Below are 113,205 nucleotides of genomic sequence, written 5' to 3'. Positions count from 1 at the left end.
CTTCCGGATAGCGCGGTTCGCGGCGAACCAGGGACTGGGCGTCGCAGCACGGTCGCTCCTCGGCTTCTGCCTGCTCAGCGACCGGCCGGACGTCCTCTGGCTCGCTGTAGCGCTCCGCGTGAAACCGGTTTGCCGCCAGCCGGTCATACAGGCGCGCGAAAGCCGCTTCAGTCTCCGCTTCGTCATCGTGATAAAGGTTCAGCCGGGCCGATGTCAGCGCAGCCTGCAGGGTTGCGGCATTGGAATGTCCGGGGGAAACATCGGACAGGACATCACGCGCCATGTGCAGGGAATAGGTCGCGAGCTCAAATTCCTGATCCAGCGTCTGGGAGACGCCGGCATAGAGCAAGGCAAGACCATAGCGTGTATCCGGCGCGTCCAGATGGCGCTCGAACAAGCCAATCGCCTGCAGGGCGGCGGCGCCGGAATCACTGATCCGGCCGCGCCCCATGGCCACCATAGATCGCGTCAGGAATGCATCGGCGGCAAAATCCGAGGCCTCGCTGTAATCCCCATCCAGCTCTTCCAGTGCCTGCACCGCATTGCGCGAGCAGGCATAGGCGTCATCATTGTCTGAATTTTGCAAGGCGATCGTGGCAGCATTGTGCCAGCGCCAGGCCCGGTCGACCGGATCGGCATTGCCTCGGTCGGACAGGCGCGCGGCGTCCCGCCAGGCATCCTGCGCCGTGTCGAACCGCTGGTTTGCCGTGGCCGCAAAGCCATAGTTTTCCGCCAGCGTGGCAAGTGTCAGCGTATCGATACGGGCAGCCTCGCCGGCTTCGTACGCACGCCGGGCTGCATCCAGAAGAGCTGCGGCATCACCCGCCTCAATGGCCGCCTGGTATTCCTGATAAGGTGCTGTGACGGAGGCCGGCAGTCCCTGCGCCGATGCTCCGTCCGTCATGGTCACGAGCCACGCGGCAACACAAAGCCTGACAATCCCGTTCAACATTCTGCCCCCCGATTGATGCCTCACGATCATGCGGTCTCGCCGCACGACGTCAAGTTGCTTTAACTCCGCTCTCCATTTTGACATTGACGCGTCATACCCGCCGGATAACCTCCTGCCGGGGACCGCGATTTTTCGATCGATCCAGGGGGAATATCCATGACAGACGAGCCCACGCCCGCCAGCGGCAGCAATGTGCCCGACGAGAACGGGCCCGCTGAACCGGCCACACCTGCCAGCGAACCGGCCGGCAACGGCGGCGAACGCCTGGTCTTTGCCCAGAGCGGCACGATCGGCGGCATCCTGCCGATTACCCTCCTGAACGCGCTCCTGAACATCGTCACCCTGACCCTGTGGCGCTTCTGGGGCCGCACACGGGTGCGGCGTTATCTCTGGTCGACCACCACGATCAACGGCGCGCCGATGGAATATACCGGCTCGGGCTGGGAGCTGTTCCGCTCCTTCATCGTGGTGATGCTGCTGGTCTTCCTGCCCATCTACGGCGTGTTCTTCGCGGCCCAGCTTCTGCTGCCGCCGGAAACCGTGATGCTGGTCTTCGGCCTCGCCTACATCCCCATCCTGATCTTCTTTTCCTGGCTGCTCGGCCTCGCTGTCTGGATCGCACGCCGCTACCGGCTGAGCCGCACCACCTGGCGCGGCATCCGCTTCGGCCAGGCCGGCTCGGCGAATACCTATGCCTGGGCCTCGGTGGGTTATGGCCTGCTGACCGGGATCACGCTGGGCTGGTACGCCCCGGCGGCCGAGATGCGTCTGACCCGCCGCCTGTGGCGCGAGACCTTCTACGGCGACCGCCGGTTCCGGATCCTGCAGGAAGACGAGGGTCTGGCCGGACCGCTCTACCCCGCCTTCGCGCTTGCCTGGATTGCCGGCGTCGTTGGCTATGTGGGTTTCATCTGGGCCTATATGTATCTGCTGTTCGGCGGCTTCGAGAATATCGGCGACACGCCGCCCATTCCCGATGCCATGATGATCGCCAAGATCTACGGCCTGGCACTGGTCTATGTCCTCTTTGTCGGCCTGGCGAGCCTGCCCTATGCCGCTGCGGTGATGCGGCGCAAGGCGCAAATCCTGGGTCTGGAAGGCCTGACCTTCCGCCTCGATGCCAGATCGCTCAGCCTGGGCTGGATCTATGTCACCAACTTCCTGATCATCGCTCTCACCCTGGGTTTCGGCCTGCCCGTCGCCCAGCTGCGCCTGTGGCGCTATATCTTCAAACGCCTGGAAGCCGAGGGCGAGATCGACATCGAGGCCGTGCGCCAGAATGCCGATCGCGGACCCAGGGCCGGCGAAGGACTGGCGGACGCATTCGATATCGGCAATGTCATCTAGTACCCACACAACCGCCCGCCCGGCCCTGGCCGGCACCTATGCCGACGGCGAGAGCGCCCGTCTTCACGCTGTAACGGTGACGCTCGATGCAGACACCCTCGCCCTCGACGGCGAGGGCATCGCCGTGCGCTGGCCGGTCCCGGAACTCCGTCGCCTGCCCGACCGGCCGGACGGCGCCGCCGTCATCAGCGAAAAGGGGTCCGATGCCCGGCTGTGGATCGCTCCGGGCGACCGGGATGTGCTGCGCACCTGGTTCCCGCGGCTCTTCGCGCCCGGCCGGACGCGGCGCGGCACGCTGATCCTGGGCGCGGCGCTCACCGGCATTGCCGTCGCCAGCCTGGCCTTCCTGTTTGTCGGCCTGCCGCTCCTGTCGCGCCCCCTCGCCCACGCCGTGCCGCTGGATGTGGAACGCCGCATGGGCGAGCAGACCAACCAGATGGTCACCTGGTTCACCGATGAGTGCGAAACCGGCGAGGAAGCCCGCGCCGCGCTCGACAGCCTGGGCTCCCGGCTCCATGCCGTCTCCGGCTCGCCCTTCGAATTTCGCCTGCGCATCGTCGATGCCGGCTTCCCCAACGCCTTTGCCCTGCCCGGCGGCCGCATCCTGGTGACCGACGAGCTGATCGACGAAATGGAAAGCCCCGACGAACTGGCCGGCGTGCTGGCTCACGAGGCGGCCCATGTCGCCCAACGCCATGTCATGGCGGCGCAATTGCGCGAGATGGGGTTCGGCGTGCTGCTGGAACTCCTGATCGGCGGCGGTTCGGGCGCCGGCCAGGAAATCGCCCGCACCGGCGCAACGCTGGAAAGCCTGCGCCATACCCGCGGCGCGGAAAGTGAAGCCGACGATTATGCGCTGCAATACCTCGTCGCCGCCGACATGAACCCGCACGGCCTCGCCGACTTCTTCGAGCGCATGCAGGCGGTGCTGGAAGGCCAGACCGAGACCGAGGCCGAGGGCGACGGCGCAGAGGCCGAAAGTGAGGACACGGGCGCCAGCACCGACATGCCGGCCGAGGACGCGTCAGAACCTTCTGCCGAAACAGACGACGGCCGTAGTGATCGCTGGCTGAGCAGCGTGCTGCGCACCCATCCCGACACCCGCGCCCGCGCCGAACGGGCCCGCGCCGCCGCCGGGCAGATCGGCTGGTCCGGCGAGCCGGCGCTCAACGAGACCGAATGGGCCGCCCTCCAGGCCGTCTGCTCCGACGGCCCCATCCCCGGCAACACCCCCTTGGAACGCGTCCGCAACCGGATCGGCGACGTGTTCAAGCCGGGCGAGAATGGCGAGTCCGCGGGGGAATGATGCAGCGGTTGCCGGGATGCCGGCAGCACCGGAAGTTCAAATGAAATCGTAGCCCCTCGCTTCTGACGAGTTAGGCGCGAGACGAGGGCGGCGTCAACCGCCCAGCTACCCCGCCCCATTGACTTCGTGCGGTGCGCGCTCGATATGCCGCGCATGACCGATCAAGCGATGAAACCCGTACACGTCGTCGGCGGCGGCATGGCCGGCTCCGAAGCCACCTGGCAGCTCGTCCGCCAGGGCGTCCCCGTCATCCTGCACGAGATGCGCGGCGTGAAGGAAACCGACGCCCACAAGACCGACGGGCTGGCCGAACTGGTCTGCTCCAACTCCTTCCGCTCGGACGATCACCGCACCAATGCGGTCGGTCTGCTGCACGAGGAGATGCGGCGTCTCGGCTCGATCATCATGGAAGAGGGCGACAATAACCGCCTGCCCGCCGGCGGCGCACTGGCGGTCGATCGCGACGCCTTCTCCCAGGCCGTCACGAAACGCCTGAGCGAGCATCCGCTGGTCACCATCGAACGCGGCGAGATCGAAGGCCTGCCGCCGGAAGACTGGGACAGTGTGATCATCGCCACCGGCCCCCTCACCTCGGACAGCCTGTCCAAGGCGATCCTGGAGGAGACCGGCGAAGGCGAGCTCGCCTTTTTCGACGCCATCGCGCCGGTGATCCACCGCGAAAGCATCAGCCTGGAGAAGGCCTGGTTCCAGTCGCGCTATGACAAGGGCGAGACGGAGGCGGAGAAGAAAGCCTATCTCAACTGCCCGATGGACAAGGAGCAGTACGAGGCCTTCATCGACGCGCTGCTGGCCGCGCCGAAGACCGAGTTCAAGGAATGGGAAGCCGACACGCCCTATTTCGACGGCTGCCTGCCGATCGAGGTGATGGCCGAACGCGGCCGCGAGACGCTACGCCACGGGCCGATGAAACCGGTCGGGCTGACCAATCCGCACAATCCCACCGTGAAACCCTGGGCCATCGTCCAGCTGCGCCAGGACAACGCACTGGGCACGCTGTTCAACATGGTCGGCTTCCAGACCAAGATGAAATACGGCGCCCAGACCGACATCTTCCGCATGATCCCCGGCCTGGAAGAGGCCCAGTTCGCGCGCCTCGGCGGTATCCACCGCAACACCTTCCTCAACTCGCCCAAACTGCTCGACAGCCAGCTGCGTCTCAAGTCGCAGCCGCGCCTGCGCTTCGCCGGCCAGCTGATCGGCGTGGAAGGGTATGTGGAGAGTGCCGCTATGGGGCTGCTGGCGGGGCGTTATGCTGCCGCTATGAGGCATGGACGTCAGCTCGATGCACCGCCTGCGACCACCGCGCTGGGCGCCCTCATCGCGCATGTGACCGGCGGTCATCTGGATGGCGGCAAGGGTTCGTTCCAGCCGATGAATGTCAATTTCGGCCTCTTCCCGCCCATCACCCAGCCGACCCACGATGCCGACGGAAACCGCATCAAGGGCAAGGCCAAGACCCCGGCCCGCAAGATGGCCCTCAGCGCCCGCGCCCTGGACGACCTGGCCGGCTGGATCCGCGACAGCGAAGCGGGCTGAGCCCGCCTCGGCGTCTTGTGCACAAAGCTACACATAAAGGTTGTATTGCCTGCCCCCCTGTCGTGAACTCCCGGCCGGGACAGAGGGGATTGCCGATGCGTTGCATGCGTCTTTTTTTGTGGATTGCCGTTTTGTTGGCCGCCAGCAGCAGCGGTGCTCTGGCACAACCGCTTGAAGCCTTTGTCCAGGAACCGCACATGCGCCTGGCCGAGCTTTCACCCGACGGACGCCATCTGGCCTTCACGACCGAGACGGACGGACGCCTGACCCTGGTTGTTCACGACCTGGTCGACCAGCAAGGCCAGTCGGTCGATGTGTCGGAGGTGCGGCCCATCGATCTTCGCTGGGCTGACGACCGCATGCTGCTGCTCATGGCGAGCGACGTCACTGCCTATCTCGGCCTGCGCGGGACGCTCGACTTCAGCGCCATCGTGGCCATCGACACCGAGGACGGCCTGTCGAGCCGGCAATTGCTGCGCAATGTCCGCCGGGCCGCGATCAATTTCAGCGGTGGCCGTGTTGTTGGCCTGGATGCCGATGAGGGCCGGGTCTTCGTGCCGCTGCTGGACCAGAATTTCGACATCAACCTCATGTCGGTGGACCCCCGGTCCGGCAGTTCCCGCATCGCCTTCCGCGGCAGCCGCTGGACGCGCGACTGGCAGGTGGGAGCGAATGGCGAAGTGCTGGCCCGTATCGACTACGCGAGCGAGGTCCAGCGCGAAACCATCCGCGTTCCCGACGGGTCTGGCTGGCGTATCATTTCCGAGCAGACCGGCGTCGAACGTCCGAGTGTCGGTCTGGCCGGAGAAATGCCGGACGGCCGCTTTGCCGTCACCACAACCTTCACCAACGGATCCGGGCGCCGCGGACTTTACGCCTTCTCTCTGGAAACCGGCGAGATAACCGGCGCGATCTTCGAGCACCCTGAATTCGACATCACCGGCGTGATCTCCGATCCCTACACGCAGCAGGTGCTCGGCGTGAGCTGGGATGAGGCCTTGCCGCGCGTCGAATGGTTCGATCCCCGGTTCGCGGAAATCCAGGCCATTCTGGACCAGGCCGCGGCCGGCCAGAACCCGGCGATCGTCAGCTGGTCGCGCGATCTCTCGCGTATCCTGTTTGTCACCCAGTCGGAAGCCCAGGCCCCGGTCTACTATCTCTTCGATACGGTAACGCCGGCCATCCACCCGCTCGCCGAGACCCACGCGGGCCTGCCGGCCGGCAGCCTGCGGCCGCGCCAGCACATCACCTATCCGGCGCGTGACGGAACCCGGATCGAGGCGTATCTGACCGTCCCCGAAGGCGAAGGTCCCTTCCCCACTGTCCTTCTGCCGCACGGCGGGCCGGCAACGCGCGACACGGGCGGATTTGATCCGCTCGCCCATTTCCTGGCATCACGCGGCTACGCCGTCATCCAGCCGAACTTCCGCGGCTCCGGCGGCTATGGCGATGCCTGGGAATTCGCGGGCCATGGCGAGTGGGGCACGGGCGTGATGCAGCACGACCTTTCCGACGCGGTGGCAGCCCTGACCACAGCCGGGATTGCCGACCCGGCGCGGGTCTGCATCGTGGGGGGCTCCTATGGCGGTTATGCCGCGCTGGCGGGTGCCGTCTTCACGCCAGACCTGTATCGCTGTGCCGTCGCCATTGCGGGCGTCAGCGATGTCGAGGAACTCATCGAACTCGTCGAGAACCGCTATGGCCGCCGCCACTGGCTCGGCGCCGCCTGGGCCGATCGCTTTACCGGCGAAGGCGACCAATCCCTCGCAGACGCCATGCGGGCCATCTCGCCCGCCAATTTCGCCGAAAATGCCCGGGCCCCCATCCTGCTGATCCATGGCCGGGACGACAGTGTCGTGCCCTTCTCGCAAAGCCAGATCATGCAGCGGGCCCTGCGCCGGGAGCACAAGGATGTGGAACTTGTGGCCGTCGACAACGGTGACCACTGGCTGACGAGCACACAGATGCGCCGGGAGGTCTATGGCGCCCTGGAGACCTTCCTCGCCGAGCATATCGGCGAGCAGCCGTAATCCCTCCGCCGGACCTGCCCTACCAGGGCAGGTCCTGGCCGGAGACGTGGAAAAAGCGGCCGGACATCGCCGGATTGCCATAGGCGCGGGCGATCAGGTCCAGCTGGCCTTCCACGCTTTCCTGCACCGTCAGCTGGCCGTTCGGACCGCCCATGTCGGTACGCACCCAGCCCGGGTGCAGGATCAGGACGACAATGCCCCGATCGGCGAGGTCCAGGCTCAGCGACTTACCGATGGCGTTCAGTGCCGCCTTGGACCCGCGATAGCCATAGCCACCACCGGAGCCGTTGTCGGCGATAGAGCCCATGCGCGAGGATTGCAGCGCGACGACCTTCATCTCCGAAGCGGCTACCTTGTCGGCAAACGCCTCGACGAGGGCCAGCGGTGCGATCGCATTGACCCGGAATTCCAGCGCCATGGCGTCACCGGCCGCGGCACCGAAGTTGCGCGTTTCCGGCGACATCATCCCGGCATTGGCGAAGAGGAGGTCAATCGGACCGTCGATCTCGGCGGCCAGCCGTTTCGGCGATTCGAAATCGGTCGCGTCATAAGCCACCACATCGAGCTTGCCCTCGCCCTGCGGCAGCGCCTTCAGCTCGCTGGCAGCATCCGGATCGCGCACTGCTGCCGTGACATGCCAGCCCCGCTCCAGCAATTGCCGGGCGTGCTCGAGGCCGAGACCGCGATTGGCACCGGTGATGAGGGCGTGAAACATGTCGTCTTCTCCGTTGTTCTCGATTCAGCGCGACCGTGATGGGCCATCCCGTGCGCCGCTTCAACTCTAGTGCTGCAGCCGGAAATGTCACCGTCCCGTCAGGGACAGCCAGGTCAGGCGCAATTGCCGCGGCAGAAGCGGCCGCTCCGGCGCGATCAGGTAGGGATTATCCGGCAAGGTATCCAGATATCCCCGCGCAAGGACCGCATAACCGGTGGCCGGCAGCGCCGCTGCGGGCAAGGCTCCGGCGGCCTTGAGATCGGCCAGCGCCTGTTCTGCAGCGCGGCGCACCGGGATCACGGCACGCCTCACCTTCTCCTCGCCCAGGCCCTGCGCCAGCATGGCCGGCGTCGCGCCCGCGTCCGACAAATCGTCACCGCCCACAGGTGCGCGTCCGATCTTCGCGCGTACCGGGAAGGCCCGCAGCAGCCCGGTGAGCCCCCAGGCCCGTCCCGCAGCCTGCAGGGTTTCGGGCGCCAGCTCCGCCTCGCACAGGCGCAGAGCGAGGCCCATCAGCCGGCCGGCGGTCGCGTCGACATAGTCCAGAAGCGCATCCAGCGACTCATAGGGTCGCGCAGAGATATCGTCGAGACGTGCATCGATCAGCCCCTGCATGTCCTTGAGGGAAATCATGCCGGTCAGCTCGGCCAGCCCCTCGGTGACGGCGTGGCGGCGCACCCGGGGCGGATCGGCATACAGGTCGGCGACGGCGTCGTGCCACCAGGTCAGCTTCATCTCGCCGATCATGCCTTCCGAGGTCGCTTCGGCAACCCGCCCGATCTCCTGATTGAAGGCGTAAAGGGCGAAAAGACGGGCGCGCGCCTCTGCCGGTGCGAACAGCGCCGCAAGACGCCGGTCCGGGTCCGAAGCCTGCAGCATTTTGTCGAAATCAGTGTCCTGCATGCGACTTACCGGTAGACAGAGCCGCCGGCCACACCATATGTCCGGTCATAGAAAGACGGCCGAAAAGGCCACATAGTGTCCCACCACTGGTCCAACGAGAGGTTCTCATGGCTTTCACCCTGCCCGATCTGCCCTACGCAAAAGATGCGCTGGCTCCCCATATCTCGTCTGAGACGCTGGATTTCCACCATGGCAAACACCACAACGCCTATGTGAACAACCTGAACGGCCTCGTCGAGGGGACCGACATGGCCTCGAAGTCGCTCGAGGACATCATCCAGGACACGGCCGGCAAGGCCGACAAGGCGGGGATTTTCAACAATGCCGCCCAGATCTGGAATCATACCTTCTACTGGCAGTCCATGCGACCCAATGGCGGCGGCGCACCGACGGGCAAGCTGGCCGAGATGATCGATCGCGATTTCGGCTCCTTCGACGCCTTCAAGGATGCCTTCGCCAAGGCCGGCGCGACGCAGTTTGGCTCCGGCTGGGCCTGGCTGGTGCTGGCTGACGGCAAGCTGGATGTGCGCAAGACGCTGAACGCGGAAACCCCGCTCACCGAGGCCGGCGTGACGCCGCTGCTGACGATGGATGTGTGGGAGCACGCCTATTATCTGGACTACCAGAACCGCCGTCCGGACTACATCTCCACCTTCCTCGATCACCTTGTGAACTGGGAATTCGCGGCCGAGAACCTCGCCGCCGCCTGATCCGCCATTTCCAGGCGAATTCGGGGTCGCCAACCCGGCGGCCCCGCCCTAACCTTCCCCCCGGTCGATAATCATCATCCCGAGGGGGAGTTTTAATGGCGTTCCGCATCGCTACCGCCGCGCTGGCCCTTGCCGCCTGCGGCTTTACCGCCCATGCCCAATCAATCGAAGCGGTCCCCGATCCGCGGGCGCTCGGCTTCGATCCTGCCGCCTTCGAAGCGCTGGATGCACGGCTCGATGCCCTCGCTGCAGAACAGGCCCGCCCGGGCTATGCCGCGATCATCGCGCGCGGCGACCGCGTCGCCCATATCAGCGAGGCCGGCTTCATCAATATCGAGACCGGTGCGCCCTTCACCGTCGACAGCCCGGTCCGCATCGCTTCGATGAGCAAGCCGGTGACGGCTGTAGCGACGATGATGCTGGTCGAGGATGGCCTGGTGGGGCTGGATGATCCGGTCAGCGATTACATCCCCGCCTTCGCCGATGTCGAGGTCGCCGTCAGCCTGATGGCAGACGAGACAGGCGAGATCCAGACACGTCCGCCGGAGACCGTGATGACGGTCCGTCACCTTCTCACGCACACATCGGGCCTGGGCTATATCTTCGAGAACCAGACCGATCTGGGCCGTCTCTATATCGAGAATTCGCTCTATTCCGGCGAGGGCAATCTGGAAGCCCGCATGGAACAGCTGGCCGCCCTGCCGCTCTACAACGATCCCGGCGATACCTGGCAGTATTCCTACGCCAATGACGTGCTGGGCCGCGTAGTCGAAGTCGCCTCGGGCATGCCGCTCGAAGACTTCATGGAGACCGAGATTTTCGAACCGCTGGGCATGCATGCGACCGGCTTCTTCTTCGACGACGTCAATTTTGACGAAGCCGACATGTCTCCGCTCTATGTCCATGCCGAAGACGGCAGCCTGGTCGAGTATGCCGAGGCCTTTATGCCTGACTGGGCATCCGGTGGCGGCGGCCTGGTCTCGACGGCCAGCGACTATATCCGCTTTGCGATGATGCTCGCCAATGACGGTGCCCTGGGCGATGTGCGGATCCTGGAGCCGGAAACGCTGGCTCTCATGGCGAGCCCGCAAGTCACGGCCGAACAGCTGGGCGAGAGCTGGCAGGGCCGCAGCTACGGCTTTGGTGTCGATGTGGTCCTGCCGCCGGCCGAAGGCGCGGATCCGGCGGGCGTCCCCGGCGATTTCAGCTGGGGCGGGATGTTCGATACCGACTTCTTCATCAGCCCGGCCACCGATGTCAGCGCCGTGATCATGACGCAGATCCAGCCCGGACCGAACCGGGCCGAACCGCGCACCAGCGCCGTCTTCCGCCCGATGGTCTATGCGAGCTTCGCCTTCGACTGACAAAGTGCAGAACCGGGCGACGGAGATAGCCGACGGCGGCGTTGAACAGGCGAGACGGACGCCCCTCCCTGTTCCCCTGTCCGTCTCGCTCACATGTCCCCCCTGACATGTCACAGGGCCCGCCGGTGGCGGGCCCTGTTTGTGTCCGGGTGCTGTGAAAGACGACCGCTCTACTGGTCGGAGTTCTCGCCGCTGTCGCGTTGTACCTGCGTGAAGAGCAGGAGCGGCGATGCCACGAAGATCGAGGAATAGGTACCGATCACGATGCCCCAGATCATCGCGAAGGCGAAGCCTTCCAGCGACGCCCCGCCGATCAGGTAGAGCGAGATCAGCGCGACCAGCGTGGTCGCCGAGGTCAGGATGGTGCGCGACAGCGTGTCGTTGATCGACAGGTTGAGCACTTCCGGAAGCGGCATCTTCTTGTACTTGCGAAGATTTTCCCGGATCCGGTCATACACGACCACGGTGTCGTTCATCGAATAGCCGACAATGGTCAGGATCGCCGCCACGGTCGCAAGGTCGAAGGTCATCTGGGTGACCGAGAACATGCCGACCGTCGCGATCACGTCGTGGATCAGGGCGACGATGGCCCCGACAGAATACTGCCATTCGAAGCGGAACCAGATGTAGATCAGCATCAGGAAGAGCGCGACGCCGATCGCGGTGAAACCGGTCACCACCAGCTCGCCGGACACGGCACCGCCGATAACGGTCGTGCCGCGCAGCTGGGCGTCGGGGAAGTTCTCCGCAATGGCGGCTTCCAGTGTCTCGCGAGCGGCCTGGTTGGCGCGTTCCGCTTCCGCCCCCTCGCCCGGCTGCAGCGGCAGGGCAATCAGGATCGTGTGGCGAGCCTCCAGCGAATTGCCGGCCTCCTGGATACGCGGTTCACCGAGCTCCAGCGCAGACACAACAGTCCGCACGTCCTCGATCGAGGTTTCCGGCGCCGTTTCCACCTCGGTCTGGATACCGCCGCGGAAGTCGATGCCGAAATTGATGCCGACATTGGCGAACTCGAACAGCGAGAACAGCAGCACCAGCGCCGACAGGCCGAGCGCGAAGAAGCGGATGCGGATGAAGGGGACATTGCCGGTGACCGGCAGGTATTTGACGAGAGCAAGCGACATCTCAGCCTCCCTTACAGCGGCAGCGACTTGGGCTTGAATGCCCGAAGCCAGAGAACCGCCAGCAGGCGGGAGAACACGAAGGCGGTGAAGACCGAGGTCACGATGCCGACGCCGAGCGTCACGGCGAAGCCGCGCACCGGACCGGCACCGAGCATGAACAGCACGGCCGCCGCAATGAAGGTGGTGATGTTGGCGTCGAGGATCGCGGCCAGGGCCCGCTCATAGCCGGCCTGGATGGCATTGGCCGGTGTCCGCCCGTGCCGGCTCTCCTCGCGTATGCGCTCGAAGATCAGCACGTTGGCGTCGACCGCCATACCGATGGTCAGGATGATACCCGCGATACCCGGCAAGGTGAGCGTCATGCCCAGCCCGGACAGACCGCCCAGGATCAGCACCACATTGACCAGCAGGGCGAGCGTCGAGAAGACGCCGAAAATGCCGTAGGCCGCCAGCATGAAGACGATCACCGCCGCAAAGCCGATGATGATCGCCAGCGTGCCGCTCTCGATCTGGTCACGGCCCAGGCTGGCGCTGACGGTACGCTGCTCCACAGGCGTCAGCGTGGCCGGCAGGGCACCGGCATTGAGCAGGATGACCAGCTGCGACGCCGTCTCGTAGGTATAGCCGCCGCCGATGACACCGGAGCCGCCGAGGATCGGTTCGTTGATCCGCGGTGCCGTGATGATCTCGTCATCGAGCACGATCGCGAACTGGCGGCCGCGATTATTGCGGGTCACATCACCGAAGATCAGCGCGCCCTGCGTATCCAGCCGGAAACCGACCACCGGACCGACATAGCTGGGATGCTGCGTCACATTCGACTGCGTGAGGTTCTCACCGGTCAGCAATTGCCGCGTCTCGACCGCGAGATACTGCACCGGCTGGGTGTTGGCGACCGGATAGATCGTCCGTCCCGGCGGCGTACGCGCCTGGCCGTTCGGTCCCGGATTGATGGTGTTGTCGACGAGGTGGAAGCTCAGCGCGGCCTGCGTGCCGACCAGGTCGATGATTTCCTGCGGATCGTCGGCACCGGGCACCTGCACCATGACGCGGTCAGCGCCGGAGCGGGCGATCGTCGGATCGGTCGTGCCCAGACCGTCGAGACGGCGGCGGATCACCGTGATCGACTGGCTCAACGTGCGCTGGCGGATCGCGGTGAACTGCTCGTCCGTCACGGAGATGCGGATCGCACTGGGATCCTCGCCGTCGCGCTGCATGTCATACATCTGCGCCAGGCCGGGCTGACCCAGCTCGGTGGTCACCGGGCCGTTCAGCTCGCGCAGACGCTCGAACGCCTCGTCACGCTGTTCCTCGCGGATCATCAGCACGACGACTTCCTCGCCCACCACCGCGACAGAGCGCGGCAGGAGCGGCGGGTCGTTGCGCAGCGTCTGGCGGACATCGGCTGCCAGGCTTTCCAGCTGGGCCGTGCGCACCTCGTTCATGTCGACTTCGAAGACGATGTAGGAACCGCCCTGAAGGTCGAGACCGAGATTGATGGTGCTGCTGGGGATGTAGCGCCAGATCCCGCGCGGTTCGCGACTGCCGTCCGCCTCGTTGATCTGGTAGCGCACCGTTTCGGGCACCAGGTTCGGCAGGGTGTAAAGCGCCCCGGCCAGAACCACGAGAAAGATGGTGAGGAGTTTCCAGCGCCCGAAGTGCAGCATGACGCGCGGCCTTTTCAGCTAGACGGTCTGAAGATCAGTCGGACTTGGCGTCGTTGGCCGGCTTGGGCTCGGGACGTCCGCGCACCGTGGCGATCGTCTGGCGAACCACACGCACCTTCACGCCTTCGGACAGCTCGATCGTGACTTCCTCGTCGGCGACCTTGGCGATCTTGCCGATCAGGCCGCCCTGGGTAATGACCTCGTCACCACGCTTGAGGCCTTCCACCATTTCCCGGTGCTCCTTGGCGCGCTTTTGCTGCGGGCGGATGAGAAGGAAATAGAACACCAGGCCCATGAGGATGAGCATGGGGATCGGAGAGGCGAGAAAGGCTTCCATGATAACGCAAAGACCCCGGATGGCTGGGCGACGGGGACCGGCTGGGCCGCCCGCGCCAGGAAAAGATTAGCGCGGGACTATATCGGTGCAGGGCTGTGTTGCAACAAGGCCTGACTGTAACCGGCGTGTCCGGCGGTCATCGCAGGTAGTTCATCGGGTCCACGGGATTGACGCCGTTGCGGATCTCGAAATGCACCTGCGGCCTGTCGACCGAGCCGGTCGAACCGGCTTCGGCGATCACCTGCCCCTGGCTGACCTGGTCGCCTTCGCTGACCAGAAGCCGGGAATTATGGGCGTAGGCTGTGACAAAACCGCCCGTATGACGCACCAGGACGAGCTGACCATAGCCGGCCAGCTCACTGCCGGCATAGACGACCTGGCCTGCGGCCGCCGCACGGACGCTTTCACCGGCACGCGCCGCGATATTGATACCGTCATTGCGGCCGCCATCGGGCTTGTTGCCGAAGCTGGAAAGGACCGATCCGCGCACCGGCCAGTCGAAACGGGGCGTGCCGGACGAGGCCGGCGGACGGCGCTGCTCGGGCGGCGGCGAAGACGCGGTCGAGCGCGAACCGGCGGACGGGTCGCGGCTGGCCAGATTGACCACCGTCGCCCCCTGCGGCAGCCGGATCTGCTGGCCGACCTCCAGATTGTACGGCGCCGAAATACTGTTGTGGGCAGCCAGCTGCTGGAACGGAATGCCGTAACGCAGGCCGATGCGGTAAAGGTTTTCGCCACGTTGCACGACATGCATCAGCGGCCGCGGCATCGACAGGACCTGCCCGACATTCAGCGTGTAGGGCCGGTAGAGACTGTTGGCCGCCGCCAGCTCTTCCATCGGAACGCTGCACATCACGGCAATCTCGGACAGCGTGTCACCACGCTGCACCGTGTAAGCGCTGCCGCAATCGCGCGGTGTCACCCGTGCCGGCGGCGTGGGGCGCGAGCCCGCATTGGGATAGCGATTCTCGACACGTGCCGGCTCGCGCGGCGTCGTTGCGCAGGCGGCAAGCCCCGCGCACAGGGCCGCAATCAGGCAAGTCATTGTCGAAAGACGCATCGCGAGAATCCAGCTCCTGAAGCGAACCGCCGCCATCAATCCATGACAACGCTTAACCGCCAGTTATCCAAGGCTTCGGTTCAACCCCTGACGGCAACTATTATGGACGCCCCGTCGCGAGCGTCCAGACCTGCCCGACAATGCGGCGTAAAATGGGGCGAAAAAACGGGCACGACTGTGATCCGGCCGCCACCGCTCAAAGCGCCCTCGCCTCGCCCTTCACCAGCGGCACGAAACGCACATCCATCAGGTCCGTTTCGACGATGTTGTCGCCTTCGCGCACATAGCGCACCAGCACCTGTTTGATGTCGCGGTCGACCGGCGCCACGGCGATACCGCCATCCTTGAGCTGTTCGAGAATCGCGTCCGGGCGCTGCGGCGCGGATGCCGTCAGGATGATCCGGTCGAAAGGAGCCTGCTCCGGCCATCCCTGGGTACCGTCACCGATCCGGGTCACGATATTGGTCAGCCGCAACGCCTCGAAACGGGCCTCGGCCTCGCGTGACAGCGTGCGGTAGCGCTCGACCGTGTAGACCCGCCGCGCCAGCCGGGCGAGCACGGCAGCCTGGTAGCCCGACCCTGTGCCGATCTCCAGCACCTTGCAGCGGTCATCCAGCTTCAGCGCCTGGGTCATCAGGGCGACGATCAGCGGCTGGGAGATGGTCTGGCCGCAATCGATCGGCAGTGCCCGGTCGTCATAGGCCTGGTCGCCGAAACGGTCGGGCACGAAGAGGTGGCGGGGCGTGCGCTCGAGCGCGCCCATCACCTTCGCGTCGGTCACACCACCGCCGCGCAGGCTCATGACCAGCTGGATCATGCGCGGATCGGGCAGGTTCATCGGATCGTCCCTTCGATGCCGTGCGGTTGCGCGCGAGCGGCTCAGCTCTTTGGCGGCACCCCGCCGAGCATCCGCTTCAGATTGCCCAGAGTTTCGCCGTGCGTGAGGTCCATGTGAAGGGGGGTGACGGAAATCTTGCCGTCATAGACTGCCTTCAGGTCCACCCCTTCCGGGGGATTGGACAGGATGCCCTTGAAGGCAAGCCAGTAGTAATCCATGCCGCGCGGATCGGTGCGGTGTTCGGCATGCAGGATGTGCTGGTCGCGGCGGCCCTGGCGCGTCACCTCGACCTCGGTCACATCCTCCGGCTTGCGGTCCGGGAAATTGATATTGATCAGCACGTCCTCGGGCCATTTCAGGTCGAACAGGCGGCGCAGGATCGGCGCACCGTAGAGTTCGGCCGTCTCCCATTCGATCGGATCGCCCTTCTTGAAGCCATAGGCCTGCGACAGCGCGACCGAGGGTATCCCCAGCTGCATGCCCTGCATCGCACCGGCGACCGTGCCGGAGAAGGTCACGTCCTCGGCGATGTTCTGGCCGCGATTGACGCCGGACAGGACAAGGTCCGGCTTCTTGCCCGGGATGATGTCCTGAACGCCCATCAGCACGCAATCCGTCGGTGTGCCGGACACAGAAAAGCGCCGCTCGTCGTACTGACGGACACGCAGCGGCGAATGCAGGGTCAGCGAACGCCCGGCGCCGGACTGTTCCTCGGCCGGCGCCACAATCCACACATCGTCCGACAGGTCCCGCGCGATCTTCTCCAGCACCTTCAGCCCGTGGGCCCGGATGCCGTCATCATTGGTGAGCAGAATACGCGGATTGTCGGGGATCATGGGCTGGGCGTCCTTCGGCTTTCTTTCGGTCGCTTCTAGGGGGTTCCCGGCAAGGCGGCAATCAATGCATCAGTTCCGCGATCACATTCCCGCCAGACGGAACGTTTCACGAACGCATATTTCGTGATATCTCAAGTAGAGATATTCAGGAGTCGATCATGAGCCAGCCCCGCGAACATTTTTCCGCCGATTTGGACGCCAGTCTTCTGGCTGAACTGAAAACGCTGGCGGAAGCAGAGGGCCGAGAGTTGCGCGTGCTCATCGACGAAGCGATCGCCGGGCTACTTAAAGCCAAGAAGGCGTCCAATGTTCGTGATCATGTGATGGCCACCTACAAAGCAACCCATGATGAATATGCCGACGTGTACAAGAAGCTGGCCGAATGAGCTTCGACTACCTGACCCTCGATGAGGTTCTTGCGATCCATGCCGATCAGATCGAAACTTACGGCGGATCACACGGTGTTCGGGATTGGGGTCAGCTAGAGTCGGCCCTCGCTCGTCCCAGGACCGTTACTATCCCGACCTCATCGCCGAGGCAGCGGCACTCTGGGAAAGTCTGGCACAAAATCACCCATTCGTTGACGGCAACAAGCGCACCAGTTTCGCCTGCACGACTACTTTCCTGCGTATCAATGGAGCCAGCTTCGCTCCCGGCAAGCAGGACGTCATCGACTTCATCCTCGGCCTCTATACGACACCGGGGAGTTCCGCTTCGAGAAGCTCGAGCCCTGGCTGCGGGCGAATAGTGCCGGACGCTAGGCGCCCAGCACTTCCACACCGCCCATGTACGGACGCAACACGTCCGGCACGGTGATCGATCCGTCGGCGTTCTGATAGTTCTCCATCACGGCCAGCAGGGCACGGCCCGTCGCCACGCCGGAGCCGTTCAGCGTGTGCAGGAAGAGCGGACGCTTTTCGCCCTCCTTGCGGAAGCGGGCATTCATGCGCCGCGCCTGGAAGTCACCGCAGTTCGAACAGGACGAGATCTCGCGATAGCTCTTCTGGCTCGGCACCCAGACTTCCAGGTCATAGGTGCGCTTGGCCGAGAAACCCATATCGCCCGAACACAGCAGCATCACCCGGTAGGGCAGCCCCAGCAGCTGCAACACTTTCTCGGCACAGCCGGTCATGCGTTCCAGCTCGGCCGCGCTTTCGTCGGGCGACGTGATGGCCACCATTTCCACCTTGTGGAACTGGTGCATGCGGATCATGCCGCGCGTGTCGCGGCCGGCCGAACCGGCCTCGGCCCTGAAGCACGGCGTGTGCGCCGTCATGCGCATCGGCAGCGCACTTTCCGGATGGATCGCCTCGCGCGCCAGATTGGTCAGCGGCACTTCCGCCGTCGGGATCAGCCAGCGATGGTCGGTCGTGCGGAAGAGGTCGTCGGCGAATTTGGGCAATTGCCCGGTGCCGAACATCGCCTCATCACGCACCATGTAGGGCGGCGAGACTTCCAGATAGCCATGCTCGGACGTGTGCAGGTCGAGCATGAATTGCGCGAGTGCGCGCTCGAGACGCGCCAGCGGCCCCTTGAGCGCCACGAACCGCGCGCCCGACAGGGCGGCCGCGCCCTCGAAATCCATCTGGCCCAGCCCCTCGCCCAGATCGACGTGATCCTTCGGCTCGAAATCGAATGCGCGCGGATCGCCCCAGCGGCGCTGTTCGACATTGCCGGCCTCGTCCTCGCCGGCGGGCACGCCCTCTTCGGGCAGATTGGGCAGAGCAGCGAGATGCTGGCTCAGCGTCTCGTCGAAATGCCGCGCCTGCTGACCGGCCTCTTCCAGCACGGTCTTCAGGCGGTCGACTTCGGTGCGCAGACGGTTGAACGCGTCCTCATCGCCCGAGGCCTTTGCCTTGCCGATCTGCTTGGACAGCGCATTGCGCTCGGTCTCCGCCTCCTGCTGCCTGGTCAGGGCCTCGCGGCGCTGTGTGTCCAGGGCGATCAGCTGGGAGGATTGCGGTTCCAGGCCGCGCAGGGCGAGGCCCTGGTCGAAAGCTTCGGGATTGTCGCGAACGAGCTTGATATCGTGCATGGCTGGAACCGTTGTCTGGAACAGGTGAAAACGCGGCTATAGCCGCGCCCGGGCGCGGCGTAAACCGGATCAGGAGGCAGAGGCGTCTTCGTCTTCGTCGCGCTCTTTCGGCTCCATCAGGTGCATGGCCCCGATCGACACGAAATAGAGCAGCAGGAGCGCACCGCCGAGCATGATCTGGCTGATCGGATCCGGCGGCGTCGCAAAGGCGGCGAACAGGGCGATACCGACCACCGCAAAGCGCCAGCCCTTCAACAGGGTCTGCGCACGCAGGATGCCCGCCTTGGCCAGCAGCATCAGGAAGACCGGCATCTGGAAGGAGATCCCGAACACCAGCATCAGCGTGGTGATCAGATTCATGTAGTCGGACACGTTCAGCAGCAGCTCGATCCGTGTCCCCGCGAGTTCCGGCACCTGTTCCTGCCCCAGCGAGAACCGCATCACCATGGGCAGGACGAAATAATAGACAAAGGCCACGCCGAGGCCGAACAGGATCGGGGAAAGCGCCAGGAAAGGCGCGAAGGCGCCGCGCTCATTCTTGTAGAGGCCCGGTGCCACGAAGCCGTAGACCTGCCAGGCGATGACCGGGAAGATGACGATGATCGCGCCGACCAGGGACAGTTTCAGGCGCACGAAGAAGAATTCCAGCGGCGCGAAGAAGTTCGCCGTCAGGTTCAGCTCTTCCACCGGCACACCCCGCACGGCCGCGGCGGCGTCGCGGTAGGGGATGAGCAGCAGCTGGTAGAGCTGGCTGGAGAAGATGAAACAGGTAATGAAACCGACGGTCAGGCAGGCGATGATGATGATCAGCCGCGAGCGCAGTTCGATCAGGTGGTCGATCAGCGGCGCCCGGCTCGCCTCGACTTCATCGTCCTCGACATGACCCATGGCGGCTAACCGTCACCCCGTTCCGGCAGGCTGGCCGGCTTTTCCGGCTGAGCCGCGGCGATCTTTTGCTGGCGCACCTCGTCATCGCCGAAGCGTGCTTCATAGGCGACCTTGTCGACCTCGCCGCGGATTTCCTCGACCGGGTTGGACTTTTTCAGGGCCTCGATTTCCTTGCGCAGCTCCGCGAGCTCGGTCTCGCGGCCGATTTCCTCGAAGGAGTTCTGGAAATCCTTTGCCATGGCACGCATCTGGGCCATCATCTGCCCCACCTTGCGCATCATGACGGGCAGCTGTTGCGGCCCGACGACAACAAGCGCCAGCACCAGAACCACCAACAGTTCCGGCATGCCGATGCCGGGGCTCATCGCCTAGCTCCCGGTCTTTTCGTCGTCGCGGGTTTCGCTGCCGAGCGCGGACGCCTCGTTCGAGGCCGACTGGCTGTCGTCCTCGTCCTTGAGGCCCTTGCGGAAACTTGTGATACCCTTGGCGAAATCACCCATCACGGAAGCGATCTTGCCGCGCCCGCCGAACAGCAGCACGGCGAGCAGGACGACCAGCAGGATTTGCCACATACCCGGAGCCATATGCCCCTCCGACTTGAAGAACTCGTTCTGATCTACTGCGTTTGCCGCGCTGCGTCCAATCCCGGCCTCAGGCCGCGCCGTCCGGATCCTCGTCACTTTCCATGAAGTCGACATGGAAGGCGTGAATTTCCTCGTCGTCCAGCGGATCCTCGATCAGTTCGGGTTGTTCGACGCGTGAGGGATCGGGCACGGTGAAATCGGGCGGAAGGCGGGCATCGAGCAGGCCGGCGGCCTTCAGGTCGGCCATGCCGGGCAGGTCGCCGATCGTCGACAGCGAGAAGTATTCAAGAAACTGCGAGGTGGTGCCATAGGTGATCGGGCGGCCCGGCGTGCGTCTGCGGCCGCGCGGCCGGATCCAGCGCAGTTCGAACAGGAGATCCAGCGTGCCCTTGGACACGGCAACACCGCGGATTTCCTCGATCTCGGCCCGCGTCACCGGCTGGTGGTAGGCGATGATGGACAGTGTCTCCAGCGCCGCCTGGGACAGCTTGCGCGGCTCCTGGCGGACTTCGGTGAGCACATCGGCAAGGTCGGGTGCCGTTTCGAAACGCCAGCGCCCGCCGACTTCCGTCAGGCGCACACCGCGTTCCTCATACTCGGCAGCCAGCGTTGCCAGCAATACCTGGATATTCGCCTCCAGCGGCAGACGCCCGATCAGGGTCTCCTCGTCCAGCGGCTCGTTGGCGGCAAACAGAAGGGCTTCGAGAATGCGCAGGTTCTGGCGCTCGGTATTCACGGCCAGATGCACGCCCAGCGCCTTGGAGGCCTCGTCATCGGCCAGCACTGACGGCCCCTGCCGGTCCGCGCGCTCGCGCAGCGCCGCGATCGCATCGGAAATCGCGTCGCCGGTCTTGCCGTCTTCGTCGTCAGTCATGCTCTGCGTTGTCCCCGGCCGCCCGAACGTAGAGCGGGGCATAGGCCTCGCGCTGACGCAATCGTGCATGGCCTTCCTTGGTGATTTCAAGGGCGGCCAGCATCGAACTGGCCCGCACGGAGCGCAGAGGCGGTGGATTGGCGCCCAATTCCCCCATGTCCGGCAACAAGGTATCCAGATCGCGCCAGTCGCGGATTTCCGGCATCAGCTTGTCCAGCCGCTGGCGGGCCGCATCGAGCTGGTAGACTCGCGGCGATGGCGGCCGGTAAGACGAGCGCGCCTGCCGGATCCGGCGGCGCGAATAGGCCGACAGGAGGTCGTGCAGGTCGGCTTCGTAGATCACCGAGCGGGTTGAGCGCACACCATCGGGCTGGCCGCCGGGATGCACATCCGTGTGCAAAAGCGGCTGGGCGAACAGGGCCTCACCGGCGGCGCGCATGGCTTCCAGGCGCCGCAGGCGGAAAGCCAGCGCCGCGGCCATCACCTCGGCCGGTGCCTCGTCCTCATCCTTCTTCGGCTTGGGCAGCAGCATTTTCGACTTCAGGAAGGCCAGCCAAGCCGCCATCACCAGATAGTCGGCTGCCAGGTCGAGCCGGCGGCGGCGCGCCGCTTCCATGAATTGCAGATACTGCTCGGCCAGTTCCAGGATCGAGATGCGGGCCAGATCGACCTTGCGCTTGCGGGCCAGAGCCAGAAGGAGGTGGAGCGGGCCTTCGAAACCGTCCAGATCGACGATCAGGGCGTCGGCTTCCGCCTCTTCGGCGGCTTCAAACCGGACGTCCTCCTCGAATTCCTCGATCAAGTTTCGCTCCGACACGTAAGCCGCCCCGCTAGCCTGTGACAGGTTCAAGCAAGGCATTCAGCCGCGATTCGGCGTCCTGCGGGTCGAATTCTTCGATCGTCCCGCGCGCCGCAGCGGCAGCATCGGCCCGTTCCAGGCGCTTGCCGTCCAGCCGCGCGGCCCCTTCGGCGACAGCCTTCATCTCCGCCATGTCGCCATTGCAGTGGAGCAGCATATCACATCCGGCCTTCAAGGACCGCTCGCCACGCTCGCGGAACGTCCCCTCCAGCGCCTTCATCGACAGATCGTCGGTCATCAGGAGACCGTCGAAACCGATCTCGCCGCGGATCACCTTTTCAACGACTTCGCGCGACTGGGTCGCCGGGGCGCTGTCATCGATATCGGCGTAGACGATGTGGGCCGTCATCGCCATCGGCGCATCGTTCAGGGCCTTGAAGGGCGCAAAATCGGTCTCGGACAGCAGGCCGTGCTCTTCCGGCACGACCGGCAATTCCAGATGGCTGTCGGCCTTCGCCCGGCCGTGACCGGGAATGTGCTTGATGATGGGGGCAACACCGCCCGCCATCAGCCCTTCCATCGCGGCGCGGCCGAGATGGGCAATGGGTTCCGGCGTCGTCCCGAAGGCGCGATCGCCGATGATCGCGTCAGCGCCTTCGATCCGCAGATCGGCGACCGGGGCACAGTCGACATCGATCCCGACGGCGCGCAGCTCGTGCGCGAGCAGGCGATGATTGAGCCGCGTCGCCTCGATCGCCGCTTCCTCGTCCTTCAGATAGAGATCGGCAAAACGCTGTGCTGCCGGTGCAGCCCGCCAGGTCGGTGGCTTGAGGCGTGCCACGCGCCCGCCTTCCTGGTCGATCAGGATCGGTACATCCCGGCCCACACAGTCGCGCAGCTCCAGCGTCAGCCGGGAGAGCTGACGCACGCCTTCGACATTGCGGGCAAACAGGATGAAGCCCCAGGGATCGGCATCGCGGAAGAAGGCTTTTTCCTCCGGATCGAGCGTCAGGCCGGCCAGGCCATAGATCGCCGAGGACACGCCGCTCATCGGCGCGCCACCAGGCAGTCCTGACCGCGGCCCTGCAGGGTCGAGCAGAAGGCGACCGCGTCATCGCGTGTCTCGAACGCCGCGATGCGCAGGCGGTGATAGGTGCCGCGATTGGGAATCTCGACCTGCACCACATCCGGCGCCAGGCCGGAGGCAATGTCGGAGAAGCGCGTGCGGAAGGCCACCCAGGCCGCTTCAGCGTCGGCTTCACTGCGGAAAGCGGCAATCTGAACCACCCAGTCGCCATTGCGGTTCACCGCCGGGGCCGTCTGGGCCGGCGCGGGATCGGGCCGGGTTTCCGCCGGGGCGGGGTCGGGTTCCGGATCCCGCGCAGCAGGCTCCGGCTCGCTCTGCGCCGGTGTTGTTTCCTGCGGCTCGGGATCGGGCTGTGTCTCGGCGGGACGATCGGGCGCCTGGCGCGGCGTGACGTCCGCGCCGGTCTCGTCGGCATCGACCGTCTCGACCCGCAGGGCCGGACGGCTGTCCTCGATCGGTTCTTCCGGCGCCGGGCGCAGGGAGACCGGACCGTCACCCTCGTCGCTGTCACCGGTCAGGCGGTCATAGACTTCCAGTTCGGTATCCGGCGTCTCCTCGCCGCCCGGATCGGCCGGACGTTCGCGATAGGGTTCCTCGTTCGGCACCAGGCGCGGCGCTCCATCGCGGCCGCTCTCGCGCAGGCCCTGATTATAGGCGCTCCAGACGACACCGAGGAACAGGATGAAGACCGCCAGCGCCGCCGTGAGCAGCAGCGGGCCGCGGCGCGCGTCTTCCTCGCGCGCATCGAAAGTGGAGAACTCGTCCGCTGGCGGGGCATAGGCGCCGATGCGGCTGTCATCATCCTTGTCGGTCATCGTGCTCTGGCGTCTCACAGCTCTTGCGGCAAGCGAATCGCTTCCCGCGCGAAAAACGATAGCACCGGATGGCGCCGCAATTCATGCGCCGGTGCAGCCCGGTGCGGCCGCATCCGGCAGCCTGGCTCAGAAATATCCCTGAACCGTGAACAGGCGGCGGTGTTCCTCGACGGCGAACCGGTCGGTCATGCCGGCGATGTAGTCGCAGACATGACGCGCCGACTCGGCCGTGCCGGCGCCCTGCATCCCCGCCTGGACATCGGTCGGCAAGACACCGGGATCGTTGAGATAAAGGTCGAACAGATCACGCATCACCCGGCCCGCCTGGCTCATCATCCGGTTCACCTTGTAGTGCCGGTACATGTGGGCAAAGAGATGGCGGCGCAGCGCGGCCAGGTGCAGCACCATCTCCTCGGAGAAGGCCACGACCGGCTGATCCAGCCGGCGCAGATCTTCCGCCGTCTCCGGCCGGGCCGCATCGAGCCGCCGGCGCGTCTCTTCCAGTACATCGCCGACCATCACCCCGATCAGGTCGCGCACCGCCTCGTGAATGACGATGGTGCGCGGCTGGCCCGGCCAGCGCTTTTCCACACGGCGGAAGATCTCGCCGACCAGCGGCAGTTCCAGCAAGGGCTCCAGCTGCAGCAGGCCCGAGCGCAGACCGTCATCGATATCGTGATTATTGTAGGCGATGTCGTCGGACAGTGCCGCGATCTGGGCTTCCAGGCCGGCATGCGTGTCGAGCTCCAGCTCGCGCCAGCCGTCATAGTCGGTGAAGGCCCAGGCCAGATCCCCTTCGCCCGAGGCCTCGGTGAGCAACGGCCCGTTATGCTTGACCACGCCTTCCAGCGTCTCCCAGGTCAGGTTAAGCCCCTCGAACTGCGGATAACGCACTTCCAGCTTGGTCACGACGCGCAGGGTCTGGGCGTTGTGGTCGAAGCCGCCATAATCCTTCATGCGCTGGGCCAGAACGCGCTCGCCCTCATGACCGAAGGGCGGATGGCCCAGATCGTGCGCCAGGGCCAGCGCTTCGGCCAGATCCTCGTCGGCCCCCAGCGTGCGCGCGAGGGTGCGGGCGATCTGGGCGACTTCCAGGGAGTGGGTCAGACGGGTGCGGTACTGATCGCCCTCATGGGCCACGAAAACCTGGGTCTTCTCCTTCAGGCGGCGGAATGCAGCCGAGTGGATGATCCGGTCGCGATCGCGCTGGAAGGCATTGCGCATGGCGCTGTCGGGCTGGTCAAACCGGCGGCCGCGGGATCGCGACGGGTGGCAGGCAAAGGGGGCTCGGCTTCGGTCGGTCGCCGCAATCGTCATATCGGGGCCTTTCATCGGCGCACTTGGCGGTCCATATACGGTATGACAGTGCGAAACTGAATGCCCCAACGGGTTTTACCATGACAGCCAATGTGACCCTCTCGGCCTCCGCGGCCAGACAGATCAACACCATCCTCGCCGGCCAGACGGCCGGAACGCTGCTGCGCGTGGGCGTGGAAGGCGGCGGCTGCTCCGGCTTCTCCTACACATTCGCCCTCGATGCCGATGTGCGCGAAGACGATCAGCTGATCGAGCGTGACGGCGCGAAAGTCGTGATCGACGAAGCCTCCCTGCCCTTCCTGGACGGTTCGGAGATCGACTATGTCGACGAGCTGATCGGCGCCGCCTTCAAGATCCACAATCCCAACGCCACCGCCGCCTGCGGCTGCGGGACGAGTTTCTCGATCTGATTGCGGCTTTTCTTCCCCACATCGTGGGGAAGTGGGCCGATGCGCAGCATCGGGTCGAAGGGGCGGCGCAAAGCGCCGGGGGCGTTCGAACCTCGCTCCTCCATTCCGCCGCGTACCGCGGCGGCCCCTCCCCCGCTTCGCGGGTCCCCCTCCCCATTCCATGGGGAGGAAAGACGCTACGCGCCCGGCTTCGGCGCCCTGTCCGGCAGCGGGAAGAGGCCCGGCAGGCGTTCCGCCAGCGCCCTGTCGCCCTCCACCTCGATCACGCCATCGGCTTCCAGCGCCGCCAGCGGCACACCGCCATAGATCAGGCCGGCCAGCGCCTCGCCGGGACCGGTGAGAACAAGATCGGGCGTTGCGCTCTGCCCCGGTCCGATCGTCAGCACGCCGTCCGCGATGCGGCAGGCCAGCCGCGTCACGCCGATCCGGAAGTCGATCGTGGCGGCCATATCTCCGGCCCGGTCGGCGCTGAACATCGTGCGCAGGGACAGCATGAAGGACGCGGCGCTGAATGACTGGGTCGCGTCGTGCCAGGGCGAACGCGCCGCCCAGCGGCCGAGCGCCTCGAAGATCGGTCCGCTCTGCGCGCCCCATTCTGTCAGCTCATAGACTTTCGACGCGGCCGGCGGTGGAAGCTCGGCCCGGCGCACAACTCCGGCGGCCTCGAGCCCTTCCAGGCGCTGCGTCAGCACATTCGCGCTGATACCCGGCAATGCGGCCCGGATGTCCGTGAAACGCCGGGGTCCGGTGTGCAGCTCGCGCACGACCAGCAGCGCCCAGCGCTCGCCCAGAATCTCCATGGCATGCGCAGCTGCACAGGCATCGTCATACCGTCTTGGAGGCCCTCGAAATTCCGAGTTAGTTATTTTTTGTGACTTCATAGTTGCTTTTTATAATTCAGTTCGGCAGGATCGCCAAGACCAACACAGGAGGAACCCCTATGCCGCAGATGATTTTCGTCAACCTGCCTGTTACCGATCTTGAGAAGTCGATCGCCTTTTACCAGGCCGTCGGCGCCGTGAAGGACGAGCGTTTCTGCGACGGCAGTGCTGCAATGATGACCTTTTCGGACACCATCAGTGTCATGCTGCTCACACACGAGCGCTTCAGCCAGTTCACCGACCGCAGGATCGTCGATGCCCACACCTCGGCCCAGGTGCTCAACTGCCTGTCGCGCGAAAGCCGCAACCATGTCGATGAAACCGCCGAGAAGGCGGGCACGGCGGGCGGCCGGGTCGACCCCTGCCCGCCGCAGGAATACGGCTTCATGTACGGGCGCAGCTTTGCCGATCCTGACGGCCACATCTGGGAACTGGCCTGGATGGACGTCGAGGCTGCCATGAAGGCCGGCCAGGAAATGGCCGACGCCTGACAATCTTTTCAATCAACCCTGGAGAAATACATTCATGACTTATATCAGCGGCATGGTCGCTCCTGTCCCGACCGCCAACCGGCAGGCTTTTCTGGATCACGCCCGCCAGGCAGCCGAACACTTCAAGAAGCACGGTGCCCTGAGCATCATGGAGTGCTGGGGCGATGACGTGCCGGGCGGCGAGACCACGTCCTTTCCCATGGCCGTGAAACTGAAGGACGACGAGACCGTCGTCTTGTCCTGGATCGTCTGGCCCTCGAAAGAGGCCGCAGACACCGCCTTCCAGGCCATGATGGAAGACCCGGCCTTCAGCCCGGAGACCAATCCGATGCCGTTCGATGGCCGCCGCATGATCTTCGGCGGTTTCGAGCCTGTGTTCGAGGTCTGATCGCGATCCGGCGCGCGACCGGCTTCCGGTTCGCGCGCCGGACCTCTAGTCTCGGGACAAACAGATATCAGGTTGGTCCCGATGACGCTTTCCGTTTCCGATGCGCTCAGACAGCGCATCTCCACACGCGCTTTTCTCGACACCCCGGTCAGCGAGGATCAGGTCCGCGGCTTGCTCGAACTGGCCAGCCGGGCCCCGTCCGGCGGCAATCTCCAGCCCTGGCAGGTTCACGTCGTCGCCGGCGAGGCGCGCCAGCGTGTCATCGACGCGGTGAAGGCCAGCCAGGCCGAACACTTCAAGGGCGAGCCGGAGCTGGAATACCGCGTCTATCCCAAACCGCTGGAAGAGCCCTGGTATTCGCGCCGCTTTGCCTGCGGCGAAGCGATGTATGCCTCGATCGGCATCGATCGCGAGGACAAGACGGGCCGGCTGATACAATTCGCCCGCAACTTCGAGTTCTTCGGTGCGCCGGTCGGCCTCTTCGTCTCGCTGCACACATCCATGCAGCCCGGCCAGTGGTCCGATTGCGGCATGTTCATCCAGTCCTTCGTGCTGGCTGCCGAGGAGGCCGGTCTCGCCACCTGCTGCCAGGAATTCTGGGCCGCCTTTCCCAAAGCCGTGAAAGGCGCGGTCGGCATCGGCGGCGACTACACCCTGTTCTGCGGCATCGCCCTGGGCCATGCCGACCCGGACGCGCCGATCAACACCACGCGCACCGCCCGTGCCGGCGTTGACGAATTCGCGCGGTTCGAGGGGTTCTAGTCCTCGCCGGCGAGCATCGCCTCGAACGCGGCCCGGGCATCGGCTCCGGCTTCCCGTTCCACCAGTTCCAGAAGCGCCGGTGTCGTGGCAACGCCCTCAACCGCATAGCCCTGCATGATGCGGGCAAACTCGTCGCGCCCGACACGCGCTTCCAGCCGCGCCATGATCAGCGGCGCCTTGCGATACATGATGATGTGCGGCGGGCGATCCCGGCTTGCCGGTGTCCAGACCGCGCCATTGCCGCCGGGGCTGGCCTCTACTGCAGAGCGATAGCTCTCGAGCCGCGCTTCATAGGCCTCTTCGCCGAAAGCTTCGCGAATGGCCATGTTGGCCATGGTGTCGGCGATCCCTTCATTGAGCCAGTTCTCGACGGTCATGGCATTGCCGCGGCTCCAGTAGTGCGCAAGCTCATGACAGATGAACTGGAACAGCGAGACCGGGTCCTCCCCGTCGATATCGGTCAACGCAATCAGCGTCCCGCGTGAATAACCGGCCTCGGCCCGGTCGTTCACGGTCACGGCGGCTTGCGGCAGTGGGCCGGCCGGCCCGGCCAGCGAATTCAGATAGTCCGTACAGAAGTCCAGCGCTCCGCTTACCGCTTCAACACCGGCGCCGGGCCCGGCCCGCATGTCATGGATGACATAGCCGTCTGCTTCGATGCGTCGGGAACGCGATGTCAGTGTGAAGGCGACGTCCAGGGCCGGACGCGTCTGCTGGAGATGGAAACCGCCACGAGCCGGAACCAGCGTCTCGATCCCGACACCCGACCAGTCCGAAGCATCTTCTCCGGCGAGGGTGATATCGATGTCGGCAGTGACCAGCGAGGTGAAACGCGTATCGAAGGGCATCCAGAAACTGTCGACAGTCAGTTCCACCTTGCCGGCTTCCACCGTGTTGATCCGTGTCTCCATGGGTTCGGGCAGCAGGACGCCCTGATACTCGACCGAAATCTGCCGGCCGCCCGGATTGGCTCCGGGGTGCAGCGTTACGGTGTAGGTCGGCACGGCGCCTGAGAACGTCTCCAGCGCGCCCGCCGTCACGCTCGCGACACTGTCGCCGGTGATGCGCACATCCTCGAATGACGGGCTGAGCAGGAAGGTCACCGCCTCGATATCGTCCTCCTGCACGCGGATGGTCCAATCGAGTGCGACATGGCCCGTTGCCGGCGTGATGACCATGTCTCCGTCATAGTGGAGCCGGGCATCCTGAGCCCGGGCCGCAACAGCCGGTGTAAGTGAGAGCGCCAGAAACCCGGCGGCCAGAGCGCGATGCATGAATATCTCCCGTTCTTTGCCTGAAAGACCGGATGCAGTCCCGGCCCGGATCGGATGCACGCTTCAGGCCTGGCAGTCGAAGCGGCCCCGGGCGGCGCGGCCGTGTTCATGATCCACGGGCGATGTCATGATCCGCAGTCCTCCCCGCTTTCCTCACCGGCGAAACCGCTTAAGCTGGCCGCACACCGTCAAGAAGGGCCGATACTGCCATGACCCTGACCGTTGCTTCCTGGAACGTCAATTCGATCAAGGCGCGCCTGCCGAACGTGCTGGACTGGCTGAAGGAGGCCGCGCCCGACGTGGTCTGCCTGCAGGAGATCAAGACGGTCGACGAGGGCTTCCCGCGCGAGGAGATCGAGGCGCTCGGCTATAATGTCGAGACCCATGGCCAGAAGACCTATAACGGCGTCGCGATCCTGTCGAAATTCCCGATCGAGGAAGCGCTGCCGCGCCTGCCCGGCGATGATGAGGACGACCAGGCCCGCTATCTGGAAGCGGTGATTTCCGCCGAGAGCGGCCCGGTGCGCGTCGCCTCCATCTACCTGCCCAACGGCAATCCGGCGCCCGGTCCGAAATACGACTACAAGCTGGCCTGGATGGAGCGTCTGCGCCGCCATGCGCAAAAGCTGCTCGCCTTTGAGGAACCGTTGATCCTGGCGGGTGACTATAACTGCATCCCGCGCGACAGCGATTGCTGGGATCCGGCCGTGTGGGCCGACGATGCCCTCGCCCTGCCGGAGACGCGCGCCGCCTTCCGTGCCCTGAAATGGCTCGGCTTCACCGAGGCCTTCGAACAGGTCGACGGGCGCGGCCACCAGTACACATTCTACGATTACCAGGCGGGCCGCTGGCAGAAGGGTCACGGCATCCGGATCGACCATCTCCTGTGCTCGCCGCAGGCCGCCGACCGGCTGGAAGGCGTGGAAATCCACACCAAGACGCGCGGCAGGGAAAAGGCCTCCGACCACATCCCGATCGTCGGCAGCTTCGCGCTTTAGGCCCGATCCTCAGTCCACACTGACCCCGGCCGGGCCGGCTTCCATTACGCCGATCATGGTGGCATCCGCATGGCCGTGCTGGCGGAAGACCTCCAGCACGGCATCGGCGCTGTCCGGCGTACAGGAGACGAGCAGGCCACCGCTGGTCTGCGGGTCGCACAGCAGGGCGCGTTCGGCATCGCCGAGACGGGGCGCAAGCGTCGCACTGTCTGCCACAGCAGCCCAGTTGCGGCCGGACGCTCCGGTCTTGATCCCCTCGCCCGCCAGCTGGCGGGCCGCGTCAAACACCGGCACGCGGTCCCAGTCGATCCGGGCCTTCAGGCCGCTGCCCTGCGCCATCTCCGCCAGATGCCCCAGCAGGCCGAACCCGGTGACATCCGTGGCGGCATGAACTCCGGCCATGCCGGACAGCGCTGCGCCTGGCGTATTGAGACGCGTGGTCGAGGCGATCATCTGGGCATAGGCGTCTTCGGACAGCTCACCGCGCTTGAGGGCTGCCGAATAAATGCCGATCCCCAGGGGCTTTCCGAGGATGAGGACATCGCCGGCCTTCGCCCGGGCGTTCGCCAACAGGCGGTCAGGATGCACAAGGCCCAGCGCCACGAGACCGTAGATCGGCTCCGCCGCATCGATGGAATGCCCGCCGGCGACCGGCGCGCCCGCCGCCTCGGCAACCGCGCGACCGCCCTCCAGGATCAGGCGCACCGTCTCGCGCGGCAGTGCATTCACCGGCATGCCGACAATGGCGAGGCAGAAGATCGGCGTCGCGCCCATGGCATAAACGTCCGACAGCGCATTGGTCGCCGCGATACGGCCGAAATCGAACGGGTCGTCGACGATCGGGGTGAAGAAGTCGGTCGTTGCCACAAGGGCCGTCTCGTCATTGATCCGCCAGACCGCAGCATCGTCGCGCGTGGCGGCATCGACCAGCAGATCCTTCGGCATGGGAAAGCCCGAAGGCGCGCCCAGGATATCGGTCAGGACGGCCGGATCGAGCTTGCAGCCGCAGCCGCCACCATGCGCCAGCGATGTCAGCCGCACTGCCTGTGTGTTATCCATCATCCCGTACCGCTCCGTTTTCGCTAGTCTGCTCCCCGAACAGGGGATCGACGCCGCATGCCGCGCCTTGCCTACACAGATGACCTATCGGCGGAGGAATTGGAACGCTTCGATGTCATCATCGATGTGCGCTCCCCGTCCGAATTTGCCGAAGACCACCTGCCCGGCGCCGTCAACCTGCCGGTCCTGGACGATGAAGAACGCGCCCGCGTCGGCACGCACTATACCCGGGTCTCCGCCTTCGAGGCGCGGCGCATGGGGGCCGCGCTGGTCTCGCGCAATATTGCGCATCACCTGGAGACGGCGCTGGCGGACAGACCCAAGGACTTCAAACCGCTGATCTATTGCTGGCGCGGCGGCATGCGGTCGCAATCGATGGGACTGGTACTGGCATCGGTGGGCTGGAAGGTGACCCTGATCGAGGGCGGCTATCGCACCTGGCGCCGACAGGTCGTCGCGGCGCTGGAGACCGGTACTGCCCCGCACGTCGTGCTGATCGACGGCCAGACGGGGACCGGCAAGACCGCGCTACTGCACGCGCTCGCGGCCGAGGGCGAACAGGTGATCGATCTGGAAGGCCTGGCCCATCACCGCGGCTCGATCTTCGGCGATTTCGCCGGCATGCCCCAGCCCGGCCAGAAGGCTTTCGAAACCGCCCTGCACGACCGGCTGCGCCGTATGGACCCGTCCCGTCCGGTCTTCGTGGAGGCCGAATCGCGCCAGGTCGGACACCGCCGCGTTCCGCCGCGCCTGTGGGACGCCATGCAGGCCGCGCCGCGCATCACGATCACCGTTCCGGTGGACGAGCGCGCCCGCTATCTCGTCGAGGCCTATCCGGACCTGCTGGCGGATGCGGGCAAGCTGGACGCCGCCTTCGAGGGGCTCAAACCCTTCCACGCCAAAGCCCGCATCGCCGAATGGCGGGCACTCGCCCAGGCCGGCGACTGGCACGCCCTCGCCCGGGCGCTGATCACAGAGCATTACGACCCCGCCTACAATCGTGCCCGCAAGCGCCAGGAAGCCGGCAGCGGCCTGGTCCGGATGGAGATCGACCGACTCGACGAGGCAGATCTCACGGCCGCTGCAACGCGCATCATAGCGATCGCGAAAGCGCTCTGATCTGTTTCTTCCTCCCCACATCGTGGGGAGGAAGCTTCAGTCCTGACCTTCCGCCACGTCTTCCACCAGGCTCGGCTCGCCGGCGATCGCAGGTCTGACCAGGAGGTCGATCAGGCCGAGCACCTGGGTCAGCTCGCCCACCAGGGCCTGCACGCGCGACTGGTCGGCGAGCGGTTTGCTCATCGAGCCGATCTCGAACAGATTGCCCGTCTCGGCCGCAATCAGCAGCTCGCCCTCGCCGCTGTGCGCGTCGAACATGGCGCGCACGCGCTTGCCGCGCAGGTCTTCTTCCAGCTTCAAGAGGCGTTCCATGAAGGACGGGGTCAGCATGTAGCGCGCCAGCACCTGGTCGTCGCCATAGACCTCGAAAATGCGCTCGAACTTGGGGTCAACCAGACCGATCCGCTTGAGATCATGCCCGCCCATCGACCGGCCCAGTGCGGCCAGCCCGTTGAACCAGCCATTGTCACGGGTGATCACGGTCACGCCCTCGACCTTGCGCGGGAAGGTGATGCGGATGATCACACCGCGGAAGACGGTGACATAGTAGGTGCGCTTGTTGGACCGGCGCCGCTGTTCCAGATGCGCCTCATAGAGCTCGAAATCGCAGCCCTGCCGTTCGCCGGAGAAACAGTCCTCGAAATGGCGGCGATTGTAGGAGGGCAGCAGGTCGTAGTCGCGCAGGGTCTGGAACCGCGCCGGCTCGGCCGGCTTTTCCATGTAGGACAGGTCCAGCGCCTCGGCGACAGCACTGTTGAGCCTGGTCTTCACCTGCTTGGCCAGCCGGCTCACCCGCTGATTGCCGACGATGCCACCAATCACCGTGCTGACGAACAGGCCAAAGAAGAAGAACACTCCGTCACCGGCCCACAGGTACAGCAATCCACCGACCGTGAAGCCGGCGGCAAAGCCGCCGGCGAGGCAGTAGAGCCGGTGCCGCAAGGCCTGTTTGCGCTCGACCTCCAGCTCGTCGAGCCAGGGTTTGAGCGTGTTCGTCCAGAGCTCGTCCCAGCGCTCGTCCATCAGGCCTCCTGCAGGCGCTCCAGCGCCTCGGCCAGCTTGGTCTTCTGCGTGGAATAATCCGCCAGTTTCTCACGCTGTTCGGCGACAACATCGGCCGGCGCATTGGCGACGAATTTCTCGTTGCCCAGCTTCTTCTCCAGCCGGCCGATCTCGCCGTCCAGCCTGGCGAGCTCCCTGGAGAGGCGTTCGCGCTCGGCGGCGAAATCGATGACACCTTCCAGCGGCAGGGCCAGCGTGGCCTCGCCCAGCACGGTCTGCGCCGAGGCCGGCGGCACGCTGTCGGACACGCCGATATCGGCCAGGCGCGCCATGCGCTTGATCAGCGCTTCATGGCGTTCCAGCCGGTCCTGCGTCTCGGCGCTGGCGCCGACGGCGATCAGAGGTACCTGGGCGCCGGCCGGCACATTCATCTCGGCCCGCAGGCGGCGGATATCGGTGATGAGATCGATCAGCCAGCCCATTTCGGCGGTGGCGGCCGCATCGTCGAGCCCTTCAAGAACCGGCCAGTCGGCGACGATCAGCTGGGTGTCGCGCGTGCCCGTTTCCTGCCACAGCGCCTCGGTGACGAAGGGCATGAAGGGGTGGAGCATTTTCAGCGCCTGGTCGAGTACATAGGCGGTCGTCGCCCGCGTCTCGGCCTTGGCCGCCTCGTCATCGCCGTTGAACAGCGGCTTGGCGAATTCCAGGTGCCAGTCGCAGAACACGTTCCAGACAAATTTGTAGGCCGCTGCCGCCGCCTCGTTGAAGCGGTAGCCGTCGAGCCCGGTATTGATCGCCTCGACCGCCTTGGCGGCTTCCGACAGGATCCACTTGTTGACGGTCTGCTCGACCGATTTCGGATCGAAATCCGCCACCGGGCGGCACTCGTTCATTTCGCAGAAGCGCGCGGCATTCCACAGCTTGGTGCCGAAATTCCGGTAGCCCTCGACGCGTTCCTTGGACATGCGGATATCGCGGCCCTGCCCGGCCTGGGCGGCGAGCGAAAAACGCACGGCATCGGCGCCGTATTCGTCGATCAGTTCCAGCGGGTCGATCACATTGCCCTTGGACTTGGACATCTTCTGGCCCTTCTCGTCGCGGACGAGGGCGTGGATGTAGACGTCCTTGAAGGGGACTTGCGGCCGGCCCTCCGCATCCTTCATGAAGTGCAGGCCCTGCATCATCATGCGGGCGACCCAGAAGAAGATGATGTCGAAGGCCGTCACCAGGACCGAGGTCGGATAGAAGCGTTCCAGTTCTTTCGTGTCTTCCGGCCAGCCCAGCGTGGAGAAGGGCCACAGGGCGGAGGAGAACCAGGTGTCGAGCACATCCGCGTCCTGGTAGACGAGAATACTGGGATCGTAGTTCGCGCTCTCATGGCGCGCCACGGCCTCCTCGCGGGATTCCACGATTTCGAGACCGTACCCGGCATGCAGAGCCGCGTCGTAGTACGCGCGAAGCTGCCGCTCCAGGTCTGCGCGATCTTCGGCGACGAAGACCGCCTCGGCGCGGCTCGCCGGATTCTCGTCGAATTCTGCGGGATCGGCCAGGCCTTCAAGGCTGGGCCCGTACCAGGCCGGAATGCGATGGCCCCACCACAGCTGGCGCGAGACGCACCAGGGCTGGATGTTGCGCATCCATTCGAAATAGGTCTTTTCCCAATTCTTCGGATGGAAGGTGGTGCGCCCGTCCTCGACGGCGGCGATCGCGTCCTTGGCCAGCACATCCGCCTTCACGAACCATTGATCGGTCAGCATCGGCTCGATCACGACATGCGAACGGTCGCCGAAGGGCTGCTGGATCTTCTTGTTCTCGACCAGCGGGATGTCATTGCCCTCGTCATCCTTGACGGTGACGGCCAGGCCTTCCGCGGTGATCGCCTCGACCACGCGCTTGCGGGCCTCGAACCGGTCGAGACCGCGATACTCCTCCGGCACGAGATTGATGGCATCGACCTCGGCTTCGCCGGGCATCTCCCCGCCCTTGGCGATGGCCATCGCCTGAGACGCGCACGTGGCATAGGGCGCGCCGTCGGACCGCATCGCGGCCTGCATGTCCATCAGACGATAGAGCGGGATATTGTTCCGCTTGGCGACTTCGTAATCGTTGAAATCGTGTGCGCCGGTGATCTTCACCGCACCCGAGCCGAAGTCCGGATCGGGATATTCGTCGGTGATGATCGGGATCAGGCGGCGATGTTCCTTCGGCCCGACCGGGATCTCGCACAGCGCACCGACGATGGATGCGTAGCGCTCATCGTCCGGATGCACGGCCACCGCGCCGTCGCCCAGCATGGTTTCCGGGCGTGTCGTGGCGATCGAGATATAGTCGCGCTCCTCCTCGAACACGACATTCCCGTCCTCGTCCTTCTCGACATAGGTATAGGTCTTGCCATCGGCGAGCGGATACTTGAAGTGCCACATGTGGCCGTCGACCTCGACATTCTCCACTTCGAGGTCGGAGATGGCGGTCTCGAACTTGGGATCCCAGTTCACCAGCCGCTTGCCGCGATAGATCAGGCCCTGCTCGTAGAGCTCGACAAACACCTTGAGCACAGCCGCGGACAGGCCGTCATCCAGGGTGAAGCGCTCGCGCGACCAGTCGCAGGACGCGCCCAGGCGCCGGATCTGCTGCTGGATCTGGCCGCCGCTTTCTTCCTTCCACTCCCACACGCGCTTGAGGAAGGCCTCGCGCCCCATCTCGCGGCGGGACACATTACCCTCGTCCGCCAGCTGGCGCTCGACCACCATCTGCGTGGCAATGCCCGCATGGTCGGTCCCCGGCTGCCACAGCACCGAACAGCCCAGCATCCGCTTGTAGCGCACCAGCACGTCCTGCAGCGTATCGTTCAGCGCGTGGCCGATATGCAGACGCCCGGTGACATTGGGTGGCGGGATCACGATCGAGAAAGGCTGCGCGTTCGGGTCGTCCTTCGGCTGGAAAGCGCCGGACGTTTCCCAGGCTTCGTAGATCGAGGCCTCGGCTTGGGCAGGGTTGAAGGTCTTTTCCATCGTGGATCCGCTGGTGTTGAGCACGCCTGTCGCGTTTAGAGCGTTTTACGGGCAAGCGCACGGCATTGTCAGCCCGGCAGCTGCGGATGGGTGGCCAGGCGTCGCCTCTTCGTTGCACCAGCCATCCTCCACCGCCGTCATCCCACGGGGGCCGCGAAGCGGACATCCGGGGGACCTCGCCAAACCGGCCGGCGGGCAAGCTGAGGTCCCCCGGACAAGCCGGGGGATGACGGCGCCGGATATGGGAAAAACGCCCACTCAAACAAAAAAGGCGCGCCCCGCAGGACGCGCCTTTTCAATTCCGTATGCGACAAGAGCCTAGCGGCGGCGGCGCGCGACGCGGTCGATTTCGGCCTGGACCTTCTCGTCGACGATGGACGGCAGGTTGGCGTCGAGCCATTCCTTCAGCATCGGACGCAGGAGGGCGCGGACCACACCTTCCAGCGTGCGGCCTTCCTCGTCGGAGATGCGGATGTTTTCCGCCAGCGTGTGGAAGGAGCCCATCGCAGCCGTGGCGGCCGGTTCCGACATGATGCCGTCGGAGACTTCGTCTTCCAGCGCGTCGAAATCGATTTCCGGTTCCGGCTCGGGCTCGGGTTCCGGTTCGGCAAAGGCTTCCGGCTCATCTTCCTCTTCCCGGTCGATGATCATCAGATCGTCGTCCATGGACAGGGGATCCGTTCCGCCTTCCGGCTCGTCGACCTTGTCGGTCAGCTCCAGCACATCGCCCGTATCGCCGGCCTCGTCGAACATGGCGTCGACATCGTCCTGGCTGTTCGGCTCGTCGGCCGCCGGTTCCGGCGCCGCTTCGGCCTCGGCCGGTGCGTCGTCGTCATCCTCATTGATGATCCGGCGGATCGAGGAGAGGATTTCCTCCATCGACGGTTCGTTTTCGGCTTGCTCTGCCATTACGCCAGGTCCCTAAGAAATTCGTTCAATTCTCTTCTAACGCGAATAAACCGGCCAGGACACTGCCTGTCCAGTCCATCGCTGCCGGAAAGAGCCTAGTCCCAGGGCGTTAAGTCAAGGTTAGGAAAGCGTGACTGGCGCATATCCTGTTCTGCGGGATCGTAGACATCGACCGCCAGGCCGAGCTGTTCCGCGGAAACCAGACCCATCGCCTGCAGCAATTGATAGCCGGCGACGTAGGAATCCCGCTCCGCCGTCACGAGCGTGAGACGGGAGTTCAGCAATTCCTGTTCGGCATCAAGCACATCGAGCGTGGTCCGGATGCCGACATAGGCCTCCTGCTCCACCCCGTCCAGGGCGATCTCGTTGGCGCGGACGGCCTGTTGCGAGCTCTCGATCACGGCGAGCGAGGTGACGTAATTGCTCCAGGCATTGGTCACCCCCTCGGTGACCTGGCGACGCGCCTGGCGCACCTGGTGGCGGGCCTGTTCTTCCTGGGCAACGGCTGCGCGCACACGCGAACGATTCAACCCGCCGGTGAAAATCGGGATGGAAACCCGGCCGGTCACCGAGGTCGAATCACGCTCGTCGCCGGAAAAGCTCGAATCGCGGGCCGCCGAAGCGCTGGCACTCAGCGTCACTTCCGGACGCAGGTTCGAGCGGGCGATGCGGATCGCATGGCGGGCCGATTCCTCGCTGAACCGGGCCGCCAGCAATTGCGGGCTCGACTGGTAGGCGAACTCGGCGGCATCGGCGAGACTGTCAGGCATGCCCGGCAGTGCCGGCGGCTCTTCCAGCGTGGCCGGCGGCTGGCCCGTGACGCGCTCATAGGCCGCCCGGCTGACAGCGAGCTGCGACTGGGCGGCGGACAGTTCGGCCTGGGCGCCGGACAGGCGCGCCTCGGCCTGGGCCACGTCGGTACGGGTGATCTCGCCGACCTCGAACCGGTCACGCGCGGCCTGCAGGTGCTGGGCGAGCACTTCGGCATTATTGCGGCGGATCTCGACGACGCGCGCATCGCGGCGCACATCCATGAAGGCGGTGACGGCATCCACCAGCACGGTCTGCTCGACCGAGCGCAGCGATTCACGGCCGGCCATGATCTGGGCCGTGGCCTGATCGATCGCGCCGCTCACCTGGCCGCCGCCATAAATCAGCTGGCTGGCGGTAAGGGAGTAATTCTTCGGGGTCGCGTCGCTGGTGCTGTTCGACGACACCCGGTCGTCGCCGATCACGAAGGTGCTCTGGGACTCGACATGCTGGCGCGAGATGGAGGCGTCGGCGGAGACGGTCGGCAGCCGCCCGGCCATCGCCTGGACCCGCCCCTCGTCGATCGCGCGCAGATTGGCCCGTTCGGCCTGCAGCGTCGGATTGGAATTATATGCCATGATCAGGGTGTCTTCGAGCGACTGGCCCCAGGCCGGTGCGGCCATCGCAATCAGGGAGACACTCCCTGCCAGTACAGCCCCGAAAATCCCCTTCGGTCCCTGTGTCGAACGCGTCATCTACGCACCCCTTGTCGCGCGGACCGGCCCAGCCCGTCCCTCGTGGAAAACCTTATACCGCCGGCAGGCCGGATGGCCAGCGACGCAATGTCGCCTGCATATAGGAAGCCCGTCCAGCAAAGTGAACGATGTTTGCCAAACTTTTAGCCCCTCGTCATGCACAAGTCATCAGCTGATGACTTCACAGACAGGGAAATCCGGCCATGCAGAAATGCAGCGACGGAATCCGGTCAGTGCGGAATCAGAAGGTGAAACCGGGCTCGGCCTCGAAACCGGGCAGCACGGTGGCGTTGGCATCGAACACGATACGCTCGCCGATACCCGCTTCGGACTTGGTGAAGATCGTCGCCTTGCCCACCGGGCCCTTGCGCACGATCACGGCCAGGCGGCCACCATTGGCCAGCTGGTCGAACCAGGCATCCGGCACGATATCGACCGAACCATTGACGAAGATCACGTCGTAAGGCCCCTGCCCCGGCACGCCTTTCTTGGGATCGCCTTCGATCACCACGGCATTGTCGGCACCGATGTCCGACAGGAGGCCGGCAGAACGGGACAGGCCGTCCTCGTCATTCTCCACACCCACGACCGTCTCGGCCATGCGCGCCAGGATCGCGGTGGAATAGCCGCGGCCACCGGCGATATCGAGCACCAGCTCGGTCGGCTGGATCCGGGCGGCGTGGATCAGTTTGGCCAGGTCGCGCGGCCGCATCATCGTGCGGTTCTCGCTGGTCGCCACCTGGGCGTCGGCATAGGCAGATGCCCGGCGTGCGCGCGGCACGAAGAGATGACGCGGCGTGTCCAGGAAGGCCGCGATCAGGCGACGGTCGGTAACGTCGGCCGGGCGGATCTGGCTGTCCACCATGTGCTTGCGCGCCTGTTCGAATTCGCTCACGGGCATCTCCCTGGATGAACTGCCGTCTCATCGGCCTGCGGCCAGTCATGTGTGCGCTGATATATCCTGCCCTGCGAGGGATCGGCAACCGCCCTGCTGCGCGAGAGGCCATTCGCCGCATCCGCACGGCAAACCGGCGCAACGCAGATCGCTGTGAACTGGTCCATTGCCCCGCCCGCGCACTCCGGTTATAGCTCCCGGCTCGCAAGTGCGGCACCGTGGCGGAGTGGCTACGCAGAGGACTGCAAATCCTTGTACCCCGGTTCGATTCCGGGCGGTGCCTCCAGCCTTCGCTCGCTAGCGCGAGCTTCGGCTAGGCAAGCCCCCACATTACCCGAGCGAAGGCTGTCACGCCGAAGCCCTGGCGTAGGCGGACTGTTCGCGAGCCGCTCCCCCTCAATACGCCACCCGCTCCCCCTTGTGATCGAAGAAGCCGCCGCTGTCGGCCGGTGTCAGCGCGCCGATCACGGCGAGTATCTCCTTCGCCGCCACATCCGGTGACCGCACGGCGAGGCCGGACCGGGCGAAGGGCCGGGACAGCGGCGTTTCCACCGTGCCCGGATGGAGTGCCACGCAGATCGCCTCGCGACGCTTGCGGCCCAGCTCGATGGCGGCACCGCGCACCAGCTGGTTGAGCGCGGCCTTGGAGGCGCGATAGGCATGCCAGCCGCCCAGCCGGTTATCGCCGATCGAGCCGACCCGGGCGGACAGGGTGGCGAACACGCTGCGGCCCTCGCGCGGCAGCAGCGGCAGGAAGTGCTTCATCAGGAGCGCCGGCCCCGTCGCATTGACCGCAAAGGCCTTGGCCATATGGTCCGGATCGATCTCCGCCAGACCCCGCTCGGGCCGGAATGTCTCGTCGTGCAGGAAGCCGGTGGCATCGATGACCAGGCGCAACGCAACACCTTCGGCCGCCAGCCAGGCCGCCGCTCGCGCAATCGAAGCCTCGTCGCACACATCCACCGCCGGATCCGGCTGTCGCGACAGCCGCACCACGCGCTCGTGGGCGCCCCGTGCCTCCAGCACATCGGCCAGCGCGCGGCCGACCCCGCCCGTCGCACCGATTATCAACGCCGTCTGCGTCATGGCTGCACCTTTCGCACCCTTTAACTGGTCCTTCTCCCCGTCTCCTACGTATCCCCGGTGAAAGCGGATCGGATTGACGATGAAAGACCTTGTCCTTGTTCTGGGCGACCAGCTGAGCCCCGGCCTGCCCGGTCTGCGCCAGCTGCAGCCCGGCGATGCCGACATCCTGATGGCCGAGGTCACGGCGGAGACGGAATACGTCTGGCATCACCGCAAGAAGATCGCCTTCATCTTCTCCGCCATGCGCCATTTCGCCGGCGAGCTGCGCGCGGCCGGGCGGCACGTCATCTACCGCGCCTTCGACGAGACCCCGCCCTGCCCCGAGCTGGCGAGCGCCGTCGCCGATGCGCTGGCGGCAGGCAACTACAAGCGCCTCATCCTGACCGAACCCGGTGAATGGCGGCTGCGCGCGGAAATGGAAAGCTGGGAAGAGCGCTTCGGCCTGCCGGTCATCATCCTGGAAGACGACCGCTTCATCTGCTCGCACGATGATTTCAACCGCTGGGCCGACGGGCGCAAACAGCTGCGCATGGAATATTTCTATCGCGAGATGCGCCAGCGCACCGGTCTTCTGATGGAGGGCGGCAAGCCGGCCGGCGGCCGCTGGAATTTCGACAGCGAGAACCGCAAGCCCGCCAGCGGCAACCTGTTCATGCCGCAGCCTTTCGGCGCCGAGCCCGACGCGATCACGCGCGACGTGCTGGACCTGGTCGAGGCGCGCTTCCCGGACGGTTTCGGCGATCTGCGGCCCTTCCGCTTCGCGGTGACCCGGGCCGATGCCGAAAAGGCGCTCGACCATTTCATCGCCACGGCCCTCAAGGATTTCGGCGACTATCAGGACGCCATGCTGAAAGGCGAGGCCTTCCTCTATCACTCCGTCCTGTCGGCCTACATCAATGCCGGCCTGCTCGATCCGTTGGACGTGTGCCGCCGCGCCGAAGCCGCCTGGCAAGCCGGCGAGGCCCCGCTCAACGCCGTCGAGGGCTTCATCCGCCAGATCATCGGCTGGCGTGAATATGTGCGCGGCATCTACTGGCGCGAAGGGCCGGACTATGTCCGCCGCAATGCGCTTGAGGCCACCCGCCCCCTGCCGGACTTCTACTGGAGCGGCGAGACGGACATGGCCTGCCTGGCCGCAGCCATCGGCCAGACGCGGCGCGAGGCCTATGCGCACCACATCCAGCGCCTGATGGTCACCGGCACATTCGCCCTGATCGCCGGCATCGACCCGCACGCCCTGCATGAATGGTATCTGGCCGTCTATATCGACGCTTTCGAATGGGTGGAGGCGCCCAACACGATCGGCATGTCGCAATTCGCCGATGGCGGCCTTCTCGGCTCGAAACCCTATGCCGCCAGCGGCGCCTATATCGACCGCATGTCGGATTATTGCGCCGGCTGCCGCTATGACGTGAAGGACAAGACGGGACCCAAATCCTGCCCGTTCAATGCCCTCTACTGGGACTTCCTCGACCGCAATGCCGACCGCCTGCGCGGCAATCCGCGCCTCGGCCCGGTCTATAAAAACTGGGACCGGATGGACGAGGCAAAACGCCAGGCCTATCGCGACCGGGCAGAGGCGGTGCTGAAGGGGCTTTAATGGCGATTACCGTGGCTTCCCCCTCTCCCCGGGGAGAGGGAGTTCCGGCAGAGCTGGCCAAAGCCATCGCCTCAAGCACCCTGAACACCCTCGGCTTCTCCCGGCCACCCGCTTTCGGGGGCGCGGGCTTCAGTCAGGGCCCGGTTCGTGAGGCGCGGTGGCCGCCATCTCGCACTTATCCCCGCCTCACTCACCCTATCCAACCCGCCGTCATCCCCCGGCGTGTCCGGGGGACCTGCGCTCGCCGGGGGGTGATTTCGCTGCAAAGCGAGGAACTTGTCTCCGCCAACGGGATGGCTGATATCCCCCGGACACGCCGGGGGATGACGGGGGAGAGAGAAAAGCGCGGGAGATTTATCCCCGCCCGCTCAACTGCGCGTATGCTCGTCAGCGGTTTCCGGGATGGGAGGCATGAGCTCAGTCCCTTGTGCCCGGGAGCGTGCGGAGCTCGTCCGCGCCTGGTGGGTGACAGCATCAGGCTCCGGCGTGGCCATCTGCGGGGACACCGGCACAAAGCTCGACCGGAGCGTGCCTGCAGGTTTCGAGACGGGGCCCGCAAGGGACCCGGGTAAATCTCCGCGTGCGGGATGCCCCGGGCATCACCACCAAACCTTCAAATCCGGACACGATGTCCGCCGTGCATCCCGCACCCCTCTCATCGCTCCAGGGTTCTGCCCGTGGAGGGTTTTGTGCTGACACGCCTTTCCTCCCCATTCCATGGGGAGGTGGATCGCCGCAAGGCGGCGAGACGGAGGGGCGCCGCGCCAGCCCCTTCGACCCGCGGCTAACGCCGCGGCCCACTTCCCCACGAGGTGGGGAAGAAGAGCACCGAGCCGCTTTCCCCGGATTTATTCCGGGGTCTGGCGGCGTTTCAGATGCAGGCTCAGCCGGACCCCGGCACAAGGCCGGGGGAAGTGGAGCGGGAATACGGGGAGAAAACCGCGGCTCAATCGTGCAGGCCCTTGGCCCGCCGGGAAGATCAGGCGCGTTCCGCTTCCACCGTACCGTCCGGACGTACACCCGCCTTTTCCAGTTCGCCATCGAGGCGGCCCGTCAGGAAGAGGCCGAACATGCGATAGTCGCTGATCAGCGACCAGAGCGGATAGGTGAAAGTCGCCGGCTTGTTGCGCTCGACGAAGGCGTGGCTCACCCAGGCGAAGAAATAGCCTGCGACCGGAACGGCCAGCAGGCCCCACCAGGTCTGCGTCGCCAGCGCCGCGATCAGCACCAGGATCGCCAGGGTGGACCCGACATAATGCCAGTTGCGCGTCGCCGGACGGGCATGCTCGCGCAGGTAATAGGGCCAGAAAGAGCTGAAAGTCGTGTGTTCGCGCATCGTCACCTCCCCGTATCGAACTGCCGTGTCGAACTCCCGTATCGGCAGGCCGAATCACTAGCACGGCCGGCCCCGGAACCGGAAACCGCAAAAAACATGGCTAACAAAAAATCTTCAAAAAGCCGCTCATTTCCATGAATCCATTAGGGAACCGGCAAGGACGGTGAACCATTTTCCCAATTTTCCCGACCCCGTTAACTCCGCCTTAAGGGTTCTCAACCAAATCTGTACGCGTCTTCCCGTGAAGACACCCCACCATCCACCCAATGCCTTTTCGGGAGCCTTCGCGGCTCCCGATTTTTTTTGCAGGAAACCGGCAGGTCTTGAGCAGCAGGGTGCTTGCGCCCTGAACAGAAGCTCTGATAAAAGCCGGTCCTCGCTTGAGAGAACGGTATTCCCCGGTAGCTCAGTTGGTAGAGCAGGTGACTGTTAATCACCGGGTCGGCGGTTCGAGCCCGTCCCGGGGAGCCATTCTTCTCCTGATAGCGAATTTCCCTACGAGTGCAGGCCGATCCCTGACCGTTTTTCCCGCGCCCGAGCGTTCCGATTCCGCACAGCCAGACCCGTCTGCATCGCCGTTTCTTCCGGCATGAAACTCGCATGACGAGTCCCTGCCGGACGCGAGACTTCCTGCACCGGCACACGAGGGATGAGCGATGCGCGAGACATTCCAGCTGGTCGAGGCCGACGCACTGAGCGAGAGGGATTGGCAGTCCCTTGCCCGCCTGCGCGCTGCCTGCCCCGGCTGTCACAGCCCCTTCCTCGATCCTGCTTTTGCCCGCGCCGTTGCGCAGGTTCGCCCCGACACTTTCATCGGCCTTGCCTTCGAGGACGAGACGCTGGTCGCCGCCTGGCCGCTGCATGTGGCCCGCGATGGCTGGACGCGGCCCGCCGGTGCGCCCTTTGCCGACTGGAACGGACCTCTTGTCGCGCCGGGCAGCACGCTGACCCCGGCCCGCATGATCGATGCGCTGGGCCTGGCCGGTCACACGGCCTCGAACATGACCTGCCGCCCCGGCGGTCCGGCCCTGCATGAGGAAACAACCCGCTCGCTGGTCACCGACCTCAGCGCCGGAGGTCAGGCCACGCTCGACGCGCTCACCCGCCGTCACCCGCGCCATTTCAAGAAACTGCGCCGCCTCGGCCGCAAGCTCGCCGCCGATCATGGCCCGGTCACCCTGACCCGCGCCGGGCCGGACAGCGAGGCGCTGGGCCGGCTGCTCGACCTCAAGCGCGCCCAGCTGGTGCGCTCGGGCCTGCACGACGTGCTCTCCCCGGCCTGGGTACGGGCCCTGCTGGAAAGCCTGCACCAGCCGCGCGCCGGCAGCGATTTCGGCGCGGAGCTTTTTGTGCTGGAAGCGGGCGGCGCGTTCGTCGCGGCCGAGTTCAACCTGCGCTCCGGCCCGGTCATGCATGGCTGGCTGGCCGGGTATGAGCCCCGCTTTGCCGCCTATTCGCCCGGCCATCTTCTGGTGATGCATCTTCTGCCCGAGATCGCCGCGCGCGGCGTCGAGGAATATGACGCCGGCACGGCCGAGCACGGCTACAAGGACTATTTCGCCAATGGCGAGCGCACCGGTGTGTCGGCGACCCTGTTCGCGGAAAGCCGCCGCACCGCCTTCCGGCCCGTCCGCGATACCTTGCACCGGCTGGAACATGCCGGTCCGGGCGTGCTGGCCCGCCTGATCGGCCGCACCCGCCGCCGGCTCGACCAGATCTGTGCCGCGGAAACCAGCTTGCGCGGCCGCACCCGCGGCACGCTCAGCGCCCTGCGGCGCTTCTTCCCGGCGGGGTAGGCGCGTCGTTACCGCATCAAGCCCGGCGGCGTGCGGTAGGCGAAGAAGTAGTCGGCATCGCCGGGGCGCGGCGTCCAGGCCTGGCGCATGGCGTCGTCGCGGAACTGGACATGGCAGGGGTCGTAGTCGAGCCGGCGGGTCAGGCACCAGCCCCCGGCCCTGATGACGGCCCCGGGAACCGCCCGGGGGAAATGCAGCCGCACCTTGGCCACACCGGCCCGCCGCGCGCACGCCAGGATATGCCGCAGAACCGCGATCTGGGCGGCAATGCCGTCCTCATCGTCCACGCCCAGCCAGTCGACGATCTCGACATGCTCCAGCCCGTCGGCCGAAGGCTTGGTCAGCAGCGTCCCGGCCAGCAGCGCCGGCACACCGTCGATGCGCGCGAGGAGATAGTCGAACCCGCCGGCCCGGTCGGGGTCGCGGCGGCGATAGTCCAGCCGTTCACGGTCGAAAACCCGCACCGCCTCACCCGACGCGGCCAGCCGCTCTGTCAGGCGGGCGAGATCGACATCGTCAGCCCGGTCCAGCGGCTCCACCGTCACACGCGGCGCCGGCCGGTCGGCGGTATCCAGGCCCAGCGCGAACACCCGGCTGAAGCGCTCGCGATCCGGCGGCAGCCGGTGCAGCGCCTTCTGCAGCCGGGTCAGCGCGATACGCAGCGGCGCTGTCGGCCATTCCAGCCACACCCGCCCCGCCTCGCCCAGCCAGGGCGCAGCGCCGATCCGCGGCAGGATGCGCGCAGACAAGCCATTATTGTTGAGGGTGGAATAGACGTCGACGCCGGTCTGGCGCAGGCCGTGACGCGCCAGGGTGATCCCGGCCTGGCGCCCTGCGGAGAGGTCGGTCACCAGCGTGTGGCCGATGGCAGCGCGCAGCGTGCGCTCGCCGATCCGGTAGCGCGAGGCGAAATTGCCGATCAGGCCCACCACGGCACCGCCGCGCTCGCACACCCAGCCGGACGGGATGCCATCCTGGTCGGGATTTTCGAACAGCACCCAGTGCCAGCCCGCCTCCGAGCGCTCGGGAAAGCCGCAATCGCGCACGATGCGGGTGATCGCCGGAATATCGTCCGGTGTGACCGGACGGATCTCGCCGCGTGCCATGGCCCTCCCCTCCGGTCCGCGCACTCATGCTCCGGACACTGCCGTCCGGTTGCTGATGACCAGAATGCCCCCCGAAAGTGAGCAAGCGCTTAAGCGGGTGCTATTCGGCCAGACGCTTGTCCAGCGCCCGGGCCGCCTCGAAGAAGCGGCGGCGCAGATCGGCGGCATGCGGATTATGCCGCTCGATGGCCCGGAACAGCGCGTCACTGTCCTGCGAGACGAGCCGGGCCGCCTCCGCCAGAAGCTCGAAGGAGCGCGTCGTATAGGGTGCGGGCGGCAGGTCGAGATCGGTGATCACCTTGGAGACCAGATGGGTCAGCGCCTGCACGCTGGCCATAGTGCGGTCGTGCGTGTCGGCGTCGGACAGATGCACGTCCAGCGCCAGGCGCTCGCGCAGGAAGCTGGCCGCACACTCCGGGTCCACGCCCGGTTCCGGGCACAGCACGATCGACTGGCCGGCCACACCCTGCGCCGCACTCTGCGGCCCGAAGAGCGGGTGGGTGCCCAGGATGCGTGTGCCCGCCGGCAGGGTCTCGCGCAGGATGCGCATCGGCTCCAGCTTCACCGAGGCCACATCGATCACCAGCGCGCCCGGCTGGATATGCGGTGCGATGGCGGCGGCCACCTCGCCCAGCGCCTGCACCGGCACGGCCAGGATGACGACCGGCTGTGCTGCCGCTTCGGCCAGCGTGACGGCCTGCACGCCGTCCGGCATGGGGGCATGCGGATCATGTCCGGTCAGATCGGCATGGGGCGCCAGATGCCGCGCGGCCAGCTGTCCGAACGCGCCCAGACCGATGAGGCCGATGGCGGGACGCCCGTCAGGCATGGTTTCCGGGGTACTCGCCATGGCGACTCCGTGGGACCGTTCAAAGCGTGATCCGGTGAAGGGGAAACCGGCTCACCTGATCACGCCACCGCTCGGGATTCTGTTCCAGGGGCCGATTATGCACGCCGGCGCAGGCGTGTGAACGCGGCAGCGCTGCGCGATCCCGGACGGGAGAAATGCTTGGCCCCGGCCACGCACAGCACGATCCCGGCCGCTGTGGCGATCATCGCACCGCTGATCTGCTCGTGCAGCAGCAGGGCCGCCAGCATGAGACCGAAGAAGGGCATCAGCAATTGCAGCTGGCTGACCGCCGCGATACCGCCCTGGGCCAGGCCGCGATACCAGAAGATGAAGCCGATCAGCATTGAGAAGACCGACACATAGCCCACGCTCAGCCAGACCGGCAGGGCGATGCCGTCAAAACTCGCCGGCGCGGTGAACAGCGAGATGGCCAGCATCGCCGGCAGGGCCAGCACCAGCGCCCAGGAAATCACCTGCCAGCCGCCCAGATGCCGCGACAGCCGCGCGCCCTCGGCATAGGCCATGCCGCACAGGATCAGTCCCGCCATCATCATGCCGTCGGCGATCAGGTCGGAACTGCCGCCGCGGCCGAGGGCAAAGCCGGCGACCAGCGCCGCACCGAGGCCCGAGAAAATCCAGAAGACCGGATGCGGACGCTCACCGGCCCGCAGGAAACCGAAGATCGCCGTGATCAGCGGCAGGAGGCCGAGAAAGACCAGCGAGCGGGCGGCATCGACCCGTTCCAGCGCCAGGGCCGAGAGCAGCGGAAAGCCGATCACCACGCCCGCCGCCGTCGCCGCCAGCGGCAGCAGATCGCCCCGCGCCGGCCGGCGCTCGCGCAGCACCACGAGCAGCAGGAGGCCCAGCACGCCGGCGATGCTGCCGCGCATCGCGGTCAGGAAGAGCGGGTCGAAGCCCGATACCGCGATCCGGGTCGCCGGCATGGATCCGCTGAAGATCAGCATTCCGGCAAATCCGCTTGCCCAGCCCCGATACGCTTCACGCATGACGATCTCCTGTCTGTAACCGCGCCATGAGAGCGGCGGCAGACTGGAAAGGCGAGAGACACTCCGATACAATTTGGCAAAACCGTACTGGTACAAAGAGCAATACAGATGGCCGATGGCAGCCCCCTCTCCCACGCCGCAGACACCTCCCTCGTCGGCAAGGTCATGGCGACGATCGAAAGCCGGATCGCTTCGCGCAGCCTGACGCCCGGCGCCCGCCTGCCCTCGATCCGCGCGCTGGCGGAAACGCTCGGCGTGTCCAAGTCCACCGTCGTGACGGCCTATGACCGGCTCGCCGCGGAAGGCACGATCCAGTCGCGCCCGGGCTCCGGCTTCTATGTCGCGGCCCCGCTCGCCCCGCTCGCCGTTGCCGATCTCGGTCCCAGGCTGGACCGCGCGGTCGACCCGTTCTGGATTTCCCGCCAGGCGCTGGAAGCCGGTCCGGAAATGCGCATGCCCGGATGTGGCTGGCTGCCCGACAGCTGGATGCCGCACGCGGATATCCGCCGGGCGCTGCGTTCGCTGGCGCGGGCCGATACCGGCACGCTGGTCGAATACGGCTCGCCGCGCGGCCTGCCCGCCCTGCGCCAGATCGTGGCCCGGCGCCTGGCCGAGCGCGGGATCGAGACCTCGCCGGACCATGTCGTGCTGACCGATTCCGGCACCCAGGCGATCGATCTCGTCTGCCGCTTCCTGGTCGAGCCGGGCGATACCGTGCTGCTGGACGATCCGAGTTATTTCAACTTCCAGACCCTGTTGCGCTCGCACCGGGTGAAGATTGTCGGCGTGCCCTACACACCGGCAGGACCGGACGTGAAAGCGTTCGCAGAGATCCTCGATCGCGAGAAGCCGCGCCTCTACATCACCAATTCCGGCCTGCACAATCCGACCGGCGTGACCCTGTCACCGACAGTCGTGCACCAGGTGCTCAAACTGGCCGAACGCGCCGGGCTGACCATTCTGGAAGACGATGTCTATGCCGATCTGGAAGTGAACCCCGGTCCGCGCCTGGCGACCTATGACGGGCTGGAAAACGTCATCCATCTGGGCAGTTTCTCCAAGACGCTCACCGCCGCCGGCCGCTGCGGCTTCATCGCGGCGCGGCCGGACTGGGTCGAGGCGCTGGTCGACCTGCGCATCTCCACCACATTCGGCGGCGGGCGGATGACGTCGGAAATCGTGCTTCACCTGTTGCGCAGCGCCGCCTATCGCAGGCATGTCGAGGGGGTGCGCACGCGCCTGGCTGAAGCCATGGCGCGCACTGCCGACCGGCTCGCCCGGATCGGCATCGATCCCTGGGTGCGCCCGGCCGCCGGCATGTTCCTGTGGTGCCGCCTGCCCGGCGACACCGACGCTGCCGATCTGGCCCGTTTCGCCCTGAAACACCAGGTCGTCCTGGCCCCCGGCAACACGTTCAGCCCGTCACAAACGGCCCGCAACTTCCTGCGCTTCAATGTCGCCCAGTGCGACGATCCGCACATCTATGACGTGCTGCAAAGGGGGCTGGAGCGCGGCTAAAGCATTTTCAGCAAAAGTGGGAACCGGTTTTGCGGTTCGAAAATGCAACCACTCAAGAAACAGAGCCATTTCATCGACCGCGATTGCGATGAAATGGCTCTAACTCGCGGCCGTGTCTCCGGCATTGACCGGAAACGGCACGACACTGCTCTCGCCGGCCTCGCTCTGGCGGCGCCACATGGCGGCGTAGAGACCGTCGCGGGCGAGCAGTTCGTCATGGGTGCCGCTTTCGGCGACCCGTCCGTCATCGAGCACGAAAATCCGGTCGGCGCCGGCGATCGTCGACAGGCGGTGCGCAACGGCAATCGTGGTCCGCCCGCGCGCGGCTTCGGCCAGCGCCGCCTGGACCTCTTTCTCGGTCTGGCTGTCCAGCGCCGATGTTGCCTCGTCGAGCACCAGGATGGCCGGGTTCTTCAGGATCGCCCGCGCCACGCCGACCCGCTGCTTCTCGCCGCCGGAGAGTTTCAGCCCGCGTTCGCCGACCCGGGTTTCCAGACCGTCCGGCAGACCGCGCACGAAATTCGCCAGATGGGCGCGCTCCAGCACCTGCCAGATCTCGTCCTCCGAAGCGTCCGGCCGGCCGTAAACGATGTTGGAGCGAAGCGTGTCGTTGAACAGGACGACATCCTGCGGCACCAGGCCCAGCGCCTCGCGCAGGCTCTCCTGGGTGACGTGGGCGATGTCCTGGCCGTCGATCTCCACCCGGCCGCTGTCGGGATCGTAGAAGCGGAACAGGAGGCGCAGCACGGTCGACTTGCCGGCGCCGGACGGCCCGCAGATCCCGACAAAGCCGCCGGCCGGCACGTCCAGCTCGACGCCATTGACCGAGCGCGACCGGCCGTCATGGGTGAAGGTCACGTCGCGCAGCCGCACCGCACCGCCCGTGAGACGCAAGGGTTGCGCATCCGGTGCATCGGCGACTTCCGGACGGAGCGACAGCGTGTCGAACACCCGCTCCATGTCGATCGCGCCCTGCTTGATCTCGCGATAGGCCCAGCCGAGGATGTTGAGCGGCTGGTACATGTTCATCAGCATCATGGTGACGGCGGCGATATCGCCCGGCTGCAGGACACCGTTCCAGGCCTTCCAGCCGGCCATCAGCGCCATGGCCAGAAGACCGCCATTCATCACGAAGGCCTGGGCCCCGTTGAGCAGGGCGAGCGAGGATTGCGACCGCGCCGCGGCGTGGGCATAGCGCGTCATGGCATCGTCGAAGGCTTCGGACTCGCGCCGCTCGGCGGCAAAGGCCTTCACCGTCTCGAAATTGATCAGGCTGTCGACGGCACGGGCCGAGGCCTCATTGTCGGCCTCGTTCATCTGGCGGCGGATGCGCACCCGCCACTCGGTTACCGACCAGGTCAGCACCATGTAGATCACGACCGTCACCACGGCGATGGCGGCAAACTCCCAGCCATAGTTCACACTGAGTACAATCGCTGCCAGTCCCAGTTCCAGCAGGGTCGGCGCGATGTTGAAGATCAAGAAGCGCATCAGGAAGTCGACGGCCCGCGCACCGCGCTCGATGATGCGGTTGAGCGCGCCGGTGCGCTTGGTCTGGTGATAGCCGATCGACAGGGTCTGCACATGGGCAAAGGCGTTCACGGCCGTCAGGCGCTGGGCGTCCTGGCTGACCGGCGCGAACAGGGCGTCGCGCAATTGCGGTGCTCCGACCGACATGAAACGCGCCACGGCATAGGCGAAAAAGGCCATACCGAACGTGCCGGCAAGGCCTGACAGCAGGCCGGTCGCCGCATCCGTGCTCTCGCCCGCACCGGCGCCCCCTTCGCCCAGGCGGGCGGAAATCAGGTTGATCCCGTCACCGAAGAAGACCGGCGCCACCACCGCGAACAGTTTCGCCACCACGGTCAGCGCCAGCGCCACGCCCATGCGGAAACGCCATTTCGCCATGTCCGGCGAGGCCAGCAGGGCGAACAGACGCACCATGGTCTTGCCCAGCGAGCCCTGGGGCGCGGATTTCGCTTCGTCTTCGGTATCGCCGGGAAGAGGTCTCATCGCGCCATGACATAGGGCGCGCGGCCGCGCGGCGCCAGTGCGGGAGACTGCATGTCGATACTTCGAAAGCGCCCGCTTTCCCCGGACCCGATCCGGGGCCTGCCAGTCAACGACAAACCGCGTCGGCTATCTGTGCAGTGCCAAGTGGCTCCGGGCGGCAACAGTTCTTCTTGAGCACGAGGCCCCGGAACGGGTCCGGGGAAAGCAGGATATCCTTGTCGCCCAAGCGCGTATCCCTACCCGTCGCCCTCGCCGTCCGTACCCGCGCCGTCGGCGTCGCGCGGGGCCTGGAAGACCTGGCCGGGATAGATCAGGTCGGGATCGCGGATCTGGCTGCGATTGGCTTCGTAGATCACCGTGTACTGGATGCCCTCGCCATAAAGACGGCGGGCCAGGCGCCACAACGAATTGCCCGGCTGCACCACGACGGAGTCAGGGCCCAGATCGAGCGCTTCCGGCGCGACGCGTTCGAAGGGCAGCACGATCACGGCGGAGACATTGCCGTCCGGCTCGACCTGGTCGATCTGGAGGTCGTAGACACCCGGTGCCAGCAGCGAGCCGGCCTGCATGTCCCAGCGTCCGTCACGGCCCACCTCGGTCTCGCCGACCAGTGCGCCATTGGCAAAGATGCGGACCGTGGTGCCGGTCTCGGCCCGGCCGGAGAAGATCACGGCGCCGGTGGAATCATAATCGACGGTTTCCAGCACCAGCGTGCCCATTTCCGCATCCAGGCAGGACGGGCATTGCCAGACACGGCTGGCCTCGCCGGGGCGTCCCACAACGACCAGCGGCGTCGGACCGCGCTGTTCGGGAATGGACACGACGACGACCTGTTCGGACATCATTTCCCGCCCGTCCGGCGCCACCATGCGCAAGGACAGTTCGACCGCGCCCGAAGGCAGCGGCTCGTCGGGAATGATCACCCATTCGCCGCGCTCATTGATGGTCTGGGTATCGGTGCGCTCGCCGGCCTCGCCGGTGAAGACCAGGGGGTCGCCATCGGCCAGCAGCTGGATCGTTGCGCCCGGTTCGCCGCGGCCGGCCGTGACGGCAGAGCCGACCGGTGCCACGCGCACAATGTCGAAGACGGGTGGCGCGATCATGGCGGCCGGTGCGGTGCCGCGCTCGCTGCCGGTCCCGCCGGTCTGGGCGGTCTCGGCCGGCTGTTGCGGCGCGCTCTGGTCGGCGGAAGGCCGGTACATGATGAAGGCCATCGCGGCAGCGATCGCCAGGGCGGCGAGTACGGCGGCTATGATGAACGACCGCGTTGCGGTCATGGTGGACCTCCTGTCATCGACCGGCTGCTTTCCGGCCGGCTGTCACGGCATGCCGGCGCGGGCATTCCGTCAGACTGCACTAGCGGATGCAAGACCCGCGCCGCCGAAGCTGCGCGGGTCCCCCATTCCCGAACCTGCAGTATGAGCGATGTTCGATGGCAAAAGTAAGGTCTGCTTGTGCATTTTGCCATTCATATCCGGCGCGATAGCGCTAATCCGGCTCGCCATGCGGGTCGAACACGTCCTCGATCTTCAGTTCGAAGGCATGCGCCAGGGCAAAGGCGAGGGTGAGCGAGGGGTCGTGCTTGCCGGTCTCGACCGCATTGATCGCCTGGCGCGACACACCGACCCGCTCGCCCAGCTCGGCCTGGCTCCAGCGGCGTTCCGCCCGCAGCACGCGCAACCGGTTCCTCACCGGTTTTCCCGCCAGTAGACATAGCACTGGGCGAGGCCGAACGTGCCGGCCAGGGCCGGCAATACCCAGATCAGGCTGATCTCGGGCACCTCGACGGCACCGGCCAGGAAGCCATAGCCGAAGCTGGCAAAGCCGACGATGCCGGCAGCCCACAGGATGGCCTCAGTCGCAACGCGCCGCTGGTACTCGTCCATTTCGCGGATGCGCACGATAAAGGCCCTGAGGGCATAGAAGGCCGGGACCAGCGGGGTCAGCGAGGCAAGCCCCGCCGACCACCCCGACAGCTCGCCATTGTTGATCGCCGCGATCGAGCCGAACAGGACCAGCATGTAGGCGAGCATCGCAATGCCGAAATGGATGACATAGCGCCTGTTCGCGGAGGTTTTCTTGTCAGCCGCCATTATTCACCCTCCCCGTTTGCGATCACAGCCGCCAGGCGTTCGGCGAACGCGTCCGGCTGGTCGAGCATGATGAAGTGACGCGATCCCTCGATCACGCCGACCTCAACCGATTCCAGTCCAGCGTACTGGCTGGAATAGACACCGGCCAGCGCCTCCGCACCCACCGGCGCACCCGGCGCCCAGGCGACCAGGACCGTCACATCGGCGGTTACATCGGCGAGCACGGGCGAGAAGTCGCTGCCGGCCACTTCCCCGAACGCCGTGGCGACGGTGGCCGGGTCGGAGGCTTCCATCCAGGCCATCACCTGCGCCTGCCCCTCGGCCGAGATGGACTGGATGGGCAGGCCCATGCGGGCCTGGGCGAGATAGGTGTCGCGGTCCATCGCCGCCATCTGGGCTGCGGTGGCCTGACCGAAGGCCGCGGCCTGCTCGGCCGTGATGGCCGGATTGAACAGGCGGGCGAAAAAGGGCGCGCTGTCGACGACGACCACATCGGAAACGGCGTCCGGCCGCACGGCGGCGAGCTGCAGCGCGATCTGGCCGCCCATCGAGTGGCCGACGATCACGGCGCCGGAGAGCTGCTCGCGATCGATCAGCGCGGCCAGGTCCGCGACTGCCGTCTCGATTACACCCGCGGAGCGGTCGGCCGGTGCTGCGCCACCAAACCCGGCCAGCGTGACAACATGCATATCGGCCGCGCTTTCGAACTGCGCGACCGTGCCGTCCCAGACCTCGCCAGGCGTCGCCAGGCCCGGCACCAGGATCACCGTGCGCGCGCCGGCCGTGCCGGCCCGCTCGACCTGCAACGTCTCCTGGCCGCCGGCCTCGGCCGCCGTCACGGCGGCCAGCGCAGTCACCGTGGCCATCAGGGCACCGAACGCCGGCGGCACGGATTTGAACTTGAACATGGAAAGCTCCATCAGGTTGGTATGACTTATTGTCATGCAAACCTGACACTGTGGCGCATGAATGTCAAGACAACCTGACTTAATGACAGAAGCTCGCGACTTTCACGCAGACACAAGGCTTCCCCCGCGCCAGCGGGGGAAGTGGCCGAGCCCGGCCCTTGGGGCCGGGTGAGGTCGATGGGGGTGAGTCGGTTGCGCGCTATCGCGCTGTGCGGTGCTCTCGCACCGCCCCCTCAGTCCGCTGGCGCGGACAGCTCCCCCGCAGGCGGGGCGAGCCCTTGTTGCGACTTAGGCCGTTTCGCCCTGCAGGCGCCTGAGCACCGTGTCGCGGCCCAGCAGCGGCAGGAGGACAGCCATTTCCGGACCGCGCGGTTCGCCCGTCAGCATCAGGCGCAGCGGCATGAAGAGGTCCTTGCCCTTGCGGCCGGTCGCGGCCTTGAGCGCATTCGTCCACTCGCCCCAGCTCGCCTCGGTGAGCGTTCCCGCCGGCAGGTGCTCGGCGGCGGCGGCGGCATAACCGGCATCCTCGATCACCGGCGTCACCGGTCCCTCGACCAGCCTCATCCAGCTCTTGGCATCGTCCAGGCGTTCCAGATTGGGGCGCACCGCATTCCAGAAGGCCTCGCCGCCATCGGCGCCCAGCATGGCCAGGCGCGGCTGCGCCTCGGCATAGGGCATGGTGTGCAGCAGTTTGGCATTCACGCGCTTGAGCTCTTCCGGATCGAAGCGCGCCGGCGAACGCGACAGCTTGCCCAGGTCAAACCCTTCGAGCAGGCCGTCGACATCGGCAAAGGCGTCGACCGGGTCGGAGGTGCCGATCCTGGAGAGGAGCGACATGATCGCCATCGGCTCGATGCCTTCCTCGTCGCGCAGCTCGGCAATCCCCAGCGAACCGGTCCGCTTGGACAGCTTGCCGCCATCGGCACCGACCAGCAGGGCCTGGTGACCGAATTTGGGGGCAGCACCGCCCAGCGCTTCGAAGATCTCGATCTGGGCGCCGGAATTCGTGGTGTGGTCCTCGCCGCGGATGATGTGGGTGATCTCCGCCTCGATATCGTCGACCACGCTCGGCAGGGTGTAGAGATAGGACCCGTCCTCGCGGATCAGGATCGGGTCGGACAGCGACGAGGTCTCGATCGACACATGTCCGCGCACCATGTCGTCCCACTCCACCGGATTGCCCGACAGCTTGAAGCGCCAGTGCGGCTTGCGGCCTTCGGCTTCCAGCTTCGCGCGGTCGGCCTCGGTCAGTTCCAGCGCGGCGCGGTCATAGACCGGCGGACGGCCGTTCGCCATTTGCAGGCGGCGCTTGCGCTCCAGCTCGTCTCCGGTCTCGTAGCAAGGATAGAGCAGGCCCTTCGCCTTCAGCTTTTCCGCCGCCGCGTCATAGCGCTCGAAGCGCTCGGACTGCTTGAACGTGTCGTCCCAGGTGATGCCCAGCCAGGTCAGGTCGGTACGGATGCCGTCCTCATAGGCCTGCGTCGAGCGTTCCGTATCCGTATCGTCGATGCGCAGCAGGAAAGTCCCGCCCGCCTTGCGCGCGAACAGAAAGTTGAAGATCGCGGTGCGGACATTGCCGACATGGAGCTTGCCGGTCGGGCTGGGCGCAAAACGGACTTTGGTCATCGGTGCAGGCCTTGGCTCGAAGATGAGCCGCAGGGCTTAGCGCCGCGCGCGCGCCGGGGCAAGCGGGGGTTCAGTGTTTCCCCGCCACCAGCCGGTACACGCTCCCGCCGACCAGGCCGACGCAGAAGACCAGGACCATGAGCGGGACGAATTCGGCGCCGTGCTGCAGGGGGAAGCCGAAAACCTGGACACACAGAATACCCGTGACACCGCCCATCAGCGCGCTGGTACGGATCGTCTTCCAGCCCTGGCTGTGCATCAGCCAGGCGAAGGCGAGTGTCGGCAGGGCCGTCAGCACGACCATGAACACGCCGATATAGAGAGTGCCGGGGATGATTGCCGCGGCGAACCCGGCGACTTGCTGCGCGCTTGGCACGCCCTCGGCCAGCGCCATCACACCGAAGCTTCCGACCATGGCCGCAGCGCTGGCAAGGCAGGCTGCGAGCCAGGCGCCGACCGGGCGTATCCAGGTATCGGCAAAGCGGCGTTCGGCATCGGCACGGATAATATCGCGCATGGCGACCTCCTTTGAGCACTCCCGTTTCGTTGATTTCTGTTTTGACAGAAATTTCGGAACAAAGGGATGGGACGGGGTGTCGCAGGGTTGAAATGGTGTCAAAGCGCTTCCCCCGGACACGTTCCGGGCCTAGCACCTCTTCGCTGCCGGCCTCCATCATGTCATCACGACGCGCAAACGCCGGCGGGCCCCGGAACAGGTCCGGGGGAAACAGCTCACAACCTGGGGGAGGAAAGCTAATCCCCCGACTTGAACCGGTTGGTGATGGGGTAGCGGCGGTCGCGGCCGAAATTCTTGGAGCCGATCTTCACGCCCGGCGGGGCCTGGCGGCGCTTGTATTCGGCGCGGTAGAGCAGGTTCTCGATGCGGCGCACCGTCGCCTCGTCCTGGCCTTCGGCGACGAGATCGCGCACCGAACGCTCCTCCTCCACGAGGGCGAAGAGAATGGCGTCCAGCACGTCATAGGGCGGCAGGCTGTCCTGGTCGGTCTGGTCTTCACGCAGCTCGGCCGAGGGCGGCTTGGTGATGATGCGCTCGGGGATGACCTGGCCGACGGGCCCCAGGCCGGTCGCGCGCGGATGGGCATTGCGCCACCAGGCCAGCTCGAAGACCTCCGTCTTGTAGACGTCCTTGAGGGCGTTATAGCCGCCATTCATGTCGCCATAGAGCGTGGCATAGCCGACGGCCATTTCCGACTTGTTGCCGGTGGACAGCACCATCGGCCCGAACTTGTTCGACAGCGCCATCAGCACGACGCCGCGGGCACGCGACTGGATGTTTTCTTCGGTCGTGTCGGGATCCTTGCCGGCAAACACTTCGGCGAGCGTCGACCCGAACGCCTGGATGGCCGGCTCGACATCGATGATGTCGTAGCGGATACCCAGCATCTGCGCGCATTCGCGGGCATCCTCCAGGCTTTCCTGCGAGGTGTATTTCGACGGCATCATCACCGCCCACACCCGTTCCGGCCCCAGCGCATCGACAGCGATCGCCGCCGAGATCGCGCTGTCGATCCCGCCGGACATGCCCAGCACGACGCCGGGGAAGCCCGCCTTGTCGACATAGTCCCGCAGGGCCAGCACCATCGCCTTCCAGTCGGCCTCGAGCCCGGAGACGACCGGCGCCCGCGCCTTGCTGTTGCAGGACCAGCCGGTCTGCGTGCGCTGCCAGACGGCCAGATCCATCGCCTCTTCGAAGGCAGGCAGGCGCTGGACGGTCTCGCCGGCACTGTCGCGGGCAAAGCCGGCGCCGTCGAAGACAAGCTCGTCCTGGCCGCCGACCTGGTTGACGAAGATCATCGCCTTGCGGCCCTGCCAGCGGTCGAACCAGGCGGAAAAGGCGGTCTTGCGCTCGCGCTCGATCGTGCGGCGCCAGGGCGAACCATTGATGACGATCATCATCTCGGCGCCCTGGTCGATCAGCGCCTGCGGCACCGTCTCGCGCCAGATGTCCTCGCAGATCGGCAAGCCGAGGCGGATGCCGCGCCATTTGACGATCTCCGGAACGGGGCCGGGCTGGAAGACGCGCATCTCGTCGAACACGGCGTAATTGGGCAGTTCATGCTTGAAGCGCAGGGCGACGAGATGGCCCTCATCGATCAGCGCGACGGCATTGTGCAGCTTGCGGCCCTGGCGCCAGGGCAGGCCGACCAGCACGGCCGGGCCGGACTTTGTGTCCTCGACCAGCGTATCCAGTGCGCGCTTGCAGGCCTCGACGGCCGCCGGCTTGAGCACCAGATCCTCGGGCGGATAGCCCAGGAGGAACATTTCGGGGAAGACGACAAGGTCGGCGCCACGGATGCGGCCGTCGGCAATCGCGGCGCGCGCCTTGGCCAGATTGCCCGACACATCCCCGACCACGGGGTTGAGCTGGGCCGTCAGAATGGAAATCCGGTCCGTCATGATGGCGACTTAGACCGCGCCGTGCCCCGCCGCAAGAGGCTCACGATCCGTAAACACGCGCCCCGTCGATCGCCCGGGCTGCATCCAGCGCGCGCAGGCCGGCAATGCCCGGCACCGCGACCGGCGCGCCGTCCAGCACGGAGGCGATGAAGGCGTTGACATTGGCGCCCAGGGAATCGCGCGCAGCCGGCGCTTCGGCGAAACCGGCATTGAGTGCGTAGGGCGTGGAATTCTCGAACGTCTTGGCGACGAAATCGATCTCCAGCGCGCCGGTCTCGTATTCCACCCGCATCTTGCGGTCGCGCTCGTGATGGACGCGGCTGGCTTCCAGCTCGGCGACACAGCCATTGTCGAAGACCAGTTTCGCCCTGGCGATATCCGGCGTGCCGAAACGGCCCTTGTCGACCTCGCCCTCGACGGATGTCACCGCCCCGCCCGCCAGGGCGATAGCCAGATCGAGATCGTGCACCATCAGGTCCAGCGTCACCGACACGTCGAGGCAGCGCTCGGACGGCGGGCCCATGCGGCTGGCGACAATGCGCCTGGGACGATCCGGCACGGCGAACAGGCCCATCGCGTTGAACACGAAGCGTTCCTGATGCCCCACCTGCAGTACGCGGCCATGCGTGGCGGCCAGCTGGATCAGCTCGCGCGCTTCCTCGACGCTGGAGGCAACCGGCTTTTCGACCAGGACGTGACGGCCGTTTGCCAGCGCTGCCGCTGCGGCCTCGAAATGGTGGACCGCCGGCGAGGCAACCGTGATGGCGTCGCAATCGGCGATCAGGCGGGCGAGATTGTCATAGGCTTTCGCACCATGCTTGTGCGCCAGCGCCCGCGCCTTCTCGATATCGGGCTCGTAGATGCCGACGAGATCGGCCCGCTCATGCGCCGCATATTTCGAGGCGTGGAAACCGCCGAACACGCCTGCACCGACAACACCGGCCCGCAGGCGCCTGTTTTCCGAAACCATGATACGTCCTTGTCCGTCTGCCGGGCTGAATACCCCGCCCGCCCCTGCGATCAAGCCGCTCCTGCATCAAGACGTGTTTCCGCGCATTGCAGCGCGCCGGTGCCATACCGGGGCGTCGAACCGGCTTGCACGCGCATCGAAGCGCACTACCATGCTGTGCAAGGGGGAGGATGCAGACTTGGATACCGAGGAAAAGCCCGCAGCGAAGGCGAAGCCGAACGACATTCTCGACTCCGTCTCGATTGCCGCCTTCGATCTCGATGGCCGCATCTTCCGCACCCTCTGGCATTCGCTGACCCGCACGCCGGACGTGGCGCTGGCCGGTGCGAAAGGCGATTTCAGCCGGTATCTCTCGCCGATCCGCGTCTTCGTCGCCCTGTTCTCCTTCCAGTTTGTCGTCGCATCCCTGTTCGGCACGCCGCTGGCGGGATCCCTGGACCAGCTTACGGTGAGTCTCGAGCCGGAAGCGGTCGAGGCCTGGCTTGCGACCGGACGCAGCGCCACCGGCGAGATCCCGACCGCGGCAGAGGTCAACCAGACCATCGAGAGCTGGGGCGCCATGCTGCTCTGGCCGATCACGATCGTCACCGCCCTGCCCTATCTGCTGCTGCTGAAGCTGTACCGTCCCGGCGTGCCGCTCTGGGGACATGTGCAATTCTTCCTCACCGCCACCAATGCGTCCTTCGTGGTGATGATCGCGACCATTCCGCTGCTCCTCCTGGGCCTTGGCTGGTTCTCGCTGGGAATCGGCTTTGCCATGATCGTCTATTATTTCTGCACCGGCCGGATTATCGTGCGGTTCTACAGCCATAGTGCGGGTGGCGCGGCGCTGCGCCTGCTGGGCCTGTTCCTGATCATGCCGGTCACCCTCCTGATGACGGGAATCGGCCAGATTCTCGGCACCTCCCTCACGCTCGACATGAATTACGATCTCAGCCTGGTGCAGCTCTACGCACCCGATCTCGAATAACCCTCCCCCAACCCTGAAAAAGGAGAGACCGCCATGAAGTCTCGCGAAATCCACCTCCTGGAATATCTCAAGGGCGATCCCAAGCCGGAGAACTACAAGCTCGCCGAGGCCGATGTCCCGGCTCCGGGTGAAGGCGAAGTGACCGTGAAGAACCACTATATCTCGGTCGACCCCTACATGCGCGGCCGGATGAGCGGCATCCGCACCTATGTCGGCCCGTTCGAGCTCGGCAAGGTGATGGAAGGCGGTGCTGTCGGCGAAGTGGTCGAGAGCAATTACGAGGGCCTCAAGCCCGGCGATTTCGTCAATTCCATGTTCGGCTGGCGCGAGGCCTATACCGCGCCGGGCAAGGCCCTGCAGAAGATCGACACTTCCGTCCTGCCGCCGCAGTCCTATCTGGGCATTGCCGGCCTGACGGGCCTGACCGCCTATGTCGGTATCAAGCGCATCATCGACCTGCAGGAAGGCGAGACGATGTGGATGTCCGCCGGTGCGGGCGCGGTCGGCTCGGCCGGGATCCAGTTTGCCAAGGCGATGGGCGCCACGGTCATCGCGACCGCCGGCGGCCCGGAAAAATGCGACTTCGTCAAGTCGATCGGCGCCGATGCCGTGGTCGACTACAAGGCGGCCGACAATCTCACCGCCGCCATCCAGGACGCAGCCCCCAAGGGCATTGACGGTTATTTCGAGAATGTCGGCGGCACGCACTTCACTGCCGCCCTCAACACGCTGAAACCGAAGGGTCGGATCGCCGCCTGCGGCATGATCCAGCGCTACAACGACGCCCAGCCGGCCACGATCACCGACAATCTCACCTTCATCGTCGGCAAGTCGCTGAAGATCCAAGGCTTCATTGTCACCGATCACGCCGACATGATGGACGGCTTCGTGCGCGACCTGTCGGCCTGGATGGCTGCCGGCAAGATCAAGCCGGCCGAGACCGTCATCGAGGGGATCGAGAACGCCCCGGACGCCTTCATGGGGCTCTTCTCCGGCCGCAACACCGGCAAGATGCTGGTCAAGATCTGACGGCTGCGCATCCCGCGGCGAACGACAAGGGCCGGTCCTTCGGGGCCGGCCCTTTTCAATTGTCCCGGCCTAGCGCCGCATCAGGCGGCCGAGCGTCCAGCCGGCCGCGCAGGCCGCGATCACCGGCGACCAGGTCTCTCCTGCACCCGCGAGAAACGCGATCGCATAAGCCGCCAATCCTGCTGCAAGTGCGAACGGCAGCAGGCGAATCGGGCGATTCGCGGAGGCGGCGTTAGGAGTTGGTTCACCCTGGTACATGCTGCAAAATGTACGCAAAACGGGGGCCGAAGGCGAGAAAAGGGACTTGTCCCAAGGAAATTGCAGTGAATCCGGCCCGATTCACCTGTTATGGCTTGCAAAGCCGCCCGGTTCTCGGCCTTGATGAGGCGTCCACGAACACGCGGCACACCGGCCGGACACGATGACCGTGTCTGCCGGAGCCGCGACTAAACGGGGGGAACCCTATGAACAAGTCTGATCTCGCCAAAGCCGTCAGCGACAAGACCGGCCTGTCCCGCGCACAAGCGGGCGATGCGGTCGACGCCGCGATCGAAGCCGTCATCGCTTCGGTCAAGGGCAATGACAGCGTTCAGCTCGCCGGCTTCGGCACCTTCTACGCCAAGCACCGCGAAGCCCGCGAAGTCCGCAATCCGCGCACTGGCGAAAAAATGATGTCCAAGGCCCGCACCCAGGCGGCTTTCCGTCCGGCTGCTGCCCTGAAGGACATCTAAGTCAGTCCAACGGGTTCTGATTACACGAACGCCGCCCGGAGCCATCCGGGCGGCGTTTTTCTTTGGGCGGAGGAGCCCGTCAAGAGCGAGGAGCTGGCCTACCCGGTTTCCCTGAACACCGTCATCCCACGGTCGGTGCGCAGCAGCGATCCGGGGGACCTCAGCCATCCTGCCGACAGGTGAGCGCGGGTCCCCCGGATGCCCTGCGGGCACCGTGGGATGACGGAGGGGTGAGAGGCGGGAAGACAAAAAAGGCGGGGCCCGGAGGCCCCGCCTGTGATCGTTTCGCTGTCAGCGCGCCTGTCAGGCCGCAGCAGCGGAATTATTGCGGCGCACGCGCTTGAGCGATTCCGCGATGCGGAAGGCCATGTCGAGCGCCTGGTCGGCGTTGAGGCGCGGATCGCACTGGGTGTGATAGCGCGCCGCAAGATCGGCCTCGGTGACCGGTTTTGCACCGCCGGTGCATTCGGTCACGTCGCGGCCGGTCATCTCGAAATGCACGCCGCCCGGATAGGCACCCTCGGAGTAGAGCACGTCCATGAAGCTTTCCAGCTCGGTCAGGATGCGGTCGAAATTCCGCGTCTTGTAGCCACTGGACGCTTTCACCGTATTGCCGTGCATCGGATCGGACGACCAGACGACCTTGCGGCCGGCCTCGGTCACCGCCCGCGCCAGCGCCGGCAGATTGTTGCCGACATTGTCGGCGCCCATGCGCACGATCAGCACCAGGCGGCCGGCCTCATTGTCCGGATTGATGGTGTCGATCAGCGGCAGGAGCTCGTCCGCCGTCATGGTCGGACCGCATTTCACGCCGACCGGGTTGGCGATTCCGCGGGCATATTCCAGATGCGCCCCGTCGAGCTGGCGGGTGCGCTCGCCGACCCAGATCATGTGGGCGGAGGTGGCATACCACTGGCCGGTATTCGGATCGCGCCGCGTCAGCGCCTCCTCGAAAGGCAGGTGCAGGGCTTCGTGGCTGGTGAAGAAGTCCACCGCCTCGAGAGACGGGGCAGAGTCCCGGCCGATGCCGCAGGCCTTCATGAAGTCCAGCGCCTCGGAAATCCGCACGGCCGTCTCGGCATAGCGTTCCGCTGCCGGGCTGTCCTTGACGAAATCCTGGGTCCACTGGTGGACATTGTGCAGGTCGGCATAGCCGCCGGACGCGAAGGCGCGCAGCAGGTTCAGCGTCGAGGCCGACTGGTCGTAGGCGCGGATCAGGCGTTTGGGGTCCGGCTCGCGGGCCTCGGGCGTGAAATCCACACCATTGACGCTGTCGCCGCGATAGCTGGGCAGGGTGACGCCGTCGATCGTCTCGGTATCGGAGGAGCGCGGCTTGGCAAACTGCCCCGCCATGCGGCCGACCTTCACCACCGGCTTGGAGGCGGCAAAGGTGAGCACCACCGCCATCTGCAGGAGAACGCGGAACGTATCGCGCACGCCTTCGGTGGAGAATTCGGTGAAGCTTTCCGCACAATCGCCGCCCTGCAGGAGGAAGGCATTACCGGCCGACACATCGGCCAGCTGGCGCCGCAGCTTGCGGGCCTCGCCGGCAAAGACGAGCGCGGGACGGGCAGACAGCTCGTCGATCGCGCCGGCCAGGGCGGCTTCATCCTTGTAGGTCGGCATTTGCTTGACGGGGAAGTCCCGCCAGGATTTCGGAGACCAGGTCATATCACTCAGCTGCTTTCAACTCGGGCGGTGTCCACTTCTCCTTCATGGTCACCAGTTCTTCGGCACTCGTCGGATGCACCGCGCAGGCGGCGTCGAATTGCGCCTTGGTCAGCTTCGCCTTCACGGCGATACCGGCCAGCTGGATCATTTCTGGCGCATCCGGTCCGACAATATGCACGCCCAACACCCGGTCTGTCTCCCCGTCGACAACAAGTTTCATCATCATGCGGGAGGCGTCGTTGGAGAATGACGCTTTCATCGGACGGAAGGACGTCTTGTAAATATCGACCTTGTCGAAGCTTTTCCGGGCCAGCGCCTCGGACAGGCCGACCGATCCGACCGGCGGCTGGGTGAACACAGCCGAGGCGATATCCTCGTGATCATAGGCCAGCGGCTGGCCGCCGAACACGGTCTGGGCGAAGGCGGCGCCCTCGCGGATCGCCACCGGCGTCAGATTGACCCGGTTGGTCACATCGCCCACGGCATAGATATTCCCGGCCGAGGTCTTCGAATAGGCATCCACCTTGATGGCGCCCGCCTCGTCGAGCTCGACCCCGGCCTTGTCCAGGCCCAGATCGGCGACATAGGGGTTGCGGCCGATGGCATACATCACGATGTCGGTATCGACGTGATGGCCATTGTCGAGATGCACCCGCTTGCGGCCATCCTCGAGCGGCTCGATCTTTTCGAAGACGGTGTGCGTGATCACCCGCACGCCCGACCGCACCAGCTCCTCGTGCACGGTGGAGCGGATATCGTCGTCAAACCCGCGCAGCACGGTCTCGCCGCGATAGACCTGGCAGACCTCCGATCCCAGCCCGGCGAAGATCTGGGCGAACTCGCAGGCGATATAGCCGCCGCCGGCGATCACGACATGCCGGGGCAGTTCTTCCAGATGGAAGGCCTCGTTGGAGGTAATGCCCAGCTCGGCGCCCTCGATATCCGGCACGAAGGGCGTACCGCCGACCGCGATCAGGATCTTGTCGGCGGTGACCGTACGGTCCGACTTCACCAGGCGGATCGTATGCGCATCTTCCAGAACGGCCCGGTCCTCGATCGTGTCGACGCCGGAATTGTTGAGATTGCGCTCATAGATGCCCGACAGGCGGTCGATCTCGTTGTCCTTGGCAGCGATCAGCTTTTCCCAGCTGAATTCGGTCTCGCCGACCGTCCAGCCATAGCCCTCGGCCAGCTTGAAGGTCTTGGAGAACTCGCTGGCATAGACCAGGAGTTTCTTGGGCACACAGCCGCGGATCACGCAGGTGCCGCCGAACCGGTATTCCTCGGCGATCGCCACCTTGCCGGCGCCATGCTGCTTGGCCATCCGCGCCGCACGCACCCCGCCGGACCCGGCACCGATGACAAAAAGATCGTAGTCGTAACTGCTCATGGGTCAGCGCCCTTGTCTTGCTGTCCATCCGGGGCGCTGTGCCCCGATCTGTTGTGTCTGCGACCGTCTGTTTGACGACCGGCAATGTCTGTCATCCCGGACGCATGCCCGGCCTTGAGCCGGGCGTAGATCCGGGACCCATAATCCCGGTGTGAAACCAGCTTCCGCCAAAGCCGAGCCTGCTTTCGGCCAGCATCGATGCGTATGGGTCCCGGCTCTGCGCCCCGCTTTCGCGGGGCATTCGGCCGGGATGACAACGCATCAATGGATGACCTACAGCTCCATCACCCGTGCTTCGCTGTCCTCGCCGACGATCACCACCCGGGCGAGGCCCAGGAAGAGACCGTGTTCGACGACACCCGGGATCTCCTTGAGATACCGGTCGGCCAGGGCCGCGTCGGGGATGGCGCCGCAGGCGCAGTCGAGAATGTAGTGACCGCCATCCGTGATCAAAGGGGCCAGACCGTCACCCTTGCGGCGCAATTGCACATCCGGCGCGTTCACACCGGCCTTCTTCAGCGCGTCATAGATCTGCTTGGCGGTCAGCGAGAAGCCGAACGGATCGACCTCGACCGGCAGCGGGAATTTGCCCAGCGTGTCGACCAGCTTGCTCTCGTCGACCATGACCACCATCAGGTCGGAGGCGTGGGCGATGATCTTCTCGCGCAAGAGGCAGGCGCCGCCGCCCTTGATCAGCTGGAAGCGTCCGTCGACCTCGTCAGCCCCGTCAATGGTGACGGCGAGATGGTCGACATGGTCGACCTCGATCAGCGGCACGCCGTTCTCGCGCGCCACCTCGGCGGTGCGCTGCGAAGTCGGCACGCCGCGCACATCGAGCCCATCCTTGATGCGCTCGCCCAGCAGGCGCAGGAAAATCTCCGCCGTCGAGCCGGAGCCCAGCCCCAGCGTCATGCCGCTCTCGACATAACCCAGCGCCGCCGCAGCGGCATGGGCCTTCTGGCGTTCTGCGCCCATCAGCCAACCCCGCCGAGCAGCACGTATTTCAGCTCGGTGAACTCTTCCACGCCCCACTTGCCGCCTTCGCGGCCGATGCCGCTTTCCTTCACCCCGCCGAACGGGGTGGAGGCGGCACCGACCATCGGCGCATTGACGCCGATCATGCCGTACTCGATGCCTTCGGTGAGCCGGTGCACGCGGTTGACGTCCTGGGTGTAGATATAGGCCGCCAGCCCGTAGGGCGTGTCATTGGCCAGCTTGATGATGTCGGCTTCGCTCTCGACGCGGTAGACCGAGGCAACCGGGCCGAAGATCTCGTTGCAGGCAACATCCATTTTCGGGTCGCCGCCATCGATCAGGGTTGGCGCATAGAAAGCCCCGCCCAGCTCGCCGTCCAGGCGCTTGCCGCCGGTGACGATGCGGGCACCGGCCTCGCGGGCCTGCTGCACCAGCTTGTCGACGCGGGTCACCGCTTCCATGTGCACCAGCGGGCCCAGATCGCTGTCATCGGCGAAACCGTCACCCGCCTTCAGCTTGGACACGCGCGCTTCCAGCGCCGCGACGAGTTTGTCGGCAATCGCCGGCTGGGCGATGATCCGGTTGGCCGAGACGCAGGTCTGGCCGGAAACGCGGAATTTCGAGGCGATCACGCCATCGGCCGCCTTCTCGATATCGGCATCGTCCATGACGATAAAGGGTGCATTGCCGCCCAGCTCCAGGGCGACGCGCTTCACACCGTCGGCAGCCTGGCGCATCAGCAGCTTGCCCACCTGGGTCGAGCCGGTGAAGCCGATCATGCGCACTTCGGGCGAACCGGTGAGCACCGGCCCGATCTTCTGGGCGTCGCCGCACACCACGTTGAACACGCCGTCGGGGATGCCCGCGCGCTTGGCCAGCTCGGCCAGGGCGAGTGCGGAGAGCGGCGTTTCCGGGGCCGGCTTGATCACCATGGTGCAGCCGGCCGCCAGGGCGGGCGCACACTTGCGGGTGATCATGGCATTGGGGAAATTCCACGGCGTGATACAGCCGACCACGCCGACCGGCTGGCGGATCGTCCAGCCGCGCGAGCCCGGGAAGGGCGTGGCAAGCGTTTCACCATGGATGCGCTTGGCCTCTTCGGCCGACCATTCGATGAAGCCGGCGCCATAGACCACCTCGCCCATCGCCTCGCGATAGGTCTTGCCCATTTCCAGCGTGATCAGCTTGGCCAGGTCGGACTGGTTGGCAAGGATGAGATCGTACCACTTCATCAGCAGCTTGGCGCGCTCGAAGGGCGAGACCTTTTTCCAGGTCTCGAAGGCTTCCGCGGCCCTGGCGACCGCCTGGCGGGCACCGGCCTCGCCGACATCGCCGACTTCGGCAATGACCTGGTTGTTGGCCGGATTGGTGACCTCGAAACTGGACGCACCAGCCACCCACTCGCCGCCGATAAAGCTCTCGCTGCGGAAGAGGCTCTTGTCCGTCAGGCGGTCCGAGACGGTTTCGGGGCGGTCGATTACGGTCATCACAGGCTCTCCTTCTTGGCCTTGCGGGCTTCCTTGGCGGCGCGGAAGCGGGCCGCCCACCCGGATTTGGTGGTCATCGGCGTGCGCGCAAGGGCCAGCGCATCCGCCTCCACATTCTCGGTCACGATGGTCCCGGTGCCGGTAAAGGCGCCGGCGCCGACGGTGACGGGCGCCACCAGGCAGGTATTGGAGCCGATAAAGGCCCCCTCGCCCACCACGGTGCGGTGCTTGTCGTATCCGTCGTAATTACAGGTAATCGTGCCCGCTCCGATATTGGCGTTCGCGCCGATGCTCGCATCTCCGATATAGGTGAGATGCGAGACCTTGGCGCCCTCGCCCAGCTGCGACTTTTTCACTTCCACGAAATTGCCGACCTTGGCACCGGCCCCCAGCTCGGCGCCGGGACGCAGGCGGGCATAGGGGCCGACACTGGCGCCCTGCGCCACGCTGGCCCCTTCCAGATGCGAGAAGGCATGGATGACGGCGTCCTCGCCGATCGTCACACCGGGGCCGAAAACGACATTCGGCTCGACGATCACATCGCGGGCGATCTGCGTGTCGTGGGAGAAGAACACCGTCTCCGGCGCGATCAGCGTCACCCCGTCCGCCATGGCCTGTTTGCGCATGCGGGCCTGGAAGGCGGCCTCGGCCCCGGCCAGGTCGCCGCGCGAATTCACGCCCAGCACTTCGCCCGGATCGGCCTTCACCACGACGGCTTTCAGACCGCGTCCGCGGGCCAGGCCCACGACATCGGTGAGATAGTATTCGCCATTGGCATTGTCGTTGCCGACCTCGGCCAGCAATTCCAGCAGCAGCGGCGCCGGGGCAGCCAGCACGCCGGAATTGACCAGGCGCACGGCGCGTTCGGCCTCGCTGGCATCCTTGTACTCGACGATGCGGTCGAGATTGCCCGCGCCATCCGTGATCAGGCGTCCATAGGCGGCCGGATCCTCCGGCTCGAAGCCGAGCACGGCGACCGAGGCGCCGTCTTCCAGAGCGGCGAAGACCTTCGCCACGGTTTGAGGCGTGATCAGCGGCGTGTCGGCATAGAGCACGATCGCCGCACCCTCGACATCCGCCAGCGCCTCGCGCGCGGCCAGCACGGCGTGGCCGGTGCCCTTGGGCGGATCCTGCAGCGCGGTCTGCGTGCCCAGCGCCTCGGCGGCGGTCTTCACGGCCGGGGAATGCGCGCCGTAAACAGTGACGATCCGGTCCGCCCCGCTCTTGCGCGCCAGGTCGACCGACCAGTCCAGCATCGGCCGTCCGCCGACGCTGTGGAGCACCTTGACCGTCTTGGACTTCATCCGCGTGCCCTGACCGGCAGCGAGAATGATGGCGGCACGGGAATGAGACATGGATCGTCCTGTCGCGAGAATCTGCACCTGTGTCTGTCAGGCGCTATAGCCTATCGGGCCGGGGCACGTAACCATGCTTGCGAGCCCGTGAGGGGCAGAAGGATGCAGATCATGCTGGAGACAGGCCAGGCCGCCCTGTTCGACAATGCCGCGATTGCCTTCGACCTCGACGGCACGCTGGTCGACACCGCACCCGATCTGGTGCGCGCCCTCAACGCCGTGATCGTGCCGCGCGGCCTGCCGGCCGTGCCGCTGGCGGACGTGCGGGCCATGGTCGGCCGCGGCGCGCGCGTGCTGCTGGAACGCGCCCATGCCCGCGGCGGGGCCGAGATGCAGGACGGCGACGCGCTGGTGGCGGAATTCATCGAGATCTACAAGACCGATGTCGCCGCCGAGAGCCGGGCCTTTCCCGGCGTCGAGGAGACGCTGGCCTGGCTGAAGGACGCCGGCGCGCGCCTGTCGGTGTGCACCAACAAGCCCTCTGTCCTGTCCGATCTTCTGATCGCGGAACTGGGGCTGGCGGACTATTTCGAGCGGATTATCGGGCCGGAGCGCACCACGGCGAAGAAGCCGGATGCGGCGCATCTGCGTGATTCTCTGGGTGCGGACTTTGCGCGGGCGGCCCTGATCGGCGACAGCGCGCCGGATGTCGGCTCGGCGCGGGCGGCGGGCCTGCCCGTCATCGTGATGAGCTATGGCTACAGCGAAAACCCGGCCGGCTCGCTGGGAGCCGACCGGGTTCTTCATGCATTTGGCGATGTACCGCGGGCGCTGGCCGAGATCTGGCAGCGCGCCAGCTGATTACGCCGTGCGACGCTCGCGACCGGTATCGTTGGCCGGACGGGTCGGCATGCCGTTGACGAGGTTGGACCGGACGTCGGTACGCGCGGAGCGCATGGCCGGCATGAAACCGGCTTCGACGAGGTCGACACTTACATCATAGCCGCGCTCGGCCCAGTAGGCTTCAATTCGCGCTTTGAGACGGCGAGCGCCTTCGGGCGTGCACAGATCGTTGCTCATTAACAAAACCTCCTAGTCGACCGAAGCTTCCCTCGGCCGGGAATTGTGTCCAATCGAGTGATTGACAGGACGGGCCGCAGTGGCCCCGAACCCAGCTTGGGGCAGGCTGATATATGGGCCCGGCGCTTATGACGAGACCATGACGGTGTGGCAAGTTGTCGCACCCGCGGCGTATCCGATCTGCACTTCAACTTCCACATGTAGTTGACCGGCGCCAAGAGCCTGCTTATACGGCGCCCTCCGACTATGGATCGGGCGATTAGCTCAGCGGGAGAGCACCTCGTTCACACCGAGGGGGTCACTGGTTCAATCCCAGTATCGCCCACCACCCTTCGCCCTGCGGGCTTCGGGTGGCAAGCCACCCGCAGCGCGCACCCCGGGCGAAGCGGCCTGTCCTCCGAAGCTTCAGCGAAGGAGGACTGCCCGCGACACGCTCGACACCCCAACCCCTCCCCCCTGCGTCACCCCACCGCACCGGTTTCCTGCGGCAATAACTTGCGAAACATTCGCAAGAGTGGCAGGGATGCGGAGACTGCAAGGAAAACGGGTGACTCATGAATTATGCCAAGCTCCTGGCCGCCGGCGCGCTCAGCGTCCTCGCCGCTGCCTGCTCCCAGCCTGACACCACTGCCGGTGCCGGCAGCGAACAGGCCGATGCGCCGCGCGTGGTGAATGTCTACAGCGCGCGCCACTATCGCAGCGACGCGGCGATCTATGCGGCCTTCACCGAGCAGACCGGCATCGAGGTCAACCTGATCGAGGCCAGCGGCGACCAGCTGATCGAGCGCGTGCGCGCCGACGGTCCGCGCAGCCCGGCCGACGTCATCATCACGGTCGACGCCGCCCGCCTGCACCGCGCCGAGGAAGCCGGCCTGTTCGCGCAGAGCGATTTTGCCGGATTCACGCCGGAGATCGCCGATAATCTGATCGACCCGGACGGCTACTGGATCGCCATCGCCAAGCGTGCCCGCGTGCTGGCCTATTCAAACCAGCGCGTCCAGCCGGATGAGGTCTCCACCTATGAGGATCTCGCCGATCCGCGCTGGGAAGGCCGGATCTGTGTGCGCGAGAGCGGCAATGCCTATAACCAGTCCCTGCTCGCCTCCATGGTCGCGCGCCTGGGCGAGGCCGAGGCCGAGGCCTGGGCCGCCGGCATCGTCGCCAACATGGCCCGCCCGCCCCAGGGCGGCGACATCACGCAGATCATCGGCGTGGCCGCCGGCGATTGCGACATCGCGATCACGAATCATTACTACTACCTGCTGATGCAGAATTCCGGCGAGGCCGCCAATCGCGCCGCGGCCGAGGCCGTCACCCTGTTCTTCCCGAACCAGGAAACCTCCGGCGCCCATGTGAACATCTCCGGGGCCGGCATCGCCGTGAACGCGCCGCATCCGGAGGAGGCCCGCGCGCTGATCGCCTTCTTCCTGTCGGACGAGGCCCAGCGCATGTTCGCCGAGATGACCAATGAAATCCCGGTCGTCGAGGGTGTGGAATGGGAGAATGAGCGTCTGGACGCCGTGATGCCCTTCGTCGCCGACAGCCGCAATGTCTCCGAACTGGGCGACCACAACGCCACCGCCCAGCGCATCTTCGACCGCGTCGGCTGGCAGTGACGCCAGCCAGCCAGGGCGGCCGGCTGCCGGATCGCGCGACCGCGCTCGCGATCCTGGCAGCCCTGGTCTGTGCAGCGCCGGTGTTTGCCGTCGCCTGGATCGCCGTGACCGGTGAGACGGGCGACTATCTCGCCCACCTCGCGCGCACGCGCCTGCCTGTCTATCTGGTCAATTCCGCCCTCGTTGCGGCGATCGCGGCGGGCGGTGCCGGGCTGATCGGCACGGTGCTGGGCTGGCTGGTGGCAAGGACCGAGTTTCCCGGACGCGCCCTGTTCAGCTGGGTGCTGATCCTGCCGCTGGCGGTGCCGGCCTATGTCGCGGCCTATGCCTGGCTCGATCTCAGCCAGGCCGGCGGACCGCTGCACGCAGCCACGGCCGGGCTCTTCCCCACCGTGCGCGGCGCCTGGGGGGCGGGGCTGATGTTCGCCCTCGTGCTCTATCCTTATGTCTACCTGCTGGCGCGCGACACGTTTACCGGCCAGTCCGCCGACGCCTACAACGCCGCCCGCACGCTGGGCGCGGGACCGTTCAGCGCCTTTGCCCGCACCTCGCTGCCGATGGCGCGGCCGGCCCTGGCCGCCGGGCTTGCCCTGGTGATGATGGAAAGCCTGGCGGACTATGGCACCGTCTCCTATCTCGGCGCGCCGACGCTCTCGATCGGGCTGGTGCGCGCCTGGAGCGGGGCAGGATCGCTGGTCGATGCGGCCCGCCTCTCCCTCATCCTGGTCGCCGTCGCGCTGATCGTGTTCGGCCTGGAACGCGCCCAGCGCAGCCGTGCGCGCTCGCACGCCGCCTCGGGACGCCACCGTCCGGCGCCGCGCTTCCATCTCTCGCGGACCCAGGGCCTCGCCGCGGCCCTCGCCTGCCTCGTCCCGCTCGCTTTGGGCCTGATCGTCCCGCTGGCGCGTCTGGGCTGGCTGGCGCTGAACGAACAGCCCGCCCCCAACCTCCTGCCCGCCAGCTGGCACAGCCTCACCCTCGCCGCGATCAGCGCCGTGCTGGCGGCCGGCCTGGGCCTGTCGACCGCCTATGCCCTGCGCGGCCGGACCTTCATCGCCACCGTCTCGGCGCGCGCGGCGGGTCTGGGCTATGCCGTGCCCGGCGCCGTGGCGGCGGTGGGCGTGATCGCCATCCTGTCGGGCACCCAGGCGCTGATCGACCCGGCCTGGGAAAGCCTGACCGGCGAGGTCTTCCCCGTCCTGCTGACCGGCGGCGCCGCAGCCCTGATCTTCGCCTATCTCTCGCGCTTTGCGGCTGCCGCGATCGGACCGTCCGAAGCCGCCCTCGCCCGCGTCACGCCGGCGCTGGACGGGGCCGCACGCACGCTGGGCGCCACGCGGGGCGAGACCGTGCGCCGCGTCCACTGGCCGCTGATCGCCGCGGGCGTTACCTCGGCGGGCCTGCTGGTCTTTGTCGAAGTGCTCAAGGAATTGCCGGCGACGATGATCCTGCGCCCCTTCAATTACGACACGCTCGCCATCATCGCCCACAATTACGCCAGCGACGAACGCCTGGGCGAGGCGGCGCTGCCCTCGCTCCTCATTCCGCTGGTCGCCCTGCTTCCCATGATCTTCGTCGCCCGCTACCTCTCCCGGGCACGCTCATCTTCGGGACAGGTCTAGGCGGGACGGCATGACGGATACGCACACGCGCAGGGGATTGAGCATACGCGGCGCCCAGCGCCGCTATGTGAAGGAGACGGCCGCCCTGGCCGGCGCCGATCTCGATCTCGAGCCGGGCAAGATCACCGCCCTGCTGGGCCCCTCGGGCAGCGGCAAGTCCACCCTGCTGCGCGCCATTGCCGGACTGGAACGTCTCGATGGCGGCGAGATCCGCCTGGGCGACACGGTCTGGGCCGGGCCCGGCCGCCACCTCGCCCCGGAACGCCGCCGCGTCGGCATGGTGTTCCAGGACTATGCCCTCTTCCCGCATCTCGACGCCCTGGCCAATGTCGCCTTCGGCCTCAAAGGGCCCGACGCCAAAACCATCGCCATGGCCCAGCTGGAGGCCGCCGAGCTGGGACACAAGGCGAAAGCCTTCCCGCACGAGCTCTCCGGCGGCGAGCAGCAGCGCGTCGCCCTGGCCCGCGCCCTCGCCCCCGCGCCCGCCATCGTCCTCTTGGACGAGCCCTTCTCCGGCCTCGACCGCCGCCTGCGCCAGGAATTGCGCGAGCGCACCGTCGACACGCTGCGCCGCGCCGGCGCCACCGCCCTCATGGTCACCCATGATGCCGACGAGGCCATGGCCGTCGCCGACGCCCTCGCCCTGATGGACCAGGGCCGCGTCATCCAGACCGGCACGCCGGAACATGTCTGGACCCATCCGCACAGCGTCACCGCCGCCCGCCTTCTGGGCGATATCGAGGTGATCGAGGCCTTCATAAAAGCCGGCGCCGCCGATACCCCGCTGGGCCCGGTCGCCACGCCGGACTTCAAAAACGGCTGCACCGTCTACGTCCTGGTGAGACCCCAGGCCATCCGCCTCACGATGGCAGCCGACGGCCCCTTCACCGTGACCCGCCGCCGCTCCGCCGGCACACACCTCGCCTTCACGATCGAGAACGCGGAAGGGCGCAGCTTCACGACGCACACGCCTGTGCCGTCCACGCTGGCTGTGGGGGACAGGGTGGACGTAGCGCTGGACGAGGCGTTTGTGACTGTGGTGGGGGCGTAGGGGGGGGAGTCGGCAGCAGGAGGGGACATTGCTATGCTCGTGGCTCTAATGTTTAGCGATGCCGTTCAATCTGGAGACATGGACGCCATGCGGCCAAGCGATACCGGGCAATGTCCAGCGGCGTCACCAAGGCAAACCAAATTTCAAAAAGAAGCTGCAAGTTCGCCAAAAACGACCTACCACAAACAAAGAGTTCAGCGTGATCCCTAGCTGGATCCATCTTCGAAGCACCGTCTGGTGCAGTTCCAACTCCCGCGCCGCCTGAGCGATACTAACCCTCGATCCACCATCAGATCCACCGCTTCCCGCTTGAACGCGCGGCAGAACTGTCGTCGTGTAATTCTTCTTCTCCGGTTCCAAAAACATCCTAATTCGGTGCGCTCAGAACCTGCAGCAGCTCAGGAGCAGGAATTGTCGTCGGCGCGAATTCGATGCAAACTCGGTTTCACTGCACTTAAGCGCGGCACAAAGATTGGGCATGGTGGAAAACAAGTGGTGAGAAAGGGCTGAAATTGAGCCACGACTTCAAAAAGGGTGTTAGGACCCAACGCATTTCCACCGTTGCAATTGATATATCGGAAGTGAAGCGTGAAATTTCACTGGTAGATCCGGAGGATTATAAGAACTACTATACCGAGTACAGCAATGGAGGATGGCGCACCTGCATGCTAGCAAATCAATCTGGCGATGCTGACAGCCACAGGATTGAAGCCTCGAAAGGCGGCGCAAGACTAACGCGAGTTGGTAACCGGCTCACCTACTTAACTGGACTGATTTCCAACTGGTTTGACCGCAGCGCCCTAGTCTACGCAAGGCTGATAAAAACTCAACCTGGATCGATAGTGTTTCCCCATAGAGATTACTTAGACTTTGAAGGAGAGCTGGTACGGATCCATATTCCTCTAAAAACTAATTCGAGATTCCTCCATTCGGAGTCCGATTTAGTGTTCCATATGAAGCAGGGTGAGGTGTGGTACCTAGATGCGACTAACTTGCACGCAGCTGCCAATCTTGGTCGGAGTATCCGTTATGCTCTTGTGTTGGACTTTCACTGCTCAAACCACATTACCGATTGCCTAAGAGATGACAATTTAATCTCCCTTCGTTACCCGGATTCGGTACACCGTCGAGAATATAACCGCCAAGAGATTGTCTCCAAACTACGTGATACCTACGCCCAAAGCGGATTGGATGGAATCTTATATGCGGCTTCGGCGTTGAACTTCTCCAACAGGTCGCATGCAATTCAAACCTACGATTGGGTCGAAGAGGTTTTGCTGCATCGCGGTGATGAGAAGGATTTAAGAAGCTTCAATGTTTTGAAACAGAAATTTCTATTTACCGGCTGAATTCATACGACATAAGTCATTTGGTTTACTAGATAAGATCGGTTCTTATACATTGCCATCAGCGCTTCGGACTTCTTTTCATCCTCAACATCGCAGACGCCATCTAGTCCGAACAAGGGCGTTCTAGAAAATATGCAGGGCGAGATTCGTTCCTTGTGCGTCCAGGATATAGCCGAGTGATATCCATATAAGTGACTGTTATCTAACTGGCTTTTCATCAGAATGAATACGCTCGTATTTTCGTCCAAATCGACGCATTGACAGAACAGAGCAACTTTTGCCTTTAAGCCCAAGGCTTCGACATCATACTCGCCGATGTCACCACTCGGTCGCAAAAGTTGCCAAATCCCCCTGACCGACGTTTTTGAAACTCGGTCCCGTAGAGTCAGCTTGCTTGCCTTCCAGACTGGTTTGGGACCTCCATCTGATGGCACCTCGCTCATGTAGTAGACATGAAACGTACCTTCCAGTGCGGCTTCGATTGTTCCGCGACTGGGGCACTTGTCAAAGTGGTAATCGAATGTGCTGCGAACAAGATTATTGAGCACTAGTTGTCCGTCGCTCGTCATCCTTGCCGAAAAAAATCCGGCAATGCCTGAGCCGAGGAACCCCCCCGCTAGTAGCAGTAAGAACCCTTCAATTTGAGGGTATTTCAAAGATACAATGACCAGCAGGATCGCAAGCAGCACGAATATCGTGGAGATCAGATAATAAACCGTACTAGGTTTGGCGACTACGCTGGGGGCGTTTGTTAGCATGATGAGTTTATACTCCCGATAAGATAGCCCTAGTTGAGCATCACCGCCTCAAGTCAAGGACCATAAATGGGGCAAACTCTCGACTAAAGACGTGAGGTCGGAGGGGCTCAGGTTGCCGCGCATAGCCGCCTCGTTCGCAGTATGGGATGATATTGTGGAAAACAATAAGTGCGGGAGCAAGAATGATTCTGACTAGTCCTTAGACGGGGGCGAGTATGCAGATGTGGTCTCGGGAAATCGGGTAGATTATGGAAGCGCGAGCGCGCGGCTGGCGCAGTGGCGGGCTGAACCACTCAGTCACGCCCAAGCTGATCGTTCGCGTGATCATTGGCACAATAACTGAGGCCCCTTCCGGGATAAAGTGTTCCAAGCTTCGGCATTTGGACCAGTTTTAATTTCTCAACGCCCGATCAACGCCGCCGCGAGCAACGAAATTGGGGACACGCGCCAATTAAACACCGCACAGCGCTCGCCGACCAGGAAGCGTTTGGACGCAGGGCCGTTAAATCGGCTGAAAATGGTGTGTGTCCCCTTTTGGGTTTCCCAAAACAATGCACCGTTTCTCACTTGAAGCCGCGCGTAACACAACCTACAATTTCTCGCATGGCAAGATGCACAGCTCCAGTACAGGGCCATCGGTCAGCAAGCGCGGCCGCAGCCTGCCCAGCATGTCGCGGCCGAACGAGCCGCTACAGTTCGTATTCTCCCTATTCTTCGTCCTACTCTTCGCCTTATTCGTTTTCGGGCGGAGGCAGTAGCTCTAGAAGTACCGGCGGCGGCAGCGGCGGCAGCACCGGTAGAAGTTCGGGTAGCAGTAAGCCGAGGTGGTCCCCCTCCGGCTCATCCGCGATCTACACCGAACAGCAAGTGCGAGCACTAGAACCAGTCCGCACACAGATCGAAAAACGTGAGATCCAGCAAGAACCGCGCGATGTCTTTCTCTGTCATGCATGGGACGACCGGGCCGGCGCGGCGAAGGAGCTTCACGACTCGCTGGAAGCCCAGAAAGTAACCGTCTGGTTTAGTGAAAAGGACGTTTTGCTTGGGTCAAACCTGCTCCGCGAGATCGACAGGGGCCTTGCTAGGTCTCGGGTAGGGATTGTTTTAGTCACACCGTCGTTTCTGAAGCGGATTAGCGGAGAAGGCATAGCAGACAAAGAACTTTCCGCGCTGCTCGCCCGCGACCTCCTAGTCCCCATCGTGCACAACACGACCTACGAGGCTCTACGCGAGGTGAGCCCGTTGCTTGGTTCGCGAACCGGACTAAGCACCGCGGAAGATCAGATGTCTGTGATCGCTACGAAACTTGCGGAGTTGGTTGCGCTCTAATCGCCATTTGAGAGCCGCAGCCGTGGTGAAGCGCTGACGTTCGGCATAACAGGAACACCGCGGTAGATTGGCTTGGCTATTCCAAGCCAATACACGCCCCCCAAAAAAATCTGCCGCACCCAGGCGGGCGCGGCAGATCAAACTCACAAATCTCAAAACCCCGGACACCCTCAGGCGCCCGGCGCTTGAAAACTACGCCACCTTGCCCAGCTTGGCGGCGCGCTTTTCTTCGATGCGCTGGCGGGCGATTTCGTCGGCGATGATGTTGGAGGGGCGGCCTTCATTGTTCGACTGGTCGAGGATCTCGCCCAGGGTCGCTTCCAGACCGTCCAGCTTGCCCTTCACCCATTCCGGATTGAAGTCGCCGGCGATCTCGCCCATCACATTGATGATGCCGCCGGCATTGATGACATAGTCCGGTGCGTAGACGATGCCGCGCTTGAGGACTTCCGCCCCCATCTCGCGCGTGGCGAGCTGGTTGTTGGCGGCGCCGGCGATCACTTTCGCCTTGATGCGGTCGATCGTGTCCGGATTGATGATCGAGCCGAGGGCGCACGGGGCGAAGACGTCGACATCCTGGTCGTAGATCTCGTCGAGACCGACAATGGTGGCGCCGTATTCCGCCTTCAGCTTTTCCAGCCCGTCCTGGTTGATATCGGTGACGAAGAGCTCGGCACCGGCCTTGGCCAGATGGCCGGCCAGATAGGTGCCGACATGGCCGGCCGCGCCCTGGATGGCGATCTTGACGCCGGAGAGGTCGCGCTTGCCCAGGCCGCGCTCGGCGGCGACCATGATGCCGCGATAGACGCCCTCGGCGGTCACCGGCGAGGGATCGCCCGAGGCCGCCTTGCCTTCCGGCAGGCCGACCACATGCTCGGTCGAGCGGCGCACGGCCATCATGTCGTCCGGGCTGACGCCGACATCCTCGGCGGTGATGTACTGGCCGTTCAGGCTTTCCACCGCGCGGCCGAAGGCCTCGAACAGCGCCTTGCGGTCGAAGGCGCCTTCCGGCTTCATGATCACGGATTTGCCGCCGCCGATGGGCAGGTCGGCCATGATATTCTTGTAGCTCATGCCCTGGGACAGGCGGAGCACGTCGGTCAGGGCCGCGTCCGAATTGGGATAGGACCACATGCGGCAGCCGCCGCAGGCCGGGCCGGAGGCCGTGGAGTGCACACCGATGACCGCCTTGAGGCCGGTCGTCTCGTCGGTGGCGAACAGGACTTTTTCGTGATTGTCGAACGATACGTGCTCGAGAACACTCATTACGGGCATACCCTTTTCAACGGTGGCAGCCCGTCCGCGGGCTGCGAAGTCGGGCCGTGAAATACCCGTTCGCGAGCCGCCTTACAAGCGCGCGAAAACACCCCGAATGCCGCTCAGCGTAATAATTCTTTCATGCGGCAGCGCAACATGGGGAGAATTTTTTCTTCGAACCACGGATTTTTCTTCAGCCAGACATTATTTCGCCAGGAGGGATGGGGGAGCGGCAGAAATTCCGGCCCGTACTCTTCGCCGCGGCGGACGGTTTCGGTCAGTGTTTGCTGCATACGCGAACCCAGATGGAAGCGCTGGGCATACTGTCCCACCAGCAGGGTCAGGCGCACATCCGGCAGGGCCGCGCGCACCCGCGCCTGCCACAAGGGCGCGCATTCCTTGCGCGGCGGCAGGTCGCCGCCCTTCGCATCGAGACCGGGAAAGCAGAAGCCCATCGGCACGATGGCGATGCGGGACGTGTCGTAGAAGGTGTCCTCGTCCACCCCCAGCCAGTCGCGCAGCCGGTCGCCGGACGGATCGGTGAAGGGCTTGCCCGAGGCATGCACCCGCGTGCCCGGCGCCTGGCCGACAATCATGATGCGGGCGGTGGAGGCCGCCCGGATCACCGGGCGCGGTTCATGCGGCATGGCCGCCGCGCACACGCGGCAGGCGCGGATCTCGTCGAGCAGCGGATCGAGATCAGGCGCGGCCAATCCGCCAGACTCCCTTGAAATTCTCCGGATCCTCGACCGGCTTGCCCTTGCGCAATATCGTCACCTCGCCGCGCCGGGCCAGCCGGATCGCCGCCTGGCGCACATGGCCGAACTGGCGGTTGAAGCGCTCCGGATCGATCGCCTTGGCGACATCGGCCGGCGAGACCGAGCGCCCCTCGGGCGCCGCCGCCACGAGTTTCACGATGATCGCCTCGATCGGATCGCTGCCTTCGGTCTCGCTCATCTTGCTGTCCTTCGCTCGGTGCGCAGGTTTATCGCGCTGCCGGAGTTATCTTGCAGGCGGGATGGAATAGGTCGCACTGGCCTGTGCGATCAAGTCGTCGCTGCCGTCCGCCGTGATGTCGCAATCGGTGACGACCAGCCGCTTGCCCAGTTTCAGGATGCGGCAGCGGGCGACCAGCTCGCCGGGGCCGGCCCTGGTCAGGAAGTTGATATTGAGATTGGTGGTCACCGCCAGCGCCTGCGGTCCGATATGGCCGAGGATCACCACATAGGCGGCAAAGTCGGCCAGGGAGAACAGCGTCGGTCCGGAAACGGTGCCGCCGGGGCGCAGATGTGTGGCATCCGTGCGCGCCCGCACGATGGCGCGGCCGGGTTCGATCGTGTCGATGGTGAAGATCCGGCCCGCGCGGTTCATCTCCGGAAAAACCTCCTCCAGAAAGCCGGTCACCGCGTCGGCCGTCATGGCGACCTCGTATGTCACTGGGCGTTACTCCCGTGTTGCGCTTATGGGGCACTTATGTACCCGCTGCGAGACAAGTATGAAGCGGTATTGTCTCATGGGCGTCCAGGCTGCGAAACGCCGGACGCCGAACGCGCCGGATGGATATAGGGAGCGCCGGGACAAAATGAAACGGGACCACCGCCCCTACTGGATGCACCGCGCCTGGGAAGCGTTCGAAAACGCCTGGACGGGCCATTTCCTCGCCCCCCACTTTGCCGCGCTGGGCATCGAGCCGAAAGTCGTATGTCCCTGGCATGTCGAGGTTTTCGGCCCCAACATCACCGCCGGAGACCGCCTGCACATCGTCGCCAACAAGGCCGATCCCGTGCGGCTCACCGTCTGGTCGCCGCAGACCCAGGCCGGGCGTATCGATATCGGCAACAATGTCTTCATGGCCGGCGGCACCCGCATTCTCGCCGCCGGCGAGATCGAGATCGGCGATGACTGCCTGATCGCCAACAAGGCCACGATCTCGGATTGCGACTGGCACTCCATCCACGACCGCGTCGACCCGGCACCCGCCTGGAAACCCGTGAAACTTCAACGCAATGTCTGGATCGGCGACGGCGCCTTTATCGGCAAGGGCGTGACCATAGGCGCCCACTCCGTCGTCGGCGCCCGCTCGGTCGTCACCCGCGATGTCGACCCCTGGACCATCGTCGCCGGCAATCCGGCCAAAGTGGTCAAGCGCATCGATCCGGACGCACCGATGAAGACCCGCAGCGATCTCTACGCCGACGCCGAAGGCCTGCACCGCTTTTTCGACACCGCCTATCGCCAGGCCCTGAAAGGCAATTCCACCCCCGGCTGGCTGCGCAGCCGTCTCTGGCCGAAACGCGGCGACTAACCGAACAACCCCGACGGCAGCACGCCCACGGCGGCCCCCGTCATCAGTGTTGCCAGCGTGCCCGAGATCAGCGCCCGCGGGGCCAGCTGCAGGATGTCCTCGCGGCGCGACGGCGCAATCGCCACCAGGCCGCCGGTCAGGATGCCGACCGAGGAGAAATTGGCGAAACCGCACAGCGCATAGGTCATGATCAGGCGCGTGCGCTCGGACAGGTCGCCGCCGATCCGGGACAGCTGGTCATAGGCATAGACCTCGTTCAGCGCCGTCTTCAGCCCCATCAGCGAACCGGCCTGGGTGGCCTCGCTCCAGGGAATGCCGGCCAGCCACACGACCGGCGCGAAGACCCAGCCCAGGATCCGGTCGGCCGAGAGCGGTGCACCGAACACATCCGGGAAAAGCCCGAGCAGGACATTCACCAGCGCGACCAGGGCGGTGAATACCAGCAGCATGAAGATGATGTTGAAATACAGTCGGATACCGTCCGACACACCGGTCGTCAGCGCGTCCATTGAGGAGTGATAGATCGGCGTCGGGATCTTCTCTTTCTGCAGCGCTTCCTCGGAGACCGGCTCGGCCGGCATCATCAGGCGCGACAGGAGCACCGCCGCCGGCACCGAGATCAGCGAGGCGGTGAAGATATGCCCGGCCGCACCGTCGATCACACCGGTCAGCTGGCTGACATAGAGCGCCATCACCGAACCGGCGACGGTGGAAAAGCCGACCGTCATGATGAGGAAAAGGTCGGACCGGGTCATGTCCGGCAGGCGCGGCCGGATCAGCACCGGACTTTCCGTCATGCCCAGAAAGATGTTCGCCGCAGCGCCCAGACTGGCCGAACCGGACAGGTTCAAAAGGCGCCGGAAGGCTGCCGCGAAACCGCGCACCAGGAATTCCAGGATCCGCCAGCGCCACAGCAGGGCCGACAGCGCCGACAGCACGATCACCATGGGCAGGGCCTGGAAGGCAAAGAGGAAACCGGAACCACCGGCCGGGTCGGCTTCCCAGGGCGCCTCGCTGCCGGCCAGATAGCCGAACACGAATTGCGCACCCTCATTCGTCACCTCCTGCAGCACGGCGACGACACCGGTCAGCGATTGCAGGAAAGCCCGGAAGGGCGCGACGGAATAGAGCAGCCAGGCGATCAGCAATTGCAGGGCGATGGCACCGGCCAGCAGGACAATGGAGATCTTCTTGCGCGGGCCCAGCAGCCACGCCACACCCGCAAGAGCAAAAAGTCCCACAAAGCTGCGGGCCTGCAGCACCAGATCGTCCATGAATGTCCCCAGGCAGATAAAGGCGGGACAATATTCCGGCAGGCCCCGCCGCCGCAAGCACTTGCCACAATGAAGACCACACGGAATGCTGCGATGCATGGACCGCACCCCGATCAGGACACCCTGTGTGAAAGTCTGTTTCGTCGACCCCAAGGCCGGCGTCTGCCTGGGCTGTTTCCGCACCATGGAGGAGCTGGGACGCTGGACCCGCTATTCAAACGAGGAGCGCGACGCGATCATGCAGGCCCTGCCGGAGCGGGAAGCGGCCTATCGCCGGGCGCGGGAGGCGTGATGCGTCCGGCAGCCTCATTCGTGGAAGGGGGCCGCTGAGCATGCGGCATCTGGTGACCCGTTTCGCCCGCCCGGCCCTGCTGGCCGGCCTCGGCCTGCTCGCCCTGAGACTGGTCCTGTGGCCGTTCTGGGACGGTCTCGATCCGTCCCTGCGCCTGCTCGTGGCAACGGCGATCATGCTCGTACTGCTGATTGCCCTGTTCGGTGCCGGCTTCGCGCCCGCGGGCACCCGTCACCGCAACCTCGTCACCTGGCTGAGTGTTGCGGCCATGATCGGTGTCATCCCCGTCTTCGACCATGATTTCGAAGACCTGGAATACCAGCGCACCTGGCTTGCACCGCCGGCCGCCGTGAGCTCCCAGACCTTGCAGGATACAGCCGCCGGCGTGCCGCAGAGCGACGGACCCATCGTGCTCAACCGCCAGCGGGACGGGCATTACTATATCGAGGCCGAAATCAATGGCGCCCGGGTGCCCTTTCTGGTCGATACCGGCGCCAGCGGCATCGCCCTCACGCTCAGCGATGCCGGACGTATCGGCATCCGCACCCACAGGCTGGATTTCTCGATACCGGTATCGATGGCGTCCGGTGAAGCCATGGCCGCGCCGGTGACGATCCGCTCGCTCGACCTGCGGGGACACCACTTCGAGGAGATACCGGCCGTTGTCATGCCCGGCGGCGAGATTTCGCTGCTCGGCATGTCGGTTCTGGAACAATTCAGCTCGCTGGAAATCCGCGAGAACCAGCTGATCCTGCAGCCCTAGGCAGAACCATTTCCTGCGGAACCGGTTTCCACTTCACCGGATCACGCTCGACTTGAGCTGCCGCGCGATCGAACCGGTGAACCGGTTCCCACTTCACCTGATCACGCTTCAGCCGCCGGTCACCGCTTCACGGACCAGCATGAAGCCGACCACGACCAGTCCGATGGCGAAGAGACGCTTCAGCGTCCGCTCCGGCAGGTCGTGCGCCAGCTTGGCCCCCACCGGCGCAACGAAAAAGGCGCTGCTGGCCAGAAGCGCGAAACCGGGCCCGTTCACATAGCCCAGCGACCAGGGCACGACTTCATGCCCCCAGCCATTGACGATGAAGCCGATCGCACCGGGCGCCCCGATCGCGACACCGAAACCGGCAGCCGTGGCCACGGCCTGGCGGATCGGCTTGCCGCACAAGGTCATCAGGGTGACACCCATGACGCCGCCACCAATACCCATCAGCGCCGAGAACACCCCGATCGTGCCGCCGAGGCCGATGCGGGCGATCCCGCCGGGCATGTCCTCGCGCAGGGTCCAGTCGGGCCGGCCGAAGAAGAATTGCAGGGAAAGCAGCATCGCCATGCCGCCGAAAATGCCGGTCAGCATGCGGCCGGAAAGATAGTGCGCGATCACCGTACCGATCAGCGTGCCGGCAATGATCCAGGGCGCCCATTCGCGCAGCACCTTGAAATCCACCGCCCCGCGCTTGGCATGCGCCGAGACACTGCGCAGCGAGGTCGCGACAATCACCGCCAGCGAGGTCCCGACCGCGACATGCATCACCCGCGGATCCTCATAGCCCAGCGAGTTGAAGGCGAAGTAGAGCGCCGGCACCATGACGATGCCGCCGCCGATCCCGAACATGCCCGCGATCAGTCCCGCAAACGCGCCCGTGGCGGCCATCGCCAGGACCAGAACCCAGATATCCTGCATCGCTATGCCGCCTCGTCATGCGGCACGACTGCCGCCAGTGCCTCGTCGATCACTTCCAGCCCCGCGCCGCGCTTCGGCGCCTTTTCCGACAGGATACGCCGCCACAGACGCGCACCGGGCTGGCCGGTGAAAAGACCCAGCATGTGACGCGTCATGTCGTGCAGACGCGTGCCCTTGCCCAGCTGGCTTTCCAGATAGGGCCGGTAGGCATCGACCGCCTCGACCCGGCTGGCAACCGGATCGGCCTTGCCGAACAGCCGGCTGTCGGCCTCGGCGAGTATCCAGGGCGTGTGATAGGCGGCACGGCCCAGCATCATCCCGTCCAGCGGCACCGTTTCCGCGAGCCCCTGTTCAAGCGTTTCCAGACCGCCATTGAGGATGATCTCGAGCTCCGGGCGCTGCGCCTTGAGGCGGCGCACCAGGTCATAGTCGAGCGGCGGAACCGTGCGGTTTTCCTTCGGGCTCAGGCCTTTCAGCCAGGCCTTGCGGGCGTGCACGGTGAAACTCGTCACCCCGGCCGCCGCGACCGTCTCGACAAAATCGAACAGGGCCACTTCGGGATCCTGCTCGTCGACGCCGATCCGGCATTTCACCGTGACCGGTAGCGACACCGCATCCTGCATCGCCTTCACGCAGTCGGCGACCAGCGCCGGTTCCTGCATCAGGCAGGCCCCGAACCGGCCCGACTGCACGCGGTCGGACGGGCAGCCGACATTGAGATTGATCTCGATATAGCCGAAGCCCCCGGCAATCCGGCTGGCCTTGGCCAGGTCGGCCGGATCGGAACCGCCCAGCTGGATGGCCACAGGATGCTCGGCCGGATCGAAACCGATCAGCTTGTCCCGGTCGCCATGGATCACCGCCTTGTCGACGGCCATTTCGGTATAGAGCAGAGCCTCCCGGGTCAGGACACGGTGAAACGCCCGGCAATGCCGGTCGGTCCAGTCCATCATCGGCGCCACGCAAAGGCGGCGGTCGGGCGTGCTTGCTGCAGTCATGCGCGCCATTTAGCGCGGACCGCCCGCCGAACCAAGTCGCCGCAGCGCACAATCCGTTCAGCGACACGGCACCTCCGCAAGCAAAACATCAAATTAGACCTGTTCGCTTCACGCCATTTCAATCCCGGTCTGCTTTTCTGGAGCGGCGAGGGAGGCACTTCATGGCCAAGGCGATCTATCACAAGCATCAGCGCGTATTCGTCCGCCCGGTGGGAACCTGGGCGCTTGTCGAACAGGTCAAGCCGCAATGGGTGAAGGATGTCGAGGAGCCCGTGCGGGTCTATTACGACTGCGGGCTCGGCCGCGACTTCGTGGCTGACGAGCTTGCCGCCGAACAGGCCGACGAGATCGACACCGCGAGCTGGCGCGTCCTGCGGGCCCGGAACAAGTGGCAGGCTGTCGAGGAATGCGCCCACCACCCCTATCCCGGCACCTTCCCGGTCGTGGTCACCGAGAGCATGGACTGGGGCGGTTGGCGCGTACCGGCCGCGGAGTATGATCGCGACCCCGCGCGCATCGAGGGGCAGGCCCGGCTGATCGCCAACGCGCCGCACCTGATGGCGATTGCCGAGCAACTCGCAAAGCTGGCCAGCGAGGATGGCGAACTCCCCCCCGCATTAGCCAAGCTGAGCCACGAAGCGAGTAAAACGCTTCGAGAAATCAACACGATACCTTCCAGCAAGGATAACGGCAAGTCACGCCGGGCCGCCTAGGCAACGGATAAAAATTTAATCGCCTTCTAACGTTTAGCTGTGAATTTGAGGGTTCTGTCTTGAACGGGATCGGGCCGCTCTCATGTCGCTTGTCGAACAACGCAATCGCTTTTTATCCTTCGCCTTTACTTCGGCCGATATTCTTGTCGAAACGGATTCGTCCTGTCGCATCACCTACACGGCCGGCGCAGTCGCAGCCCTCGGCTCCAGCCAGGCGGGCACCGACAGCGACGGTGTGGGGGATCCGCTTGAAAGCCGGATCGACCGCACCTCACGCCCGATCCTCAAGGCGCTGGTCCGCCGGCTGAAGCCCGGTCACCGGCTCGGTCCTGTCCGCATCACGATCGACGGGCGCGAGGCCCAGCTTTGCGGCTGGTCGCTGGGCGATGACAGCCGCATCCGCTGGTCGATCTCCTTCAACGCCATGCATGCGCCGGACGATGTCGACCCCCAGGCCTTCGAACGCAGTGCCGAAGGTGCCATCGCATCGGCGCGCAATACCGGCACCGACATGGCCATGTCAGTCCTGCGCATCGAGGCCGGCGACGATATCGAACGCCTGATCGGCCCGGCCAATGCCGAACAATTGCGCACATCCGTAGCCGCCTCCTGCGCCCTGGCCATCGGCAATGACGGCGTTGCCCGCCAGATCGACGCGGCGCGCACAGCCCTGATCCATGCCCGGTCCGTCGACCTGGCAGGCCTGCGCGACGAGGTCATGGCGACACTCAAGGGGTTTGACCTGGGCGAGGCCGATGTCCGCATCGAGTCGGTCTGCGATGCGCCCGAGCTGGAGCCGGAAATTGCCGTTCAGGCCTTCCTGCATGCGATCAATGAAGCCGCCGACAGCGGCAAGGCCCTCGATGTGATCTCGCTGCAGGAGACCGCCGACCGCCTGATGCACGAAACCCGCAAACGCATGACCGAGCTGCGCACGACGATTGCCGGCCGCGTGATCGAACCGCACGCCCAGCCCATCGTCGACCTGGAAACCGGCAAGGTGCATCACTACGAGCTGCTGCTGCGCCTGCCCGGCGGACGGCCGATCGAGGAGAGCGTGGGCTTCGCGGAAAGCACCGGCCTGATCCATGAAATCGACTATGCGATGACCGAGATTGCGGCACAGTTCCTGCGCGATGATTTCGACCGCCCTGCCCTGGCGGTCAACCTGTCTGGCAAGTCCCTGACCAACATGGCCTGGGCCAAGAAATTCCTGGCGCTTCTCGCCGATCTGAAGATCGATCGCAGCCGGCTCATGTTCGAGCTGACCGAGACAGCCTCGGTGAAGAACATCAAGGCCGCCAACAATGTCATCGCAAAGATCCGCGAGCGCGGACATGCGGTCTGCCTGGACGATTTCGGCGCCGGAGCTGCAGGCTTCCACTATCTGCGCGACTTCCCGGCCGATGTGGTGAAGATCGACGGTTCCTATGTCCGCAACGCTTCGCGCTCAGAACGCGATACCATTCTGCTGCGGGGGATGATCGACCTCTGCAACGCCCTGGGCACGGAAACCGTTGCGGAAATGATCGAAAGCGAAGCGTCCGCGAAACTGATGCGGGAGCTTGGCGTTCGGTACGGACAGGGTTTCTATTTCGGTAAGCCTGTTGCGCTAAAAGAACTCAAGGATCCGCGAATCAACAAAACGCGGGCAGCTTGAGCCAAACCACGAGACCGCAGCCATGGCCGCAGATTTCAGCCGCGTCAGGACGCTTATCGTCGACGACAACACCTACATGCTGACCATCCTGCGGACGATTCTGCACGGTTTCGGGATCAAGCAGATCTACGAGTCGCGCGACCCGGCGGAAGCCTTCGACATGGTGCGTTCGGACTCGATCGACATCATCATCACCGACTACCAGATGGACATTCTGGACGGGCTGGACTTCGTGCGCCTGGTGCGCACGGCGGACGACAGCCCCAATCCGCTGGTGCCCATCATCATGTTGAGCGCCTATTCCGAGCGCTCCAAGGTCATGGCGGCCCGCGATGCCGGTGTGACGGAGTTCTGCTGCAAGCCGATTACCGCGAAGGAGATGTTCTCCAAGATCGCGGCGGTGATCAACGAGCCCCGCCCCTTCATCCGGAACCGCCATTATTTCGGCCCCGACCGGCGCCGGAACGATCCGGACAAGTCGACCTACAAGGGGCCGGAAAGACGCAAGAGCCGCCAGAAAGCGGCCGCCAAGGACGAGGGTGGGGAAAACGAAGCGACGAAGCCGGCGCAGACCGGCTCGTGACGCCAAGCCCGGTGTCGACAGCACAGGCCGACACACCCTAGTTTGAGGCCATGAATCACATGCGGTTCGATACGCGCCCGTCCCCGGACAAGGCGACCCGCGCCCCTTCGCCGGGCGAGACGGGGAAGGTGCGTGCCTCGAAACGCGGAACCGGCGCGCTGTGGATCGTCATGGCGGTGCTGCTTTTCACCCTCGCCTATGGCGGCATTCTGCTGGTCAAGATCCAGCAGGAACGCGAGACGCTGATCACCGAGGCCGAACGCTCGCAGGCCAATGCCGCCGGCTATCTGGCCGAACGCGTCACCGCCCGCATCGCGGAAGCCCGCTATGCCCTCGCCTTTGCCAGCGCGGACCTGCGCGACACACCGATCGACGAGATCGTGCCGGCTGCTCGCGCACGGCTGAGCGCGATCGGCGATTCCGACATCGTCGAGGACGTCGCCATCCTGCTGCCGGACGGCCGCACCATCGCCGCTGCCAATCCGGGTGACGGCCTGCGTGAAATGGCCGGCCAGGCGCTGGACGCCCCGTCGGGCCTGACGGCGGAAATCGTCGACGGCCAGCCTGCGCACCTGGTGCTTGCCGTGCCGGTGCAGCTGTCAGACGGCACGGTCGGCGCCTTCGTGGCCCGGCTCGCGACCGATCTCGTCCTGCCGGACTGGGGCGATGAACGTGTGGTCGCACTGGCTGACAGCAATGGCGGCATGCTGGCCATCCGTCCGCAGATGCGCAGTGTGCGGGCCGGCACGCCGCTGGCCTCGCGCTTCGGCCTGGACGATGCCTTTGTCGACCGCCTGGCCGGCGAAGGCGGCGGTGCAACCTCGGACGCGCGCTTCGGCGAGGAGCGCGTGACCTTCGCCGTCGCGCCCATCGCAGGCACCGAACTGCGCGTCTATGCGCTCGGCGCGATGCGGATCAACCAGAACGCCTGGTACCGCACCATCTCCTTTTACGGCCTGATGTTCATTGCACCGATCTTCGTTGCGATGGGGCTCAGCGCACTCGTCTTCACGCAGATGGGCCGCCTGCGCTCGACCCGCCAGCAGCTTGAGGACAATGAGCAGCGCTTCCGCGTCGCCATCGAGGGCGCGCGGTGCGGTGTCTGGGACTGGAATCCGGAAGCCGACACTGTCTTCATCACCGACAGTCTTGCGCGGATACTCGGCATGGAGACTGCCCTGGAATGCAGCGGCAGCGAATTCCTGCGTCTCTTCTCCAAGCCCGACCGGGAACGCCTGCGCGCCGCGATGCGCGGGGCGCCGGCCGGCGGCGAGGTCGATCTGGAAGTCCTGGCAGCGCACGCCGCCGTCTGGCTGCAGATGCGGGGCCGCATCCTGCCCGGCGCCGTCGGCAGCGACCAGGCCCGGATCGTGGGCGTGGCCATCGACATCACGGATCGCAAGGGCGCCCAGGCCCGCGTCGTGGCCGCCGAAAGCCGGTTGCGCGCAGCACTAGAATCCATGTCGGAGAGCTTCGTGCTGTGGGACTCGCGCCACCGTCTGGTGCTGTGGAACCGCAAATTCCGCGATGCCTTTGACTTCTCAGACGGCATGCTGAAGCCGGGCATGAGCTATGCCGCGGTCGAGCAGGCCGCCGCACGGGCCATCAAGACCGTTCATGGCGGCACGGAAAACAAGGCGGCCTACGAAATCGAACTCGCCGACGGGCGCTGGCTGCACTATTCCGACCGCGCCACGGCCGATGGCGGCATGGTGAGTGTCGGCGCCGACATCACCGATCTCAAGCACCATGAAGCTGCCCTGACCGAGAACCAGGCGCAATTGCGCAAGACCGTCGAGGATGTGAAGCGCTCGCAGGCCCGGATCGCCGATCTCGCCCGCAAGTACGAGGCCGAGAAGATCCGCGCCGAGGAAGCCAACCGCTCCAAGTCTGAATTCCTGGCCAATATGAGCCATGAGCTGCGCACGCCGCTGAACGCCATCAACGGCTTCTCCGAGATCATGCTCAAGGAGATGTTCGGGCCACTGGGTGACGAGCGCTACACCGGCTACATGAAGGACATCCTGACGTCCGGCCAGCACCTGCTCGAGCTGATCAACGACATTCTCGACATGTCGAAGATCGAGGCCGGCAAGATGCAGCTCCAGCCGGAGCCGACCGATGCGAGCGAGCTGATCGGGCAATGCGTGCGCATCGTCCGCGGCCGCGCCGAAGAGAAGCGCCTGCAGCTGCGCGCCGATGTCTCGGACCTGCCGGAAATGGAGCTCGATCCGCGTGCCTTCAAACAGGTGATGATCAACCTGATCTCGAACGCGGTGAAATTCACGCCGGAAGGCGGACGCGTCACGGTGCGCGGCTTCCTGTCCGGCGTCGGCGTCGCGTTCCAGGTCTCCGACACCGGGATCGGTATCGCCAGGGAAGACCTGCCCCGTCTCGGCCGGCCGTTCGAGCAGATCGAGAACCAGCACTCCAAGAGCCACCAGGGCTCGGGCCTCGGTCTGGCGCTGTCGAAGTCGTTGATCGAGCTGCACGGCGGCACGCTGACCATCGACTCGGTGCTGGGTGAAGGCACGACGGTGAATGTCGTGATGCCGATCAGCCAGGACCAGCCGATAGACCTCGACGCGCTCGCCGAGATAGAGGCCGACGCCTATTCCGACATCGACGACAATGACGATATCAACCGTGTCGAGGCGCTGTTGTCCGAAGCGATGGATGACGGTTTCGATGCCGATGACGAGTTCGTCGACAGCGCCACGACGGCCCGGCTCGCGGCGGGCGAATAGCGAAGGCGCTGTGCCCGGGCTGGCGGCCTAATCCGGACGCGGGCCGTCGGGCGGCGGCGGGCGATCCCCTTGCGGACCTTCACCCCGGTCGTCACGATGGCGGCGATACCCGTTACCATCCCGCTCCCGGGTCGCCTCGAGCATGCCCGTCCGGGTCTCTGCATCGAGCTCGGACATGAGATCGAGCATGACATCCTGAAGCCCCAGCTCCAGCGCCTCGCGCGAGGCGCGCAGACGCTCCAGGGCATCGGCAGCGGCATCACGGTCGAAGGTTTCCGCGCGTACCGCGGTTTCGAAATCCTCCCGGGCCTGGCGGCTCTGGGCGAACAGGGCCCGGATCTCGTCGATATTGTCGCGCGCGCGCTGACGCGCCTCCTCGCGGGCCTCGCCGGGCAGGGCGAACAGCATATCGCGCATGTCAAAGCCTGCGCGGCGGGAATCGTGATGCCGGCGCTCACCCCGCCCGCGGTCTTCGTCTTCCGCCTGCCGCCAGTCCGGGCCTTCCGTCGTGCGGTGCAGGAGGAAGCCGGCCAGCACGCCATTGGCGAGAACCGAGACCAGAAGGGCGGCGATCCAGGGTGTGGACGGTTTCAAACGTCATCTCCCAGCCAGGTGATCCAGTCTTCATCCAGACCGGCATAGGCATCCGCGGCGGCATACAGCGTCGGGGTCAAGGGTTCCGTGACCGTGAGCGCGCCACTGGCAAAGCCGATGAAGGCGCCCACCAGCAGGGCGGCCGCAGCGGCAGCCGGGATCTGCCAGCGCACAGGCGCGGCCACCGGCGCCGGAAAGCGGTTAAGGATCCGGCGTTCGAGCAGTTCGGAGGGTTGAGCGTCGGGCCGGCCAAGCCAGTCATCCAGCAGAGCCTCGGCCTGCAGGGCGGCATCGGCGACATCCGGATACGCATCCGCAAAGGCCATGGCGGCCGCGCGTTCAGTCTCGGGCCAGCGGGCCGGATTGGCGCCGTAGGCCTCCACGATCTGGATAAAGCGTTCTTCGGTCATTGCGTTGCACCGTAGCGGGCATCTCTCTGCCCTGTATAGCTGGCCATCAGGTCCGGGGCATCCCCGGTCAGAATGGCCTTCAGTTTGCGCCGGCCGCGGGCCAGCAGGGATTCCATCGCCTCGACAGAGACCGACATGATGTCCGCCGCGTCGATATTGCTCATCTCCTGGAAATGGACGAGCTCGAGCGCCTGGCGTTGCCGGTCGGGCAATTGCGCCATCGCGGCCGCTATCCGGTCGCCACTTTGCGCACGGGTCATCGCGGTCTCGGCGTCCGGCGCACCGTCGATCTGTTCCGGCGGCGTGTCGGTCAGCACCTCGCGCCGCCGGCGCAACCGGTCATAGCAGAGATTGATGGCTATGCGGCACATCCAGGTGGAGACCTGGGCCGAACCGGCCTGCCAGCGCGGCGCGGCTTTCCAGACCCGTATGAAGGTCTCCTGCGCGATATCCTCGGCCTCCATCTCGTCATTCAGCATGCGACGAGCCAGGCCGAGAACACGCGGCAGGTTGCGCAACATGAGCAGGCGGGCGGCCGACCGGTCACCGCGGCCGACGCGGACGATCAGGTCCGCATCGTCCGGTTCGCCGGCCGGATCGCGGACACGGCCTGAAACCAGGCTTTCTCCAGCCGCCGTGTCGTCGCCCATGCCGCGCCCGTCAAACATCGCGATGGCGCTTAGTCGCGCCACCAGAAGCGGCGATCCTGACGGCGCTCGACCGAAGCGTCCAGCTCTGCCGGCGTCACGACACCGTCTTCGTCGCTATCGAGACGGTTGAACAGGCGGTTCTCGCGTTCCAGGAATTCGGCGCGGGAGATACGGCCATCCTCGTCGGCATCGGCGCGCATATGGCGCGGGCCGCCTTCGGAACCACCGCCCCGGCGGCCCCAGCGGCGGCCTTCGCCGTCTCCGGCCCGCTCGGCGCGTTCCTCAGCCCGGATCGCACGCATGCGGGCATGGACGGGCGACTGGTCGGCCTCGTCGAGATAGCCGTCGGAATTGCGATCCATCCAGGCGAACATTTCCGCCTGCAGGCTGTCCACTTCGGCCTGTGTGATGGAATTGTCGCCATTGGCGTCCGCTGCGCGCAGCACCATCATGGCATGGCCATGACCGCCATCGCGGCCGCCGCCATGCCCGCGCATGCCGCCGGGACCGGCAGCCTCGGCCGCAGCACCGGCCAGCATCAGGGTCGAACCGGCGAGCAGAACGATCATCTTGGTGTGTTTCATGACAGAATTTCCTTGTCCTTGATCACCTCGCTGACCCTTCAACGCCGGTGGCCGGAAATTCCGTCGCGGGCCCGTCGTCAGATTTTTCCGACATGGCGGCGGAAACACTTCCGCACCCGCCCCGCCCGCGCATCGAGCGCGGTTTCGAGTTCCGGCAGACTGCCCACACCGGCCAGCCCGGCGAAGCGTTCGGCAAAGCCGGCACTCGCAGCAGACGGATCGAAACCGGACCCGTGCGCACTTCTCATCAGCTGCAGCAGTCCGAGATAGAGATCCAGCGACGCGGTGAGAAATTCCGCATCCTCGACCGGCAGCACGCCGCAATCCGCCAGCGCCGCCAGCGCGGCCCGGGTCGACGGCCGCAGCACGTCCTTTTTCGACGCATGGGCCAGCTGCAGGGTCTGGGCGATGAATTCGATATCCTGGATGCCGCCCGCCCGCGCCTTGAGATCCCAGGGGCCGCGCGCCGGCTTGGCCTCCTCCAGGCGTTTGCGCATGGCCAGCGCATCCTCACGCACACCCCGGCCGTCGCGCGGCCGGGTCAGCGCATCGCGCATGGCCGCACTCACCCGCCCGGACAGGGCCGTGTCACCCGTGACGACCCGCGCCCGGGTCAGCGCCATCATCTCCCAGGTCCAGGCCTCGCCGGGATAATAGGTCTCGAAACGCGCGACACTGACGGCAACCGGCCCGGCCTTGCCCGACGGCCGCAACTGCATGTCGACCTCGAACAGCTCGCCCTCTTCGGTCGGCGCCGAAAGCGCCGAGATCAGACGCTGGGCGAAACGGCCGAACCAGGACTGGGCATCGCCCTCGCCCTCATAGACGATCATGATGTCCAGATCGCTGTCCGAGGCGAGTTCGCGGCCGCCCAGCTTGCCCATGCCCAGAACCACGAATGTGCCCGGCATCGTGCCGAAACGGCGCTCGGTTTCCGCCTGCGCCGCCTGTGCCATCGCGGCCAGGGAGATTTCCGCCATCGACGAGAAGGCGGCACCGGCCTGTTCGGCACTGACCGTTCCCCGCAGGACCTGGGCGCCGATCCGGAAGCGTTCCTCGCGCACCAGGCGGCGCGCCGTGTTCAGGGCCTCCTCATAGTCTCCGGCCCGCGCCAGCGCCTCCGACAGCAGCGTGCCGAAGGCGTCGGGCCCCTCGTCTGCCAGCGGTGCCGTGAAACGCCGGTCGAGCATGGCGTCGAGCAGGTTGGGCCGGCGGGCCAGGTCGGTCGCCATGCGCGGCGCCAGCGTGATGATCGATACAAGATCGGCCGCCAGTCCCGGCTCGTTCGACAACAGGGAGAGCGGCTGTACCCCCATGGGCAGGTTTTCGAAGAAGCCCGCAAACCGGACCAGCGCCGCGTCCGGCTCCCCGGTCGCGGCCATGCGGTCGACAAGCTGCGGTGCAATCCGGGCAAAGAGCGAACGCGCCCGCGCCGTGCGAACGGCGCGCACGCGTCCGGCGGCCCAGCCATTGAGACGCTTCCAGACCGCCTCGGGCTCGGCGAAGCCCAGCCGGTCGAGCGTGGCGAGCGTGTCCGGCGTCGGCTCGACACCGGTCAGGATCAGCGATCCGGCTTCCGATGCCAGCGGCTCGTCATCCTCGAACTGGTCGGAAAAATGCCCGTGCACACGCCGCAGGCAGGCCTCCACCGCACCGTCGAAGGCCGTCAGGTCGTCATACCCGGCCATGGCAGCGATGGCGGCACGATCCGCATCGCTTTCGGGCAGGGTCTGGCTGGCTTCGTCCTGGCGCATCTGCACGCGGTGCTCCCACGCGCGAAGACGGCGATAGTCGGCGGTCAGGGTGTCGACCACGTCGGCCTCGACCACATCGGCCTCGCACAGCGCCCGCAGGGCATCCAGTGTTGCGGGCAGGCGCAGCGCCTCGTTGCGCCCGCCGAATACGAGCTGCGGGATCTGGGCGTAGAACTCGATCTCGCGGATCCCGCCGCGCCCGAGCTTGAGGTCATGCCCGGCAGGCCGCACCTCGGCCCGGCGGCCGACGGTCTGGATCTGGCGGGCAAGGCCGCGGATATCGTCGACGGCGGCGAAGTCCAGCGAGCGGCGCCAGATGAAGGGCTGCATGAAGCGCAGAAAGGTCTCCGCCGCCGCGAAATCGCCGGCACAGGCGCGCGCCTTGATCCAGGCGGCCCGCTCCCAGGTCTGGCCGAGGCTCTCGTAATAGTTCAGCGCCGCTTCGGTCGAGATCACCACCGGCGTGGCCCCCGGGTCCGGCCGCAGGCGCAGATCGACGCGGAAGACATAGCCGTCAGCGGTGATTTCCTGCAGCGTGCGCACCACGGCCTGGACGAGGCGTGGCAGGCGCTTGCGCGGTTCCTGATCCTCCGGCAGCACCAGCGCATCGGCGTCGTAGAGCACGACCAGGTCGATGTCGGAGGAGTAGTTCAGATCGCCGGTGCCCATCTTGCCCAACGCCAGCACGAAGAGGCCGGGAAGCGGGTTGCCGGCGGCTTCCGGCGGAAAGGCCCGCCCCTGCCCGGCCAGCAGCCGGACATGCCCCGCCAGGGCACCCGCGACGGCCGCATCCGCAAAGCGGGTCATTGCCGCGGTCACCTGCTCGACTGACCAGATGCCGGCCAGATCCGCCAGCCCGATCACCAGATGGGAGTCGGCCTTGGCCTGGCGCAGCGCCCGGTCGAGCGCATCGGCATCCGGCGCGGCTTCACCGGCAATACGGGCATTGTCGATCGCATGATCGATCAGGCTTTCCGGCGGCTCGACCGCGCACGCGGCCAGTGTCGCCGGACGCCGCTGGGCCAGGCGCGCCAGATAGGGCGCAGCGTCGAAAACCGTATCCAGAAAGGCCTGGGCGGGTGCAACGCGCGAACGGACGGCGTCGGGAAGTGCCTCGAACACATGGACACACCGTCCGGGCTTGCCGCCTGGCAGGGGCCTGCGCCCTGCGTCGAGAATGGGGGCCGTGTGTGTCATCACAGGCAAACTGGCGCGATCCGCACTGAAGGTGAAGTCCTGCTTTGCGTTACCGGATTATCCGGCTTCCCGCGGTGCCTTGGGAAAGCAGAGCGATGCCCGCAGCCCCGGTCCATGACCGCCCGCCACAACGCCCGGGCCTTCATTCAGTTCGAAGCGGCCATTGTGGACATCGGCAATCGCCTGGACCAACGACAGACCCAGGCCAGAGCCCGGCTGGGAGCGCGAATTGTCCAGACGCACAAAGCGCTGCACCACGCGTTCGCGGTCGACATCGGGAATACCGGGGCCTGTATCGGTCACGGAGAACTCGATCATGCCCTCGCCCGTCTCGCGCAGCCGCAGGGTCACGGCCCCGCCGGCCGGCGTGTACTTGACGGCATTGTCGAGAATATTGGCGAGCGCCTGTGACAGCAGACCGCGATCGCCCAGCATGGCCAGGCCCGGCTGGATCTCGCTGGCAAAGGACAGGCCGTCATCCTCGCAAACCGGCTCGTACAGCTCGGCCATATCTGCGGCGATCTCGGCCGGGTCGAGGCGCACGATCGAGGCCCGGCTCTCACCGGCTTCCAGGCGCGACAGGGACAGGATGGCATTGAAGATGCCCAGCAATTCGTCGGTATCGGCCACGGCCCGCTCGAGCGCCTGTTCGCGGGCATCGAGATCGCCGTCGTCGCGCAGAGCCTCGTCGAGCCGGTTGCGCATACGCGTCAGCGGCGTACGCAGATCGTGGGCGATACTGTCGCCGGTGTGGCGCATGCGGTGCATCAGTGCCTCGACCCGGTCGAGCATGTTGTTGAAATTCTCGGACAGCTCGTCGAGCTCGTCGCCGGTATAATTCCGCGGCGCCCGCGGCTGCAGGTCACCGGCCCGCACCCGGCGGGCGACATTGTTGATCTTGTCCAGACGGCGCACGAAACGGCGGCTGACGAAGATACCCGCTGCCACGCCCAGCGCCAGCGCCAGGGCGGAGGCCGCCAGGATCGTGTTGAGCATGCGCGAGATCAGGCGCGTCTCGTCGTCGACATCCAGGCCGACAAACAGGCGATAACCGGACGGGAGTTCCACGATCTGGCCGCGGACAATCCGGTCTTCCTTCTCGTTGTCGTCATCCACACCGCCCGCGGGAGGCCGGCGGTAAGTGAACTGGACCCGGCCCTCCTCGTCCGGCTGGACTTCGGGCAGGAAGCTCAGATTGCCGAGGGTCCGCCCCGACGGATGGATGAGCAGGTAGAGATAATCGCCACCGCCCACCGTGCGCTGGAGAATATAGAGGCGGATATTGTCGATGCCGCCGGACTGGAACCGGTCGTTGAGGACCTGAACCTCGTCGTTCACAACCGCGTCTGCCCGGCGCACGACCATGCCGGCCGAGGCCGCATAGACGAAGCCCAGGATGACGAAGCTGGACAGGGCGAACAGCGCTGCCGACAGGAGGGTCTGCCGGAACGCTGTCGTCCTGAGAAAGGCGGCTCTGCGCTGGGTCACGCCCGATCAGGCCTGGAGGCGGTAGCCGGCCCCTCGCACGGTGTGCAGAAGCGCCCGCGGGAAGGGTTTGTCGATCTTCGAGCGCAGTCGTGAAATGTGCACGTCGATCACATTGGTCTGGGGGTCGAAGTGATAGTCCCAGACTTTTTCCAGCAGCATGGTGCGTGTCACCACCTGACCGGAATGCTTCATGAGGAATTCCAGCAGGCGGAATTCCCGCGGCTGAAGCAGGATTTCCTCGCCGTCCCGGACAACCGTGCGGGCGAGGAGATCCATCTCCAGATCGCCCACAACCAGCTTGGTGCGGACGGTCTCCGGGTCCCGGCGCCGGGCGAGTGCCTCGACGCGGGCCAGAAGTTCGGCAAAGGCGTAGGGCTTGACCAGATAGTCGTCGCCACCGGCCTTGAGGCCTTCGACGCGGTCATCGACCTCGCCGAGGGCGGAGAGGATGAGGACCGGCGTGCGATCCTCTTCCCCGCGCAGGGTTTCAACCATGGAGAGGCCGTCCATGCGCGGCATCATGCGGTCGACGACGAGCACGTCGTAGTCCGCGGCGCGGGCCATTTCCAGGCCCTCTTCGCCGTCACCGGCGTGGTCGGCCACATGGCCGCTCTCGCGCAGGCCCTTGCGGATATAGCTCGCGGCCTCGCGATCGTCTTCGACTATCAGGATGCGCACCCCGGTCTCTCCTATTCGTCTTCTTCATCCAGCTCGAGCGCGACATAGCGTTGGCCGCCACGCGTCTCGACCAGGAGCAGAACGGCCGTTCGGCCATCTTCACGGGCGCGGCTCACCGCAGCCCGGAACTCGTCGGGCGACGTGACCGGCGACCCGCCGGCTTCCAGAATGATGTCACCGGTTGTCATGCCCTTGCGGGCCGGTTCGGAGTCACGCGCGAGCGCAGTGACCACAAGGCCATTATCGCTGCCCGCGAGCCCGGCACGCTCGCGGTCCTCGTCCGTCATCGGGACGAGGGTCATGCCGAAATAGGATTCCTCTGCTTCGGCCTGACCGACATTCTGCATCGCGTTGAGATCGGTTTCGCTGGGACGGTCGCCGAGGCGCACGCGCAGGGTCCGCTCCCGTCCATCGCGCATGACAAGGAAGCGCACTTCCTCGCCTGCGGCGAACGATCCGACCCGGCGGGTGAGGTCGCGCGAACCTTCAACGGGCTCGCCATTCACTTCCAGGATGACGTCTTCACGCTCGAACCCGGCATCGGCAGCCGGACCGCCCGCCGTGATGGAGCTGACGATCGCGCCACGCGCTTCTTCCAGGCCCATAGCGCCGGCAATATCGTCGGTGACATTCTGGATCGAAACGCCCAGCCAGCCGCGCGCGACACGGCCGTCGCTCTTGAGCTGCTCGACGATCCGGGCGGCGACATCGGAGGGGATGGCGAAGCCGATACCCACATTGCCGCCGGTCGGCGAGAAGATCTGCGAATTCACGCCGATCACATTGCCGGCGAGATCGAAGGTCGGACCGCCGGAATTGCCGCGATTGATCGGGGCGTCGACCTGGATGAAGTCGTTATAGGCCGCATTGCCGATCGGACGGCCGATGGCGGAGATGATGCCGGCCGTCGCCGTACCGCCCAGGCCGAAGGGATTGCCGACAGCGACAACCCAGTCGCCGACGCGGTAATTTGCGTCTTCCTCAAGCGTCACGAAGGGGAAGTCGACATCGGCTTCGACCTTCAGAAGTGCCAGGTCGGTCTGTTCGTCGAGGCCGACAATGCGGGCCTCGTATTCGCTGCCATCGCTCAGGCCGACCGTGATTTCCTCGGCGCCGGCGACGACGTGGTTATTGGTGACGATGTGGCCCTCGGCATCGATGAAGAAGCCCGAACCCAGCGATTCGCGTCCGCGCGGCATGGCGGGACCGTTATCGCCAAACCGCTCGAAGAATTCGCGGAATTGCGGCGGCAGGCGCTCGAGATCCGGGGACATGTCGGGCTCCCGCTCGCGCGGCGGCGTGCTGGCGCGGATCGTCACGACAGCCGGGCTTACCGTCTCGATCAGGTCGGCGAAGGACATCGGCGCGCCATCGGGCACTGCGGCAGCGAAAGGCGGGCGGATTTCCGTTTCCTGGGCCATGGCGGGCGTACCGAGCGGGAGCGCCAGGGAAGCGGCGGCCACGGTGGACAGGGCCAGAAGCGAGACACCGCCAAGGCGGCGCATGCGATCAACAGAAATCATGGGACAGAACAACCTTCCTCGTTGCGAATGTGTGCTGCGTACGAGCACGAACTTCACGCCTGACGGTTATCCGGCGCGTTTCTCGAACATTACAATAACATTACTTCCGGTAAGATGCCGGACATGTTTCACCCAACGCCCAGCGCCTGCAGGCGGTTTCGTGTCAATCACACCGGCCGGGTGCGGATCACGACCGGATCGTTCAGGGTGCGGTGAACCGGGCATTTGTCGGCAATTTCCATCAGCCGGGCGCGCTGATCCTCGTCCAGATCGCCCTCGATCCGGATCGAGCGCTCGATGATGTCGACCTTGCGGGCCTCGCCATCGACGGTCGCCTCACCGTCCTCGGCATGGCCTTTCTCGTGGTGCAGCGTCACCGTCACCCGCTCGAGCGGCCAGTCCTTGCGTTCGGCATACATGCGCATCGTCATCGAGGTGCACGCGCCCAGCGCTGCCTGCAGGTACTGATAGGGCGACGGGCCGGAATCATGACCGCCGACGCGCTCCGGCTCGTCGGCCAGCATCACGTGATCGCCGATCACGACATGATTCTCATAGCGCCCCTGTCCGGTCTCGGCGACCACGACACCGCCCTCGCCGGCCGGTTCCGGCACGCGGTCATCCCGCTCCTCGGCCACATAGCGCGCGGCCCAGGCGGCGATCACATCGGCGATATAGGCGGCATCCCGACGATCGCCGATCAGGTGATCGGCGTGGTCCAGGCTGACGAAACTCTTGGGATGGCGCGCTTCCAGGAAGAGGCGCGAGGCATTGTCGATCCCGACCACCGCATCGACCGGCGAGTGCGCGATCAGGAGCGGCTGCTCCAGCGATCGGGCCGCAGCCTCGACATTCTGGTCGGCGATGTCGTCGAGAAACTGGCGCGTGACGGTGAAGGTCCGCCCGCCCAGCCTCGCCTCGGCCTGGCCGTCGCGCTCGATGGCATCGGTATCGACGCCCATCGACTGGATGACATGGCTGGCATCGGCCGGCGCGGCCAGCGTGGCGACGGCTTTCACCGAAGCGATGCGTCCGGCCGCCACGATCGCCGCCGCCCCGCCCAGGCTGTGCCCGACAAGGAGCGCCGGTGCCTGATACTCGCGCTTCAGGAATTCCGCCGCCTTTTCGATATCGGCGACATTCGAGGAAAAGCTGGTCTCCGAGAATTCACCTTCCGACTCACCCAGGCCGGTAAAATCGAAGCGCAGGACGGCAAAACCGCGATCGGCCAGGCGGCGCGAGATGCGGCTGGCCGCGAAATAGTCCTTGGAACAGGTGAAGCAGTGGGCAAACAGCGCATAGGCGCGCGGCGGGCCGCCTGGCATTTCCAGACGGGCGTCCAGCTGGTCCCCGCCGGACCCTTCGAAACTCACGCTCAGTGTATGCGCCATGCTGCGCCTCCGGTTCGCTCGCTCAACAGGTAGAGCCTGTGCGCCGGATCGCAAGCACCGGTGAGGCCCGGTCAGTCAGTCCCGGGCTCGCCCGCAGCCGCTTCGCCCTCGCCTTCGCCCTGCCAGACGCCCGCCTCGCGCAGCGCCTCGGCCACCTCGGGCGGCATGTAGGTTTCATCGTGCTTGGCCAGCACTGTCTCGGCGGACAGGAGGCCATGCTCGACAAACCGGCCCTGCACGATCACGCCCTGCCCCTCGCGGAACAGGTCCGGCAGGATGCCGGCATAACGCACGGTCACATTCGCGGCACCGTCGGTCACGACAAATCGGATCGTGCCATCGCTATCCTCGTCGACACTGCCGGTCTCGACCAGACCGCCGACACGGACGCGTTCGTCGAAAGCGGGATGCTCGGCCATCACCTCGCTGGGCGAATAGAAATAGACGATGGCGCTGCGCATCGCGGTCAGCCCGAGCCCGACGGCCGCGGCCAGCACGATCCCGGCAGCGGCAATGGTGGCCAGACGGCGGTTACGGTGACGCATCACGAAGCCTCGCGCTTTCGGAAAACCAGGGAGAGATTATTGGCCGGCATCCCGGCGCGGCTTTCCAGATCGAAACCGGCCTGGTCGAACACCGCAACAACGTCAGACAGCGCTCGCACACCCCAGTCCGGATTGCGGCTCTTCAGCGAGCGGTCGAATTCCAGATTGGACGGCGCCGTGGCCTCGCCCTCCCGATAGGGACCGTAGAGATAGACCGGGCCACCGGCCTCCAGCAGCGCGGCTGCGCCCGCTGCCAGATGTTCGGTCACGATCCAGGGCGAGATGTGAATCACATTGATGCAGACCAGGGCATCGGCCGCTCCGGCGGCCGCGAACCAGTCCGGGTCGCGCAGATCCAGCGCCAGCGGCGCGGAAATCCGCCCGTCCGCCTCGCTTGCCCAGGCAGCCTGGCTGCTGCGGGACCGGGCATCCGGATCGCTGGGCTGCCAGCAGATATCCGGGCGCTGCAGACAGGCGGCGACGGCATGTTCGCCCGTGCCCGAACCGATCTCCAGAACCTGCGCGTTCTCAGGAAGAATACCCGCCAGCATCCCGGCAATCGGCGTGCGATTGCGCGCCGCGCTGGGCGACATCAGGCGACCGGCATCGCTGTCCCGCGTCTCGAGTGCGATCGCCTGAGAAGTGGCCGGGGATGAGGAATGGGATGAGGACGGCGTCTTCATGACCGTCGAGGTAGTCCGGCCGGGCCTGCGGTGCAAGCCGGGAGTGCCGGGCGGGACGCTATGCCGCGGCGGCCAGGCCGCGCCGGCGCAGGATATCGGCAAGATCTTCGCGCCCGGCCGCATCGAGCAGGCGCGCGGTGATTTCCAGCCCGTCCTGGGCGGTGGTCCGGTTCTGACCCTCGCTGTCCGCGATAAGGTCCACCAGCATGGCGCCGGCATCCTGGAGACGCTTTTCAGCCGCGTCGGCGATACGCTTCTGCGTGCTGGCAATGGCCGCCGCCGTCGCGTGGGCCCGGCAGCTGGACAGGAAGTAGAGCAGGCCCTCGGCCCGGTCGATCGCCTGTTCCGGCGGCAATTGCGCGGGAATGATCCGCCCGCTGCGCCCGCGGCGCGGTTCCGGCAGGCCGGTATCCAGCGACAATGGCACCTTGTTGAGGGTCTTCTCGACATTGGACGACGCCTCGGCCCGCAGGCTGAACAGCACCTGTCCCCAGCGCCCGGCCTTTCGGATGCCGAACTCCTTGGTCATGCCGGTAGAGTGCGCAACGAAACGGTCGAACAGATCGAAGGCTGCCTTCGCCTCTTCCAGCGTCTGCGGCGGCTGTTTCAGCTTGGCAGCAAAATAACCCGTATCGGCCAGCACGGCGTCGCCGACAGCGGCCATGTCGGTCTTGGAGACGACGAGATCGTCCTCGCGATTGCCGATCTTGGCGACGGCGCGGAATATCTGCCAGGGATAATCCAGCCGTCCGATCGTCAGCAGCAGGGTCCACAGGGCCGCTTCCGGGCTTTCTGTCGACAGGCGCTCGTAATTGTCCTTGAGCGTGTAGACGAGTTCCTCGTCCAGCTCCTCGATCCGCTCGGGAATATCGATCATCGCCTCGGCGATTTCCTGCGAACAGCTGAGCAGCGTCGCCGCATCGGCCAGCATGCCCTTGGCATCCGGACCGAAGCGCTTGGTCAGCGCCGTCATGTCCTTGGGTACGCGGTCGGCAGCCTGGATAGCGGTCTTCAGGGCCTGACCGGCTTCGCGGCGAAACTCGAACCAGACCGGATCCTTCTCCGGCTTGCGGCACTTCTTGGCACGCTCGACCGTATCTTTTGCCAGTTCACGCGCCAGCCAGCCCCAGATCTTGGAGAGATCGTCGGGAGAAAAACGGAAGCGCGAGGGCGGTGTCTCGCCGGGCGTACCGACCATCGGCCGCAGAGGGGCCAGAATGAAGGGTTTCGCCAGTTCGGCTGCCGGCTTGCCGACGCTGTCTTCCAGACTGGTCAGGATTTCATGGAGCGCGGCTGATTGCGGATCGGCGTCCTTGCCGGCCTCGACGGCCGAGCACAGGGCCGCCCGCGTGTTCGCAGGCATCCTGCGCCACAATGCTTCGAGCTGAGCCCGCTTGCTTGGCGATAAAGTCACCATAGGCCAAAATAAATCCGCCTTACCCGTCCCTTACTTTTGAACACGCAAGGTTAAAGACAGTTTATCGACTGGTCGCAGGCAAGTCGATACGGGCGGAGAGACCGCCGAGTCCTGAACGCGACAGGGTCAGCTCTCCGCCATAGGCGTGGGCAAGGTCCGACACGATCGCCAGGCCCAGCCCCGATCCCGGCGCCTTCTCGTCCAGCCGGACGCCGCGCTGCAGCGCCGACTGCGCCTCGCCTTCGTCAAGACCGGGGCCGTCATCCTCGATCAGGATCGCCAGGGTCCGCTCATCCGTGCGTTCAGCGCTGACCCGCACGGTTCCGCGTGCCCACTTGCAGGCGTTGTCCATGAGGTTTCCGACCATCTCCTCGAGATCCTGGCGCTCGCCGCGGAAACGCAGCTCGCCGGGAATATCGGCGGTGATCGTCAGGGCACGGGCCGCATTGATCTTGTCCAGTGTGCGCACGAGATCGTCGACGGTCGGGGCAATATCGGTGCGCGCACCGACGGCCTTGGCGTGTGCAGCCGCCCGGGCCCGGCGCAGATGATGCTCGACCTGTTCCGCCATGATCCCGGTCTGGCGCTCCACCAGATCGGCCAGCGCCCCCTGCGAGGTGCGCGCCTCATTGGTCAGCACGGCAATCGGCGTCTTGAGCGCATGGGCCAGATTGCCGACATGGGTCCGCGACCGCTCGACGAGCTCGCGGGAATGATCGAGCATGGCGTTGAGTTCGTCGGCCAGGGGCTGGAGTTCGGCCGGGAAACTCCCGTCGACCCGTTCCGCCTGGCCTTCGCGCACCTCGGCCACCCGGTCGCGCATGCGCAGGACCGGCGCCAGACCGATCCGGACCTGGAAGAAGACGCCCGCAGCGATTGCCGCCGCAAAACCGAGGAACATCAGGCCGGACGTGATCGCGAAAGTGCGCACATCGCGGTCCGCCGGCCGCCGGTCCTCGGCCGCCATGAAGACGACCAGGCCCGGGCGATCGGACAGTTGCACGGCCTGGCCGGTCAGACGCAGGGGTTCGCCGCTCGGCCCCTTCGTGTCCATTGTGACGACCGCGCCGGGCTCGGCCCGCAGCCGGTCGAGCAGCGCATTGCCAGGGACCAGGACCTCATCCCAGAGCGAGCGGGAGACGGCCAGCACCTCGCCGCCATCCGCGCTGCCGTCATCATCGAGGATCTGCCAGTAGCGGCCGGAAAACACCCGACCATAGGCCGGGTCCGACGGACGGCGCGCCAGCAGCACATCCCCGGCGGCATCGATTTCCACGGCAGCGACCAGTGCACCGACGACGCTGGTCAGCCGGTCGTCCAGTGTGCGCAGGATCGAGCGCTGATAGAGCGTGGTCAGCGCAATGGCGCCGAGCAGCAGCAGGACCAGCGCCCAGGCAGCCGCGCCGGCAAACAGTCTGAATGCCAGGGATGACCGGCGTTCCGTCACGAAACCGGCCGCGCCTCCGGGTCGACCAGGCGATAGCCCAGACCGCGGACGGTCTCGATCCGGTCATTGCCGATCTTCTTGCGCAAACGGCCGACAAACACTTCGATCGTATTGCTGTCGCGGTCGAAATCCTGGTCGTAGATATGCTCGACCAGCTCGGTGCGGGAGATCACCCGGTCCTGGTGGTGGGCCAGGTAGGACAGCATCCGGAATTCATGCGACGTTACCTTCACCGGCGCGCCATCGATGAAGACCCGTGCGCCGCGCGTGTCGATCGACAGTTCGCCGCACTCGATGGTCGAGGTGGTGTGCCCGGCGGCCCGGCGGGTCAGCGCGCGCAGGCGGGCCAGCAATTCCTCGGTATGGAAGGGTTTGGTGAGATAGTCGTCCGCGCCCGCATCGAAGCCCGCAACCTTTTCCGACCAGCGGTCACGCGCCGTCAGGATCAGCACGGGAAAGCCCTTGCCGCCCTGGCGCCAGCGCTCCAGCACCGTCACACCGTCCATCTTGGGCAGGCCCAGATCCAGCACGACGACATCATAGGGTTCGGTATCGCCCAGGAAATGGCCATCCTCGCCATCCAGCGCGGTGTCCACGGCATAGCCGGCATCCTCGAGGGCACGCCCAAGCTGGCGGTTCAGGTCCGGATCGTCTTCAACGACAAGCGCACGCATCTCTTTTCCCCTATCGTTCGTAGAGAATCCGCCCGTTACGGGCATCGGCCACAACATCCACACGCCGGCCATCGCTCGTCAGGATCTTGATGACGTAACGCGGCGCAGCCCCGCCTTCGAGCTCGGCATCGAGCACATTGGCACCGGGATAGCGCCGGCGAACGTCGTTGATCACGCGCAGGGCCGGCACGATATTGCCTTGCTGGCGCTCGTCACGCGCCTCGCTCGGTGAGTAGCGGCCCCGCGGATCCTGGTCCTGTTTCTGCGCCATCGCGGCCGATGCATCGGCATCGGACACCGTGGCCAGAGGCACCAGAACGCTTGCGAAGGCGCCGGCAATTATCAGCAGATGTCTCATCATGGCCCTTACTCTTGCGGACATCCCCTGAACCCGCGCTGAACAGGTTACTACCAAATCGTTCAGGTCACGACCGCATGCCCTTGCGCGGGTCGTAACCGGAGGGCGGCGTCCAGGTTTCCAGGAAATCCCGGAGCGCCTTGTCACTCGCCGGCAAGGCCACCATCAACCGCACCAGCTGGTCGCCGCGCTTGCCCTTTGCTGTTGCAAATCCGCGGCCGCGCAGCCGCAACAGCGTCCCGGAAGACGAGCCCGCGGGTACCTGCAGATCCACAGGTCCGTCAATGGTCGGCACACGCACCTTGGCGCCCAGAGCGGCTTCCTTGACGGAGATCGGCAGTTCCAGCCGCACATCATCGCCCTCACGGGAGAAATATTTGTGCTCGGAGACTTTCACCTCGATATACGCATCGCCCGCCGGACCGCCCGCCGCAGAGGCCTCGCCCTGGCCGCGCAGTCGCAGGACCTGGCCATCGGCCGCGCCGGCCGGCACAGCAACTTCCAGCTTGCGGCCATCGGGCAGCACCACGCGATGCTTGCCGCCCTGGGCGGCCTGCATGAAATCCACCGTCAGCGAGTAACGCACATCGGCCCCCTTGCGCGGCGGAGGCTGGCGCGTCTGCGTGCCGAAATCGGTGAACAGGTCGGAGAAAATGTCGCTGAAATCGGCGCCCTGGTGGCGCGATTGGCGGAAATTGAACGGACGCCGCCCGCCGGCACCGGCCGCGCCACCCATACCCGCTCCGAACCCGGCCTGCGCCGCCGCATCGTACTCGGCTCGCTTTTCCGCATCGGACAGGAGTTTGAAGGCCTGCGAGACCTTCTTGAAGCGCTCTTCCGCATCCTTGTTGCCCGGATTGGCATCGGGGTGCAGCTCCTTGGCGAGCTTGCGGTAGGCCTTGCGTATCTCCTCGGCCGAAGCGGTCTTGGAGACGCCCAGCGTCTTGTAGGGATCGTCCATGCTTCCTGTTACCACACCGGTCGGGGTCTACACGCCTTTCATGTAAGCGGGTTTGCCCCGGTTCGCAAAGCCACCTCACAGGTCGAGGCTCAGCGACACCGTCTCGCCGGGGCCGTAGCGGTCGGACACTTGGGCAACATTGATGGAGAGCGCTGCCGGACGCCCGCCGAACGCCGTGTCGATGGCCGCCAGCGGCACGGACAGGACGGGCGCTCCGGTTTCCAGCTCCAGCCCGGTTTCGCCGTCTGCCGACACCGTGATGCGGTAGCGCTCGAATGTCTCCCCCAGCGGCACATCGCCGGCCGCCCAGCTGTCCCCGCCGAGGCGTGTCTGCCGGATCCAGGCCAGGTCGAGCGCATCCTCCCTCCGGTGCGCGCTCAGATGGACTGGCCTCAGGGGACGCAGATGCCGCTGCTGCGGCACGAACTCCACCGTTCGCGCCTGGCTGTGATGGACCGGCAGGCCGTCGGGCACGCCCGTGACGGACAGCGGGGCGCCGGTTTCATGCACGGCGACAGGCAGGACATCGCTCACGCCGGCCAGCACGACCACCTCGCTTCCCGCCGCATGATCCAGACACCGGCTTCCGTCGAGACCGCGCAGCAGCGTGCGCACACGCCAGGTCTGCGGCGCAACGAGTTCGGCATCGGCAAAGGCGAGGATTTCCCACGCCCCGTCCGGTCCCGCAATCGCGATCCGGTTGCCGCCGGCCAGCACGGCCCCGGGCGGCAGCGCGGCCAGCGTGCCGGCAAAGAGTTCAATCCCCGCCGCATGCGCCCGGTCCCAGCGCGCGGGCGGTCCGGCCGGCAGGTCGTCCGTCAGAACACCGATCCGCGCCGGTTGGCGGCTTTCTGCCCGGGCGGCACCGCCGGCATGATAGACGATCCGCCCCGGCCAGGGTTCGGCATGGGCCGCCAGCAAGGGCCCGGCCCGCGTCTCCGCCCCGGCGACAAGGGGGATATCCAGCACCGCGACCAGCGGCCGCGAGGGCAGTGCCGGCCCCGGTGCATCGACACCGCTGTCCGCCCCGCTGACCGCCGCCCGGCGCAGGGAAGGCGCACAGGCCCGGGTCTGACGCACATCGCCACCATCCAGAGAAAGCACCTGCAGGGCCTGCGTGTCGAGCCGAACCGTATCGCCCGCTTCTACAGCCAGCGCCGAGGGCGGCAGGCTGAAACCGGTCACCGGTGCCTGATGCGCGAGATCGGCCAGAACCGCACTGCACCAGCTGCGCGCCAGCGACGGGTCGGCAACGACGCAGACCTGCTGCGCCAGGGTGGTCACGGTGCCAAAGGCTTCGCGCACCGAGACCCGGCCCGGCCGGTAGGCGGCGGTGTCGTCGAAAAAGCCCAGCGCCACATCGCGCGGCAGCTCGGCCGGCGGCAGCGATGTCCACTGCCGGTCGCTGTCCGGTCCCGTCGCCGGCTCGGCCAGCGCGAAGACCGGACCGGAACGCCCGGCCGACACGAAATGCACCCCGTCCGCGCGCTCGAAAACGCCGAAGCCCAGAAGACCGGCGAGCGGTTCCAGCGCCGCCCGCACGCTCATCGGCCGGTCGACCGTATAGCCGGAGACCAGATCGTCCAGCGCCGACACATCGGGCGCCGGCATGCCGGCATCTTCCGCCAGTTCGGTGACGATGCCTGCCACCGGCACCTGGCCGGCGCGTCCGTTGAGCCAGTGGCCGCGCTCCCAGTTGGGACCGTCCGACCAGATATCGGTGCGCGTCGGGAAATCGGGCCAGGGCCGGGCATCCCAGGTCCACACATGGATCAGGTCCGGATCGACCATCGGCCCGCCGTAGACCGGCGATACGGGATTGTTCGCACCCGCCTCCCAGTGCGACAGCAGGGCCTCCAGATAACGGCGCTGCATCAGGTCGTCGCGCGTACCGCTGGAATGCCAGGGCAGCGCGCTTTCATCGCTCTTGGGATCGAGAAAGACATTGGGCCGGTTGGCGCCGAGATCGACGGCCGGACATCCCACTTCCGTCAGCCAGAGCGGCTTGGACCGCGGCACCCAGCCGGTCGCTTCGGCCGCCCGCACGCCGCCGGGCCGGTCATGATGCGCATTCGACCACCAGCCGTGCAGATCCTTGACGCGCCAGATCCAGTCCTCGCCATGGGCGCCATCGGCAATCGGTGTGCGGATCCGGTTTTCGCGATCCGCGTCAGAGGCATAATACCAGTCATACCCCTCCCCGCCGGCCACGCCCGCGGCGAGATAGGCCGGATCGTGAGGACCGGTCGCGATCGCGGCATCCGCCTCGTCCCCGCCGCCGGTCCAGTCGCTCAGCGGCACATACCAGTCGATCGCCACGGCATCGATGGCCGCGTCGCTCCACAACGGATCCAGATGGAAAACCTTCGCGCCGCCGCCGGGCTGGTGACCGTGATACTCGGTCCAGTCGGCGGCATAGGACAGGCGCACACCACTGCCCAGCAGGCTGCGCGCGGCGCCCGCCAGATCGCACAGCGCATCGACGGCGGGATAGGTGCCGGCCGCGGCGCGCAGCGTGGTCAGCCCCACCATTTCCGACCCGATCAGGAAACCGTCCACCCCGCCGGCGGCCTTTGCCAGGGCGGCGCAATGCAGGATGAAGCGCCGGAAGCGCCACTCCCCCGGCCCGGCATATGCCACCGCATCCCCCGAGACCGCATAATCCTCTGCCGCAGCCGTGCCGAAAAAGGCGGCGACATCGTCGGCGGCATCAGGACTGCCGTCGGGTCCGGATATCCGGCCGCGCCAGGGATAGCCGGGCATGTCCATCAGGATGAAGGGATAGAGGGTGACGGCATAGCCGCGCTCCTTGAGATGCCGGATCGCGGCGATGACAGAGGCATCGTCCGGCGTGCCGCCATAGACGGGACGGCCATCGGCCTGCGAGATCAGGTGCGCGCCGGACCGTCCGGTCCCGGCGACCGACCAGTCCAGCGGCCGTGTGACCTTGTCGCGCGTCTCCACGCCCGGACGGATCTCGCAGGCACCGCAGTCCAGGCTTGTGCCGAACCAGGCGACGACCAGCTGCACCGACCGGCAGGCCGGCAGGTCCCGCTCCAGATCGTCCAGCGCCGCCACGATATCGGTCAGACCGCGGCCGTTATGGGCGTTCTCGGCGGCCTCGTGCCCCGGGCCCAGTTCGCGCATCACCGGTTCGACGGCATAGGCGAACTCGCCCGAGCCGGGGATGAGATTGACCGCCCGCACCTGCCGCTCCAGACCGGCATTGCGCACCGGGCGGAAGACCTCGAAGGAGAGATTGGGGATGCGATTGCCGAAGGCGTCGAGCGGCCAGTCCTCCATCACCGCATAGGCGGTGCCCCGGAAAGCCGGCGCATCCGCGCCCTCAATGGTCTGGATCAGCGCGTCGGGCGCCTGGTCCTCGGCCCCGGTGTGAACCCGGACCGGATAGCGCGAGCGGTCCAGCAGGGTGCCATTGGCCCAGATCCGGCCGATGCCGGAAATCTCGCCCTCGCACAGGCCGACGGCAAAGGAGATGGAGTAGCTGTAGTCGGTGCGCGGCGGCCCGCCCTTGCCGCCACCGCTCTCGCTTTGATGTTCCGAAAAACGCGACGCCCAGATCACCTGGCCGGCGATCCGCCCCCGCCCCCAGATCCGCGCCATAGGCGCACCGTCGGTCGAGGTCTGCACCGGCAATTCGCTCAGCCGCGGCCCTTCGCGATGCGGCGCCAGCAGCGCATTCACCGCCGCATTCGCGGCCGTCGAAGCGAGCGCCGGCGCCAGCGCCTGCACCCCGCTCAGCGCGGCCTGCCCGGCCGTCACAACAAGTTGCGCCATGGATTTCGTGTCCTGTGCTTTTGCGAGATTGCGCGCTGCCGCGCTCTGCGCCGCTTCGCGCCGCCCCCTCAGTCCGCTGACGCGGACAGCTCCCCCGCGAGCGGGGCGAGCCCTGTGCCAAGGCTTCCCCTGCGTCAGCGGGGGAAGTGGCCGAACCCCGGCCAGGGGCCGGGTGAGGTCGAAGGGGGTGAGTCTAGGAAGGCCCAAACACCCGCTCGGCCAGCGACCGTGCGGGCTGGTCAGCTTCGCATTCGGGAAAGGCGAAGGCCGCCACGCAGCGCCGCTGCCACCAGGGCGACAGCGCCGTCTCGGCAACCGCCCGCCCCCAATAGGCGTGGATGATGCGGTCGCGGGCGGAGAGGATGGCGCAATGCTTGGCGGGACCGGCCAGATCGGGCCGGAAGAGGAGGACATCGCCGGGCCGCGCGGCGGCGCGATCGATCTCCACGAGATGCCGCATGGCCGCATCGCGCAGCGTTTCCTCGCCCGCCACCTCGGCCCAGTCCGGCGTATAGGCGGGCACGCTCTCCGGCTCGGCGCCATAAAGCGCCCGCCAGACGCCGCGTACCAGACCCAGACAGTCGCACCCTGCCCCGCGGCGGCTGGCCTGGTGGCAATAGGGCGTGCCCAGCCAGGTCCGCGCCTCCTTCAGCACCTGCGCCCGGCTCATGACACGAGCCCCCGCGATCCACCATCGCGGACCGGCTCGCTGGCGGGCGAGGCCTGCAGCATGTCATTGCCGACCATGTAGGGAAAGCCGCGGAAATTCAGCGTATTGGCGAAACGGTCGCGGCAGGTGGCAAAGCGCTTGTCACAGCCCAGCGCGAAGCCGCCATGCCCCGCATCGACGCCGCAGCGCGCATCGCCCAGTTCCGCATCGCAGCGGCGGGCGAACACCCGGCCCGTCATCGTCTCCAGCCGGTGGGCCGGCCCCAGAAGATCTGCCTCGAACCGGCCGTCACGGCAGCGGATCTCGCCGAGCTCGCCGCGGGCCGTGCGCACGAAACT

105 protein-coding genes, 3 tRNA genes and 2 pseudogenes (2 of these 110 running past the window's edge) are annotated in these 113,205 nt (G+C 65.7%); 36 read left to right on the top strand and 74 right to left on the bottom strand.

The window, feature by feature from the left end:
* Positions 1–904, bottom strand: partial view of an energy transducer TonB gene (locus PKE71_RS01630; RefSeq protein ID WP_271185211.1) — the 5' portion only. The gene continues 227 nt to the left of window position 1, outside the view; the window shows 904 of its 1,131 coding nt (coding positions 1–904); its start codon is at positions 902–904; its stop codon lies off the left edge, out of view.
* A gap of 204 nt (positions 905–1,108) precedes the next feature.
* Between PKE71_RS01630 and PKE71_RS01625 the strand changes: the two genes are divergently transcribed.
* From PKE71_RS01625 to PKE71_RS01610, 4 genes are all read left to right on the top strand, one after another.
* Complete coding sequence (locus PKE71_RS01625; protein WP_271185210.1) at positions 1,109–2,299, top strand: YjgN family protein; 1,191 nt, start codon at positions 1,109–1,111, stop codon at positions 2,297–2,299.
* Positions 2,289–3,605 (top strand): M48 family metallopeptidase, encoded by a 1,317-nt coding sequence (locus PKE71_RS01620; protein ID WP_271185209.1) that lies wholly within the window; start codon positions 2,289–2,291, stop codon positions 3,603–3,605. Before PKE71_RS01625 ends, PKE71_RS01620 begins: the two co-directional genes overlap by 11 nt.
* Positions 3,606–3,749: 144 nt before the next feature.
* Complete coding sequence (gene trmFO, locus PKE71_RS01615) at positions 3,750–5,162, top strand: methylenetetrahydrofolate--tRNA-(uracil(54)-C(5))-methyltransferase (FADH(2)-oxidizing) TrmFO (protein ID WP_373878779.1); 1,413 nt, start codon at positions 3,750–3,752, stop codon at positions 5,160–5,162.
* Between the two features lie 134 nt (positions 5,163–5,296).
* Positions 5,297–7,192 (top strand): alpha/beta hydrolase family protein, encoded by a 1,896-nt coding sequence (locus PKE71_RS01610; protein WP_271185207.1) that lies wholly within the window; start codon positions 5,297–5,299, stop codon positions 7,190–7,192.
* Positions 7,193–7,211: 19 nt separating this feature from the next.
* Here the strand turns inward: PKE71_RS01610 and PKE71_RS01605 are convergent, their stop codons facing one another.
* Together PKE71_RS01605 and PKE71_RS01600 are read right to left on the bottom strand one after the other, a co-directional pair.
* On the bottom strand, positions 7,212–7,907 hold the full coding sequence (locus PKE71_RS01605; protein ID WP_271185206.1) for an SDR family oxidoreductase: 696 nt from the start codon (positions 7,905–7,907) through the stop codon (positions 7,212–7,214).
* Positions 7,908–7,994: 87 nt separating this feature from the next.
* A complete protein-coding gene (locus PKE71_RS01600) occupies positions 7,995–8,810 on the bottom strand; it encodes a squalene/phytoene synthase family protein (RefSeq protein ID WP_271185205.1) in 816 nt (271 codons plus the stop codon).
* A 107-nt stretch (positions 8,811–8,917) separates the two neighbouring features.
* Between PKE71_RS01600 and PKE71_RS01595 the strand changes: the two genes are divergently transcribed.
* Together PKE71_RS01595 and PKE71_RS01590 are read left to right on the top strand one after the other, a co-directional pair.
* Entirely contained in the window at positions 8,918–9,520 is a 603-nt protein-coding gene (locus PKE71_RS01595) for a superoxide dismutase (protein WP_271185204.1), read from the top strand.
* 95 nt (positions 9,521–9,615) lie between these two features.
* Positions 9,616–10,884, top strand: a complete 1,269-nt coding sequence (locus PKE71_RS01590; protein ID WP_271185203.1) for a serine hydrolase domain-containing protein — start codon at positions 9,616–9,618, stop codon at positions 10,882–10,884.
* 170 nt (positions 10,885–11,054) lie between these two features.
* Here the strand turns inward: PKE71_RS01590 and secF are convergent, their stop codons facing one another.
* The 6 genes from secF to surE all read right to left on the bottom strand — a co-directional run bounded on the left by secF (position 11,055) and on the right by surE (position 16,746).
* Positions 11,055–12,008 (bottom strand): protein translocase subunit SecF, encoded by a 954-nt coding sequence (gene secF / locus PKE71_RS01585; protein ID WP_271185202.1) that lies wholly within the window; start codon positions 12,006–12,008, stop codon positions 11,055–11,057.
* 11 nt (positions 12,009–12,019) lie between these two features.
* Positions 12,020–13,675, bottom strand: a complete 1,656-nt coding sequence (gene secD, locus PKE71_RS01580) for a protein translocase subunit SecD (protein WP_271185201.1) — start codon at positions 13,673–13,675, stop codon at positions 12,020–12,022.
* Between the two features lie 34 nt (positions 13,676–13,709).
* Positions 13,710–14,012, bottom strand: coding sequence for a preprotein translocase subunit YajC (gene yajC, locus PKE71_RS01575; RefSeq protein WP_271185200.1), 303 nt, complete (start codon positions 14,010–14,012; stop codon positions 13,710–13,712).
* Positions 14,013–14,148: 136 nt separating this feature from the next.
* Complete coding sequence (locus tag PKE71_RS01570) at positions 14,149–15,072, bottom strand: M23 family metallopeptidase (protein WP_271185199.1); 924 nt, start codon at positions 15,070–15,072, stop codon at positions 14,149–14,151.
* Between the two features lie 196 nt (positions 15,073–15,268).
* Positions 15,269–15,910 carry a protein-L-isoaspartate(D-aspartate) O-methyltransferase gene (locus PKE71_RS01565; protein WP_271185198.1) on the bottom strand — a complete coding sequence of 214 codons (642 nt, stop codon included), beginning with the start codon at positions 15,908–15,910 and terminating at the stop codon, positions 15,269–15,271.
* A 41-nt stretch (positions 15,911–15,951) separates the two neighbouring features.
* Complete coding sequence (gene surE / locus PKE71_RS01560) at positions 15,952–16,746, bottom strand: 5'/3'-nucleotidase SurE (protein WP_271185197.1); 795 nt, start codon at positions 16,744–16,746, stop codon at positions 15,952–15,954.
* Positions 16,747–16,904: 158 nt separating this feature from the next.
* Between surE and PKE71_RS01555 the strand changes: the two genes are divergently transcribed.
* Together PKE71_RS01555 and PKE71_RS17610 are read left to right on the top strand one after the other, a co-directional pair.
* A complete protein-coding gene (locus tag PKE71_RS01555) occupies positions 16,905–17,132 on the top strand; it encodes a hypothetical protein (RefSeq protein WP_271185196.1) in 228 nt (75 codons plus the stop codon).
* Positions 17,129–17,507, top strand: a pseudogene (locus tag PKE71_RS17610) (type II toxin-antitoxin system death-on-curing family toxin). The gene PKE71_RS01555 and the pseudogene PKE71_RS17610 overlap by 4 nt, the downstream one beginning before the upstream one ends.
* Here the strand turns inward: PKE71_RS17610 and serS are convergent.
* The 9 genes from serS to PKE71_RS01510 all read right to left on the bottom strand — a co-directional run bounded on the left by serS (position 17,504) and on the right by PKE71_RS01510 (position 25,160).
* Positions 17,504–18,781 carry a serine--tRNA ligase gene (gene serS, locus PKE71_RS01550; RefSeq protein ID WP_271185195.1) on the bottom strand — a complete coding sequence of 426 codons (1,278 nt, stop codon included), beginning with the start codon at positions 18,779–18,781 and terminating at the stop codon, positions 17,504–17,506. The pseudogene PKE71_RS17610 and the gene serS sit on opposite strands and share 4 nt — an antisense overlap.
* A 69-nt stretch (positions 18,782–18,850) precedes the next feature.
* Positions 18,851–19,669: a twin-arginine translocase subunit TatC gene (gene tatC / locus PKE71_RS01545; protein WP_271185194.1), complete on the bottom strand. Its 819-nt coding sequence runs from the start codon at positions 19,667–19,669 to the stop codon at positions 18,851–18,853.
* Between the two features lie 5 nt (positions 19,670–19,674).
* The gene (gene tatB, locus PKE71_RS01540; RefSeq protein ID WP_271185193.1) at positions 19,675–20,034 is read right to left on the bottom strand and encodes a Sec-independent protein translocase protein TatB; all 360 of its coding nucleotides are present in this window, start codon (positions 20,032–20,034) and stop codon (positions 19,675–19,677) included.
* Positions 20,035–20,037: 3 nt separating this feature from the next.
* A complete protein-coding gene (locus PKE71_RS01535) occupies positions 20,038–20,253 on the bottom strand; it encodes a twin-arginine translocase TatA/TatE family subunit (RefSeq protein ID WP_271185192.1) in 216 nt (71 codons plus the stop codon).
* Positions 20,254–20,320: 67 nt separating this feature from the next.
* Positions 20,321–21,127: an SMC-Scp complex subunit ScpB gene (gene scpB / locus PKE71_RS01530; protein WP_271185191.1), complete on the bottom strand. Its 807-nt coding sequence runs from the start codon at positions 21,125–21,127 to the stop codon at positions 20,321–20,323.
* Positions 21,120–21,929 (bottom strand): segregation and condensation protein A, encoded by an 810-nt coding sequence (locus PKE71_RS01525; protein ID WP_271185190.1) that lies wholly within the window; start codon positions 21,927–21,929, stop codon positions 21,120–21,122. Before PKE71_RS01525 ends, scpB begins: the two co-directional genes overlap by 8 nt.
* Before the next feature lie 28 nt (positions 21,930–21,957).
* Positions 21,958–22,977, bottom strand: coding sequence for a beta-N-acetylhexosaminidase (gene nagZ, locus PKE71_RS01520; protein WP_271185189.1), 1,020 nt, complete (start codon positions 22,975–22,977; stop codon positions 21,958–21,960).
* Positions 22,974–23,828: an SPOR domain-containing protein gene (locus PKE71_RS01515; RefSeq protein WP_271185188.1), complete on the bottom strand. Its 855-nt coding sequence runs from the start codon at positions 23,826–23,828 to the stop codon at positions 22,974–22,976. Before PKE71_RS01515 ends, nagZ begins: the two co-directional genes overlap by 4 nt.
* A gap of 126 nt (positions 23,829–23,954) precedes the next feature.
* The gene (locus PKE71_RS01510) at positions 23,955–25,160 is read right to left on the bottom strand and encodes a deoxyguanosinetriphosphate triphosphohydrolase (protein ID WP_271185187.1); all 1,206 of its coding nucleotides are present in this window, start codon (positions 25,158–25,160) and stop codon (positions 23,955–23,957) included.
* A 65-nt stretch (positions 25,161–25,225) separates the two neighbouring features.
* Here PKE71_RS01510 and erpA point away from each other — a divergent pair, with 65 nt between their 5' ends.
* Positions 25,226–25,555, top strand: a complete 330-nt coding sequence (gene erpA, locus PKE71_RS01505; RefSeq protein WP_271185186.1) for an iron-sulfur cluster insertion protein ErpA — start codon at positions 25,226–25,228, stop codon at positions 25,553–25,555.
* 176 nt (positions 25,556–25,731) lie between these two features.
* On the opposite strand, the gene PKE71_RS01500 is transcribed toward erpA, so the two are convergent.
* Entirely contained in the window at positions 25,732–26,355 is a 624-nt protein-coding gene (locus PKE71_RS01500; protein WP_271185185.1) for a winged helix-turn-helix transcriptional regulator, read from the bottom strand.
* Between the two features lie 140 nt (positions 26,356–26,495).
* Between PKE71_RS01500 and PKE71_RS01495 the strand changes: the two genes are divergently transcribed.
* The 3 genes from PKE71_RS01495 (at position 26,496) to PKE71_RS01485 (ending at position 28,077) form a co-directional block, all read left to right on the top strand.
* Positions 26,496–26,927: a VOC family protein gene (locus PKE71_RS01495; protein ID WP_271185184.1), complete on the top strand. Its 432-nt coding sequence runs from the start codon at positions 26,496–26,498 to the stop codon at positions 26,925–26,927.
* A 34-nt stretch (positions 26,928–26,961) separates the two neighbouring features.
* Positions 26,962–27,315 carry a DUF1428 domain-containing protein gene (locus PKE71_RS01490; RefSeq protein WP_271185183.1) on the top strand — a complete coding sequence of 118 codons (354 nt, stop codon included), beginning with the start codon at positions 26,962–26,964 and terminating at the stop codon, positions 27,313–27,315.
* A gap of 81 nt (positions 27,316–27,396) precedes the next feature.
* Positions 27,397–28,077 carry a nitroreductase gene (locus PKE71_RS01485; protein WP_271185182.1) on the top strand — a complete coding sequence of 227 codons (681 nt, stop codon included), beginning with the start codon at positions 27,397–27,399 and terminating at the stop codon, positions 28,075–28,077.
* On the opposite strand, the gene PKE71_RS01480 is transcribed toward PKE71_RS01485, so the two are convergent.
* Positions 28,074–29,351 (bottom strand): M1 family aminopeptidase, encoded by a 1,278-nt coding sequence (locus tag PKE71_RS01480; RefSeq protein ID WP_271185181.1) that lies wholly within the window; start codon positions 29,349–29,351, stop codon positions 28,074–28,076. The two genes, PKE71_RS01485 and PKE71_RS01480, sit on opposite strands and share 4 nt — an antisense overlap.
* A 209-nt stretch (positions 29,352–29,560) precedes the next feature.
* On the opposite strand from PKE71_RS01480, the gene PKE71_RS01475 reads away from it, so the two are divergent.
* On the top strand, positions 29,561–30,349 hold the full coding sequence (locus PKE71_RS01475) for an exodeoxyribonuclease III (protein ID WP_271185180.1): 789 nt from the start codon (positions 29,561–29,563) through the stop codon (positions 30,347–30,349).
* Positions 30,350–30,358: 9 nt separating this feature from the next.
* Here PKE71_RS01475 and selD read toward each other — a convergent pair whose 3' ends face one another.
* A complete protein-coding gene (gene selD, locus PKE71_RS01470; RefSeq protein ID WP_271185179.1) occupies positions 30,359–31,411 on the bottom strand; it encodes a selenide, water dikinase SelD in 1,053 nt (350 codons plus the stop codon).
* A gap of 54 nt (positions 31,412–31,465) precedes the next feature.
* On the opposite strand from selD, the gene mnmH reads away from it, so the two are divergent.
* Positions 31,466–32,527: a tRNA 2-selenouridine(34) synthase MnmH gene (mnmH, locus tag PKE71_RS01465; RefSeq protein WP_271185178.1), complete on the top strand. Its 1,062-nt coding sequence runs from the start codon at positions 31,466–31,468 to the stop codon at positions 32,525–32,527.
* Positions 32,528–32,563: 36 nt separating this feature from the next.
* On the opposite strand, the gene PKE71_RS01460 is transcribed toward mnmH, so the two are convergent.
* The 5 genes from PKE71_RS01460 to PKE71_RS01440 form a co-directional block, all read right to left on the bottom strand.
* Positions 32,564–33,550 carry a DUF3137 domain-containing protein gene (locus PKE71_RS01460; protein ID WP_271185177.1) on the bottom strand — a complete coding sequence of 329 codons (987 nt, stop codon included), beginning with the start codon at positions 33,548–33,550 and terminating at the stop codon, positions 32,564–32,566.
* Complete coding sequence (locus PKE71_RS01455) at positions 33,550–36,540, bottom strand: valine--tRNA ligase (RefSeq protein ID WP_373878785.1); 2,991 nt, start codon at positions 36,538–36,540, stop codon at positions 33,550–33,552. The genes PKE71_RS01460 and PKE71_RS01455 overlap by 1 nt, the downstream gene beginning before the upstream one ends.
* Before the next feature lie 318 nt (positions 36,541–36,858).
* On the bottom strand, positions 36,859–37,449 hold the full coding sequence (locus tag PKE71_RS01450; RefSeq protein WP_271185175.1) for a DUF2497 domain-containing protein: 591 nt from the start codon (positions 37,447–37,449) through the stop codon (positions 36,859–36,861).
* 95 nt (positions 37,450–37,544) lie between these two features.
* Positions 37,545–38,954, bottom strand: coding sequence for a TolC family outer membrane protein (locus PKE71_RS01445; RefSeq protein WP_271185174.1), 1,410 nt, complete (start codon positions 38,952–38,954; stop codon positions 37,545–37,547).
* A gap of 241 nt (positions 38,955–39,195) precedes the next feature.
* Complete coding sequence (locus tag PKE71_RS01440; RefSeq protein WP_271185173.1) at positions 39,196–39,855, bottom strand: protein-L-isoaspartate O-methyltransferase family protein; 660 nt, start codon at positions 39,853–39,855, stop codon at positions 39,196–39,198.
* A gap of 206 nt (positions 39,856–40,061) precedes the next feature.
* Here PKE71_RS01440 and PKE71_RS01435 point away from each other — a divergent pair.
* Positions 40,062–40,135 (top strand) — tRNA-Cys (locus tag PKE71_RS01435).
* Between the two features lie 110 nt (positions 40,136–40,245).
* On the opposite strand, the gene PKE71_RS01430 is transcribed toward PKE71_RS01435, so the two are convergent.
* Positions 40,246–40,935: an SDR family oxidoreductase gene (locus PKE71_RS01430; RefSeq protein WP_271185172.1), complete on the bottom strand. Its 690-nt coding sequence runs from the start codon at positions 40,933–40,935 to the stop codon at positions 40,246–40,248.
* Positions 40,936–41,014: 79 nt separating this feature from the next.
* Between PKE71_RS01430 and PKE71_RS01425 the strand changes: the two genes are divergently transcribed.
* Entirely contained in the window at positions 41,015–42,535 is a 1,521-nt protein-coding gene (locus tag PKE71_RS01425) for a cryptochrome/photolyase family protein (RefSeq protein ID WP_271185171.1), read from the top strand.
* Positions 42,536–43,514: 979 nt separating this feature from the next.
* Here PKE71_RS01425 and PKE71_RS01420 read toward each other — a convergent pair.
* Complete coding sequence (locus tag PKE71_RS01420; protein WP_271185170.1) at positions 43,515–43,871, bottom strand: DUF962 domain-containing protein; 357 nt, start codon at positions 43,869–43,871, stop codon at positions 43,515–43,517.
* 395 nt (positions 43,872–44,266) lie between these two features.
* Here PKE71_RS01420 and PKE71_RS01415 point away from each other — a divergent pair.
* Together PKE71_RS01415 and PKE71_RS01410 are read left to right on the top strand one after the other, a co-directional pair.
* Positions 44,267–44,342, top strand: a tRNA-Asn gene (locus tag PKE71_RS01415).
* A gap of 185 nt (positions 44,343–44,527) precedes the next feature.
* Complete coding sequence (locus PKE71_RS01410; RefSeq protein ID WP_271185169.1) at positions 44,528–45,667, top strand: GNAT family N-acetyltransferase; 1,140 nt, start codon at positions 44,528–44,530, stop codon at positions 45,665–45,667.
* A gap of 8 nt (positions 45,668–45,675) precedes the next feature.
* On the opposite strand, the gene PKE71_RS01405 is transcribed toward PKE71_RS01410, so the two are convergent.
* From PKE71_RS01405 to PKE71_RS01395, 3 genes are all read right to left on the bottom strand, one after another.
* Positions 45,676–46,773, bottom strand: a complete 1,098-nt coding sequence (locus PKE71_RS01405; protein WP_271185168.1) for a hypothetical protein — start codon at positions 46,771–46,773, stop codon at positions 45,676–45,678.
* Positions 46,774–46,873: 100 nt separating this feature from the next.
* The gene (locus PKE71_RS01400; protein ID WP_271185167.1) at positions 46,874–47,623 is read right to left on the bottom strand and encodes a prephenate dehydrogenase; all 750 of its coding nucleotides are present in this window, start codon (positions 47,621–47,623) and stop codon (positions 46,874–46,876) included.
* A gap of 95 nt (positions 47,624–47,718) precedes the next feature.
* The gene (locus tag PKE71_RS01395; protein ID WP_271185166.1) at positions 47,719–48,630 is read right to left on the bottom strand and encodes a DMT family transporter; all 912 of its coding nucleotides are present in this window, start codon (positions 48,628–48,630) and stop codon (positions 47,719–47,721) included.
* Between the two features lie 87 nt (positions 48,631–48,717).
* Between PKE71_RS01395 and PKE71_RS01390 the strand changes: the two genes are divergently transcribed.
* Entirely contained in the window at positions 48,718–50,148 is a 1,431-nt protein-coding gene (locus PKE71_RS01390; RefSeq protein WP_373878784.1) for an aminotransferase-like domain-containing protein, read from the top strand.
* A 99-nt stretch (positions 50,149–50,247) separates the two neighbouring features.
* On the opposite strand, the gene PKE71_RS01385 is transcribed toward PKE71_RS01390, so the two are convergent.
* The 9 genes from PKE71_RS01385 to PKE71_RS01345 all read right to left on the bottom strand — a co-directional run bounded on the left by PKE71_RS01385 (position 50,248) and on the right by PKE71_RS01345 (position 60,176).
* Positions 50,248–52,161, bottom strand: a complete 1,914-nt coding sequence (locus PKE71_RS01385) for an ABCB family ABC transporter ATP-binding protein/permease (RefSeq protein WP_271185164.1) — start codon at positions 52,159–52,161, stop codon at positions 50,248–50,250.
* Positions 52,162–52,397: 236 nt separating this feature from the next.
* Positions 52,398–53,438, bottom strand: a complete 1,041-nt coding sequence (locus PKE71_RS01380; RefSeq protein ID WP_271185163.1) for a LysM peptidoglycan-binding domain-containing protein — start codon at positions 53,436–53,438, stop codon at positions 52,398–52,400.
* A 211-nt stretch (positions 53,439–53,649) separates the two neighbouring features.
* Positions 53,650–53,853, bottom strand: coding sequence for a helix-turn-helix transcriptional regulator (locus PKE71_RS01375; RefSeq protein WP_271185162.1), 204 nt, complete (start codon positions 53,851–53,853; stop codon positions 53,650–53,652).
* On the bottom strand, positions 53,850–54,254 hold the full coding sequence (locus PKE71_RS01370; RefSeq protein WP_271185161.1) for a hypothetical protein: 405 nt from the start codon (positions 54,252–54,254) through the stop codon (positions 53,850–53,852). Before PKE71_RS01370 ends, PKE71_RS01375 begins: the two co-directional genes overlap by 4 nt.
* Positions 54,254–55,162 (bottom strand): alpha/beta fold hydrolase, encoded by a 909-nt coding sequence (locus tag PKE71_RS01365; RefSeq protein ID WP_271185160.1) that lies wholly within the window; start codon positions 55,160–55,162, stop codon positions 54,254–54,256. Before PKE71_RS01365 ends, PKE71_RS01370 begins: the two co-directional genes overlap by 1 nt.
* A 288-nt stretch (positions 55,163–55,450) precedes the next feature.
* Entirely contained in the window at positions 55,451–56,788 is a 1,338-nt protein-coding gene (gene gltX / locus PKE71_RS01360) for a glutamate--tRNA ligase (RefSeq protein WP_271185159.1), read from the bottom strand.
* A gap of 70 nt (positions 56,789–56,858) precedes the next feature.
* Positions 56,859–57,305: a hypothetical protein gene (locus tag PKE71_RS01355; RefSeq protein WP_271185158.1), complete on the bottom strand. Its 447-nt coding sequence runs from the start codon at positions 57,303–57,305 to the stop codon at positions 56,859–56,861.
* Between the two features lie 236 nt (positions 57,306–57,541).
* Entirely contained in the window at positions 57,542–59,206 is a 1,665-nt protein-coding gene (locus PKE71_RS01350; RefSeq protein ID WP_271185157.1) for an NAD+ synthase, read from the bottom strand.
* A gap of 40 nt (positions 59,207–59,246) precedes the next feature.
* A complete protein-coding gene (locus tag PKE71_RS01345; protein ID WP_271185156.1) occupies positions 59,247–60,176 on the bottom strand; it encodes a Gfo/Idh/MocA family protein in 930 nt (309 codons plus the stop codon).
* A 178-nt stretch (positions 60,177–60,354) separates the two neighbouring features.
* Between PKE71_RS01345 and PKE71_RS01340 the strand changes: the two genes are divergently transcribed.
* The 3 genes from PKE71_RS01340 (at position 60,355) to PKE71_RS01330 (ending at position 62,906) form a co-directional block, all read left to right on the top strand.
* Positions 60,355–61,146: a DUF3667 domain-containing protein gene (locus PKE71_RS01340; protein WP_271185155.1), complete on the top strand. Its 792-nt coding sequence runs from the start codon at positions 60,355–60,357 to the stop codon at positions 61,144–61,146.
* 33 nt (positions 61,147–61,179) lie between these two features.
* A complete protein-coding gene (locus PKE71_RS01335; protein WP_271185154.1) occupies positions 61,180–62,175 on the top strand; it encodes an NADP-dependent oxidoreductase in 996 nt (331 codons plus the stop codon).
* Positions 62,176–62,639: 464 nt separating this feature from the next.
* Positions 62,640–62,906 (top strand): HU family DNA-binding protein, encoded by a 267-nt coding sequence (locus PKE71_RS01330; protein WP_271185153.1) that lies wholly within the window; start codon positions 62,640–62,642, stop codon positions 62,904–62,906.
* A 303-nt stretch (positions 62,907–63,209) separates the two neighbouring features.
* Here PKE71_RS01330 and PKE71_RS01325 read toward each other — a convergent pair whose 3' ends face one another.
* The 5 genes from PKE71_RS01325 to glmU all read right to left on the bottom strand — a co-directional run bounded on the left by PKE71_RS01325 (position 63,210) and on the right by glmU (position 69,784).
* Positions 63,210–64,577, bottom strand: coding sequence for a class II 3-deoxy-7-phosphoheptulonate synthase (locus PKE71_RS01325; protein WP_271185152.1), 1,368 nt, complete (start codon positions 64,575–64,577; stop codon positions 63,210–63,212).
* A 1-nt stretch (position 64,578) separates the two neighbouring features.
* Positions 64,579–65,967: a glutathione-disulfide reductase gene (gene gor, locus PKE71_RS01320; protein ID WP_271185151.1), complete on the bottom strand. Its 1,389-nt coding sequence runs from the start codon at positions 65,965–65,967 to the stop codon at positions 64,579–64,581.
* A 273-nt stretch (positions 65,968–66,240) separates the two neighbouring features.
* On the bottom strand, positions 66,241–66,942 hold the full coding sequence (gene rpiA / locus PKE71_RS01315; protein WP_271185150.1) for a ribose-5-phosphate isomerase RpiA: 702 nt from the start codon (positions 66,940–66,942) through the stop codon (positions 66,241–66,243).
* Positions 66,942–68,429, bottom strand: a complete 1,488-nt coding sequence (locus PKE71_RS01310) for an NAD-dependent succinate-semialdehyde dehydrogenase (RefSeq protein WP_271185149.1) — start codon at positions 68,427–68,429, stop codon at positions 66,942–66,944. The genes rpiA and PKE71_RS01310 overlap by 1 nt, the downstream gene beginning before the upstream one ends.
* Positions 68,429–69,784 carry a bifunctional UDP-N-acetylglucosamine diphosphorylase/glucosamine-1-phosphate N-acetyltransferase GlmU gene (gene glmU / locus PKE71_RS01305; RefSeq protein WP_271185148.1) on the bottom strand — a complete coding sequence of 452 codons (1,356 nt, stop codon included), beginning with the start codon at positions 69,782–69,784 and terminating at the stop codon, positions 68,429–68,431. Before glmU ends, PKE71_RS01310 begins: the two co-directional genes overlap by 1 nt.
* A gap of 111 nt (positions 69,785–69,895) precedes the next feature.
* On the opposite strand from glmU, the gene PKE71_RS01300 reads away from it, so the two are divergent.
* Positions 69,896–70,585 carry an HAD hydrolase-like protein gene (locus PKE71_RS01300; RefSeq protein ID WP_271185147.1) on the top strand — a complete coding sequence of 230 codons (690 nt, stop codon included), beginning with the start codon at positions 69,896–69,898 and terminating at the stop codon, positions 70,583–70,585.
* Here the strand turns inward: PKE71_RS01300 and PKE71_RS01295 are convergent, their stop codons facing one another.
* Complete coding sequence (locus PKE71_RS01295) at positions 70,586–70,804, bottom strand: phosphoglycolate phosphatase (protein WP_203294309.1); 219 nt, start codon at positions 70,802–70,804, stop codon at positions 70,586–70,588.
* A 253-nt stretch (positions 70,805–71,057) separates the two neighbouring features.
* On the opposite strand from PKE71_RS01295, the gene PKE71_RS01290 reads away from it, so the two are divergent.
* From PKE71_RS01290 to PKE71_RS01275, 4 genes are all read left to right on the top strand, one after another.
* Positions 71,058–71,132: transfer RNA gene (locus PKE71_RS01290), tRNA-Val, on the top strand.
* Positions 71,133–71,358: 226 nt separating this feature from the next.
* The gene (locus PKE71_RS01285; protein WP_271185146.1) at positions 71,359–72,420 is read left to right on the top strand and encodes an extracellular solute-binding protein; all 1,062 of its coding nucleotides are present in this window, start codon (positions 71,359–71,361) and stop codon (positions 72,418–72,420) included.
* The gene (locus tag PKE71_RS01280) at positions 72,417–74,042 is read left to right on the top strand and encodes an ABC transporter permease (protein WP_271185145.1); all 1,626 of its coding nucleotides are present in this window, start codon (positions 72,417–72,419) and stop codon (positions 74,040–74,042) included. Before PKE71_RS01285 ends, PKE71_RS01280 begins: the two co-directional genes overlap by 4 nt.
* A 10-nt stretch (positions 74,043–74,052) precedes the next feature.
* Positions 74,053–75,093 carry an ABC transporter ATP-binding protein gene (locus PKE71_RS01275; protein ID WP_271185144.1) on the top strand — a complete coding sequence of 347 codons (1,041 nt, stop codon included), beginning with the start codon at positions 74,053–74,055 and terminating at the stop codon, positions 75,091–75,093.
* Between the two features lie 213 nt (positions 75,094–75,306).
* Here the strand turns inward: PKE71_RS01275 and PKE71_RS17705 are convergent.
* Positions 75,307–75,434, bottom strand: a pseudogene (locus PKE71_RS17705) (transposase); the annotation flags it as partial.
* A 171-nt stretch (positions 75,435–75,605) separates the two neighbouring features.
* On the opposite strand from PKE71_RS17705, the gene PKE71_RS01270 reads away from it, so the two are divergent.
* Entirely contained in the window at positions 75,606–76,442 is an 837-nt protein-coding gene (locus PKE71_RS01270) for an aspartyl/asparaginyl beta-hydroxylase domain-containing protein (RefSeq protein WP_271185143.1), read from the top strand.
* A 2-nt stretch (positions 76,443–76,444) separates the two neighbouring features.
* On the opposite strand, the gene PKE71_RS01265 is transcribed toward PKE71_RS01270, so the two are convergent.
* Positions 76,445–77,200, bottom strand: a complete 756-nt coding sequence (locus PKE71_RS01265; protein ID WP_271185142.1) for a hypothetical protein — start codon at positions 77,198–77,200, stop codon at positions 76,445–76,447.
* Between the two features lie 603 nt (positions 77,201–77,803).
* Between PKE71_RS01265 and PKE71_RS17605 the strand changes: the two genes are divergently transcribed.
* Positions 77,804–78,529 (top strand): toll/interleukin-1 receptor domain-containing protein, encoded by a 726-nt coding sequence (locus PKE71_RS17605; RefSeq protein ID WP_373878778.1) that lies wholly within the window; start codon positions 77,804–77,806, stop codon positions 78,527–78,529.
* A 192-nt stretch (positions 78,530–78,721) separates the two neighbouring features.
* On the opposite strand, the gene PKE71_RS01255 is transcribed toward PKE71_RS17605, so the two are convergent.
* The 4 genes from PKE71_RS01255 to PKE71_RS01240 all read right to left on the bottom strand — a co-directional run bounded on the left by PKE71_RS01255 (position 78,722) and on the right by PKE71_RS01240 (position 81,223).
* The gene (locus PKE71_RS01255; protein WP_271185140.1) at positions 78,722–79,795 is read right to left on the bottom strand and encodes a Leu/Phe/Val dehydrogenase; all 1,074 of its coding nucleotides are present in this window, start codon (positions 79,793–79,795) and stop codon (positions 78,722–78,724) included.
* Positions 79,796–79,908: 113 nt separating this feature from the next.
* On the bottom strand, positions 79,909–80,499 hold the full coding sequence (locus PKE71_RS01250) for a uracil-DNA glycosylase family protein (protein ID WP_271185139.1): 591 nt from the start codon (positions 80,497–80,499) through the stop codon (positions 79,909–79,911).
* On the bottom strand, positions 80,486–80,743 hold the full coding sequence (locus PKE71_RS01245; protein ID WP_271185138.1) for a DUF3253 domain-containing protein: 258 nt from the start codon (positions 80,741–80,743) through the stop codon (positions 80,486–80,488). Before PKE71_RS01245 ends, PKE71_RS01250 begins: the two co-directional genes overlap by 14 nt.
* Before the next feature lie 45 nt (positions 80,744–80,788).
* The gene (locus PKE71_RS01240) at positions 80,789–81,223 is read right to left on the bottom strand and encodes a PaaI family thioesterase (protein ID WP_271185137.1); all 435 of its coding nucleotides are present in this window, start codon (positions 81,221–81,223) and stop codon (positions 80,789–80,791) included.
* 145 nt (positions 81,224–81,368) lie between these two features.
* Between PKE71_RS01240 and PKE71_RS01235 the strand changes: the two genes are divergently transcribed.
* The gene (locus tag PKE71_RS01235) at positions 81,369–82,091 is read left to right on the top strand and encodes an acyltransferase (RefSeq protein WP_271185136.1); all 723 of its coding nucleotides are present in this window, start codon (positions 81,369–81,371) and stop codon (positions 82,089–82,091) included.
* Here PKE71_RS01235 and PKE71_RS01230 read toward each other — a convergent pair.
* Complete coding sequence (locus tag PKE71_RS01230) at positions 82,088–83,365, bottom strand: NupC/NupG family nucleoside CNT transporter (protein ID WP_271185135.1); 1,278 nt, start codon at positions 83,363–83,365, stop codon at positions 82,088–82,090. The genes PKE71_RS01235 and PKE71_RS01230 overlap by 4 nt on opposite strands.
* Before the next feature lie 127 nt (positions 83,366–83,492).
* Between PKE71_RS01230 and PKE71_RS01225 the strand changes: the two genes are divergently transcribed.
* Both PKE71_RS01225 and PKE71_RS01220 read left to right on the top strand, forming a co-directional pair.
* Positions 83,493–83,657, top strand: coding sequence for a DUF1289 domain-containing protein (locus PKE71_RS01225; RefSeq protein ID WP_271185134.1), 165 nt, complete (start codon positions 83,493–83,495; stop codon positions 83,655–83,657).
* 40 nt (positions 83,658–83,697) lie between these two features.
* The gene (locus PKE71_RS01220; protein ID WP_271185133.1) at positions 83,698–84,420 is read left to right on the top strand and encodes a retropepsin-like aspartic protease family protein; all 723 of its coding nucleotides are present in this window, start codon (positions 83,698–83,700) and stop codon (positions 84,418–84,420) included.
* Positions 84,421–84,528: 108 nt separating this feature from the next.
* On the opposite strand, the gene PKE71_RS01215 is transcribed toward PKE71_RS01220, so the two are convergent.
* On the bottom strand, positions 84,529–85,344 hold the full coding sequence (locus PKE71_RS01215; RefSeq protein ID WP_271185132.1) for a sulfite exporter TauE/SafE family protein: 816 nt from the start codon (positions 85,342–85,344) through the stop codon (positions 84,529–84,531).
* Between the two features lie 2 nt (positions 85,345–85,346).
* Positions 85,347–86,342: a tRNA dihydrouridine(20/20a) synthase DusA gene (gene dusA, locus PKE71_RS01210; RefSeq protein WP_271185131.1), complete on the bottom strand. Its 996-nt coding sequence runs from the start codon at positions 86,340–86,342 to the stop codon at positions 85,347–85,349.
* A 161-nt stretch (positions 86,343–86,503) separates the two neighbouring features.
* Here dusA and PKE71_RS01205 point away from each other — a divergent pair, with 161 nt between their 5' ends.
* The 4 genes from PKE71_RS01205 (at position 86,504) to PKE71_RS01190 (ending at position 92,045) form a co-directional block, all read left to right on the top strand.
* Positions 86,504–87,055 carry a hypothetical protein gene (locus tag PKE71_RS01205; protein WP_271185130.1) on the top strand — a complete coding sequence of 184 codons (552 nt, stop codon included), beginning with the start codon at positions 86,504–86,506 and terminating at the stop codon, positions 87,053–87,055.
* 82 nt (positions 87,056–87,137) lie between these two features.
* The gene (locus tag PKE71_RS01200; RefSeq protein WP_271185129.1) at positions 87,138–88,715 is read left to right on the top strand and encodes an EAL domain-containing protein; all 1,578 of its coding nucleotides are present in this window, start codon (positions 87,138–87,140) and stop codon (positions 88,713–88,715) included.
* A gap of 22 nt (positions 88,716–88,737) precedes the next feature.
* Positions 88,738–89,298 (top strand): response regulator, encoded by a 561-nt coding sequence (locus PKE71_RS01195; RefSeq protein ID WP_271185128.1) that lies wholly within the window; start codon positions 88,738–88,740, stop codon positions 89,296–89,298.
* 59 nt (positions 89,299–89,357) lie between these two features.
* A complete protein-coding gene (locus PKE71_RS01190; RefSeq protein WP_271185127.1) occupies positions 89,358–92,045 on the top strand; it encodes a sensor histidine kinase in 2,688 nt (895 codons plus the stop codon).
* A gap of 27 nt (positions 92,046–92,072) precedes the next feature.
* Here PKE71_RS01190 and PKE71_RS01185 read toward each other — a convergent pair whose 3' ends face one another.
* The 19 genes from PKE71_RS01185 to PKE71_RS01095 all read right to left on the bottom strand — a co-directional run.
* Positions 92,073–92,639 (bottom strand): periplasmic heavy metal sensor, encoded by a 567-nt coding sequence (locus PKE71_RS01185; protein ID WP_271185126.1) that lies wholly within the window; start codon positions 92,637–92,639, stop codon positions 92,073–92,075.
* On the bottom strand, positions 92,636–93,049 hold the full coding sequence (locus PKE71_RS01180; RefSeq protein WP_271185125.1) for a hypothetical protein: 414 nt from the start codon (positions 93,047–93,049) through the stop codon (positions 92,636–92,638). The genes PKE71_RS01185 and PKE71_RS01180 overlap by 4 nt, the downstream gene beginning before the upstream one ends.
* On the bottom strand, positions 93,046–93,741 hold the full coding sequence (locus tag PKE71_RS01175; RefSeq protein WP_271185124.1) for an RNA polymerase sigma factor: 696 nt from the start codon (positions 93,739–93,741) through the stop codon (positions 93,046–93,048). Before PKE71_RS01175 ends, PKE71_RS01180 begins: the two co-directional genes overlap by 4 nt.
* The gene (locus tag PKE71_RS01170; RefSeq protein WP_271185123.1) at positions 93,729–94,283 is read right to left on the bottom strand and encodes an EF-hand domain-containing protein; all 555 of its coding nucleotides are present in this window, start codon (positions 94,281–94,283) and stop codon (positions 93,729–93,731) included. The genes PKE71_RS01175 and PKE71_RS01170 overlap by 13 nt, the downstream gene beginning before the upstream one ends.
* Before the next feature lie 77 nt (positions 94,284–94,360).
* Entirely contained in the window at positions 94,361–97,159 is a 2,799-nt protein-coding gene (locus tag PKE71_RS01165) for a bifunctional [glutamine synthetase] adenylyltransferase/[glutamine synthetase]-adenylyl-L-tyrosine phosphorylase (protein ID WP_271185122.1), read from the bottom strand.
* A 132-nt stretch (positions 97,160–97,291) separates the two neighbouring features.
* Positions 97,292–98,722, bottom strand: coding sequence for a sensor histidine kinase (locus PKE71_RS01160; RefSeq protein ID WP_271185121.1), 1,431 nt, complete (start codon positions 98,720–98,722; stop codon positions 97,292–97,294).
* Positions 98,723–98,728: 6 nt separating this feature from the next.
* Positions 98,729–99,400 (bottom strand): response regulator transcription factor, encoded by a 672-nt coding sequence (locus tag PKE71_RS01155; RefSeq protein ID WP_271185120.1) that lies wholly within the window; start codon positions 99,398–99,400, stop codon positions 98,729–98,731.
* 11 nt (positions 99,401–99,411) lie between these two features.
* Positions 99,412–100,923: a DegQ family serine endoprotease gene (locus tag PKE71_RS01150; protein WP_271185119.1), complete on the bottom strand. Its 1,512-nt coding sequence runs from the start codon at positions 100,921–100,923 to the stop codon at positions 99,412–99,414.
* 167 nt (positions 100,924–101,090) lie between these two features.
* Positions 101,091–102,314: a bifunctional alpha/beta hydrolase/OsmC family protein gene (locus PKE71_RS01145; protein ID WP_271185118.1), complete on the bottom strand. Its 1,224-nt coding sequence runs from the start codon at positions 102,312–102,314 to the stop codon at positions 101,091–101,093.
* 71 nt (positions 102,315–102,385) lie between these two features.
* On the bottom strand, positions 102,386–102,859 hold the full coding sequence (ccmE, locus tag PKE71_RS01140; RefSeq protein WP_271185117.1) for a cytochrome c maturation protein CcmE: 474 nt from the start codon (positions 102,857–102,859) through the stop codon (positions 102,386–102,388).
* A complete protein-coding gene (locus PKE71_RS01135) occupies positions 102,859–103,452 on the bottom strand; it encodes a DUF938 domain-containing protein (protein WP_373878783.1) in 594 nt (197 codons plus the stop codon). The genes ccmE and PKE71_RS01135 overlap by 1 nt, the downstream gene beginning before the upstream one ends.
* A gap of 148 nt (positions 103,453–103,600) precedes the next feature.
* Positions 103,601–104,905: a hypothetical protein gene (locus PKE71_RS01130; RefSeq protein ID WP_271185115.1), complete on the bottom strand. Its 1,305-nt coding sequence runs from the start codon at positions 104,903–104,905 to the stop codon at positions 103,601–103,603.
* 115 nt (positions 104,906–105,020) lie between these two features.
* Positions 105,021–106,406: a sensor histidine kinase gene (locus PKE71_RS01125; RefSeq protein WP_271185114.1), complete on the bottom strand. Its 1,386-nt coding sequence runs from the start codon at positions 106,404–106,406 to the stop codon at positions 105,021–105,023.
* Positions 106,403–107,080 (bottom strand): response regulator transcription factor, encoded by a 678-nt coding sequence (locus PKE71_RS01120; protein WP_271185113.1) that lies wholly within the window; start codon positions 107,078–107,080, stop codon positions 106,403–106,405. Before PKE71_RS01120 ends, PKE71_RS01125 begins: the two co-directional genes overlap by 4 nt.
* 10 nt (positions 107,081–107,090) lie before the next feature.
* Entirely contained in the window at positions 107,091–107,441 is a 351-nt protein-coding gene (locus PKE71_RS01115; protein WP_271185112.1) for a PepSY domain-containing protein, read from the bottom strand.
* Positions 107,442–107,505: 64 nt separating this feature from the next.
* Entirely contained in the window at positions 107,506–108,399 is an 894-nt protein-coding gene (locus PKE71_RS01110) for a J domain-containing protein (RefSeq protein ID WP_271185111.1), read from the bottom strand.
* A gap of 75 nt (positions 108,400–108,474) precedes the next feature.
* Complete coding sequence (locus tag PKE71_RS01105) at positions 108,475–112,197, bottom strand: baseplate multidomain protein megatron (RefSeq protein WP_271185110.1); 3,723 nt, start codon at positions 112,195–112,197, stop codon at positions 108,475–108,477.
* Between the two features lie 193 nt (positions 112,198–112,390).
* The gene (locus PKE71_RS01100) at positions 112,391–112,867 is read right to left on the bottom strand and encodes an NlpC/P60 family protein (RefSeq protein ID WP_271185109.1); all 477 of its coding nucleotides are present in this window, start codon (positions 112,865–112,867) and stop codon (positions 112,391–112,393) included.
* Positions 112,864–113,205, bottom strand: the 3' portion of a protein-coding gene (locus PKE71_RS01095) for a DUF2163 domain-containing protein (protein WP_271185108.1). The gene runs 324 nt beyond the window's last position; the window shows 342 of its 666 coding nt (coding positions 325–666); the start codon falls outside the window, past its right edge; it ends in the stop codon at positions 112,864–112,866. Before PKE71_RS01095 ends, PKE71_RS01100 begins: the two co-directional genes overlap by 4 nt.

The organism is Maricaulis virginensis (genome assembly GCF_027922185.1).
GTDB classification, from domain to species: Bacteria; Pseudomonadota; Alphaproteobacteria; order Caulobacterales; family Maricaulaceae; genus Maricaulis; species Maricaulis virginensis.
This window is presented reverse-complemented; position numbering and strand designations above follow the sequence as displayed.

Bases quoted from the DNA above. Each gene is read 5' to 3' on its own strand.
- PKE71_RS01220 (WP_271185133.1), top strand. From the start codon at position 83,698: ATGCGGCATCTGGTGACCCGTTTCGCCCGCCCGGCCCTGCTGGCCGGC.
- PKE71_RS01195 (WP_271185128.1), top strand. From the start codon at position 88,738: ATGGCCGCAGATTTCAGCCGCGTCAGGACGCTTATCGTCGACGACAAC.
- PKE71_RS01380 (WP_271185163.1), bottom strand. From the start codon at position 53,438: ATGACCGCAACGCGGTCGTTCATCATAGCCGCCGTACTCGCCGCCCTG.
- scpB (WP_271185191.1), bottom strand. From the start codon at position 21,127: ATGACTGACGACGAAGACGGCAAGACCGGCGACGCGATTTCCGATGCG.
- PKE71_RS01385 (WP_271185164.1), bottom strand. From the start codon at position 52,161: ATGAGACCTCTTCCCGGCGATACCGAAGACGAAGCGAAATCCGCGCCC.
- tatB (WP_271185193.1), bottom strand. From the start codon at position 20,034: ATGAGCCCCGGCATCGGCATGCCGGAACTGTTGGTGGTTCTGGTGCTG.
- PKE71_RS01355 (WP_271185158.1), bottom strand. From the start codon at position 57,305: ATGCGCGATATTATCCGTGCCGATGCCGAACGCCGCTTTGCCGATACC.
- PKE71_RS01245 (WP_271185138.1), bottom strand. From the start codon at position 80,743: ATGAGCGAGACCGAAGGCAGCGATCCGATCGAGGCGATCATCGTGAAA.
- PKE71_RS01625 (WP_271185210.1), top strand. From the start codon at position 1,109: ATGACAGACGAGCCCACGCCCGCCAGCGGCAGCAATGTGCCCGACGAG.
- PKE71_RS01475 (WP_271185180.1), top strand. From the start codon at position 29,561: ATGACCCTGACCGTTGCTTCCTGGAACGTCAATTCGATCAAGGCGCGC.
- PKE71_RS01590 (WP_271185203.1), top strand. From the start codon at position 9,616: ATGGCGTTCCGCATCGCTACCGCCGCGCTGGCCCTTGCCGCCTGCGGC.
- PKE71_RS01440 (WP_271185173.1), bottom strand. From the start codon at position 39,855: ATGCCCGTGAGCGAATTCGAACAGGCGCGCAAGCACATGGTGGACAGC.
- nagZ (WP_271185189.1), bottom strand. From the start codon at position 22,977: ATGAGCGGCGTGTCCTCGGCGATCTATGGCCTGGCCGGCCTGACGCTC.
- PKE71_RS01600 (WP_271185205.1), bottom strand. From the start codon at position 8,810: ATGCAGGACACTGATTTCGACAAAATGCTGCAGGCTTCGGACCCGGAC.
- PKE71_RS01350 (WP_271185157.1), bottom strand. From the start codon at position 59,206: ATGACGGACCGGATTTCCATTCTGACGGCCCAGCTCAACCCCGTGGTC.
- tatC (WP_271185194.1), bottom strand. From the start codon at position 19,669: ATGGGTCATGTCGAGGACGATGAAGTCGAGGCGAGCCGGGCGCCGCTG.
- PKE71_RS01365 (WP_271185160.1), bottom strand. From the start codon at position 55,162: ATGTTCAAGTTCAAATCCGTGCCGCCGGCGTTCGGTGCCCTGATGGCC.
- PKE71_RS01430 (WP_271185172.1), bottom strand. From the start codon at position 40,935: ATGACGCAGACGGCGTTGATAATCGGTGCGACGGGCGGGGTCGGCCGC.
- PKE71_RS01480 (WP_271185181.1), bottom strand. From the start codon at position 29,351: ATGCATCGCGCTCTGGCCGCCGGGTTTCTGGCGCTCTCACTTACACCG.
- serS (WP_271185195.1), bottom strand. From the start codon at position 18,781: ATGCACGATATCAAGCTCGTTCGCGACAATCCCGAAGCTTTCGACCAG.
- PKE71_RS01555 (WP_271185196.1), top strand. From the start codon at position 16,905: ATGAGCCAGCCCCGCGAACATTTTTCCGCCGATTTGGACGCCAGTCTT.
- PKE71_RS01170 (WP_271185123.1), bottom strand. From the start codon at position 94,283: ATGAAACACACCAAGATGATCGTTCTGCTCGCCGGTTCGACCCTGATG.
- secF (WP_271185202.1), bottom strand. From the start codon at position 12,008: ATGTCGCTTGCTCTCGTCAAATACCTGCCGGTCACCGGCAATGTCCCC.
- PKE71_RS01100 (WP_271185109.1), bottom strand. From the start codon at position 112,867: ATGAGCCGGGCGCAGGTGCTGAAGGAGGCGCGGACCTGGCTGGGCACG.
- gltX (WP_271185159.1), bottom strand. From the start codon at position 56,788: ATGACCAAAGTCCGTTTTGCGCCCAGCCCGACCGGCAAGCTCCATGTC.
- PKE71_RS01285 (WP_271185146.1), top strand. From the start codon at position 71,359: ATGAATTATGCCAAGCTCCTGGCCGCCGGCGCGCTCAGCGTCCTCGCC.
- PKE71_RS01405 (WP_271185168.1), bottom strand. From the start codon at position 46,773: ATGGCACGCGGCGAGATCCGTCCGGTCACACCGGACGATATTCCGGCG.
- PKE71_RS01105 (WP_271185110.1), bottom strand. From the start codon at position 112,197: ATGGCGCAACTTGTTGTGACGGCCGGGCAGGCCGCGCTGAGCGGGGTG.
- PKE71_RS01500 (WP_271185185.1), bottom strand. From the start codon at position 26,355: ATGGAGATTCTGGGCGAGCGCTGGGCGCTGCTGGTCGTGCGCGAGCTG.
- PKE71_RS01145 (WP_271185118.1), bottom strand. From the start codon at position 102,314: ATGGCGCATACACTGAGCGTGAGTTTCGAAGGGTCCGGCGGGGACCAG.
- PKE71_RS17605 (WP_373878778.1), top strand. From the start codon at position 77,804: ATGGCAAGATGCACAGCTCCAGTACAGGGCCATCGGTCAGCAAGCGCG.
- PKE71_RS01295 (WP_203294309.1), bottom strand. From the start codon at position 70,804: ATGAGCAACGATCTGTGCACGCCCGAAGGCGCTCGCCGTCTCAAAGCG.
- PKE71_RS01400 (WP_271185167.1), bottom strand. From the start codon at position 47,623: ATGGCGAGTACCCCGGAAACCATGCCTGACGGGCGTCCCGCCATCGGC.
- PKE71_RS01345 (WP_271185156.1), bottom strand. From the start codon at position 60,176: ATGGTTTCGGAAAACAGGCGCCTGCGGGCCGGTGTTGTCGGTGCAGGC.
- PKE71_RS01110 (WP_271185111.1), bottom strand. From the start codon at position 108,399: ATGGACGATCCCTACAAGACGCTGGGCGTCTCCAAGACCGCTTCGGCC.
- PKE71_RS01120 (WP_271185113.1), bottom strand. From the start codon at position 107,080: ATGCGTGCGCTTGTCGTTGAAGACGATCCGGACCTGAACCGCCAGCTT.
- gor (WP_271185151.1), bottom strand. From the start codon at position 65,967: ATGAGCAGTTACGACTACGATCTTTTTGTCATCGGTGCCGGGTCCGGC.
- PKE71_RS01425 (WP_271185171.1), top strand. From the start codon at position 41,015: ATGAAAGACCTTGTCCTTGTTCTGGGCGACCAGCTGAGCCCCGGCCTG.
- PKE71_RS01455 (WP_373878785.1), bottom strand. From the start codon at position 36,540: ATGGAAAAGACCTTCAACCCTGCCCAAGCCGAGGCCTCGATCTACGAA.
- secD (WP_271185201.1), bottom strand. From the start codon at position 13,675: ATGCTGCACTTCGGGCGCTGGAAACTCCTCACCATCTTTCTCGTGGTT.
- PKE71_RS01300 (WP_271185147.1), top strand. From the start codon at position 69,896: ATGCTGGAGACAGGCCAGGCCGCCCTGTTCGACAATGCCGCGATTGCC.
- PKE71_RS01595 (WP_271185204.1), top strand. From the start codon at position 8,918: ATGGCTTTCACCCTGCCCGATCTGCCCTACGCAAAAGATGCGCTGGCT.
- yajC (WP_271185200.1), bottom strand. From the start codon at position 14,012: ATGGAAGCCTTTCTCGCCTCTCCGATCCCCATGCTCATCCTCATGGGC.
- PKE71_RS01310 (WP_271185149.1), bottom strand. From the start codon at position 68,429: ATGACCGTAATCGACCGCCCCGAAACCGTCTCGGACCGCCTGACGGAC.
- PKE71_RS01275 (WP_271185144.1), top strand. From the start codon at position 74,053: ATGACGGATACGCACACGCGCAGGGGATTGAGCATACGCGGCGCCCAG.
- PKE71_RS01565 (WP_271185198.1), bottom strand. From the start codon at position 15,910: ATGAACCTGCCCGATCCGCGCATGATCCAGCTGGTCATGAGCCTGCGC.
- PKE71_RS01235 (WP_271185136.1), top strand. From the start codon at position 81,369: ATGAAACGGGACCACCGCCCCTACTGGATGCACCGCGCCTGGGAAGCG.
- PKE71_RS01495 (WP_271185184.1), top strand. From the start codon at position 26,496: ATGCCGCAGATGATTTTCGTCAACCTGCCTGTTACCGATCTTGAGAAG.
- PKE71_RS01330 (WP_271185153.1), top strand. From the start codon at position 62,640: ATGAACAAGTCTGATCTCGCCAAAGCCGTCAGCGACAAGACCGGCCTG.
- PKE71_RS01265 (WP_271185142.1), bottom strand. From the start codon at position 77,200: ATGCTAACAAACGCCCCCAGCGTAGTCGCCAAACCTAGTACGGTTTAT.
- PKE71_RS01460 (WP_271185177.1), bottom strand. From the start codon at position 33,550: ATGGACGAGCGCTGGGACGAGCTCTGGACGAACACGCTCAAACCCTGG.
- PKE71_RS01535 (WP_271185192.1), bottom strand. From the start codon at position 20,253: ATGGCTCCGGGTATGTGGCAAATCCTGCTGGTCGTCCTGCTCGCCGTG.
- PKE71_RS01255 (WP_271185140.1), bottom strand. From the start codon at position 79,795: ATGAGTGTTCTCGAGCACGTATCGTTCGACAATCACGAAAAAGTCCTG.
- PKE71_RS01620 (WP_271185209.1), top strand. From the start codon at position 2,289: ATGTCATCTAGTACCCACACAACCGCCCGCCCGGCCCTGGCCGGCACC.
- PKE71_RS01450 (WP_271185175.1), bottom strand. From the start codon at position 37,449: ATGGCAGAGCAAGCCGAAAACGAACCGTCGATGGAGGAAATCCTCTCC.
- PKE71_RS01205 (WP_271185130.1), top strand. From the start codon at position 86,504: ATGGCCAAGGCGATCTATCACAAGCATCAGCGCGTATTCGTCCGCCCG.
- PKE71_RS01370 (WP_271185161.1), bottom strand. From the start codon at position 54,254: ATGGCGGCTGACAAGAAAACCTCCGCGAACAGGCGCTATGTCATCCAT.
- surE (WP_271185197.1), bottom strand. From the start codon at position 16,746: ATGATCCCCGACAATCCGCGTATTCTGCTCACCAATGATGACGGCATC.
- PKE71_RS01325 (WP_271185152.1), bottom strand. From the start codon at position 64,577: ATGACCTGGTCTCCGAAATCCTGGCGGGACTTCCCCGTCAAGCAAATG.
- PKE71_RS01200 (WP_271185129.1), top strand. From the start codon at position 87,138: ATGTCGCTTGTCGAACAACGCAATCGCTTTTTATCCTTCGCCTTTACT.
- PKE71_RS01115 (WP_271185112.1), bottom strand. From the start codon at position 107,441: ATGATGAGACATCTGCTGATAATTGCCGGCGCCTTCGCAAGCGTTCTG.
- PKE71_RS01445 (WP_271185174.1), bottom strand. From the start codon at position 38,954: ATGACGCGTTCGACACAGGGACCGAAGGGGATTTTCGGGGCTGTACTG.
- trmFO (WP_373878779.1), top strand. From the start codon at position 3,750: ATGCCGCGCATGACCGATCAAGCGATGAAACCCGTACACGTCGTCGGC.
- PKE71_RS01605 (WP_271185206.1), bottom strand. From the start codon at position 7,907: ATGTTTCACGCCCTCATCACCGGTGCCAATCGCGGTCTCGGCCTCGAG.
- PKE71_RS01420 (WP_271185170.1), bottom strand. From the start codon at position 43,871: ATGCGCGAACACACGACTTTCAGCTCTTTCTGGCCCTATTACCTGCGC.
- PKE71_RS01510 (WP_271185187.1), bottom strand. From the start codon at position 25,160: ATGAAAGGCCCCGATATGACGATTGCGGCGACCGACCGAAGCCGAGCC.
- rpiA (WP_271185150.1), bottom strand. From the start codon at position 66,942: ATGGGCGCAGAACGCCAGAAGGCCCATGCCGCTGCGGCGGCGCTGGGT.
- PKE71_RS01485 (WP_271185182.1), top strand. From the start codon at position 27,397: ATGACGCTTTCCGTTTCCGATGCGCTCAGACAGCGCATCTCCACACGC.
- PKE71_RS01335 (WP_271185154.1), top strand. From the start codon at position 61,180: ATGAAGTCTCGCGAAATCCACCTCCTGGAATATCTCAAGGGCGATCCC.
- PKE71_RS01410 (WP_271185169.1), top strand. From the start codon at position 44,528: ATGCGCGAGACATTCCAGCTGGTCGAGGCCGACGCACTGAGCGAGAGG.
- PKE71_RS01490 (WP_271185183.1), top strand. From the start codon at position 26,962: ATGACTTATATCAGCGGCATGGTCGCTCCTGTCCCGACCGCCAACCGG.
- selD (WP_271185179.1), bottom strand. From the start codon at position 31,411: ATGATGGATAACACACAGGCAGTGCGGCTGACATCGCTGGCGCATGGT.
- PKE71_RS01150 (WP_271185119.1), bottom strand. From the start codon at position 100,923: ATGATTTCTGTTGATCGCATGCGCCGCCTTGGCGGTGTCTCGCTTCTG.
- PKE71_RS01230 (WP_271185135.1), bottom strand. From the start codon at position 83,365: ATGGACGATCTGGTGCTGCAGGCCCGCAGCTTTGTGGGACTTTTTGCT.
- ccmE (WP_271185117.1), bottom strand. From the start codon at position 102,859: ATGCGTCACCGTAACCGCCGTCTGGCCACCATTGCCGCTGCCGGGATC.
- PKE71_RS01135 (WP_373878783.1), bottom strand. From the start codon at position 103,452: ATGTCGCCCAGCGCGGCGCGCAATCGCACGCCGATTGCCGGGATGCTG.
- PKE71_RS01190 (WP_271185127.1), top strand. From the start codon at position 89,358: ATGCGGTTCGATACGCGCCCGTCCCCGGACAAGGCGACCCGCGCCCCT.
- glmU (WP_271185148.1), bottom strand. From the start codon at position 69,784: ATGTCTCATTCCCGTGCCGCCATCATTCTCGCTGCCGGTCAGGGCACG.
- PKE71_RS01570 (WP_271185199.1), bottom strand. From the start codon at position 15,072: ATGCGTCTTTCGACAATGACTTGCCTGATTGCGGCCCTGTGCGCGGGG.
- erpA (WP_271185186.1), top strand. From the start codon at position 25,226: ATGACAGCCAATGTGACCCTCTCGGCCTCCGCGGCCAGACAGATCAAC.
- PKE71_RS01130 (WP_271185115.1), bottom strand. From the start codon at position 104,905: ATGCCTGCGAACACGCGGGCGGCCCTGTGCTCGGCCGTCGAGGCCGGC.
- dusA (WP_271185131.1), bottom strand. From the start codon at position 86,342: ATGACTGCAGCAAGCACGCCCGACCGCCGCCTTTGCGTGGCGCCGATG.
- PKE71_RS01515 (WP_271185188.1), bottom strand. From the start codon at position 23,828: ATGACCGACAAGGATGATGACAGCCGCATCGGCGCCTATGCCCCGCCA.
- PKE71_RS01180 (WP_271185125.1), bottom strand. From the start codon at position 93,049: ATGACCGAAGAACGCTTTATCCAGATCGTGGAGGCCTACGGCGCCAAT.
- PKE71_RS01215 (WP_271185132.1), bottom strand. From the start codon at position 85,344: ATGCAGGATATCTGGGTTCTGGTCCTGGCGATGGCCGCCACGGGCGCG.
- mnmH (WP_271185178.1), top strand. From the start codon at position 31,466: ATGCCGCGCCTTGCCTACACAGATGACCTATCGGCGGAGGAATTGGAA.
- PKE71_RS01395 (WP_271185166.1), bottom strand. From the start codon at position 48,630: ATGCGTGAAGCGTATCGGGGCTGGGCAAGCGGATTTGCCGGAATGCTG.